Origin of the sequence: Thalassobaculum salexigens DSM 19539 (genome assembly GCF_000423805.1) — a bacterium.
Lineage (GTDB): Bacteria > Pseudomonadota > Alphaproteobacteria > Thalassobaculales > Thalassobaculaceae > Thalassobaculum > Thalassobaculum litoreum.
In genome coordinates this window covers 2105904-2217974 of sequence record NZ_KE384093.1, presented here as the reverse complement: position 1 = coordinate 2217974, position 112071 = coordinate 2105904, and the positions used below count along the sequence as shown (strand labels likewise).

At 67.1% G+C, this 112071-nt stretch carries 115 protein-coding genes and 2 tRNA genes (2 of these 117 running past the window's edge); 74 read left to right on the top strand and 43 right to left on the bottom strand.

All coding sequences use genetic code 11. The features are described 5' to 3' along the window. The 4 genes from G578_RS0114790 to G578_RS26505 all read left to right on the top strand — a co-directional run. Nucleotides 1–205: the final stretch of a ribonuclease J gene (locus G578_RS0114790; RefSeq protein ID WP_028794892.1), read on the top strand. Its footprint begins 1475 nt before the window's first position; only the last 205 of its 1680 coding nucleotides appear in the window; its start codon lies off the left edge, out of view; it ends in the stop codon at nt 203–205. 14 nt (nt 206–219) lie between these two features. Further along, on the top strand, nt 220–624 hold the full coding sequence (gene mce, locus G578_RS0114785) for a methylmalonyl-CoA epimerase (RefSeq protein ID WP_028794891.1): 405 nt from the start codon (nt 220–222) through the stop codon (nt 622–624). A gap of 6 nt (nt 625–630) precedes the next feature. Continuing rightward, nucleotides 631–882 carry a DUF1467 family protein gene (locus G578_RS0114780; protein ID WP_028794890.1) on the top strand — a complete coding sequence of 84 codons (252 nt, stop codon included), beginning with the start codon at nt 631–633 and terminating at the stop codon, nt 880–882. A gap of 675 nt (nt 883–1557) precedes the next feature. Then, nucleotides 1558–1983 (top strand): hypothetical protein, encoded by a 426-nt coding sequence (locus tag G578_RS26505; RefSeq protein ID WP_051244818.1) that lies wholly within the window; start codon nt 1558–1560, stop codon nt 1981–1983. 136 nt (nt 1984–2119) lie between these two features. Here the strand turns inward: G578_RS26505 and G578_RS0114770 are convergent, their stop codons facing one another. Next, nucleotides 2120–3349: an acyl-CoA dehydrogenase gene (locus G578_RS0114770; protein WP_051244817.1), complete on the bottom strand. Its 1230-nt coding sequence runs from the start codon at nt 3347–3349 to the stop codon at nt 2120–2122. Between the two features lie 80 nt (nt 3350–3429). On the opposite strand from G578_RS0114770, the gene G578_RS0114765 reads away from it, so the two are divergent. Beyond that, nucleotides 3430–3633, top strand: a complete 204-nt coding sequence (locus G578_RS0114765; RefSeq protein ID WP_028794888.1) for a DUF6898 family protein — start codon at nt 3430–3432, stop codon at nt 3631–3633. Between the two features lie 42 nt (nt 3634–3675). Here the strand turns inward: G578_RS0114765 and G578_RS0114760 are convergent, their stop codons facing one another. Further along, nucleotides 3676–4125 carry a Ros/MucR family transcriptional regulator gene (locus tag G578_RS0114760; RefSeq protein ID WP_028794887.1) on the bottom strand — a complete coding sequence of 150 codons (450 nt, stop codon included), beginning with the start codon at nt 4123–4125 and terminating at the stop codon, nt 3676–3678. A gap of 316 nt (nt 4126–4441) precedes the next feature. On the opposite strand from G578_RS0114760, the gene rpiB reads away from it, so the two are divergent. From rpiB to G578_RS0114710, 10 genes are all read left to right on the top strand, one after another. Next, entirely contained in the window at nt 4442–4891 is a 450-nt protein-coding gene (rpiB, locus tag G578_RS0114755) for a ribose 5-phosphate isomerase B (protein ID WP_028794886.1), read from the top strand. Between the two features lie 84 nt (nt 4892–4975). Continuing rightward, on the top strand, nt 4976–6295 hold the full coding sequence (glyA, locus tag G578_RS0114750; RefSeq protein ID WP_028794885.1) for a serine hydroxymethyltransferase: 1320 nt from the start codon (nt 4976–4978) through the stop codon (nt 6293–6295). Nucleotides 6296–6315: 20 nt separating this feature from the next. After that, entirely contained in the window at nt 6316–6786 is a 471-nt protein-coding gene (gene nrdR, locus G578_RS0114745; protein WP_028794884.1) for a transcriptional regulator NrdR, read from the top strand. A 25-nt stretch (nt 6787–6811) separates the two neighbouring features. Further along, a complete protein-coding gene (gene ribD, locus G578_RS26500; protein ID WP_245565615.1) occupies nt 6812–7948 on the top strand; it encodes a bifunctional diaminohydroxyphosphoribosylaminopyrimidine deaminase/5-amino-6-(5-phosphoribosylamino)uracil reductase RibD in 1137 nt (378 codons plus the stop codon). A 9-nt stretch (nt 7949–7957) separates the two neighbouring features. Beyond that, nucleotides 7958–8587: a riboflavin synthase gene (locus G578_RS0114735; protein WP_028794883.1), complete on the top strand. Its 630-nt coding sequence runs from the start codon at nt 7958–7960 to the stop codon at nt 8585–8587. Continuing rightward, the gene (gene ribB / locus G578_RS0114730) at nt 8587–9741 is read left to right on the top strand and encodes a 3,4-dihydroxy-2-butanone-4-phosphate synthase (RefSeq protein WP_028794882.1); all 1155 of its coding nucleotides are present in this window, start codon (nt 8587–8589) and stop codon (nt 9739–9741) included. Before G578_RS0114735 ends, ribB begins: the two co-directional genes overlap by 1 nt. 13 nt (nt 9742–9754) lie before the next feature. Further along, complete coding sequence (ribH, locus tag G578_RS0114725) at nt 9755–10201, top strand: 6,7-dimethyl-8-ribityllumazine synthase (RefSeq protein ID WP_028794881.1); 447 nt, start codon at nt 9755–9757, stop codon at nt 10199–10201. Then, nucleotides 10198–10698 (top strand): transcription antitermination factor NusB, encoded by a 501-nt coding sequence (nusB, locus tag G578_RS26495; protein ID WP_038014222.1) that lies wholly within the window; start codon nt 10198–10200, stop codon nt 10696–10698. The genes ribH and nusB overlap by 4 nt, the downstream gene beginning before the upstream one ends. Nucleotides 10699–10723: 25 nt before the next feature. Continuing rightward, nucleotides 10724–11716 carry a thiamine-phosphate kinase gene (gene thiL, locus G578_RS0114715; RefSeq protein ID WP_028794880.1) on the top strand — a complete coding sequence of 331 codons (993 nt, stop codon included), beginning with the start codon at nt 10724–10726 and terminating at the stop codon, nt 11714–11716. Nucleotides 11717–11730: 14 nt separating this feature from the next. After that, the gene (locus G578_RS0114710) at nt 11731–12210 is read left to right on the top strand and encodes a flagellar basal body-associated FliL family protein (RefSeq protein ID WP_028794879.1); all 480 of its coding nucleotides are present in this window, start codon (nt 11731–11733) and stop codon (nt 12208–12210) included. Here the strand turns inward: G578_RS0114710 and G578_RS0114705 are convergent. Continuing rightward, nucleotides 12167–12862 (bottom strand): PAS domain-containing protein, encoded by a 696-nt coding sequence (locus tag G578_RS0114705; protein ID WP_028794878.1) that lies wholly within the window; start codon nt 12860–12862, stop codon nt 12167–12169. The genes G578_RS0114710 and G578_RS0114705 overlap by 44 nt on opposite strands. A gap of 201 nt (nt 12863–13063) precedes the next feature. On the opposite strand from G578_RS0114705, the gene G578_RS0114700 reads away from it, so the two are divergent. Continuing rightward, a complete protein-coding gene (locus G578_RS0114700; RefSeq protein ID WP_028794877.1) occupies nt 13064–14251 on the top strand; it encodes an MFS transporter in 1188 nt (395 codons plus the stop codon). Nucleotides 14252–14462: 211 nt separating this feature from the next. After that, nucleotides 14463–16556 (top strand): sodium-translocating pyrophosphatase, encoded by a 2094-nt coding sequence (locus G578_RS0114695; protein ID WP_028794876.1) that lies wholly within the window; start codon nt 14463–14465, stop codon nt 16554–16556. A 72-nt stretch (nt 16557–16628) separates the two neighbouring features. Here the strand turns inward: G578_RS0114695 and G578_RS0114690 are convergent, their stop codons facing one another. Then, complete coding sequence (locus tag G578_RS0114690) at nt 16629–17084, bottom strand: outer membrane protein assembly factor BamE (RefSeq protein WP_038014219.1); 456 nt, start codon at nt 17082–17084, stop codon at nt 16629–16631. 158 nt (nt 17085–17242) lie between these two features. Here G578_RS0114690 and G578_RS26490 point away from each other — a divergent pair, with 158 nt between their 5' ends. From G578_RS26490 to G578_RS26485, 9 genes are all read left to right on the top strand, one after another. Then, entirely contained in the window at nt 17243–17725 is a 483-nt protein-coding gene (locus G578_RS26490; RefSeq protein ID WP_245565614.1) for a ubiquinol-cytochrome C chaperone family protein, read from the top strand. After that, the gene (locus G578_RS0114680) at nt 17722–18303 is read left to right on the top strand and encodes a YceD family protein (RefSeq protein WP_051244816.1); all 582 of its coding nucleotides are present in this window, start codon (nt 17722–17724) and stop codon (nt 18301–18303) included. Before G578_RS26490 ends, G578_RS0114680 begins: the two co-directional genes overlap by 4 nt. A gap of 186 nt (nt 18304–18489) precedes the next feature. Beyond that, on the top strand, nt 18490–19551 hold the full coding sequence (plsX, locus tag G578_RS0114675; RefSeq protein WP_028794873.1) for a phosphate acyltransferase PlsX: 1062 nt from the start codon (nt 18490–18492) through the stop codon (nt 19549–19551). Next, nucleotides 19548–20582 carry a beta-ketoacyl-ACP synthase III gene (locus tag G578_RS0114670; RefSeq protein ID WP_028794872.1) on the top strand — a complete coding sequence of 345 codons (1035 nt, stop codon included), beginning with the start codon at nt 19548–19550 and terminating at the stop codon, nt 20580–20582. Before plsX ends, G578_RS0114670 begins: the two co-directional genes overlap by 4 nt. Before the next feature lie 66 nt (nt 20583–20648). Further along, nucleotides 20649–20951 carry an integration host factor subunit alpha gene (locus tag G578_RS0114665; RefSeq protein ID WP_028794871.1) on the top strand — a complete coding sequence of 101 codons (303 nt, stop codon included), beginning with the start codon at nt 20649–20651 and terminating at the stop codon, nt 20949–20951. Between the two features lie 20 nt (nt 20952–20971). Then, nucleotides 20972–21484, top strand: a complete 513-nt coding sequence (locus G578_RS0114660; RefSeq protein ID WP_028794870.1) for a MerR family transcriptional regulator — start codon at nt 20972–20974, stop codon at nt 21482–21484. 145 nt (nt 21485–21629) lie between these two features. Beyond that, nucleotides 21630–21706: transfer RNA gene (locus G578_RS0114655), tRNA-Pro, on the top strand. Nucleotides 21707–21787: 81 nt separating this feature from the next. Next, a complete protein-coding gene (locus tag G578_RS0114650) occupies nt 21788–22555 on the top strand; it encodes an aldolase (RefSeq protein WP_028794869.1) in 768 nt (255 codons plus the stop codon). A 142-nt stretch (nt 22556–22697) separates the two neighbouring features. Beyond that, nucleotides 22698–23876: a hypothetical protein gene (locus tag G578_RS26485; RefSeq protein ID WP_038014215.1), complete on the top strand. Its 1179-nt coding sequence runs from the start codon at nt 22698–22700 to the stop codon at nt 23874–23876. A gap of 82 nt (nt 23877–23958) precedes the next feature. On the opposite strand, the gene G578_RS0114640 is transcribed toward G578_RS26485, so the two are convergent. Beyond that, a complete protein-coding gene (locus G578_RS0114640; protein WP_028794868.1) occupies nt 23959–24456 on the bottom strand; it encodes a hypothetical protein in 498 nt (165 codons plus the stop codon). A gap of 73 nt (nt 24457–24529) precedes the next feature. Beyond that, nucleotides 24530–24844 carry a hypothetical protein gene (locus G578_RS30400; protein ID WP_425425912.1) on the bottom strand — a complete coding sequence of 105 codons (315 nt, stop codon included), beginning with the start codon at nt 24842–24844 and terminating at the stop codon, nt 24530–24532. Nucleotides 24845–24945: 101 nt separating this feature from the next. Between G578_RS30400 and G578_RS0114630 the strand changes: the two genes are divergently transcribed. Continuing rightward, complete coding sequence (locus tag G578_RS0114630) at nt 24946–26178, top strand: MFS transporter (RefSeq protein WP_028794867.1); 1233 nt, start codon at nt 24946–24948, stop codon at nt 26176–26178. A gap of 92 nt (nt 26179–26270) precedes the next feature. On the opposite strand, the gene trpE is transcribed toward G578_RS0114630, so the two are convergent. Next, nucleotides 26271–27776 (bottom strand): anthranilate synthase component I, encoded by a 1506-nt coding sequence (trpE, locus tag G578_RS0114625; protein WP_028794866.1) that lies wholly within the window; start codon nt 27774–27776, stop codon nt 26271–26273. Beyond that, entirely contained in the window at nt 27773–29665 is a 1893-nt protein-coding gene (locus G578_RS0114620; protein WP_028794865.1) for a peptidyl-prolyl cis-trans isomerase, read from the bottom strand. Before G578_RS0114620 ends, trpE begins: the two co-directional genes overlap by 4 nt. Nucleotides 29666–29881: 216 nt before the next feature. Between G578_RS0114620 and tpiA the strand changes: the two genes are divergently transcribed. The 6 genes from tpiA (at nt 29882) to G578_RS0114590 (ending at nt 35902) form a co-directional block, all read left to right on the top strand. Next, the gene (gene tpiA / locus G578_RS0114615) at nt 29882–30625 is read left to right on the top strand and encodes a triose-phosphate isomerase (protein ID WP_028794864.1); all 744 of its coding nucleotides are present in this window, start codon (nt 29882–29884) and stop codon (nt 30623–30625) included. A 97-nt stretch (nt 30626–30722) separates the two neighbouring features. Further along, nucleotides 30723–31046 carry a preprotein translocase subunit SecG gene (gene secG / locus G578_RS0114610; protein ID WP_028794863.1) on the top strand — a complete coding sequence of 108 codons (324 nt, stop codon included), beginning with the start codon at nt 30723–30725 and terminating at the stop codon, nt 31044–31046. A gap of 112 nt (nt 31047–31158) precedes the next feature. Further along, nucleotides 31159–32793: a CTP synthase gene (locus tag G578_RS0114605; protein WP_028794862.1), complete on the top strand. Its 1635-nt coding sequence runs from the start codon at nt 31159–31161 to the stop codon at nt 32791–32793. Nucleotides 32794–32813: 20 nt separating this feature from the next. Further along, a complete protein-coding gene (gene kdsA, locus G578_RS0114600; protein WP_028794861.1) occupies nt 32814–33659 on the top strand; it encodes a 3-deoxy-8-phosphooctulonate synthase in 846 nt (281 codons plus the stop codon). A 42-nt stretch (nt 33660–33701) separates the two neighbouring features. Continuing rightward, a complete protein-coding gene (locus G578_RS0114595; RefSeq protein WP_028794860.1) occupies nt 33702–35102 on the top strand; it encodes a tetratricopeptide repeat protein in 1401 nt (466 codons plus the stop codon). A gap of 71 nt (nt 35103–35173) precedes the next feature. Continuing rightward, nucleotides 35174–35902, top strand: a complete 729-nt coding sequence (locus tag G578_RS0114590) for a class I SAM-dependent methyltransferase (RefSeq protein ID WP_028794859.1) — start codon at nt 35174–35176, stop codon at nt 35900–35902. 112 nt (nt 35903–36014) lie between these two features. Here G578_RS0114590 and G578_RS0114585 read toward each other — a convergent pair whose 3' ends face one another. Then, nucleotides 36015–36503 carry a cupin domain-containing protein gene (locus G578_RS0114585; RefSeq protein WP_051244815.1) on the bottom strand — a complete coding sequence of 163 codons (489 nt, stop codon included), beginning with the start codon at nt 36501–36503 and terminating at the stop codon, nt 36015–36017. Between the two features lie 135 nt (nt 36504–36638). Further along, nucleotides 36639–37064 (bottom strand): hypothetical protein, encoded by a 426-nt coding sequence (locus G578_RS0114580; RefSeq protein WP_028794857.1) that lies wholly within the window; start codon nt 37062–37064, stop codon nt 36639–36641. 227 nt (nt 37065–37291) lie between these two features. On the opposite strand from G578_RS0114580, the gene eno reads away from it, so the two are divergent. The 3 genes from eno (at nt 37292) to G578_RS26475 (ending at nt 39641) form a co-directional block, all read left to right on the top strand. Then, complete coding sequence (gene eno / locus G578_RS0114575; RefSeq protein WP_028794856.1) at nt 37292–38578, top strand: phosphopyruvate hydratase; 1287 nt, start codon at nt 37292–37294, stop codon at nt 38576–38578. A gap of 33 nt (nt 38579–38611) precedes the next feature. Continuing rightward, nucleotides 38612–39166: a hypothetical protein gene (locus G578_RS0114570; protein WP_028794855.1), complete on the top strand. Its 555-nt coding sequence runs from the start codon at nt 38612–38614 to the stop codon at nt 39164–39166. A 121-nt stretch (nt 39167–39287) separates the two neighbouring features. Then, nucleotides 39288–39641, top strand: a complete 354-nt coding sequence (locus tag G578_RS26475) for an FtsB family cell division protein (RefSeq protein WP_245565613.1) — start codon at nt 39288–39290, stop codon at nt 39639–39641. A gap of 124 nt (nt 39642–39765) precedes the next feature. Here G578_RS26475 and G578_RS30030 read toward each other — a convergent pair whose 3' ends face one another. Continuing rightward, nucleotides 39766–39924, bottom strand: coding sequence for a hypothetical protein (locus G578_RS30030; RefSeq protein WP_211228908.1), 159 nt, complete (start codon nt 39922–39924; stop codon nt 39766–39768). On the opposite strand from G578_RS30030, the gene pdhA reads away from it, so the two are divergent. From pdhA to G578_RS0114535, 7 genes are all read left to right on the top strand, one after another. After that, nucleotides 39914–40879, top strand: coding sequence for a pyruvate dehydrogenase (acetyl-transferring) E1 component subunit alpha (pdhA, locus tag G578_RS0114560; RefSeq protein ID WP_051244813.1), 966 nt, complete (start codon nt 39914–39916; stop codon nt 40877–40879). The genes G578_RS30030 and pdhA overlap by 11 nt on opposite strands. A gap of 90 nt (nt 40880–40969) precedes the next feature. Then, nucleotides 40970–42418, top strand: a complete 1449-nt coding sequence (locus tag G578_RS0114555) for a pyruvate dehydrogenase complex E1 component subunit beta (RefSeq protein ID WP_028794853.1) — start codon at nt 40970–40972, stop codon at nt 42416–42418. A gap of 13 nt (nt 42419–42431) precedes the next feature. Continuing rightward, nucleotides 42432–43754: a pyruvate dehydrogenase complex dihydrolipoamide acetyltransferase gene (locus G578_RS0114550; RefSeq protein WP_028794852.1), complete on the top strand. Its 1323-nt coding sequence runs from the start codon at nt 42432–42434 to the stop codon at nt 43752–43754. Nucleotides 43755–43767: 13 nt separating this feature from the next. Further along, nucleotides 43768–45180 carry a dihydrolipoyl dehydrogenase gene (gene lpdA, locus G578_RS0114545; RefSeq protein ID WP_028794851.1) on the top strand — a complete coding sequence of 471 codons (1413 nt, stop codon included), beginning with the start codon at nt 43768–43770 and terminating at the stop codon, nt 45178–45180. Nucleotides 45181–45183: 3 nt separating this feature from the next. After that, complete coding sequence (locus G578_RS29575) at nt 45184–45462, top strand: hypothetical protein (protein ID WP_156907333.1); 279 nt, start codon at nt 45184–45186, stop codon at nt 45460–45462. Beyond that, nucleotides 45446–46474 (top strand): lipoyl synthase, encoded by a 1029-nt coding sequence (gene lipA, locus G578_RS26470; protein ID WP_084618900.1) that lies wholly within the window; start codon nt 45446–45448, stop codon nt 46472–46474. Before G578_RS29575 ends, lipA begins: the two co-directional genes overlap by 17 nt. Nucleotides 46475–46493: 19 nt before the next feature. Then, the gene (locus G578_RS0114535; RefSeq protein ID WP_028794850.1) at nt 46494–46928 is read left to right on the top strand and encodes a type II toxin-antitoxin system RatA family toxin; all 435 of its coding nucleotides are present in this window, start codon (nt 46494–46496) and stop codon (nt 46926–46928) included. A 196-nt stretch (nt 46929–47124) separates the two neighbouring features. Here G578_RS0114535 and G578_RS0114530 read toward each other — a convergent pair whose 3' ends face one another. The 3 genes from G578_RS0114530 to G578_RS26465 are packed head-to-tail and all read right to left on the bottom strand — an operon-like array spanning nt 47125 to nt 49336. Continuing rightward, nucleotides 47125–47610, bottom strand: a complete 486-nt coding sequence (locus tag G578_RS0114530) for a CinA family protein (protein WP_028794849.1) — start codon at nt 47608–47610, stop codon at nt 47125–47127. A gap of 20 nt (nt 47611–47630) precedes the next feature. Continuing rightward, the gene (locus G578_RS0114525; protein ID WP_028794848.1) at nt 47631–48128 is read right to left on the bottom strand and encodes a phosphatidylglycerophosphatase A family protein; all 498 of its coding nucleotides are present in this window, start codon (nt 48126–48128) and stop codon (nt 47631–47633) included. Further along, complete coding sequence (locus G578_RS26465) at nt 48125–49336, bottom strand: bifunctional 2-C-methyl-D-erythritol 4-phosphate cytidylyltransferase/2-C-methyl-D-erythritol 2,4-cyclodiphosphate synthase (RefSeq protein WP_051244812.1); 1212 nt, start codon at nt 49334–49336, stop codon at nt 48125–48127. Before G578_RS26465 ends, G578_RS0114525 begins: the two co-directional genes overlap by 4 nt. 87 nt (nt 49337–49423) lie before the next feature. Between G578_RS26465 and ccsA the strand changes: the two genes are divergently transcribed. From ccsA to G578_RS0114450, 14 genes are all read left to right on the top strand, one after another. Further along, nucleotides 49424–50230, top strand: coding sequence for a cytochrome c biogenesis protein CcsA (gene ccsA, locus G578_RS0114515; protein ID WP_028794847.1), 807 nt, complete (start codon nt 49424–49426; stop codon nt 50228–50230). A 117-nt stretch (nt 50231–50347) separates the two neighbouring features. Then, a complete protein-coding gene (dusB, locus tag G578_RS26460) occupies nt 50348–51364 on the top strand; it encodes a tRNA dihydrouridine synthase DusB (protein WP_051244810.1) in 1017 nt (338 codons plus the stop codon). Next, nucleotides 51361–52542 (top strand): two-component system sensor histidine kinase NtrB, encoded by a 1182-nt coding sequence (locus G578_RS26455; RefSeq protein WP_051244809.1) that lies wholly within the window; start codon nt 51361–51363, stop codon nt 52540–52542. Before dusB ends, G578_RS26455 begins: the two co-directional genes overlap by 4 nt. Next, the gene (gene ntrC / locus G578_RS0114500; RefSeq protein ID WP_028794846.1) at nt 52539–54020 is read left to right on the top strand and encodes a nitrogen regulation protein NR(I); all 1482 of its coding nucleotides are present in this window, start codon (nt 52539–52541) and stop codon (nt 54018–54020) included. Before G578_RS26455 ends, ntrC begins: the two co-directional genes overlap by 4 nt. A gap of 55 nt (nt 54021–54075) precedes the next feature. Beyond that, a complete protein-coding gene (locus G578_RS0114495; RefSeq protein WP_084618899.1) occupies nt 54076–56367 on the top strand; it encodes a sensor histidine kinase NtrY-like in 2292 nt (763 codons plus the stop codon). Further along, nucleotides 56357–57754 carry a nitrogen assimilation response regulator NtrX gene (gene ntrX / locus G578_RS0114490; RefSeq protein WP_028794844.1) on the top strand — a complete coding sequence of 466 codons (1398 nt, stop codon included), beginning with the start codon at nt 56357–56359 and terminating at the stop codon, nt 57752–57754. The genes G578_RS0114495 and ntrX overlap by 11 nt, the downstream gene beginning before the upstream one ends. Before the next feature lie 24 nt (nt 57755–57778). Continuing rightward, complete coding sequence (gene trkA / locus G578_RS0114485) at nt 57779–59155, top strand: Trk system potassium transporter TrkA (protein ID WP_028794843.1); 1377 nt, start codon at nt 57779–57781, stop codon at nt 59153–59155. A gap of 151 nt (nt 59156–59306) precedes the next feature. Beyond that, nucleotides 59307–60170: a D-amino-acid transaminase gene (gene dat / locus G578_RS0114480; RefSeq protein ID WP_028794842.1), complete on the top strand. Its 864-nt coding sequence runs from the start codon at nt 59307–59309 to the stop codon at nt 60168–60170. Continuing rightward, a complete protein-coding gene (locus tag G578_RS0114475; protein WP_028794841.1) occupies nt 60167–60820 on the top strand; it encodes an HAD family hydrolase in 654 nt (217 codons plus the stop codon). Before dat ends, G578_RS0114475 begins: the two co-directional genes overlap by 4 nt. A gap of 106 nt (nt 60821–60926) precedes the next feature. Beyond that, a complete protein-coding gene (gene hfq / locus G578_RS0114470; protein WP_028794840.1) occupies nt 60927–61178 on the top strand; it encodes an RNA chaperone Hfq in 252 nt (83 codons plus the stop codon). A 171-nt stretch (nt 61179–61349) separates the two neighbouring features. Then, the gene (gene hflX, locus G578_RS0114465; protein WP_028794839.1) at nt 61350–62672 is read left to right on the top strand and encodes a GTPase HflX; all 1323 of its coding nucleotides are present in this window, start codon (nt 61350–61352) and stop codon (nt 62670–62672) included. A 106-nt stretch (nt 62673–62778) separates the two neighbouring features. Then, nucleotides 62779–63066: a co-chaperone GroES gene (locus G578_RS0114460; protein WP_028794838.1), complete on the top strand. Its 288-nt coding sequence runs from the start codon at nt 62779–62781 to the stop codon at nt 63064–63066. A 92-nt stretch (nt 63067–63158) separates the two neighbouring features. Then, complete coding sequence (gene groL / locus G578_RS0114455; protein ID WP_028794837.1) at nt 63159–64823, top strand: chaperonin GroEL; 1665 nt, start codon at nt 63159–63161, stop codon at nt 64821–64823. Nucleotides 64824–64898: 75 nt separating this feature from the next. Continuing rightward, nucleotides 64899–65735, top strand: coding sequence for an inositol monophosphatase family protein (locus G578_RS0114450; RefSeq protein ID WP_028794836.1), 837 nt, complete (start codon nt 64899–64901; stop codon nt 65733–65735). A 310-nt stretch (nt 65736–66045) separates the two neighbouring features. On the opposite strand, the gene G578_RS0114445 is transcribed toward G578_RS0114450, so the two are convergent. The 4 genes from G578_RS0114445 to G578_RS0114430 are packed head-to-tail and all read right to left on the bottom strand — an operon-like array spanning nt 66046 to nt 68130. Then, nucleotides 66046–66540 carry a periplasmic heavy metal sensor gene (locus G578_RS0114445; protein WP_028794835.1) on the bottom strand — a complete coding sequence of 165 codons (495 nt, stop codon included), beginning with the start codon at nt 66538–66540 and terminating at the stop codon, nt 66046–66048. 56 nt (nt 66541–66596) lie between these two features. After that, nucleotides 66597–67067, bottom strand: coding sequence for a hypothetical protein (locus G578_RS26450; protein WP_038014212.1), 471 nt, complete (start codon nt 67065–67067; stop codon nt 66597–66599). Next, the gene (locus G578_RS26445; protein WP_084618898.1) at nt 67064–67636 is read right to left on the bottom strand and encodes an RNA polymerase sigma factor; all 573 of its coding nucleotides are present in this window, start codon (nt 67634–67636) and stop codon (nt 67064–67066) included. Before G578_RS26445 ends, G578_RS26450 begins: the two co-directional genes overlap by 4 nt. 41 nt (nt 67637–67677) lie before the next feature. Next, nucleotides 67678–68130: an EF-hand domain-containing protein gene (locus G578_RS0114430; RefSeq protein WP_051244808.1), complete on the bottom strand. Its 453-nt coding sequence runs from the start codon at nt 68128–68130 to the stop codon at nt 67678–67680. A 171-nt stretch (nt 68131–68301) separates the two neighbouring features. Between G578_RS0114430 and kce the strand changes: the two genes are divergently transcribed. The 4 genes from kce (at nt 68302) to G578_RS0114410 (ending at nt 71940) form a co-directional block, all read left to right on the top strand. Next, nucleotides 68302–69237, top strand: a complete 936-nt coding sequence (kce, locus tag G578_RS0114425; RefSeq protein WP_028794833.1) for a 3,5-dioxohexanoate:acetyl-CoA acetone transferase — start codon at nt 68302–68304, stop codon at nt 69235–69237. A 14-nt stretch (nt 69238–69251) separates the two neighbouring features. Continuing rightward, nucleotides 69252–70067, top strand: a complete 816-nt coding sequence (locus G578_RS0114420; protein WP_028794832.1) for a shikimate dehydrogenase family protein — start codon at nt 69252–69254, stop codon at nt 70065–70067. Between the two features lie 161 nt (nt 70068–70228). Beyond that, nucleotides 70229–71188, top strand: coding sequence for an ATP-grasp domain-containing protein (locus G578_RS0114415; RefSeq protein ID WP_028794831.1), 960 nt, complete (start codon nt 70229–70231; stop codon nt 71186–71188). Nucleotides 71189–71535: 347 nt separating this feature from the next. Further along, nucleotides 71536–71940, top strand: coding sequence for a GcrA family cell cycle regulator (locus tag G578_RS0114410; RefSeq protein WP_028794830.1), 405 nt, complete (start codon nt 71536–71538; stop codon nt 71938–71940). A 90-nt stretch (nt 71941–72030) separates the two neighbouring features. On the opposite strand, the gene G578_RS0114405 is transcribed toward G578_RS0114410, so the two are convergent. The 8 genes from G578_RS0114405 to G578_RS0114370 form a co-directional block, all read right to left on the bottom strand. Next, nucleotides 72031–72366 carry an ACT domain-containing protein gene (locus tag G578_RS0114405; RefSeq protein ID WP_028794829.1) on the bottom strand — a complete coding sequence of 112 codons (336 nt, stop codon included), beginning with the start codon at nt 72364–72366 and terminating at the stop codon, nt 72031–72033. A 22-nt stretch (nt 72367–72388) separates the two neighbouring features. Continuing rightward, on the bottom strand, nt 72389–73357 hold the full coding sequence (gene argC, locus G578_RS0114400; RefSeq protein WP_028794828.1) for an N-acetyl-gamma-glutamyl-phosphate reductase: 969 nt from the start codon (nt 73355–73357) through the stop codon (nt 72389–72391). A 241-nt stretch (nt 73358–73598) separates the two neighbouring features. Beyond that, nucleotides 73599–74354: an SDR family NAD(P)-dependent oxidoreductase gene (locus tag G578_RS0114395; RefSeq protein WP_028794827.1), complete on the bottom strand. Its 756-nt coding sequence runs from the start codon at nt 74352–74354 to the stop codon at nt 73599–73601. A gap of 60 nt (nt 74355–74414) precedes the next feature. Then, a complete protein-coding gene (gene mazG, locus G578_RS0114390; protein ID WP_211228907.1) occupies nt 74415–75314 on the bottom strand; it encodes a nucleoside triphosphate pyrophosphohydrolase in 900 nt (299 codons plus the stop codon). 156 nt (nt 75315–75470) lie between these two features. Then, the gene (locus tag G578_RS0114385) at nt 75471–76052 is read right to left on the bottom strand and encodes a hypothetical protein (protein ID WP_028794825.1); all 582 of its coding nucleotides are present in this window, start codon (nt 76050–76052) and stop codon (nt 75471–75473) included. 59 nt (nt 76053–76111) lie between these two features. After that, complete coding sequence (locus G578_RS0114380) at nt 76112–76831, bottom strand: helix-turn-helix domain-containing protein (RefSeq protein WP_156907331.1); 720 nt, start codon at nt 76829–76831, stop codon at nt 76112–76114. Next, the gene (locus G578_RS28505; protein WP_169400861.1) at nt 76828–77601 is read right to left on the bottom strand and encodes a helix-turn-helix domain-containing protein; all 774 of its coding nucleotides are present in this window, start codon (nt 77599–77601) and stop codon (nt 76828–76830) included. The genes G578_RS0114380 and G578_RS28505 overlap by 4 nt, the downstream gene beginning before the upstream one ends. Before the next feature lie 7 nt (nt 77602–77608). Further along, complete coding sequence (locus G578_RS0114370; protein WP_156907329.1) at nt 77609–78778, bottom strand: protein rep; 1170 nt, start codon at nt 78776–78778, stop codon at nt 77609–77611. A 215-nt stretch (nt 78779–78993) separates the two neighbouring features. On the opposite strand from G578_RS0114370, the gene G578_RS29570 reads away from it, so the two are divergent. Next, complete coding sequence (locus G578_RS29570; RefSeq protein ID WP_156907327.1) at nt 78994–79680, top strand: hypothetical protein; 687 nt, start codon at nt 78994–78996, stop codon at nt 79678–79680. Nucleotides 79681–79970: 290 nt separating this feature from the next. Here the strand turns inward: G578_RS29570 and G578_RS0114365 are convergent, their stop codons facing one another. Beyond that, a complete protein-coding gene (locus G578_RS0114365) occupies nt 79971–80624 on the bottom strand; it encodes a hypothetical protein (RefSeq protein ID WP_028794822.1) in 654 nt (217 codons plus the stop codon). A 649-nt stretch (nt 80625–81273) separates the two neighbouring features. Between G578_RS0114365 and G578_RS0114360 the strand changes: the two genes are divergently transcribed. After that, a complete protein-coding gene (locus tag G578_RS0114360) occupies nt 81274–82359 on the top strand; it encodes a methyl-accepting chemotaxis protein (protein WP_028794821.1) in 1086 nt (361 codons plus the stop codon). A 390-nt stretch (nt 82360–82749) separates the two neighbouring features. On the opposite strand, the gene G578_RS0114355 is transcribed toward G578_RS0114360, so the two are convergent. Together G578_RS0114355 and G578_RS0114350 are read right to left on the bottom strand one after the other, a co-directional pair. Beyond that, nucleotides 82750–84258 (bottom strand): flavin-containing monooxygenase, encoded by a 1509-nt coding sequence (locus G578_RS0114355; protein ID WP_028794820.1) that lies wholly within the window; start codon nt 84256–84258, stop codon nt 82750–82752. A gap of 111 nt (nt 84259–84369) precedes the next feature. Continuing rightward, entirely contained in the window at nt 84370–84639 is a 270-nt protein-coding gene (locus G578_RS0114350) for a hypothetical protein (RefSeq protein ID WP_028794819.1), read from the bottom strand. Between the two features lie 58 nt (nt 84640–84697). On the opposite strand from G578_RS0114350, the gene G578_RS0114345 reads away from it, so the two are divergent. Further along, a complete protein-coding gene (locus tag G578_RS0114345; RefSeq protein ID WP_028794818.1) occupies nt 84698–85324 on the top strand; it encodes a hypothetical protein in 627 nt (208 codons plus the stop codon). A gap of 305 nt (nt 85325–85629) precedes the next feature. Here the strand turns inward: G578_RS0114345 and G578_RS0114340 are convergent, their stop codons facing one another. The 8 genes from G578_RS0114340 to G578_RS0114305 all read right to left on the bottom strand — a co-directional run bounded on the left by G578_RS0114340 (nt 85630) and on the right by G578_RS0114305 (nt 94115). Then, nucleotides 85630–86409 carry an MBL fold metallo-hydrolase gene (locus G578_RS0114340; protein WP_028794817.1) on the bottom strand — a complete coding sequence of 260 codons (780 nt, stop codon included), beginning with the start codon at nt 86407–86409 and terminating at the stop codon, nt 85630–85632. Between the two features lie 10 nt (nt 86410–86419). After that, nucleotides 86420–87223, bottom strand: a complete 804-nt coding sequence (locus G578_RS0114335; RefSeq protein ID WP_028794816.1) for a TatD family hydrolase — start codon at nt 87221–87223, stop codon at nt 86420–86422. A 44-nt stretch (nt 87224–87267) separates the two neighbouring features. Then, nucleotides 87268–88815 (bottom strand): methionine--tRNA ligase, encoded by a 1548-nt coding sequence (gene metG, locus G578_RS0114330; RefSeq protein WP_038014202.1) that lies wholly within the window; start codon nt 88813–88815, stop codon nt 87268–87270. A 91-nt stretch (nt 88816–88906) separates the two neighbouring features. Continuing rightward, complete coding sequence (locus G578_RS26435) at nt 88907–90046, bottom strand: DNA polymerase III subunit delta' (protein WP_051244806.1); 1140 nt, start codon at nt 90044–90046, stop codon at nt 88907–88909. 9 nt (nt 90047–90055) lie between these two features. Continuing rightward, nucleotides 90056–90766 (bottom strand): dTMP kinase, encoded by a 711-nt coding sequence (gene tmk, locus G578_RS0114320; RefSeq protein ID WP_084618897.1) that lies wholly within the window; start codon nt 90764–90766, stop codon nt 90056–90058. Then, complete coding sequence (locus G578_RS0114315) at nt 90759–91913, bottom strand: D-alanyl-D-alanine carboxypeptidase family protein (protein ID WP_028794813.1); 1155 nt, start codon at nt 91911–91913, stop codon at nt 90759–90761. The genes tmk and G578_RS0114315 overlap by 8 nt, the downstream gene beginning before the upstream one ends. A 136-nt stretch (nt 91914–92049) precedes the next feature. Continuing rightward, complete coding sequence (locus G578_RS30310) at nt 92050–93084, bottom strand: septal ring lytic transglycosylase RlpA family protein (RefSeq protein WP_028794812.1); 1035 nt, start codon at nt 93082–93084, stop codon at nt 92050–92052. Nucleotides 93085–93125: 41 nt separating this feature from the next. Beyond that, nucleotides 93126–94115 carry a lytic murein transglycosylase gene (locus G578_RS0114305; protein ID WP_038014200.1) on the bottom strand — a complete coding sequence of 330 codons (990 nt, stop codon included), beginning with the start codon at nt 94113–94115 and terminating at the stop codon, nt 93126–93128. Nucleotides 94116–94411: 296 nt separating this feature from the next. On the opposite strand from G578_RS0114305, the gene G578_RS0114300 reads away from it, so the two are divergent. Then, nucleotides 94412–94501, top strand: a tRNA-Ser gene (locus G578_RS0114300). A gap of 239 nt (nt 94502–94740) precedes the next feature. Here G578_RS0114300 and G578_RS29140 read toward each other — a convergent pair. Next, nucleotides 94741–95871, bottom strand: coding sequence for a hypothetical protein (locus G578_RS29140; RefSeq protein WP_028794810.1), 1131 nt, complete (start codon nt 95869–95871; stop codon nt 94741–94743). Between the two features lie 336 nt (nt 95872–96207). Between G578_RS29140 and G578_RS0114290 the strand changes: the two genes are divergently transcribed. Next, nucleotides 96208–99201, top strand: coding sequence for a DUF4347 domain-containing protein (locus tag G578_RS0114290; protein WP_169400860.1), 2994 nt, complete (start codon nt 96208–96210; stop codon nt 99199–99201). 397 nt (nt 99202–99598) lie between these two features. Beyond that, nucleotides 99599–99919, top strand: coding sequence for a hypothetical protein (locus tag G578_RS29565; RefSeq protein WP_028794808.1), 321 nt, complete (start codon nt 99599–99601; stop codon nt 99917–99919). 127 nt (nt 99920–100046) lie between these two features. On the opposite strand, the gene G578_RS0114280 is transcribed toward G578_RS29565, so the two are convergent. Next, nucleotides 100047–100427: a hypothetical protein gene (locus tag G578_RS0114280; protein WP_028794807.1), complete on the bottom strand. Its 381-nt coding sequence runs from the start codon at nt 100425–100427 to the stop codon at nt 100047–100049. A 519-nt stretch (nt 100428–100946) separates the two neighbouring features. On the opposite strand from G578_RS0114280, the gene G578_RS29130 reads away from it, so the two are divergent. Then, complete coding sequence (locus G578_RS29130; protein ID WP_084618894.1) at nt 100947–102302, top strand: putative sugar O-methyltransferase; 1356 nt, start codon at nt 100947–100949, stop codon at nt 102300–102302. A gap of 103 nt (nt 102303–102405) precedes the next feature. Here G578_RS29130 and G578_RS26430 read toward each other — a convergent pair whose 3' ends face one another. Further along, a complete protein-coding gene (locus G578_RS26430; protein WP_051244805.1) occupies nt 102406–103074 on the bottom strand; it encodes a DUF6963 family protein in 669 nt (222 codons plus the stop codon). A gap of 157 nt (nt 103075–103231) precedes the next feature. Here G578_RS26430 and G578_RS26425 point away from each other — a divergent pair, with 157 nt between their 5' ends. Genes G578_RS26425 through paoC form a run of 3 tightly spaced genes read left to right on the top strand, consistent with a single transcriptional unit; the run spans nt 103232 to nt 107026 of the window. Next, a complete protein-coding gene (locus G578_RS26425) occupies nt 103232–103885 on the top strand; it encodes a 2Fe-2S iron-sulfur cluster-binding protein (RefSeq protein WP_084618893.1) in 654 nt (217 codons plus the stop codon). Continuing rightward, a complete protein-coding gene (locus tag G578_RS0114265) occupies nt 103882–104844 on the top strand; it encodes an FAD binding domain-containing protein (RefSeq protein ID WP_028794806.1) in 963 nt (320 codons plus the stop codon). Before G578_RS26425 ends, G578_RS0114265 begins: the two co-directional genes overlap by 4 nt. 4 nt (nt 104845–104848) lie before the next feature. After that, nucleotides 104849–107026, top strand: coding sequence for an aldehyde oxidoreductase molybdenum-binding subunit PaoC (paoC, locus tag G578_RS0114260; protein WP_028794805.1), 2178 nt, complete (start codon nt 104849–104851; stop codon nt 107024–107026). 34 nt (nt 107027–107060) lie between these two features. On the opposite strand, the gene G578_RS0114255 is transcribed toward paoC, so the two are convergent. Next, nucleotides 107061–107432, bottom strand: a complete 372-nt coding sequence (locus tag G578_RS0114255) for a response regulator (RefSeq protein ID WP_028794804.1) — start codon at nt 107430–107432, stop codon at nt 107061–107063. A 261-nt stretch (nt 107433–107693) separates the two neighbouring features. Between G578_RS0114255 and G578_RS28500 the strand changes: the two genes are divergently transcribed. The 3 genes from G578_RS28500 (at nt 107694) to G578_RS0114240 (ending at nt 111200) form a co-directional block, all read left to right on the top strand. Continuing rightward, nucleotides 107694–110084, top strand: coding sequence for an ATP-binding protein (locus G578_RS28500; RefSeq protein WP_051244804.1), 2391 nt, complete (start codon nt 107694–107696; stop codon nt 110082–110084). Further along, a complete protein-coding gene (locus G578_RS0114245; RefSeq protein ID WP_028794803.1) occupies nt 110081–110551 on the top strand; it encodes a response regulator in 471 nt (156 codons plus the stop codon). The genes G578_RS28500 and G578_RS0114245 overlap by 4 nt, the downstream gene beginning before the upstream one ends. 190 nt (nt 110552–110741) lie before the next feature. Next, on the top strand, nt 110742–111200 hold the full coding sequence (locus G578_RS0114240; RefSeq protein ID WP_051244803.1) for a glyoxalase superfamily protein: 459 nt from the start codon (nt 110742–110744) through the stop codon (nt 111198–111200). 79 nt (nt 111201–111279) lie between these two features. On the opposite strand, the gene G578_RS0114235 is transcribed toward G578_RS0114240, so the two are convergent. Together G578_RS0114235 and G578_RS0114230 are read right to left on the bottom strand one after the other, a co-directional pair. Beyond that, a complete protein-coding gene (locus tag G578_RS0114235) occupies nt 111280–111765 on the bottom strand; it encodes a hypothetical protein (protein WP_028794801.1) in 486 nt (161 codons plus the stop codon). A gap of 140 nt (nt 111766–111905) precedes the next feature. Further along, nucleotides 111906–112071, bottom strand: partial view of a hypothetical protein gene (locus G578_RS0114230; protein ID WP_156907323.1) — the final stretch only. The gene runs 347 nt beyond the window's last position; the window shows 166 of its 513 coding nt (coding positions 348–513); its start codon lies beyond the right edge, outside the window; it ends in the stop codon at nt 111906–111908.

The following is a 112071-nucleotide window of genomic DNA, read 5'->3' as shown; positions in this document are numbered from 1 at the left end:
GGTCGGCATCGCCGATCCCGAGGATGCCGAGGACGTCGCCCTGGACGCCGCCGACGCCCTGCAGGAGACCCTGCGCAAGCTGTCCAACCGCGACCGGCGCGAGGACGATGCCGTGCGCGAGGCGGCCCGGCGCATGGTGCGGCGCATCGTGCGCGACGAGTTCAACAAGCGCCCGGTGACCGACGTCCATATCGTGAGGATCTGACGGAGCCCGAGACTATGATCGGCCGATTGAACCACGTCGCCATCGCCGTTCCCGACCTGGAGGCGGCGACCGCCACCTATCGCGACACCCTGGGGGCGGCCGTCTCGCAGCCCCTGGAGCTGCCGGAGCACGGCGTGACCGTGGTCTTCGTCGAGCTGCCGAACACCAAGATCGAGCTGCTGCATCCCCTGGGCGACGGCTCGCCGATCACCGGCTTCCTGGAGAAGAACGCGTCCGGCGGCATCCACCACGTCTGCTACGAGGTGGACGACATCCTGGCAGCGCGCGACCGGCTGAAGGCCGACGGCGCCCGGGTGCTGGGCGACGGCGAGCCGAAGACCGGCGCCCACGGCAAGCCGGTGCTGTTTCTGCACCCCAAGGACTTCGCCGGGACCCTGGTCGAACTCGAGCAGGTCTGAGCCCCCATGGATCTGGTCTCCGGAATTGTCGTCTACGTCATTCTGTGGTGGTGGGTGCTGTTCATGGCCCTGCCGGTCGGCGTGCGCCGCGACGACGCCGTGCAGCCGGGCAACGACGCCGGTGCGCCGAAGAAGCCGATGCTGGCGATCAAGCTCGTCGCCACGACGCTGATCGCCGCGGTCCTGTGGGTCATCATCGACCAGATCATCCGCTCCGATCTGATCTCGTTCCGCGAGATGATCAAGGACTGGATGTGAGGGCAGGGGCGGCCCGGTCGCCGCACCTCCGCCACTCCTCCGCCGCTGCTCCTCCGCCGCTGCTCCTCCGCCGCTGCTCCTCCGCCGCTGCCGTCCTCCCGTGTCCTCCTGCCGTCTTCCCGACCTTGCGCCGGGATCCAGGGTGACCGCTTGCGGGACCGACTCACGACTTTTTAAGACGATCCAGCCGCTCCTTTTCCGGGTCCCGGCGCGAGGCCGGGAAGACGGGAAGGGGAAGAAGGCCGCGGTTGCAGCGCGGAAACATGCTGCGGTGCACAAGACTGTGCCAAATGCCCGCTTCTAAAAGTGACAATTGCCTAAAAAATGCACATCCACATGATTTTTGCCAAAAAAAAGAGCGGCTGAGGCGATAAAGCCTTGCCACTCCCTTTGGTCAGGACTATTTTCCTGACTGTGATCGTTGGCGATCACATACGCCTGATGGCGTTTCCTCCCTAAACTCGGGCCGTGCCGGCTACGCCGGTGCGGTCTTTTCTTTGCCCGCGAAAGATAGGGTATCGCACCGGGCGCGTCGACCAAAAAAAGTCATTTGCGGACAATTTTTGAACACGTTCGCATCCTAACGAGTATGTTTGTATCTCGCAGTTAGGAGAACCGGTCATGGACGCGCGTCACTTTACGTTCCGAAGGTCGCCGGATCGCGCGAGGCACCAGGTGCTGGCCGCCACCATCGGTTTTTGTGCTGTGTTCGTCCTCGAAGCGGCCGGCGATTCGACCGCCCGCGCCTCCACCATCACCGTGACCGCGACCGACTGCCAGCGGCTGGTGCGCCATCAGCCGAGCGCCGACGTGGCCTATAAGCCCGGCGTCGATGTGAACGGCAATGCCGTCGCGCCCGCCGACCTTCCGGGTTCCGTGACGATCAAGACTCCGACCGAGGTGACCTTCGACGTCACCTACGACCTGCTGTCGAATTACGGGGTGGCGTCCGACACGGCGCTGGCCCCCCGGGGCCAGGCGGTGGTGGGGACGGTGAAATACGATCTGCTGTCCGGCGCCCTGACCTTCAACGGCGAGCGTCTCGACAATGCGGAAGCCGCCGCCCTCGCCGATCTCTGCCGGGCGGCGGAGGCGCAGTAGCCAACCATCCCGTCATCCTGACGCAAGTCAGGATCGAGCCTCTGACGGTACCGGCACTCCCAGTCATTCTGACGCAAGTCAGGATGACGTCATGGGGAGGGCCCCGCGGCGGCGGAGCCCTCCCTGGACGTCTGCCTTACCCGGTAAACGCCTGCAGGCCGGTCTGGGCGCGGCCCAGGATCAGGGCGTGCACGTCGTGGGTGCCTTCGTAGGTGTTCACGGCCTCCAGATTGAGCACGTGGCGGATCACGCCGTACTCGTCGGAGATGCCGTTGCCGCCGTGCATGTCGCGGGCCATGCGGGCGATGTCCAGCGCCTTGCCGCAGGAATTGCGCTTGGCCAGCGAGATCGCCTCCGGCGCGCCGCGGCCCTGGTCCAGCAGCTGGCCCAGGCGCAGGCAGGCCTGCAGGCCGATCGTGATCTCGGTCTGCATGTCCGCCAGCTTCTTCTGGATCAGCTGGTTGGCGGCCAGCGGCCGGCCGAACTGGGTGCGCTCCATGGTGTAGTCTCGCGCCGCGTGCCAGCAGGCCTCGGCCGCGCCCAGCGCGCCCCAGGAGATGCCGTAGCGTGCCTTGTTCAGGCAGCCGAACGGGCCGCCCAGGCCGGAGATGTTCGGCAGCAGGTTCTCGTCGGGGACGAAGACCCCGTCCATCACGATCTCGCCGGTGATGGAGGCGCGCAGGCTGAACTTGCCCTCGATCTTCGGGGCCGACAGACCCTCCATGCCCTTCTCGAGCACGAAGCCGCGGATCTTGCCGTCCTCGGTCTTGCCCCAGATCACGAACACGTCGGCGATCGGCGAGTTGGTGATCCACATCTTGGCGCCGGACACCTTGTAGCCGCCGTCGACCTTCACCGCGCGGGTCTTCATACCGCCCGGATCGGAGCCGTGATCCGGCTCGGTCAGGCCGAAGCAGCCGACCCACTCGCCGCTGGCGAGCTTCGGCAGGTACTTCTTGCGCTGCTCCTCGGAGCCGTAGGTGTAGATCGGGTGCATGACCAGGCTGGACTGCACGGACATCGCCGAGCGGTAGCCGGAATCGACGCGCTCGACCTCGCGGGCGATCAGGCCGTAGCAGACGTGGTTCACGCCGGCGCCGCCGTATTCCTCGGGGATGGTCGCGCCGAGCAGACCCAGCGCGCCCATTTCGGTCATGATGTCCCGGTCGAAGGTCTCGTGGCGGAAACCTTCGGTCACGCGCGGCAGGAGCTTCTCCTGGCAGTAGTCCCGCGCGGAGTCTCGGATCATGCGCTCTTCTTCGGTGAGCTGGTCCTCCAGAAGGAGCGGATCATCCCAGACGAAATCGGGACGCTTCTTGATGTCGGATGCCGGCTTGTCAGCGACGGCGGCGACGGGCGGGGCCATGTCGATCTACCTCGTAATCTTGGTTCGTTCGTTCTTATATACGGCGGCAATGCGTAGCGTCCAAACATCCAGAGACGAGAATGCCCCCTAGAAACGACAATCGAGTGATTCTGGAGTTCATTTCGCGGGGCGCCTACGTGAAGGTGAGCGCCATCGATCCGGTTACGGGTACCGAGGTCTCGATCGTCGGCGATCCGACGCGCGGCGAGGCGGCCCTGCGCCAGCTGGCGATCCGCAAGCTGGAATACGTGATGAACAAGCAAAAGAAAGACGGCCGCCGGTAAGCCGACGGCCGTCCACTATTCGAAAAATCGAAAAGTCGGCGGTTACGCGCTCTTGCGACGCCCCCCGCGGCGGGAGGTCTGACGGCCGAGGCCGATCTTCTTGGCGAACTCCGAGCGCTGAGCCGCGTAGTTCGGCGCCACCATCGGATAATCGGCCGGCAGCCCCCACTTCGCCCGATAATCCTCTGGAGTCATGTCGTAGGTGGTGCGCAGGTGACGCTTCAGCATCTTCAACTGCTTGCCATCTTCCAGGCAAACGATGTAATCCGGCGTCACCGACTTCTTGATCGGAACGGCAGGCTTCAGCGGCTCCGGCTCCGGCTCGCCGCCACCCTCATTCAGATTGTTGAGCGCATCGTGAACCGTATTGATCACCTCCGCGATTTGATTGGAGGCGACCGAGTTGTTGCTCAGATAAGCCGCGACGACCTGGGTCGTCATTTCGATCATCGATTTACCGGCGGCTGTTTCAGTCTTGGCGTCTTCGCTCATTGAAAAGCTCAATTTTGTGGGGAACATTGCATAACAGATGTGCTGACACAGGCGACAAGGCAAGTCAATACATTCTGCAAGAATTTCAGTGACTAACTTTAAGTATGGGACAGCACTTATTGCACGGCTGTTGAAATAATTTCCCCATGAAATTTGTCATTGAAGGGAAAGTCGGTCGGGATCGCGCGTGTTGCGCCAGAAGCTGGGCAGATGGTGAAAACTCACAGGATTTCAATACCGAGTAGTGCCAGCTTTTGTGGCATCGCACCGGCAAGTTGGCTTATATAGGGTCGAACCTGCCCCGGAGCCTTCGACTATGACCTCTGCCGCGATCGCCATTGCGTCCGATCATGCCGGTTATCCGCTGAAGACCGACCTCGTGGATTTTCTGCGCGAGAAAGGATTCGAGGTGCTGGATCTCGGGACGGACGGCGCGGCGTCGGTTGATTATCCGGATTTCGCCGTCGAGATGGCCCGCGCCCTGAAGGACGGAACCGCGTCCCGCGGCGTGCTGGTCTGCGGCACCGGCCTTGGAATCAGCATCGCCGCCAACAGATATCCCTGGGTGCGCGCCGCCATGTGCCACGATGTAACCACCGCGCGGCTGTGCCGGGAGCATAACGATGCCAACGTGATTGCCCTGGGCGGGCGGCTGCTCGGCGTCGAGGTTGCCCGGGACTGCCTGCAAACGTTTCTTACCACCGACTTCGGCGGCGACCGCCACACCAGGCGGGTCGGCAAGATGACCAATCCGCCGGAACTGTAAGGCGCCGCCGCCATCGGCCCCGAGCCGGGCGACAACCGCCACCACCTGACACCAGACTGAGGTCCGAAGGAGACCGATCTCTTCATGACCCTCGCCAATGATCTTCACACCAATGCCGAAACCTTTTTCGGCGCCTCCCTGGCCGAGAGCGATGCCGAGCTGCTCGGCTCGATCACCAAGGAGCTGCACCGACAGCAGTCCCAGATCGAGCTGATCGCCTCGGAGAACATCGTCTCCCGCGCCGTGCTGGAGGCCCAGGGCTCGGTTCTCACCAACAAGTACGCCGAAGGCTATCCGGGCCGGCGCTACTACGGCGGCTGCGAGTTCGTGGACATCGCCGAGCAGCTCGCCATCGACCGGGCCAAGAAGCTGTTCGACTGCCCGTTCGTCAACGTGCAGCCCCATTGCGGGGCGTCCGCCAACCAGGCGGTGTTCCTGGCCCTGCTGAAGCCGGGCGACACGATTCTCGGCATGTCGCTGGACGCCGGCGGTCACCTGACCCATGGCGCGAAGCCGAACCTGTCGGGCAAGTGGTTCAACGCCATCGGCTACGGCGTGACCAAGGAAGCCGGCACGATCGACTACGATCAGGTCGAGGCGCTGGCCAAGGAGCACAAGCCGGCCATGATCATCGCCGGCGGCTCGGCCTATCCGCGCGAGATCGACTTCGTGCGCTTCCGCCAGATCGCCGACGGCGTCGGCGCGCTGTTCATGGTCGACATGGCGCATTTCGCCGGCCTGGTCGCCGGCGGCGTGCTGCCGAGCCCGCTGCCCCATGCCGATGTGGTGACCACGACCACCCACAAGACCCTGCGCGGCCCGCGCGGCGGCATGATCCTGTCGCGCGACGAGGATATCGGGAAGAAGATCAACTCCGCCGTCTTCCCCGGTCTGCAGGGCGGTCCGCTGATGCATGTGATCGCCGCCAAGGCGGTCGCCTTCGGCGAGGCGCTGCGTCCCGAGTTCAAGGCCTATGCCCAGGCCGTGGTCGACAACGCCAAGGCGCTGGCCGAGGTGCTGAAGGGCCGGGGCCTGGATATCGTCTCCGGCGGCACCGACAGCCACCTGATGCTGGTCGACCTGCGGCCCAAGGGGCTGACCGGCCGCGATACCGAGCACGCCCTGGAGCGCTCCGGCATCACTTGCAACAAGAACGGCGTGCCGTTCGACCCGCAGAAGCCGATGATCACCTCCGGCGTGCGCCTGGGCACCCCGGCCGGCACCACCCGCGGTTTCGGCGTGGCCGAGTTCCGTCAGGTCGGCGAGCTGATCGGCGACGTGCTGGACGGTCTGGCGCGCAACCCGGAGGGCGACGGCCAGGGCGACGGCCAGGTCGAGGCCCAGGTCCGGGCCAAGGTCGAGGCGTTGTGCAACCGCTTCCCGATCTATCCGGGCGCGGCCTGAGCGAGTGAGGGAGTAGAGGCATGCGCTGTCCGTTCTGCGGTAACGACGACACCCAGGTGAAGGACTCGCGTCCCACCGAGGACAACACCGCCATAAGGCGCCGCCGGTTCTGCCCGGAATGCAGCGCCCGCTTCACCACGTTCGAGCGGGTGCAGCTTCGCGAGCTGACGGTGGTCAAGAAGACGGGCAAGCGCGCGCCCTTCGACCGGGACAAGCTGGCGCGGTCGATCCAGATCGCCCTGCGCAAGCGACCGGTCGATCCCGAGCGCATAGAGCGTCTGGTGACCGGTATCGTCCGGCGCCTGGAGAGCATGGGCGAGAGCGAGATCCCGTCCGAGGTCATCGGCGAGATGGTCATGGACGCGCTCGCCAATGTGGACCCGGTCGCCTATGTGCGCTTCGCCTCGGTCTACAAGAATTTCCGCGAGGCGAAGGACTTCGAGAACTTCGTCGAGGAAATTCAGAGCGGCGGCAACTACAACGACGACTGACCGCCGAAGGGCAGGGCGGTCCGCCATGACCTCCGTATCCACCATCACCGCATCCACCATCACCGCAGCCGACCGCGCCTTCATGGCGGTCGCGCTGCGGCTCGCCCGGCGCGGGCTCGGGCGCACGGCGGAGAACCCCTCCGTCGGCTGCGTCCTGGTCCGTGACGGCGAGATCGTCGCCCGCGCCCGGACCTCCGACGGCGGCCGACCCCATGCCGAGGCCAATGCCCTGGCGATGGCGGGCGAGGCGGCGCGGGGGGCGACGGCCTATGTCACCCTGGAGCCCTGCGCCCATTGGGGCCGAACGCCGCCCTGTTCCAACGCGCTGATCGAGGCCGGCGTCGCCCGGGTCGTGGTCGCCGTGGAGGATCCGGACCCCCGGGTCGACGGCGGCGGGCTGGCGATGCTGCGCGCGGCCGGGATCGCGGTGGTGACCGGCGTGGAGACCGCCGCCGCCGAGGCAGGGCTCGCCGGATATCTGTCGCGCACCCGCATCGGCCGGCCGACGGTCACCCTGAAGCTCGCCACCAGCCTGGACGGCCGCATCGCCACCGCCACCGGCGCCAGCCGATGGATCACCGGGCCGCAGGCACGGGCATGCGGCCACCTGATGCGGGCGCGCCACGACGCCATCCTGGTCGGCGCCGGCACCGCCACGGCCGACGATCCGGCGCTGACCTGCCGCCTGCCTGGGCTGGAGGCGCAGTCGCCGGTGCGGGTGGTGCTCGACAGCGGGCTCGCCCTGTCGCCATCCGCCCGCCTCGTCGCCACCGCCGCGCAGACCCCGACCTGGGTGATCTGCGGGCAGGGGGCGCCATCGGACCGGCACGGCGCTCTGGAAGCGCGGGGCGTGACGGTGATCCCCGTCGCCACCGCCCCTGACGGCCGCCCCGAGATCGACGCGGCTCTGGCCGCCCTGGGCGAACGGGGCATCAACAGCGTTCTGGTGGAGGGGGGAGCCGCCGTGGCGGCAGCTTTTCTGAAGGCCGACGCGGTCGATACCCTGGCCCTGTTCCGTGCGCCGGTGGCCATCGGCGGCGACGGAAGAGCCGCGCTGGACGGGATTTCGGTCACCGATCTGGACGGTGCGCCGCGATTCCAGTCGGACGGGATCGAGTGTCTTGGTGCAGATACTCTGGAAACTCTGCGCCGACGGACATAGGTTGCGGCCATGTTCACAGGCATCATCACAGATATCGGCCGCGTGCGGTCGGTCGAGCAGCGCGGCGACACGCGCTTCGTCATCGCCACCGGCTACGCCATGGACAGCGTCGATATCGGCGCGTCCATCGCCTGCGGCGGCGCCTGTCTGACCGTCGTCGAGAAGACGGCCGACGGCTTTTCCGTCGACGTCTCCGCCGAGACCCTGTCGAAGACCACGCTCGGCACCTGGGTCGAGGGCACGCCGATCAACCTGGAGCGTTCGCTGACCCTGGGCTCCGAACTGGGCGGCCATCTGGTCACCGGCCATGTGGACGGGATGGCCAGGCTGGTCGCCGTCGGTCGCGACGGGGACAGCCACCGGCTGTCGGTGGAGGCGCCGGAGGGACTGGAGGGCTTCGTCGCCACCAAGGGCTCGGTCTGCCTCGACGGCGTGTCGCTGACCGTGAACGCGGTCCAGGGCCGGCGTTTCGAGCTCAACCTGATCCCCCATACCTGGGATCACACCACCTTCCGCGAGCGGTCCGTCGGGGACAATTTGAACATGGAAGTGGATCTTCTTGCGCGGTACGTTGCGCGCCTCGCCGAGACCGGGACGGTGCCCGTCTCGTCGCTGATCAGCCGAACGAATGGATCGTGATGTCCGAGCAGCAACCGCACTCCCTGTCGGAGGTCTATACCGGCGCGCTCTCCTCCATCGAGGAAGTCGTCGAGGAGGCCCGCTCCGGACGGATGTTCATCCTGGTCGACGACGAGAACCGGGAGAACGAAGGCGATATCTGCGTGGTCGCCCAGATGGCCACGCCGGAAGTCATCAACTTCATGGCCAAGCACGCCCGCGGGCTGATCTGCCTGTCGCTGACCCGCGACCGGATCGACAAGCTCGGCCTGCCGCTGATGTCGTCGCGCAACGAGACTCGGCACGAGACCGCCTTCACCGTCTCCATCGAGGCGCGCGAGGGGGTGACCACCGGCATCTCGGCCCATGACCGCGCCCATACCATTCAGGTCGCCATCGACCCGCAGCGCGGCCGCGAGGACATCGTCACGCCGGGCCACGTCTTCCCGCTGATGGCGCGCGAGGGCGGCACACTGGTGCGCGCCGGCCATACCGAGGCGGTGGTCGACATCGCCCGCATGGCCGGGCTGAACCCGTCCGGCGTGATCTGCGAGATCATGAACGACGACGGCACCATGGCGCGGCTGCCGGATCTGGTGCAGTTCGCCCAGTTCCACAACTTGAAGATCGCCACGATCGCCGACCTGATCGCCTATCGCCGGCGCACCGAAAGTGTCGTCGACCGCGCGGTGGAGACCACCCTGCGCAGCAAGTTCGGCGGCGACTGGCGGATGATCGTCTACACCAACAAGGTGACCTATGCCGAGCATGTGGTCCTGGTGAAGGGCGACATCACCACCAAGGACCCGGTGCTGGTGCGTATGCATGCGCTGAACGTGCTGGACGACGTGCTGGGCGACGACAGCGGCAAGCGCGGCGGCACCCTGGGGTCGGCCATGAAGCTGATCGGCGAGGCCGGCCGCGGCGTGGTCGTGCTGATCCGCGAGCCGAGCGCCACCTCCCTGTCCGACCGGGTGCGCGACAAGCTGCGCGCCGAGGCGGAGGGGCGGGTGCCCCATGCCGAGCTGCGCGACTACGGCGTCGGCGCGCAGATCCTGCTGGACCTGGGCATCCACGAGATGGTGCTGCTGTCCAACACCAAACGAACCATTATCGGGCTCGACGGATACGGCCTCAGCGTCGTCGAACAGCGCCCGATCCCCGTCGACGTGTGAGAAGAAGAAGACCATGCCCCGAGTCCTGATCGTTGAAGCCAGGTTTTACGAGGACATCGCCGACGAGCTCGTCCGCGGCGCCGTCCAGCACCTGGAGGCCGCCGGCGTCGAGTACGACCGGGTGACCGTGCCGGGCGCCTTCGAGATCCCGGCGGCGATCTCCATGGCCCATCAGGGCTCGATGAAGGGCGGGGCGGCCTATGACGGCTACATCGCGCTCGGCTGCGTGATTCGCGGCGAGACCACCCATTACGACTATGTCTGCGGCGAGAGCGCGCGCGGGCTGATGGAGCTGTCCGTCCGCGAGAACCTGGCGATCGGCTACGGGATCCTGACGGTCGAGAACGGCGATCAGGCCTGGGCGCGTGCCCGGGTCGAGACCGGCAAGAACAAGGGCCGGGACGCCGCCGAGGCCTGCCTGGCGATGGTGTCCCTGCGCCATCAGTTCGGCCTGTCATGAGCGAGTCGGACAAATCCGCCAGGCACGGCCGCGGCAAGACCGTCGCCCGCCGTCTCGCCCGTCTCGCCGCGGCGCAGGCACTGTACGAGATCGAGGTCGCCTCGGCGTCGCCCCACGAGGTGGTGCCGTCCTTCGTCTCCCGCGGTTTCAGCGGCATCGTCGACGATGCCGAGTCGCGCCCGGTGGACGCGCTGTTCTTCGAGAAGCTGGTGCTGGGCACGGTCGGGGACACGCCGACCATCGACCCGATGCTCACCAATGCCCTGGAGCCGGAGTTCAAGCTCGGCCGCCTGGAGGTGCTGCTGCGCGCCATCCTGCGCCTGGGCGCCTATGAGCTGCTGTCCTTCGGCGATGTCCCGGCCAAGGTGGTGATCACCGAATACGTGGAACTGGGCCGCGATTTCTTCTCCGGCCGGGAGCCGGCGCTGGTGAACGCGGTCCTCGACCGGCTCGCGCGTCTGCTGCGCGAGGGCGAGATCGCCGACCGGACCGACTGAGCGCGCGCATGGGGACGGCCCGGCCATGACCGAGGATTCCGAAGCGCTCGGCGAATTCGACCGGATCGCGCGGTTCTTCGCGCCGCTGGCAAAGGACGCGCCGGGCGCGTTCGGGCTGACCGACGACGCCGCCGCCCTGCCGCCCCTGGCCGAAGGGCAGGAATGGGTGGTGACGGTCGACGCCCTGGTCTCCGCCGTCCACTTCCTGCCGGACGATCCACCGGAACTGGTGGCCCGCAAGGCATTGCGGGTGAACCTGTCGGATCTGGCCGCCATGGGGGCGGTGCCGTACGGCTATACCCTGGCGCTCGCCTTGCCCAAGGACATGGCGGAGCCGCAGCGCTGGCTGGCGGCGTTCTCCCGCGGCCTCGCGGCCGACCAGGCGGAGTTCGGCATCCACCTGCTGGGCGGCGACAGCGTCTCCACCCCCGGACCCGTCACCCTGTCGATCACCGCCTTCGGACGGGGGCCGCGCGACGGCGTGCTGCGCCGCTCGGGCGCCGCTCCCGGCCATGACGTCTGGGTCAGCGGCACCATCGGCGACGGCGCGCTCGGCCTGCGGGTGGCCCAGGGCCTGCTGTCCGGCCGCTTCGCCGACCTGGCGGACCGCTACCGCCTGCCGGCACCGCGCGTGACGCTGGGCCCCCGGCTGGCCGGCCTCGCGACCGCGGCCCTGGACGTCTCCGACGGTCTGGTGCAGGACGCCGGCCATATCGCCACCCATTCCGGCTGCCATCTGGTGATCGAAGCGCCCCTGGTTCCGATCTCCGCCTCGGTGGCCGATCTGGTCAGCGACGATCCCGATCTGTTCGCCGAGGTTCTGACCGGCGGCGACGATTACGAGCTGCTGTTCACTGCCGCTCCGGAGGCCGCCGACGCGATCGAGGCGGCCGGCCGCGAGGCGGGCGTATCCGTCACCCGTATCGGTCGGGTACAGTCCGGCGCCGGAGTCGAGGTCCTCGATCATCACGGTGCCCCGCTCGACGGCCTGATCGCCCGGGGCTGGCGTCACTTCTGACGGAGCGCTGAACGATGAAGATCGTGATCATCCTCGTCGTCCTGCTGGCGCTGGTCGGCGGCGGACTGTTCGGCGTGGCGTCCTTCGCTCCCGACCTGCTGCCGCCTCAGGTACAGACGCTGATGGGCATCGAGGTGGCGGAGTCGACCGAGCCCGAGGAGCCGGTCAAGCCGGAGAACACCACCCTGATCGACGTCGATCCGCTGACCATCCCGCTCTTCGAGGGAGGCGACGTCACCAGCTTCCTGGTGATGGACATCCTGCTGGAGGTCGAGTTCGGGGAGAAGCAGAACTACGTCAACCAGCAGATGCCGAGGATCATCGATACGATCCTCACCTATGTCCACGCGCTGGCGTCCCTGGACATCGAGCCCGGGATCTCCGACCGACAGTTCCTGAAGGAACGACTGCTGGCGAAACTGGATGAGACAATAGGTAAAGGTTATATCGTCAACATACTGTTTCAGAATCTTTTTGAGAGACCCCTTGGGTGATCTCCCTGTGCCCCAGCAGGCGCACATGCTCCTTGAAGGGCAGGTCCTCGACCGGCAGGTCCCGCAGCGGAATATGGGTCTCGGTCACCGTGCCGTCGGACAGCCCGATCTGGGTGAAGTGGAAGCCGTTCTCGACCGGCGCCGGGGCCGCATCGTCGGTTCGCAGGCGACTGGTAGTGCTCAGCGACAGGACCCCCAGGAGCTGGAGCGTCTCGTTGCGGCGAACCGGCAGCAGCAGGCGCTCGAACTCCGCCGCGCTGTGGCCGCTATGGATGACGTGGCCTTTGAAGATGCACGCCTTTAGCGCGAAGACCTCCCGGAAATACGGCGCCACCAGGCTGTAGATCCCGGGCGGCACCACCTCGCTCAGCAGCTTGCCGGTGTGGCTGGAGCCGAACAGTTCGTTCACCGACTCGCCCGACACCCGATAGCGCAGGGCGTCGCCCTCGCGTTCGAGGATGTAGATGTGCGGCAGCATCGGCGCCGCGTCCAGCGGATCGAATCCTGGCAGACCGCCCGGCGGCGCCTTCAGCAGAGAGTCGGCCCAGAGCTCGGCGATCGCGAACGTCGGCTGATAGCGCAGGCGCTGGCGGCAGAGCGCGAGAAGCGCATCCGCGAACCGGGACGCATCGGGCGGGGAAGGATGCTGCATGTCGGTACCTGGAGCGTCTGGTAGCAATGTTTTCGTTAACAGACCAATGGTTAACAACCTGCGAAGACCGGGCGGCACCGGCCGCCGTCGCCGGAGTTCGGGACTGGACGCCATGCGCTGCGGGGAGTACGGGTCTGGTCCCGCCCTTTCCCGGTTTCCGCCCGCAATCCGCGGAACCCCGCTCTCCCAGGAGCCTCCCGAATGTCCCTCCGCGATCCCTCGGTGAAGAACGTGACGCTGCTGGCGATCTGCCAGGCGCTGTCGATGTCCGGGATGATCATGAACATGACGGTGACGGCGCTCGCCGGGGAGACCCTGGCGCCGGATCCGGCCTATGCCACGCTGCCGCTGGCCTTCCAGTTCACCGCGACGATGCTGACCACCATGCCGGCGGCCCTATACATGCGCCATGTCGGACGGCGCCTCGGCTTCGTCACCGGCGTGCTGATCGGCGTGACCGGCGCGTTCGTCGGCGTCTCGGCGATCTTCTCCGGCAATTTCGTGCTGTTCTGCCTGGCGTCCATGATGATCGGGTCGTTCCAGGGCTTCGCCGTGCTCTACCGCTATGCGGCCGCCGACACCGCGTCGGACAGCTTCCGGCCGCGGGCGATCTCGCTGGTGCTGGCCGGCGGTGTGGTCGCAGCCCTGCTCGGCCCGGAACTGGCCAAGGCGTCCTACGACTGGTTCGCGCCGATCATGTTCGCCGGCAGTTTCGTGGCGATCGCCGCGGTGCAGGCCCTGAGCCTGGTGTTCCTGGCCTTCGTGCAGATCCCGCGCCCCAGCGCGGCGAGCCGGGCGGAGAAGGGGCGCCCGCTGCTGGAGATCGCGCGCCAGCCGACCTTCCTGGTCGCCGTCATGGGGGCGATGGTCGGCTACGGCAGCATGACCTTCGTGATGACCGCGACCCCGCTGGCCATGGAGGATTGCGGATTCGCGTTCCATGACTCCGCCTTCGTGATCCAGTGGCACGCGGTCGGCATGTTCGCGCCGTCCTTCTTCACCGGCTCGCTGATCAACCGGTTCGGGGTGATCCGGATCATGCTGACGGGGGTGCTCGCCTACCTGCTCTGCATCGCCATCAACTTCTCGGGCATCGAGCTCCTGCAGTTCTTCTCCGCCCTGGTCCTTCTCGGCATCGGCTGGAACTTCCTGTTCATCGGCGGCACCACGCTGCTCACCGAGTCGTACCGTCCGGCGGAGCGCGCCAAGGTTCAGGGCTTCGGCGATTTCCTGGTGTTCTCCGCCTCGACCGTGGCGGCGTTCTCGTCGGGCTACATCAATCACAACTTCGGCTGGCAGGCGGTGAATCTCGGCATCCTGCCGCTCGCCGTGGCCGTCGGCATCGCCCTCATCTGGTATGGAAGCCGCCGCCGCGCCGCGGCCGCCTGAAGCCTGCTGCCTGAACCCGCGGGCCTCAAACCCCTAGAAAAACCGGGGATAGTTGAATGGACAGCATTATTTGCTATTGTCCCTTGGCTTTTGAACCGGGGGCAAAGGCACGCGAATTCTACCCTCCGGCTGTTGTCATTAGAGATCTCGCCAAGCCGTCGCAAAAGATCGGCACCGGGGTCTCCTTAGAGGGATGGAAGGGCTTCCAAAGATGGATGAAAAGCTTCTGTTCGTAGTCCTGTGCGGCGTTGCCGCCTTGATCTACGGCTGGTGGGCGAGCAGGTCGATCCTGTCTGCAAGTGCCGGATCCGAGCGCATGCAGGAAATCGCCGCTGCTATTCAGGAGGGGGCGAGCGCCTACCTGAACCGTCAGTACACCACGATCGCCATCGTCGGCGCGGTGGTGACGGTCATTCTGCTCGTGACCCTGGGCCTGACCGTGGCGCTGGGCTTCGTCATCGGCGCGGTTCTGTCGGGCGTGGCCGGCTATGTCGGCATGAACGTCTCGGTGCGCGCCAATGTCCGCACCACCCAGGCGGCGACCAAGTCGATGGTCGCGGCCCTGGACGTGGCCTTCAAGTCGGGCGCGGTCACCGGCATGCTGGTGGTCGGTCTCGGCCTGCTGGGCGTGGCGGTCTACTACCTGGTGCTGCAGTCGATCTATGACGCCGGCGATCCCGTCGGCCTGCGTCATATCCTGGAGGCCCTGGTGGCGCTGAGCTTCGGCGCCTCGCTGATCTCGATTTTCGCCCGTCTCGGCGGCGGCATCTTCACCAAGGGCGCCGATGTGGGTGCCGACCTCGTCGGTAAGGTCGAGGCCGGCATTCCGGAGGACGACCCCCGCAACCCGGCGGTGATCGCCGACAACGTGGGCGACAATGTCGGCGACTGCGCCGGCATGGCCGCCGACCTGTTCGAGACCTACGCGGTGACCGTCGTCGCCACCATGCTGCTGGCGGCGATCTTCTTCACCGGCGCCGATATCATGACGATGATGGCCTACCCGCTGCTGATCTGTGCGGTCTGCATCCTGTCGTCGGTTATCGGCACGTTCTTCGTGAAGCTCGGTTCCAGCCAGAAGATCATGGCGGCGCTGTACAAGGGCTTCATCGTCTCGGCGGTGCTGTCGGCGGTGCTGATCGCCGGCGTGACCTTCTACCTGTTCGGCACCACCGACGAGATCGCCATGGGCGATACCACGGTGAACGGCCGCTTCCTTTTCTACTGCGCCCTGACGGGCCTGGTGGTGACCGGGCTGCTGATCTGGGTGACCGAGTACTACACGTCGACCGAATACCGGCCGGTGCGCTCGATCGCCAAGTCGTCGGAGACGGGTCACGGCACCAACGTGATCCAGGGCCTCGCGGTCTCCATGGAGGCCTGCGCGCTTCCGGCGATCATCATCGCCGGCGGCATCATCGTCTCCTACCTGTGTGCCGGCGTGTTCGGCATCGGCGTGGCGGCGACCACGATGCTGGCCCTGGCCGGCATGGTCGTGGCGCTCGACGCCTACGGACCGGTGACGGACAACGCCGGCGGCATCGCCGAGATGGCGGAGCTTCCGGAGGAAGTGCGCACCATCACCGACGCCCTGGACGCTGTCGGCAACACCACCAAGGCGGTGACCAAGGGCTATGCCATCGGCTCGGCCGGTCTGGCGGCCCTGGTGCTGTTCGCAGCCTATACCGAGGACCTGAAATACTACTTCCCGGACCTGACGGTTGAGTTCCGCCTGCAGGATCCGTTCGTCGTGGTCGGTCTGTTCATCGGCGGCATGCTGCCCTACCTGTTCGGCGCGCTCGGCATGCAGTCGGTCGGCCGCGCGGGCGGTGCGGTCGTCGAGGAGGTCCGCCGTCAGTTCCGCGAGAAGCCCGGCATCATGCAGGGCACGGAAAAGCCGGAATACGGGACCTGCGTCGACATGCTGACCAAGGCGGCGATCAAGGAGATGATCGTGCCCTCGATGCTGCCGGTGCTGGCTCCCCCGGTCATGTACTTCATCGTGCTGTGGATCGCCGGCCAGTCGGCGGCCTTCACCGCGCTGGGCGCGATGCTGCTGGGCACCATCGTGACCGGCATCTTCGTGGCGATCTCCATGACCGCCGGCGGCGGCGCCTGGGACAACGCCAAGAAGTACATCGAGGACGGCAACCACGGCGGCAAGGGCTCCGAGGCGCACAAGGCCGCGGTGACCGGCGACACGGTCGGCGATCCCTACAAGGACACCGCCGGCCCGGCCGTGAACCCGATGATCAAGATCATCAACATCGTGGCGATCCTGCTGCTGGCAGCCCTGGCGGCCTGATCGACCCGACACCACAAACGGCAAAGGCCCCGGAAACTCTCCGGGGCCTTTGTGATTCCGATGGCGGAAGACCTACTCGGTCGGGGTGAAGCGCCCCACGTTGCCGATGAGCTGCTTGAGCAGGGTGATGCGCTGGCCGGCGGTCGGCGTCTCGCGGTCGACGATGGCGATCTTCTTGCCGTCCTCCAGATCCAGCGTGCCGATCGACTTCACCGCCCCGGTCGGCTCGAAATCGACGTAGACGACCCGGCGCTCGATCGTCTCCGGGCGATAGAACGCCTGGCGTTCGGTGCGCTGGCCGATGTAGTACCATGTCGGCTCGCCGAAATTGGCCTGGCTGGAGGGCGAGCCGAGCAGCGCCAGAACCTCGGATTGCGGCGTGCGTCCGGGTTCGATCTTGGCGAGGGCGTCCACATCCACCATGTTGCCGTGGGTCGCGACCTGCGCGCTGCAGGCGGCGACCGTGACGGCCAGGGCCACGCCGGCCAGGGCGGAGCGGAAACGTGAGGGCGTGACGGGCGGGCGCATCGCGGATCCTGGTATCTGAGTATCCCGCATGGTGCGGGGCGACGGTATGGTCGCTGTCGGAGTAACGGAGAACAAAGATTTTCGCACGGTTTTTCAAGAGGGACGAGACCCGCCAAGCGGTTGAACGGCTGTATGACGCCGTCGTCGACCAGGCGCGCGTGCCCGCTTTCTATGCCGAATTCGGTGTCGCCGACCATCTGGAGGGCCGTTTCGATCTGCTCGTGCTGCATCTGCACCTCGTGCTTCGCCGGCTGTCGGCCGCCGACGGTCCGGCCGCCCGCAAGATGGCCCAGGCGCTGTTCGACACGTTCTTCCACGACATGGACCGGACCCTGCGCGCCATCGGCGTGGGCGACATGAGCGTGGGCAAGAAGGTGAAGGACATGGTGCGGGCCTATTACGGCCGCTGCGCTGCCTATGAGGAGGCGCTGGCGGGCGACGGCGATCTGACCGCCGCGATCGCCCGAAATGTCTATCAGGGGGCCGAGCAGGGGGCCGAGGACGCGCCTCATGCCTCGGCCCTGGCCGCCTATGTCGGCCGGGCTCGGGAAGGGATCGACGCCATGCCGATCGAGGAACTGATGCGGGGCGTCGTGCGATTCCCCGCGGTGACGGCGTCCGCGCCGGAGGAAATCCGATGACCGAGCAGACGCCGCCGGAGACGCCGACCCAGAGTCCGCTGATGGAGCCGATTCCGGTAACCCGCATCGGCCAGGCGGCCAAGACCATCACCCTGGAGGCCGGCCCCGAGGCCCGGGCCGCGCTGGCCCGGCGCTTCGGGCTGATCGAGCTGACGGCGTTCACCGCCAGGGCGACCCTGCGCCGGCGCACGGACACCGGCTGGATCGAGCTCAAGGGCGCGCTGAAGGCCGGCGTCGTCCAGGAATGCGTGGTCACGCTGGAGCCGGTCGCCGCCGAGGTCGAGGGCGAGATCGACGAGCTGTTCGACGACAGCCGCGAGATCGACGGATACGAGGTCGAACTGGACCCGGTGGCGGAAGATCCCGAGCCGCTTGAGGGCGACGTGCTCGATGTGGGGGAGGTGATCGCCCAGGTTCTGTCCCTGTCCATCGATCCCTATCCGCGTGCGCCGGGCGTCCCGCCTGTCGACCGGACGGATGGCGGTGCCGGAGACGACGCCGAGGCCGAGGCGGAAGGCGCTGCTTCGCCCTTCGCCGCGCTGGCCATGCTGAAAGACAGCAATGTCAAGAAACGGTAACGTGGTTGTCCGGCGGACCGGATGTGGCGTACAAGACGCGCCCGGCTCGCAGGAGCCGGTTGGGCCGGAAGCGATTTTCCGGGAGCGGTCGACGCGCGCTGGCGGGAACGCTAGAGTCCGCATGATCGATTCAACCGGTCTGTGGGGACTGGGGACCGTTGGAGAGGCGACGATGAGGGTCGACGAGTGTCGGACGGTCTGACGATCGCATTGGACGCTATGGGTGGGGATAAGGCACCGGATATGGTCGTCCAGGGCGCCGATATCGCACTGGAGCGCTATCCCGAGCTCAAGATCATCCTGGTGGGCGATGAAGCGCGAATCCGACCGCTGGTCGAGAAGACCAAGCGGCTGAAGGCGCAGTCCCCGGAGATCGTCCATACGGAGAAGGCGATCGCCGACGAGGACAAGCCGTCGGTGGCCCTGCGCCAGGGCAAGGGCTCCAGCATGCGCCTGGCCATCGATCTGGTCGGCCAGGGCAGGGCGGACGGCGTGGTCTCCGCCGGCAACACGGGCGCGCTGATGGCGATCGCCAAGCTGGTGCTGCGCCCCATGCCGGGGATCGACCGCCCGGCCATCGCCGGCTTCTTCCCGACCCGCCGCGGCGAGAGCGCCATGCTGGATCTGGGCGCCAACATCACCTGCGACGCCACCAACCTGGTGCAGTTCGCGATCATGGGACAGATCTTCGTGCGCACCGTGCTCGGACTGGAGCGCCCGGTGGTCGGCATTCTCAATGTCGGCATCGAGGAGCAGAAGGGCAACGACTCGGTCCGCGAGGCGGCGACGATCCTGCGCGGCATGACCGACATGCCCTTCGAGTTCCACGGCTTCGTGGAGGGCGACGACATCCCGGCCGGGACGGTCGACGTGGTTGTCACCGACGGGTTCTCGGGCAATATCGCGTTGAAGACGGCGGAAGGCACTTCGCGCCTGATCGGCCAGTTCCTGCGCGACGCCTTCCGCAATTCGCTGATGTCCAAGCTCGGCTACCTGCTGGCCCGCGGCGCCGTCGGCCAGCTGCGCCAGCGCATGGACCCGCGGCGCTACAACGGGGCCATGTTCCTCGGCCTCAACGGCATCGCGGTGAAGAGCCACGGCGGCACCGACGCGCTCGGCTTCGCCAACGCGATCGGGGTCGCGGCCGATATGAAGCGTTATGGATTCATCGAGAAAGTCCGCGAAGAACTGACCAACGGCCGCCTCGACCGGCCGGACGAGCAACCAACAGCGGTGGCAACGGCATGATGAAACGGTCCCTGATGATCGCGACCGGGTCCTACCTCCCCGAACGGGTGGTCAGCAATGAGGAGCTGTCCACCTGGGTCGATACCTCGGACGACTGGATCCGCCAGCGCACCGGCATCCGGCAACGCCACCTTGCTGGCGAGGGCGAGTTGACCAGCGACCTCGCGATCAAGGCGGCGCGCAACGCGCTCGACATGGCCGGTCTCGAGGGCGAGGACATCGACCTGATCATCGTCGCCACCACCACCCCGGACGACACCTTCCCGGCGACCGCGACCAAGGTCCAGAAGGCGCTGGGGGCGCTCAACGGCGCGGCCTTCGACGTGCAGGCGGTCTGCGCCGGCTTCGTTTATGCCCTGGCGGTGGCCGACAACTTCCTGAAGGCCGGCCAGGCCCGCACCGCGCTGGTGATCGGGGCGGAGACCTTCTCCCGTCTGCTGGACTGGGAGGACCGCACCACTTGCGTGCTGTTCGGCGACGGGGCGGGGGCGGTGCTGCTGCGCGCGACCGAGGCGGCCGGCGACGGCTGGGGCGTGCTCTCCACCCACCTGCATTCCGACGGCCGCGAGCGCGACATCCTGTATGTCGATGGCGGCCCGTCGGCGACCAAGACCGTCGGCCATGTGCGCATGAACGGCAAGGAAGTGTTCCGCCACGCCGTCTCCAAGCTGTCCAGCGTGATCGACGAATCGCTGGATGCCAACGGTCTGTCGGCGTCGGACGTCGACTGGCTGATCCCGCACCAGGCCAACCGGCGGATCATCGACGCCATGGCCAACCGCATGAAAATGCCGGCGGAGAAGGTGGTGGTTTCCATCGAGCGCCACGCCAATACCTCGGCCGCCTCGGTGCCCCTGGCGCTGGACGAGGCGGTGCGCGACGGCCGGGTCCGGCCGGGCGATCTGCTGCTGCTGGAAGCGATCGGCGGCGGGCTCGCCTGGGGTGCCGGGCTTGTCCGCTTTGGCATTCCGGCGCGCATGGAGCGGGCCGGGACCGAGACGGCACGCGAGGAAGTCGCGCCAATCGCCTGAAATCACCGAATTAATTGACGGTTCGATTCGTACGGGGTACCTTTCTGTTCCACAACGGGGGTGCGCATGACCGGCGAAACGATCACCCGCGCTCATTTGAGCGAGGCCGTCTACCAGGAAGTCGGCCTGTCCCGAAACGAATCGGCGGACCTCGTCGAGTCGGTTCTTGATGAAATGATTGAGGCGCTGGTTCGCGGGGAGATGGTGAAGATCTCGTCGTTCGGCAGCTTCTCGGTCCGCCAGAAGGGCGAGCGGATCGGGCGTAATCCCAAGACGGGCGAGGAGGTTCCGATCCTGCCGCGCCGCGTTCTGGTGTTCCGTCCGTCCCACGTCCTGAAGAACCGGATCAACCGAGAGTCGGAGGACTGACCCCGGAGGGGTAGGGCGCAATGGCCGACACGCAAGCAACCTCGTCCGCGCCGCGCCGCAACGGCAAGTCGGCGGCGGCATTTCGCACGATCAGCGAAGTCGCCGACGATCTGGATGTCCCGCCGCATGTCCTGCGGTTCTGGGAAACCAAGTTCAATCAGGTCCGGCCGCTGAAACGCGGCGGCGGGCGGCGCTATTACCGCCCCGAGGATATCGCGCTGCTGCGCCGGATCCGCGAGCTGCTGTACCGCGAAGGCTATACGATCAAGGGCGTGCAGAAGCTGCTGCGCGAGGGCGCGGTGCGGATGCCGACCGCCGGCGAGACCGCCCGGGCGGTGCAGTCGGGCGATGCGGAGGGCGCGCCGGCGCCGAGCAATGGAAACGGCAACGGCAATGGCAACGGCGGCTCCCACGAGCCGATGGCGTCGGGCGAGGAGCCCGGGGCGCCGGCGAGCGTCGACCGCGCGGCCGTCAAGGCCGTGCTGGACGAGCTGACCGCCCTGAAGAAGCTGCTCGCCGCGGCCCGAACCTGACGCCGGCATTCCGGCCCGAGTCCGGGCACACTCTCCGCCAGAATCTCTGCCGAGATCCCAGCCGAAATCCTTGGTGAAAAAGACCTGACATTCGGGGTCGCTTCGTGTTGTGGCCCCCTGGCGGATCGCCTATAGTCCGCCGCGTCGGAGCGTAGCGCAGCCTGGTAGCGCACCACACTGGGGGTGTGGGGGTCGTGGGTTCGAATCCCGCCGCTCCGACCATCTTGATCTCTCGACGCCCCCGTCCTCCCCCGATACTCTTGGCCGATCCCGAATACGTGCCGATTGTCGTTGGAGAGACCCATGTCGCTTGCCGCCGTTCCCGAGTCCGAGGGCCTCGACGCCCGCACCAAGACCCGCATCGAACTGGCGGCCGCCTTGCGCTGGGCCGTGCGGATGGGCATGCATGAGGGGATCTGCAACCACTTCTCCGCCGTCGTGCCCGGCGAGGACGACCGCTTCCTGATCAATCCCCACGGCTATCACTGGTCGGAGGTGCGGGCGAGCGACCTTGTCGAGGTCGATTCCGACGGCAACGCCGTCGACGGCAAGGAGCCGCCGGAGCCGACCGCCTTCTTCATCCACTATCACATCCACCGCCTGGTGCCGGACGCCAAGGTGGTGCTGCACACCCACATGCCCTATGCCACGGCGATCACCATGCTGGAGGCGGGCCGGCTGGAGCCGGTGCTGCAGACCTCGCTGAAATTCTACGACCAGATCGCCTATGACGACCTGTACAACGGGCTCGCTCTGGACGATTCCGAGGGCGAGCGCATCGCCGCCGCGCTTCAGGGCGGCAAGCGGGTCGCCTTCCTCGCCAATCACGGCGTGGTCGTGACCGGCCGCAACATCGCCGAGGCGTTCGACGATCTGTATTACCTGGAGCGCGCGGCCCAGGCCCAGGTCATCGCCATGTCGACCAACGCGCCGCTGCGCCGGGTGCCGCAGGACGTGGCCCGCATGACCGCCGACCAGATGGCCTCCAACTCCGAGCGGGCCCAGGCCCACCGGCATTTCGCCGCCCTGATGCGTCTGCTCGACCGGGACGAACCGGACTACAAGGACTGACCGGTCCGCCATTTGTTCATGGCAAACTGCCGAATATTTGCGCTGCAGCTAAAATTATTGCCTAAGCTACAATTATAGATCGAGTTCCCGCACCGTTCATGGTGTTTGCAATCGGCACGCGGATTCAGCCAGGAGGTCTTCGATGGACACTGCCAGCTATCGGCTAGCCGAGCGTTCCGGAGCGCGCGACGTCAATTCGGTCCGCCAGTCGATGATGCACCACCCGGTGGCGTTCGCCGAATATGGCTTTCCCGTGAGGGTCGAGTGCCACGAAGACCTGCGGGCCTATCTCGATGTCATGCACGAAAGTCGCTTCGATGCGATGATGACCGAGATGGACGGACTGCATGACGATGAACTGGACGAGCTCGTGGACGGGCTCGTCCGGTACTGTCAGTTCTGCCTGGCGACCTTCGGGACGCGGGAGATCGTTCTACCGCTTTCCGGCATGATGATGCAGTACGCTGCGGCCAAGAAGCTGAAGGGAATCCCCGAACGCGCGAGGGTGCTGGAGATTGGCTCCGGATCGGGTCTGATCTCGTTCTTTGTCAGCCAGGACAAGGCCATTGAGCAGTACCATCAGATCGAGTGCGCTGAAGCCTTCTATCTCCTGCAGACCCATATCAACCGGTATGTTTATGGCCATGGCTTTCTGGATCATGCTCACGCGTCGGTCGGCGCTCCGAAGACCGCCGGGATCGGACTGGAAGAGCTGAGCGCCATCCGGCCCGATATTCTTGGGGCGGGCGTCTACGAGAAAGAAATCCGCATCGAATATACCGCGCGGCCCCGGGTGGAGCAGTTCCCCTGGTGGCGCTTGGAACGGGTGCTCGAGAACCAGTACGACGTGGTCATGTCCAACGCCAATCTCACCGAGTTCTCACCCGAGGCAATGCGGTACTACTCGGCGCTCATTGCAAAGGTTCTCAAGCCGACGGGAGTTTTCTTCGCGCAATGTACCGGCGGAGGATCCAATCCGATCCAGACCGCGCTCAAGGACCTGATGGCGGCGCGCATCGTTCCGTTCATGTTCGGGGGATATATCGATCAGCCCGCGTCTCCGACTCGCGCCGCCAGCCGCAAGTCCCTGGCGGTTCAGAATGTGATGATGATGCCGATCGCCAATCCTCTGTTGGCAACCGTTGCGCCTCACAATGGCGGCCTGCCCTTGGTTCACACCCAGGATGCGATGACCCGTGCCGTGTTCGGACTGGACCGGCCTGCCGGCGTTAAACGGACGCGTGAAGAGGTCACCGAGCGTGTCAAAGAGCGCCTGCATGCGCGGGCCGGGCGTCCGGCTGCGTCGCTAGCAGCGGAGTGAGACGATAGGTTCCCAGGCGATGGTATAGACCTGCTGTATAACGTGAGACTCTTCGTCCAGTAATTTGAAAATATGAACTAAATTACGGCCATGGTTGCTCGTTCGCCTGCATGCCGACCCGCTTGAAATAGGAGTCGAAGCTGGTCTCCGGACCGACGAGGCGGTGGATCAGCCGGGCGATGTCCAGACGGCGTTGCGGCACCTTGAAGACCGGCCCGGTCTCGTTGACCGGCTGGGGCAGGATGCAGCGCCAGCCGTCTACCGCCACCAGCATGTCGCGATAGACCATGGCGCCGTTGAACAGGAAGTCGATCAGCACGCCCTGAGCCCGCTTATTGGGCAGCTTCTCGATCCATTCTTCCTTGTAGTTCTTTTCCCCGACCATGCCCCAGGCCATGCCGAAACGCACGTCGCGCAGGAAGGTGAGGGTGGTCGTGTGTTCCTGCAGTTCGAAATCGACGGTTCCGCCGCCGGCTGCCCGGATCGGTACCACGCGGAACATGAAGGTCGGCAGCACCGTGGCGCGCCAGTCCTCCGGCTTGCTGGTGGCGACCACCGTCAGATAGTCGTCGAGTGTCATGCATGTCCCCGAAAAAGCTGCTGGATCATGGCCGCCCGCCGCGACCCTGTCCAGCCGCGCCCGGCGTGGCTGGTCAGCCGCCGCCGACCACCTTGCGGCCGTCGGCCGTCAGTTTGCAGACCAGCCAGTCGGGTTTCAGGGGATTCTCGAACCACGGCTCGGCCCAGCCCTTGTCCATGCAGGCCCGCACCATCCGCGTGCTGACCCGCTGGCCGTTGTGGTCGAACAGGGGCAGCTTGCCGCCCGGCTGATCCAGACCGCGGGTCAGCCAGGCCCGCTGCGCGGCGGTCGGCCCGGCCCTGGACGCCGACTTCCCCGCCGACTTCCCTGCAGATTTCTCTGCCGTCTTGCCGGCGGTCTTGCCCGCTGATTTACCCGTCCCCACCATGGATCCGACTGTAGAAAGCCGATCGGCCCGCGGCAAGCGTGCGGCGACGGCTTGTCGCCCGTTTGCGTTGCGTGGGATAACGGGGCAAAGAGGAAACGCTCATGTCCCCGCCTGTTTCGCCGCTCCCCGTCTCGGCCATGCCGGTCTCGTCCCGCCTGGCGCTCGGCTTCTCCTGCGTCGGTCACACGTTCTCGCACCTGCTGATGCTGCTCTATCCGACCGTGGTCCTGTCGCTGGAGGGCGCCTGGGACATGCGGTTCGGCGAGCTGATCGCCCTGATGCTGGTGGGCCAGATCCTGTTCGGCGCCGCCGCGGTCCCCGCCGGCTGGCTGGCCGACCGGTGGAGCGCGCCGGGCATGATGGCGCTGTTCTTCCTGGGCACCGGCGGCATGTGCGTCGCCACCGGCTTCGCCGACGGGCCGTTCGCCATGGCGGTCGGGCTGGGCGGCATCGGGCTGTTCGCGTCGATCTACCACCCGGTCGGCATCGCCTGGGTAACCCGCGACCCGGCGACCCGCGGCCGCGCGCTCGGCATCAACGGCGTGTTCGGCTCGCTCGGCACCGCCGGCGGCGCGGTGGTCGCCGGCACGCTCGCTGCCACCCTGGGCTGGCAATGGGCGTTCTTCGTGCCGGGCGCGGTCTGCGTGCTGGTCGGCGTCGGGCTCGTCGGTTCCATCATGCTGGGGCTGGTGGAGGACAACCGGGCGGTCCATCACGCGGCGGCCACCGAGGCCAGCCGCGGCGACATGCTGCGCGGCGCGATGGTGCTGATGGTGACCATCGCGCTCTCCGGCCTGATCTATCAGTCGACCTCCTTCGCCATGCCGAAGCTGTTCGACCAGCGCCTTGTCGGCATGGTGAGCACCACGGCGGGCGTCGGCCTGCTGGTGTCGCTGATCTACGGCGTGTCGGCCCTGGCCCAGGTGCTGGGCGGCTGGATGGCCGACCGGTTCGACCTGAAGCGGGTCTACATCACCTGCTGGGCGCTGCAGATCCCGTTCCTGGCCGTGGCCGCGACCCTGGCCGGCCCCTTGCTGCTGCCGGTGGCGGCGATGATGGTACTGACCAACACCGCCTTCGTGCCGGCCGAGAACAGTTTGTTCGCCCGCTACTCGCCGCCGGCCTGGCGGGGCACGGCCTTCGGGGTGAAATTCCTGGTGTCCCTGGGCGTGTCTGCGATCAGCGTGCCGCTGGTGGGCCAGCTCTACGATCTCGCCGGCGATTTCGAGCCGCTGCTGGTGCTGCTGGCGTTGTTCGCGGCGGGCGGGGCGATCGCCGGGCTGCTGCTGCCGGCGGGGCGCCGGACCGAGCCGGTGGCGCAGCCGGCGGAATAGGGCGGCCGCAGCCTACAACTACTCGTCATCCCGGTGGGTCCCGGACTTGATCCGGGGCCGTCCGGGATGACGGCTCTTATTGGGCTGGGTGCTCAGCTCCGACGCGCCGCGAAGCGGACCGCTTCCTGCGCCGCGCGAATCAGGGCGCGGGCCTTGTTCTGGGTTTCCTGCCACTCGGCCTCGGGATCGCTGTCGGCGACCACGCCGCCGCCGGCCTGGACGTACATGGTGCCGTCCTTCACCAGCGCCGTGCGCAGGGCGATGCAGGTGTCCATCGCATTGGCCGACAGATACCCGACAGCACCCGCATAGACGCCGCGGCGCGACACCTCCAGCTCGTCGATGATCTCCATCGCCCGCACCTTCGGCGCGCCGGACACCGTGCCCGCCGGGAAGCCGGCGAACAGCGCCTCCAGCACGTCCTTGTCCTCGGCAAGTTCCCCGTCGACATGGCTGGCGATGTGCATGACGTGGCTGTAGCGCTCGATGGTGAACTGGTCCTTCACCTCCACCGTGCCGATCTTGGCGACCCGGCCGACGTCGTTGCGGCCCAGATCCAGCAGCATCAGGTGCTCGGCCCGTTCCTTGGGATCGGCCAGCAGTTCCGCCGCCAGGGCATTGTCCTCCTCCGGCGTCTCGCCGCGCTTGCGGGTACCGGCCAGCGGGCGGATCGTCACCACTCCGTCGCGCAGCCGCACCAGGATCTCCGGGCTGGATCCGACGATCGAATAGGCGCCGAAATCGAAGAAGAACAGGAACGGCGACGGGTTCAGCCGGCGCAGCGAGCGGTACAGCGCGAAGGGCGGCAGGGTGAACGGCACTGACATGCGGTGCGACGGCACCACCTGGAAGGCGTCGCCCGCGTTGATGTACTCGACGGTCTTGCGGACCATCTCGTGATAGCGCTCGCGCCCGGTATTGGAGACCGGCTCCGGCAGGGCGTCGACCGCTCCAGGGCGCTCGCGGCGGTAGGGCAGGGATCGCTCGAAATCGGAGACCACGTCGGCCAGCCGCTCCGCCGCCGCCGCATAGGCCGCCCGCGCGCCCATCTCGGCGTCCGGATAGACCGGGGTGATGATGGTGACCATGTCGTCGATGTTGTCGAAGACGCAGACGATGGTCGGCCGCAGCATGATGCCGTCCTGGATGCCGAGGGTGTCCGGATTGTCGTCCGGGATATCCTCGAACAGGCGGATGGCGTCGTAGCCCATATAGCCGAACAGCCCCGCCGCCATCGGCGGCACCTCGACCGGCAGGTCGATGCGGCTCTCGGCGATCAGCGCCCGCAGGGAGGCCAGCGGCGGCTCCGACAGCGGCTCGAACGCATCGGTGTCGATCCGCGCCTGGCGGTTGATCTCGGCCTTGTCCTTGTAGAACCGCCAGATCAGGTCGGGCTTCAGGCCGATGATTGAGTAGCGGCCGCGCACGGCCCCGCCCTCGACGGATTCCAGCAGGAAGGCGTTGGCCCGGCCGTCCGCCAGCTTCATCATCGCCGAGACCGGCGTCTCCAGATCGGCGACCAGGGTGGTCCAGACCACCTGCGCCCGCCCCGCGTCATACGCCTCGCGGAACGCATCGAAATCCGGACTCGTGGTCATTGCAGGCCTTCGCTCACGGTGAACAGCTGGCGTACCGCGCCGGGATTGACGGTGACCTCGTGGCGGGTCTCCAGGTCGGCGAGCAGCAGCTCGATCAGGTCGTTGGAGACGGCACCGGCGAGTTCGCGGCGGACCTGATCCTGGGGGGCGGCCATGTCGCCACCGCCCTCGATCACGTCCACAAGGGAGATCACGGCGGCACCCTGGTCGCTGCTGACGGCGCTGGCGCCGCCGGCCTTCTGCTCGAACAGGGCCCCGGCGACCGCCGGCGGCCAGCCGGACGGCAGGGCCTGGCCCCGGCGCGTGATGGCCGGCAGGCGCTCGACCTCCAGCCCGTGCTCGGCCGCGGCCTCCGACAGCGGCGTGCCGTCGGAAACGGCGGAGACGATGGCGTCGGCGATGTCCTCGGCCTGCTCCAGGCGCTGTTCGGTCGTCCAGTCGGCGATCACCCGCGGGCGGATCTGGCCCAGCTCGGGGATGCGCGGCGGCTCCACGCCGTCGACGCGCAGGATGAAATAGGTGCCGGCCCGGGTCTCGGTCAGCACGCTCTGCCTCCCGGTTTCGGTCTCGAAGGCCGTCTTCAGGAACGGCTCGCCGGGAAGGGTGGCGACGATGCCGCCGGCCGGCTGGCTGCCGTCGCGTGCGACGAACGGGATCTGGTTCAGCGGCATGTTGAGCGACTGCGCCGCCTCTTCCAGGGTGGAGCCGCCGGCGAGCGCGTCCTCGAGCGCGTTGGAGCGCTCGAACACCTCGTCATAGGCGCGTTCCAGGGCGATCTCGCGCCGCAGCTCGTCGCGCACGTCCGCGAAGGTGGCGGGCGCGCTGACCTCCGCCCCGCGGATGCGGAACAGGTGCCAGCCGAACGGGCTCTCGACCGGTTCGGTGACCGTGCCGGGCTCGGTGACGGCGAAGACCGCGTCGGCGGTCCCCTCGGGCAGGTCGCCGCGGCTGACCTCGCCGAAATCGAGCTCGGCGGCGGTCATGCCGGTGATCTCCTCGGCGACGGCGGCGAAATCCTCGCCGGCCTGGATCCGCTCATAGGCGGTCCGCGCCTCCGCCTCGTCCGGGAACAGGGCCTGGTCGACCGTCCGCGAGCCCCGGGTGTTGAAGCTTTCGCGGCGCTCCTCGAACAGGGTGCGCAGCTCGTCCTCGGGGATCTCCATGCTCTCGGCCAGGGACTGCGGCGAGACGGCGATCCAGCTGATGCCGCGATACTCGGGCGTCTCGTAGTCCTGCTTGTTCTCTTCGTAATAGGCGCTCAGCGTCGCCTCGTCCGGGGCGTCCGGCGCCGGCAGGGTGGCGGCGTCGATCCGCACCGCGGCGGCGATCCGGCGCTCCTCGCGGTAGTCGTGCAGCGTCTTCACGATGCTGTCGGGCACGGTCTTCGCGCTGCCGGTGGCCACCGCGCCGAGGAGCTGGTTGCGGGCCAGGTCGCGGCGGGCGCGGGAGACGAACTCCGACTCGGTCCAGCCGTTGGAGGCCAGGAAGGTCTGGTAGGCCGTGCGGTCGAACTGGCCGAGGCTGTCGCGGAACTGCTGGTGGATCAGCTGGACGATCTGGTCGTCACTGGCCGACAGGCCGAGCCGGTTGGTGGCCACCACCATCAGGCTCTGCACGGTCAGGTTCTGCAGGGTCTGGTCCAACAGGCCGATCTGGATCGCCTGATCCACGGTGACGGGAATGCCCAGCCGCCGCCGCGACCGGTCGAACTCCTCCGCCGCCTCGACCGCGGTGACGCGCACGTCGCCATCCACCTCCACCGCGGCCCGGCCGGCCGGGCTGCCGAAGATCGTGTCGCCGATCCCCCAGATCGCGAAGCTGGCGATCAGAAGAACGAACAGGATCTTCACGAAGATGGAGGTGACCTTGGAGCGGATAAACTGGAGCATGATCTGGCGGCCTGATGCAGCGGGTCGCGGATGGTCGTTCGGATCAGGGTTGTAGGCTCCGTCCGCCTTGAAACGCAAGGCTTCGGGCAGGAACGGGGGCGGGAACGGGCATGAACAGGGCGGCAGAGGGGGCTGGTGGGTGGCGGCGGCACTTGCCCCGTGCTAGAGCGTCCCCACGTTTCAGGGCATCGAGTGACGACCAAGGAGGGTTTCGCCGTGGCTCCACGCGCGCTGATCGCCGGCAATTGGAAGATGAACATGGACCGCGTCTCCAGCGAGGTGCTGGCGTCGGCTCTGGCCCAGAATGTCGGCTCCGTTGCGGTCGATCTCGCGGTCTGCCCGCCATCGGTCTATCTGTCCCCGGTCAGCGTGGTGCTGGGCTCCAGCGGCGTCGCCCTGGGCGGCCAGGACTGCCACACCGCGCAGAACGGCGCCCATACCGGCGACGTCTCGCCGGAGATGCTGGCCGATCTCGGCTGCACCTATGTCATCGTCGGCCATTCCGAGCGGCGCGCGGATCACGGCGAGGATGACGCCGCCGTGCGCGCCAAGGCCGAGGCGGCGCGCCGGGCGGGGCTGATCCCGATCATCTGCGTCGGCGAGACCGAGGCCGAACGCGACGCCGGCAAGGCGCTGGACGTGGTCGAGAGCCAGGTCCGCGGCTCCGTGCCCGAGGGGCTGACCGGCGCGACCCTGGTCGTGGCCTACGAGCCGGTCTGGGCGATCGGCACCGGCCGCACGCCGACCGCCGAGGACGTGGCCGCCGTCCATGCGCATATCCGCAAGGTGCTGGGCGATGTCTGCGGCGACGCGGCGAATGTGCGTCTGCTCTATGGCGGCTCGGTGAAGCCGGGCAACGCCAAGGAGCTGATGTCGGTGGCGAACGTGAACGGCGCCCTGGTCGGCGGCGCGTCGCTCAAGGCGGAGGATTTCCTCGGCATCGCCAAGGCCACGCCGTAACCGCGCCGCGGGTGCCTGACCGGCACGCCGCACGACAGACTGGCCAAGCGGCGTCGGAAACGCTACAACCCGCGCCGACCGAAGACCGGGGTTCGACATGTCACTGATCATTCTCACCGTACATCTCATGATCGCGCTGGCGCTGATCGTCACCGTGCTGCTTCAGCGCAGCGAGGGCGGCGGCCTGGGCATCGGCGGCGGCGGTGGCGGCGGTGGCGGCCTCGGGTCCTTCATGTCGGCGCGCGGCACCGCGAACCTGCTGACCCGGATCACGGCGATTCTCGCCGCCTGCTTCATGGCGACCAGCCTGACGCTTGCGATTCTCGCGTCCCAGAACAAGTCCTCGTCCATCGTCGATCAGGCTCCGGCCGTCGAACTGCCTGCCGAGCCGTCGGCTCCGGCTGCACCTCTCTCGCAGTAAATCATTGATTCGGCGGGAAATTCCCGCCCGTTCTCGACCGGCATCGCATTCGTGGCGCCGGATGGTCACAACGCGTGCTTGGATCGCACCCGATGATGTATAAGGAACGCCCATGACGCGGTTTATCTTCATTACCGGCGGCGTGGTCTCCTCTTTGGGAAAAGGTCTCGCCTCTGCCGCCCTGGGCGCGCTGCTGCAAGCGCGCGGCTATAAAGTCCGGCTGCGCAAGCTGGACCCCTATCTGAACGTGGATCCGGGCACCATGAGCCCGTATCAGCACGGCGAGGTCTACGTCACCGATGACGGGGCGGAGACCGATCTCGATCTCGGCCATTACGAGCGCTTCACCGGCGTGTCCGCCCGAAAGAGCGACAACGTGACCACCGGCCAGATCTATATGGACGTGATCACCCGGGAGCGGCGCGGCGACTATCTCGGCGCGACGATCCAGGTCATCCCGCACGTCACCGACGCCATCAAGGAATTCGCCAAGGGCGACATCACGGACGAGGACTTCGTCCTGTGCGAGATCGGCGGTACGGTCGGCGATATCGAGGGGCTGCCGTTTCTGGAGGCGATTCGCCAGCTCGGCAACGAACTCGGCCACGAGCGCTCGCTGTTCCTGCATCTGACCCTGGTGCCCTTCATCCCCTCGGCCGGCGAGCTGAAGACCAAGCCGACCCAGCACTCGGTGAAGGAACTGCAGAGCGTGGGTATCCAGCCGGACATCCTGCTATGCCGCTGCGACCGCGAGATCCCGAGCGACCAGCGCCGCAAGATCGGCCAGTTCTGCAACATCCGTCCCGAAGCGGTGATCCCGGCGCTCGACGCCTCGTCGATCTACGAGGTGCCGCTGCGCTACCACGAGGACGGGCTGGACACCGAGGTGCTGCGCCATTTCGGCCTGCTGCTGGACGAGAGCGAGCCGAATCTGGAGCGCTGGACCGGCATCATGGACCGGGTCGCCAACCCGGAAGGCCACGTGAAGATCGCCGTCGTCGGCAAGTACACCAGCCTGCTCGACAGCTACAAGTCGCTGGCCGAGGCCCTGACCCACGGCGGCATCGCCAACAACGTCAAGGTCGAGCTGGAGTGGATCGACAGCGAGATCTTCGAGACCGAGAGCGAGGCCGTCATCCGGCTGGAGGACGTCCACGGTATCCTGGTGCCCGGCGGCTTCGGCGAGCGCGGCTCGGAAGGCAAGATCGCGGCGGTCACCTTCGCGCGCGAACGCAAGATCCCGTATTTCGGCATCTGCTTCGGCATGCAGATGGCGTGCATTGAGGCGGCACGGTCCGGCGGCGGGATTCCGGGCGCCGGCTCCACCGAATTCGGTCCCTGCGATGAGCCGGTCGTCGGCCTGCTCACCGAATGGACCCGGGGCAACGTCACGGAAACCCGCGATTCGGACAGCGACTACGGCGGCACCATGCGGCTCGGCGCCTATGAGTGCCGGCTGGAGGAGGGCAGCCGGGTGCATGAGATCTACGGCGACAGCCTGATCCACGAGCGCCACCGGCACCGCTACGAGGTGAACATCAACTACAAGGGCGCGCTGGAGCAGGCGGGGCTGCGCTTCGCCGGCATGTCGCCGGACGGGGTACTGCCGGAAATCATCGAGCTGCCGAGCCATCCGTGGTTCGTGGGCGTCCAGTTCCACCCGGAATTGAAGTCCAAGCCGTTCGACCCACATCCGCTGTTCACCAGCTTCATCGCCGCGGCGGTGGAGCAGTCGCGTCTGGTCTGATCCAGCAAAGGGCTGATCCCATGGTTGCCTCCCGCACCGTCCGCATCGGCGACCTCGCCGTCGCCAACGACCGTCCGTTCACGCTGATCGCCGGTCCGTGCCAGATCGAAAGCCGGGAGCATGCGCTGGAGATCGCCGGGGAACTGGTGAAGGTCTGCGGCGAGGTGGGCGTGCCGCTGATCTTCAAGTCGTCCTACGACAAGGCGAACCGCACGAGCCTGAACGCCGGGCGCGGCGTGGGCATCGACCAGGGTCTGCAGATCCTGGCCGAGGTGCGCGAGACATTCGGCTGCCCGGTGCTGACCGACGTGCACGAGCCGCCGCAATGCGCCATCGCCGCCGAGTATGTGGACGTGCTGCAGATCCCGGCCTTCCTGTGCCGGCAGACCGACCTGGTGGTCGCCGCGGGCGAGACCGGCAAGACGGTCAACATCAAGAAGGGGCAGTTCCTCGCCCCCTGGGACGTGGCCAACATCGCCGCCAAGGTGGTCGCGACCGGCAACCAGCAGATCCTGCTGACCGACCGGGGCACCAGCTTCGGCTACAACACCCTGGTCTCCGACATGCGCGGCCTGCCGGAAATGGCCCGCGACGGCTATCCGGTGGTGATCGACGCCACCCACTCGGTGCAGCAGCCGGGCGGCAAGGGCGGCTCGTCGGGCGGCCAGCGCGAGTTCGTGCCGGTGATCGCCCGCGCGGCCCTGGCGGTCGGTGTCGCCGCCGTCTTCATGGAATGCCACCCGGAGCCGGACAGCGCTCCGTCGGACGGCCCGAACATGGTGCCGCTCGATCAGGTCGGCGGCCTGTTGGCGACCTTCAAAGCCTTCGATAGCATTGCCAAAGCGAACCCGATCACGCTCGACTGAGGGAATGCGATCACGCCCGACAGCGGGCGGGCAAGGAGCGTCATGGCACTCCAGGAAGGCCGCTACGGCCTGACCTACACCACCGCGCGGCCGGAGGCCGTCGAGGCGTTCGACGGTATGGTCACCTCCTATCTCGGCTTCGGCCGGGATATCGGCGACCGGCTCAAGCAGGTCTTCGCCGCCGATCCGGACATGCCGCTGGCCCATGTGGCCAAGGGCTATCTGTTCAAGCTTTTCGGCAGCGGGGCGATGGCCGAGCGCGCCAAGAAGGCGCTGGCCGAGGCCAAGGTCCGGGCCGAGACCCATGGGGTGACGGAGCGCGAGGCGCTGCATCTGGCCGCCCTGGAAGCCTGGTGTGCCGAGGATATCGACCGCACCACCGCCTGCTGGGAGCGCGCGGTGCTGGAGTATCCCAAGGACGCGCTCGCCCTGCGGCTGGCCCATTTCAACCATTTCTACGCCGGCGAGGGTCGGATGATGCGCGACAGCACCGCCCGGGTGCTGCCGGACTGGAGCAAGGACGACCCGGATTACGGCTTCCTGCTCGGCATGCACGCCTTCGGGCTGGAGGAGGCGGGCGACTACGCCGCCGCCGAGCCGTTCGGCCGAGAGGCCGTCGAGCGCAACCCGGCCGATGCCTGGGCCGTGCACGCAGTCGCCCATATCATGGAGATGCAGGGCCGCCACCGCGAGGGCGTGGACTGGGTCGCCGGGCTCGAGCGCGACTGGTCCGCGACCAACAACTTCCGCTTCCACCTGTACTGGCACCAGGCGCTGTTCCATCTGGAGCGGGGCGAGATCGACGCGGTTCTGGCGCTTTACGATCGGCAGATCGCCTCCGACCTGGACGCCGACATGTATCTCGACGTCTGCAACGGCGCGTCGCTGCTGTGGCGGCTGGAGATGTACGGGGTCGATGTCGGCGACCGCTGGAAGGAGCTGGCCCGGGTCTCCCTGCGCCACGCCGAGGATCACGAGCTGATCTTCGTGTCGCTGCACTACCTGATGGCGCTGATCAAGGGCGGGGAGGCGCAGGCCGCCGCCACCCTGGCGAGCCATCTGGAAAGCTACGCCAACGCCGCGACCACCCAGGGCCAGGTCGCCGCCCGGGTCGGCACGGCGACGGCCGAGGCGATGGCGGCGCTGGCCCGGGGCGACGCGGCGACGGTGGTGGAAGCGCTCTATCCGGTGCGCTACGACCTGTACTGCATGGGCGGCAGCCATGCCCAGCGCGACGTGTTCGAGGAGATGCTGGTCACCGCGGCGGTGGAGGCCGATCCGATGCTGGCCCGCGCGCTGCTGGCCGAACGCACGGCGGCAAAGCCGAATTCGGCCTGGAGCTGGGGCAAGTACGCCGCCGCGCTGAAGGCGACCGGGCGGGATCAGGCGGCCGACCTGGCCCAGGCCCGGGCGGCGGGGCTGCTGTCGGCCGCCGCGGGTTAGGGCGTGGTCTCATAAACGCCCGACCACAGCCTCATCGCGGCGCGCCTAACTGCATTGAGGAGATCGATCTCGTGAGCCGCGATGGATATTTCGACGAAAGAATCGCGGAAACGTACGATCAGAATCACGGCGGCAATGACCCTGCCTTAATCCGGCAGACCGTTGATTGTCTGATCGACTTGTCCGATGGCGGGGAGATCCTTGAATTCGCCGTCGGAACGGGCCGAATAGCCATACCGCTTGCCGAGCGAAGCGCGCTCGTGAAGGGTATCGAGCTTTCCAGCGCCATGGTCGAAAAGTTGCGCGCAAAGGAAACCTCGGCACCTATCGAGGTCGTGATCGGCGACATGACGTCGGTACGCGTTGCCGGGAACTTTTCGCTCGTCTTTCTTGTTTTCAATACCATCGATAATCTGACGACACAGCAGGCGCAGGTTGCCTGTTTCAAGAACGCTGCCTTGCATCTGGCATCTGGAGGGCGGTTTCTTGTCGAGACGCAGGTACCGCCCATCCAAAAGATGGCGTTTGGCGAAACGATGCTGGCATTCGCGAGCGACCCCCGACACTTCGGCGTCGATGTGTTTGACCTTGCTACGCAGACCTACAGGTCGAACCACGTTTGGATGGACGATGACCGCCACACGCACGTTTCGATCCCATTCCGCTATGCGTGGCCATCTGAACTCGATCTGATGGCAGAGATTGCCGGTATGAAGCTGGAGTTCCGATGGTCCGATTGGGATCGCTCGCCCTTCGACCATCTGAGCGGCAAGCACGTATCCGTGTGGCGAAAGCTCTGACGCCGCGAACGGCAGCGCCGTCCCGCATCCCCGACGTATGCAGTCGATTGATCAACCGCCGCAGAGGTACGGAAAACGATCATCCACCCCCGATCGTTTCTGAGTACACGCCCTAGGCCTTCTGGATCACCGAGCCGTCGCTGCGGCGCACGAAGTATTCCGCGCCGTCGATCCAGCGGACGGCCATGTCGATGTCGGAGTAATCGACCTCGTCGCCCTCGGCGCGGTCGCCGATCTCCAGATAGGTGGCCTCGGCATCCGAACGGTTCTGCAGCGCGTGACCGTCGCCCGTGCCCTTGGGGAAGGCGGCGCAGTCGCCGGGGCCGAGCGCTCTCTCGCCCGCGTCGGTCTGCAGCACCAGCTCGCCGGTCAGCACCATGACGAACTCGTCCTGCCGTGTGTGCCAGTGACGCAGTGACGATTGGCAGCCTGCGGGCAGGGTGACGTGGTTCACGCCGAAATTGGTGATGCCGCCGTGATTGCCCAGCTTGCGCTTGATGCGGCCGGAAGAGGGCTCGGCGTAGGGCTCCGGATAGCCGTTGCCGGTCTCGCTTGGAACCGACAGGGCCGGGTAGGAGGGCGTGGTGGGGCTATCGGCCATCGGTCATCCCTCTCGCAACCAGCGTTCCGGGCAGTCTACAGGCACCGGCCGAAATGAAAACGGCGGCCCGAAGGCCGCGCGGAAATGAAAACGGCGGCCCGAAGGCCGCCGCGGTGCCTGCGTTCAGGGAGGCGGTCAGACGAGGAAGGAAACGCCCCGTCCGTCGCCGGAGCCGGTGCCGCTCTGCTCGCTCGCGCCGGGCACCAGCGAGTTCGTGCTGTTGGCGGCACTGGCCTCTTCCTGGCGCTCCTCGTCCTGGCTGGCGGCCTGAGCCGACTGGGTGTCCTGCTCCTGGGTCGCCTGGATGAGCGCGCTCAGCGACTGGTTGTCGAGGGAGGTTCCCGGAACGCTCGTTCCCTGGCCCTGGCCCTGACCCGGTGGCGGGCTGCTCTCGGTGCCGAAGCGGTCCTGCCGCGCCTCGGTCTCGGACGTGTCGTTGGCGCCGAAACGCGCCTCGCGTGCTTCCTGCGTACGGGTTTCGTCCGTCCGGTCCGGCTGCTGGAAATTCCGTAGGGCGGTAAGCTGTGAACCGCCCTGTGTGTCGACGCCGGCGATTGCCATGTCGCGCTCCTTATTCGTCGCTTCCCGATCTGTCAGTCGGGCAACACTGCTAATCTAGTCCTTCTGCGGGTGAATTACAAACCCGCCGCGCAACCTGGAACCGGCCGATCGGTCACGTCCCGTTGAACTTGGCGTGTTGAATGCAGCCGGGAGCAAGGCTATTGAGTGCGCGCCCACTGGACGCACCGATCGCATCCACCGCCACCCTTCCTGTGTAGAGGACAGACATGAGCGCCATCATCGACATCACCGCCCGCGAAGTCCTGGACAGCCGAGGCAATCCGACCGTCGAGGTTGATGTGGCGCTGGAGACGGGCGCCATCGGCCGCGCCGCCGTCCCGTCGGGTGCCTCCACCGGCGCCTACGAGGCGGTGGAGAAGCGCGACGGCGATCCCAAGCGCTATGGCGGCAAGGGCGTGCTCGCCGCCGTCGACGCGGTGAACGGCGAGATCTTCGACACCCTGTCCGGCCGCGAGGCCTCCGAGCAGCTTCTGATCGACCGGGCGCTGATCGAGCTGGACGGCACCGAGAACAAGGGCCGGCTGGGCGCCAACGCCCTGCTGGGCGTGTCCATGGCCGTCGCCAAGGCTTCGGCGTCGGAGATGGAGCAGCCGCTGTGGCGCTATCTGGGCGGCGCCTACGCCCATGTGCTGCCGACACCGATGATGAACATCATCAACGGCGGCGCCCATGCGGACAACCCGATCGACTTCCAGGAATTCATGATCATGCCGGTGGCGGCGCCGACCTTCGCCGAGGCGCTGCGCTGCGGGGCCGAGGTGTTCCAGGCGCTGAAGAAGCGGCTGGCGGCCGACGGCCACAACACCAATGTGGGCGACGAAGGCGGCTTCGCGCCGAGCTTCAAGGGCGCCGACGAGGCGCTGGGCGCGATCATGAAGTCGATCGAGGCGGCCGGCTACACCCCGGGCGAGGACGTCATGATCGCCCTCGATCCGGCCTCCACCGAGTTCTTCAAGGACGGCAAGTACGAGCTGGCGGGCGAGGGTAAGACGCTCGACACCGACGGCATGATCAAGCTCTACGCCGATCTGTGCGCGCGCTACCCGATCGTGTCGATCGAGGACGCCCTGGCCGAGGACGACTGGGACGGTTTCAAGGCGCTGACCGCCGAGATCGGCAAGACGGTGCAGATCGTCGGCGACGACCTGTACGTCACCAACCCCAAGCGCCTGAAGCGCGGCATCGCCGAGGCGAGCGGCAACGCCATCCTGGTCAAGGTCAACCAGATCGGCACCCTGTCGGAGACCCTGGAGACCATCACCACGGCCCAGGGCGCGCGCTTCGGCACGGTGATCTCGCACCGTTCGGGCGAGACCGAGGACACCACCATCGCCGATATCGCGGTGGCCACCAATGCCGGCCAGATCAAGACCGGCTCGCTGTCCCGCTCCGACCGGATCGCCAAGTACAACCAGCTCCTGCGCATCGAACAGGCGCTCGGCCCGGCAGCCCGCTACGCCGGCCGCCAGTCGCTCGCGCCGCTGGCCGGCTGAGCGCCGGTCGGGACCGGCCGCAAGGACCGCGCCGTGGCCGAGAAGCCGCGCACCCATCCGTCCCGGCTGGGCGACAGCGCCACGCTGACGCTGCCGGGATGGCGCCGCGGGGTGTTCCCGCTCGCCTGCGCCGTGGTGGTCGCCTCGGGATTCGGGCTGATGTCCGGCGAGGAACCGCGGCTGGAGACCGGGGCGGCGATGGTGGGGATCGGCATCGTCGCCGGCGCTCTGTTCCTGCTGGCGACGAACGTGCTGAACCGGCTGCAGGTGCATCTGGACCGCGACGGACTGACCGTCGCCAAGCTGTGGACCGTGCGCCGGTATGGCTGGGACGAGGTCTCGGAATTCTCGGTCTCCGGCCGGGGCACCGCCCGCGGGGCGAAACTGGCCTATGTGGTGTTCGACGCCGACCGGGGCACCGGGATCGGCCGCGCGATGAACCGCTTCCTGACCGGCAAGACCCAGATCCTGCCGGTCGGTCTGGTCTTCGAGGACGGCTCCGGCGACGCCATCATCATCGCCGATGTGCTGAACGCCTGGCGCGAACGGGCACGCAAGCACGCCCAGCGGCGCGCCCCGAAAGTCTGAGTCATTTCTGCAACAGTGGCGCGGATTCGCCCTTGGTCGGGCGTCGATTCGCGTTCTGTTCACGGTGACCGTTAATCCCCTTCATGATTCAATGCGTCGTATTCGCAGATTGGAGGGTTCGGTGTCCCTGTCCGCTGAACTGAAGCGACGCGTTCCCAAGGTTCTCGGCCCTCTCATGGCCTCGCTGTTGATGGCGTATTTCGCCTATCACGCGGTCGAGGGCGATCGCGGTCTGCGGGCCTGGCAGCGGCTCGATATCGAGATCGCCGAGGCCAGCGACGTGCTCGCGGAGGTCGCCTCCGAACGCGAGGCGCTGGAGAACAAGGTCGCGCGCCTGAATCCGAACAACCTGGACACCGACATGCTCGAGGAGCGCGCCCGCCTGGTGCTCGGCTATGTTCCGTCCAACGCGGTCGTGATCGGCAACGGCCTCGTCCCGAAGGACGGTCTGGTGCTCCAAGCGGCCGTTCGCTGAGCGATTTCGACGGCTTAACCAAAATCAAGTTAAGTTACGTTTTTGCGTTGCAACACAAGATGTTAGGCATCTTGAAAATGTAACGCCTTTCCCTTAGTTGTGTGGATACCGAGTTGGCGTGGATTCAACGCGCCCCGGCCACGAACAGGGGGAGACCCATGGCCCGTGCAGCCACGACGAAATCGGCCTCGAATTCCTCGGGTGCCGCGAAGAAGCCCGCCGCCGCCAAACGCACGTCCCGAACCACCAGATCCGCGTCCGCGAAACCGGCCATGCCGTCCAAGGACGAGCTCGTCGGCTTCTACCGCGACATGCTGGTGATCCGGCGCTTCGAGGAGAAGGCGGGCCAGCTCTACGGCATGGGCCTGATCGGCGGCTTCTGTCACCTCTATATCGGCCAGGAGGCGGTGGTCGTCGGCATGCAGGCGGCGATCGAGGACGGCGACACGGTCGTCACCTCCTACCGCGACCACGGCCACATGCTCGCCTGCGGCATGGAAGCCCGCGGCGTGATGGCGGAGCTGACCGGGCGCATCGGCGGCTACTCCAAGGGCAAGGGCGGCTCGATGCACATGTTCAGCCGTGAGAAGAACTTCTTCGGCGGCCACGGCATCGTCGGCGCCCAGGTGCCGATCGGCACCGGCCTCGGCTTCAATCACCGCTACCGCAAGACCGACCGGGTCTCGCTCACCTATCTCGGCGACGGGGCGGTGAATCAGGGTCAGGTCTACGAGAGCTTCAACATGGCGGCGCTGTGGAAGCTTCCGGTGATCTTCATCATCGAGAACAACAAATACGCCATGGGCACCTCGCAGCAGCGCTCGGCGGCGGGTCCGTCCCTGGCGCAGCGCGGACACGCCTACGGCATTCCCGGCGAAGAGGTCGACGGGATGGACGTCCTGGCGGTCAAGGCCGCCGGCGAGAAGGCGGTCAAGCACTGCCGCGAGGGCAAGGGCCCGTACATCCTGGAAATGAAGACCTACCGCTATCGCGGCCACTCCATGTCCGATCCGGCCAAGTACCGGTCAAAGGAGGAGGTCAACAAGATGCGCCAGGAGCACGACCCGATCGACACCCTGCGCCGTCTGGTGCTGGAGCAGGGCGTGGACGAGGACACGCTGAAGAATGTCGACCGCGAGGTGAAGGACCTGATCACCGACGCCGCCGACTTCTCGCAGCAGAGCCCGGAGCCGGACGTCGAGGAACTTTGGACCGACGTGCTGATCGAGGCGCGCTGAGCGCGCCCGCCAAGGTCGCGAGCGAAACAGAACGCGCGGTCCGGCCCCGAGGGGCGACATGACCGCTGCACCCGAGAGGGGGGACACCGAATGCCTACTCCCATTCTGATGCCGGCCCTGTCGCCGACCATGACCGAGGGAAACCTCGCGAAATGGATGGTGAAGGAAGGGGACACGGTCTCCGCCGGCGACGTCATCGCCGAGATCGAGACCGACAAGGCGACCATGGAGGTGGAAGCCGTCGACGAGGGCACCGTCGGCAAGATCGTCGTCTCCGAGGGCAGCGAGGGCGTTCAGGTGAACGCGGTCATCGCCTACCTGCTGGAAGAGGGCGAGAGCGCCGACGACATCCCCGCCGATGGCGGCGACGCCCCGGCGCCGAAGGCCGAGACCAAGTCCGACGACGGCGACGAGAAGGACGAGGCATCGTCGGAGCTGGCGGATGCGCCGAAGCGTCCGGCCGCGGTCTCCGCGCCCGCGGGCGATCCCGGCTCGCCGCTGGCGACCGCGACCCAGCTCCCCGACGACATCGACGAGGCCAAGTTCTTCAAGGACACCACGCGCCAGACCGTGCGCGAGGCCCTGCGCGACGCCATGGCCGAGGAGATGCGCAAGGACGAGGAAGTCTTCCTCATGGGCGAGGAGGTCGCCGAGTACCAGGGCGCCTATAAGGTCACCCAGGGGCTGCTGGACGAGTTCGGCGCCGACCGGGTCATCGACACCCCGATCACCGAGCACGGTTTCGCCGGCCTCGCCGTCGGCGCCGCCTTCGGCAACCTGAAGCCGATCGTCGAGTTCATGACCTTCAACTTCGCCATGCAGGCGATCGACCAGATCATCAACTCCGCCGCCAAGACGCTGTACATGTCCGGCGGCCAGATGGGCTGTCCGTTGGTGTTCCGCGGCCCGAACGGCGCCGCCTCCCGCGTCGCCGCCCAGCACTCCCAGTGCTATGCGAGCTGGTACGCCCACTGCCCGGGCCTCAAGGTCGTCTCGCCCTGGTCGGCGGCCGATGCCAAGGGCCTGCTGAAGGCGGCGATCCGCGATCCGAACCCGGTCATCTTCCTGGAGAACGAGGTTCTGTACGGCCAGTCCTTCGACGTGCCGACGGATCCGGACTTCGTGCTGCCGATCGGCAAGGCCAAGGTCGTGCGGTCGGGCAAGGACGTGACCATCACCGCCTTCTCGATCATGGTCGGCAAGGCGCTCGAGGCTGCCGAGAAGCTGGCGGAGGAGGGGATCGAGGCCGAGGTCATCGACCTGCGCACCATCCGCCCGCTCGACATCCAGACCATCGTCACCTCGGTGCAGAAGACCAACCGTCTGGTCACCACCGAAGAGGGCTGGGCCTTCTCCGGCATCGGCTCGGAGATCGCCTCCCAGGTGATGGAGGTCGCCTTCGACCATCTGGACGCCCCGGTCGGCCGGGTCGCCGGCGCCGACGTGCCGATGCCCTATGCCGCCAATCTCGAGAAGCTGGCTGTGCCGCAGGTGGAGAATATCGTCGCCGCGGCCAAAGCCGCCTGCTACCGCGCCTGAGGGGGACCGAGCGATGCCTACTCCCATTCTGATGCCGGCCCTGTCGCCGACCATGACCGAGGGCAATCTCGCCAAGTGGATGGTCAAGGAGGGCGACACCGTCTCTCCGGGCGACGTGATCGCCGAGATCGAGACCGACAAGGCGACCATGGAAGTGGAAGCCGTCGACGAGGGCACGATCGGCAAGATCGTGGTTTCCGACGGCACCGAGGGTGTGGCCGTGAACGCGGTGATCGCCTATCTGCTGGAAGAGGGCGAGAGCGCCGACGACATCCCCGCCGATGGCGGCGAGGCTGCGCCCGCCCCGAAGAAGGAAGAGGCTCCCAAGGAGGAGCCGAAGCGGGAGGCCAAGCCCGAGCCGAAGCCGGCTCAACAGGAGAAGCCCGCGCCGGCCCCGTCCAAGAGCGGCGGCAGCGGCGGGCGCGTCTTCGCCAGCCCGCTGGCCAAGCGCATGGCCGAGCAGGCCGGTCTCGATCTGAACGACGTCTCCGGCTCCGGCCCGAACGGCCGCATTGTGAAGGCGGATATCGAGAAGGCGATGGAAGGCGGCGCGCCGAAGAAGGCGGCGGCGTCCCAGGGTGCGGCTCCCGCCGCGGCGCCGGCTGCTGCGGCTCCGGCCGCCCAGGCGCCGTCGCCGGACGTGCCGGGCCTGCCGAGCTACAAGGAGATTCCGAACACCAACATGCGCAAGGTCATCGCCAAGCGCCTGACGGAATCCAAGCAGTTCGCCCCGCATTTCTACCTGACCGTCGACTGCGAGATCGACGAGCTGCTGAAGGTCCGCAAGGACCTGAACGCCAAGTCGGACAAGTACAAGCTGTCGGTGAACGATCTGGTGATCCGCGCCTCGGCCATCGCGCTGAAGCAGGTTCCGGCGGCCAACGCCACCTGGACCGAGAAGGCGATCCGGATCTACGACCAGGTCGACATCTCCGTCGCCGTGGCGATCGAGGGCGGTCTGATCACCCCGGTGATCCGCGATGCCGGCTCCAAGGGGCTGGTGGAGATCTCGGCGGCGATGAAGGACCTCGCCGGCCGGGCACGGGAAGGCAAGCTGTCGCCGGAAGACTACCAGGGCGGCACCTTCTCGATCTCCAACCTGGGCATGTTCGGCATCAAGGACTTCGCCGCCGTCATCAATCCGCCCCAGGGCGCGATCCTGGCGGTCGGTGCCGGCGAGCAGCGTCCGGTGGTCAAGGACGGCGCGCTGGCCGTCGCCACGGTCATGAGCTGCACCCTGTCGGTCGATCACCGGGTGGTGGACGGCGCGGTCGGGGCCGAGTTCCTGGCGGCGTTCAAGAAGCTGATCGAAGATCCGCTCACCATGTTGCTGTAAGGGGAGGCGCGTTATGGCCGATACCCAATTCGACGTCATCGTGGTGGGCGGCGGGCCCGGCGGCTACGTCGCCGCGATCCGCGCCGCCCAACTCGGCATGAAGGCGGCGGTGGTCGAGCGCGAGCATCTCGGCGGCATCTGCCTGAACTGGGGTTGCATCCCGACCAAGGCGCTGCTGCGCTCCTCCGAGATCGGGCATATCCTGCACAACCTCGACGCCTATGGCTTTTCCGCCAAGGACATATCGTTCGATCTTAAGAAGGTGGTTAAGCGGTCGCGCGACGTGGCGAAGCAGCTTTCCTCGGGCGTCGGCCACCTGCTGAAGAAGAACAAGGTCACCGTCATCGACGGCCAGGGCAAGCTGGCCGGCACCGACGGCAAGCTGCGCAAGCTGGAGGTGACCAAGGACGGCAAGTCCGCCGGCACCTACACCGCCAAGCACGTGATCCTGGCCACCGGCGCCCGTGCGCGCACGCTCCCGGGCATGGAGCCGAACGGCAAGACCATCGTGACCTACAAGGAAGCGATGGTTCCTGAGACCATGCCGAAGAAGCTGCTGGTCATCGGCTCCGGCGCCATCGGCATGGAGTTCGCCAGCTTCCACCACGACATGGGCGCGGAAGTGACCGTGGTCGAGGTGGTGGACCGGATCCTGCCGGCCGAGGACGCGGAGATCTCCGCTTTCGCCCTGAAGCAGTTCACCAAGCAAGGCATGAAGATCCACACGGGTGCGAAGGTCCACAAGCTGGAGGCCACCGCCAAGGGGGCCAAGGCCGAGATCGAGGTGAAGGGCAAGAAGGAGACCCTGGAGGTCGACCGCGTCATCCTCGCCGTCGGCATCGTCGGCAACGTGGAGGATATCGGCCTGGACGGCACCAAGGTGAAGGTCGAGAAGACCCACGTGGTGACCAACGAATGGATGGAGACCGGCGAGCCGGGCGTCTACGCCATCGGCGACCTGACCGGCCCGCCCTGGCTCGCCCACAAGGCCAGCCACGAAGGCGTGCTCTGCGTGGAGAAGATCGCCGGGGTGAAGGGCCTGCATCCGCTGAACACCAACCTGGTGCCTGGCTGCACCTACTGCCGCCCGCAGATCGCCAGCGTCGGCATGACCGAGGCGCAGGCCAAGGAAAAGGGCCACGAGCTGAAGGTCGGCAAGTTCCCGTTCATCGGCAACGGCAAGGCGATCGCGCTCGGCGAGCCCGAGGGCATGGTGAAGACCATCTTCGACGCCAAGACCGGCGAATTCCTGGGCGCCCACATGATCGGCGCCGAGGTGACCGAGCTGATCCAGGGCTATGGCGTGGCCATGACCCTGGAGACCACGGAGGCGGAGCTGATGCACACCATCTTCCCGCACCCGACCCTCAGCGAGATGATGCACGAGTCCGTCCTTGACGCCTACGGCCGGGCCATCCACTTCTAAAAGATGGTTGATACAATCAAGAAACTCACTGACGCGCTGAACCAAATCGAGGGCGTTAGTCAAGCTGGTGTTGTTGAAGGTGGTTACGGTCTGGACACCACCGGCACGAAACCAGAGGTGCTGATCGTAAGTCTTAAAGAGGACGTGAGCGATCAAGATAGATGTTTGGCTGAAGTTAAAGCTTGCATCGAAAAGGCTGGTGATCTTGAGAACCTGCTTCCAGAGGGCTATCGGGTGGTTCGGCCAGGGCATGGAAGGTTAGTCGATGTCACTCCGCGTTAGACATCCCGAGAAGGCGCATAAGCCGGACAATCCGGTGCAGAAGCGCAAGCCGGCCTGGATCCGGGTGAAGGCGCCGACCTCGGCGACCTACCAGGAAACGCGCAAGATCATGCGCGACCACAACCTCCACACCGTGTGCGAGGAAGCGGCCTGTCCGAATATCGGCGAGTGCTGGTCGAAGAAGCACGCCACCATGATGATCCTGGGCTCGGTCTGCACCCGGGCCTGCGCCTTCTGCAACATCGCCACCGGACGCCCGGACCAGCTCGATCCGCATGAGCCGGAGAACGTGGCCAAGTCGGTCGCCAAGCTCGGTCTGAACCACGTGGTCATCACCTCGGTGGACCGCGACGACCTGTCCGACGGCGGGGCCGGGCATTTCGCCGAGACCATCCTGCAGATCCGCAAGCACTCGCCGGGCACCACCGTGGAGGTGCTGACCCCCGATTTCCGGCGCAAGCAGGACGCGCTGGCCATCGTCGTGGGCGCGAAGCCGGACGTGTTCAACCACAACCTGGAGACCGTGCCGCGGCTCTACGGCACCGTGCGGCCGGGCGCGCGTTATTTCGGCTCGCTGCATCTGCTGCACCAGGTCAAGGAGATGGACCCGTCGATCTTCACCAAGTCCGGCATCATGGTCGGCCTGGGCGAGGGGCCGGAGGAGGTTCATCAGGTGATGGACGACCTGCGCTCGGCCGAGGTCGATTTCATGACCATCGGCCAGTACCTGCAGCCGACGCCGAAGCACCATCCGGTCGACCGGTTCGTCGAGCCGGCGGAGTTCGACACCTACAAGAGCCGGGCCTTCAACAAGGGCTTCCTCATGGTCTCGTCCTCGCCGCTGACCCGCTCGTCGTATTTCGCCGGCGACGATTTCGCCCGGCTGCGCGCCGCCCGCGACGCGCGGCTGGCCGGCAAGCCGGTGCGCGAGGCCGACGCGGTTCTCGCTCCCGGTACTGCGCCGAACTCTGCGCCGATCGAGCCGGCCGCCGCCGCGCCCGCCGCCGACTAACCGACCCGATCGCCGCTGAATGCCGACACACGCCGAAAAGCGCATCGTTCCGTATTCCCCGGACCAGATGTACGCGCTCGTCGCCGACGTGGAGACCTACCCGGAGTTTCTGCCGTGGTGCGTCGGCGCGCGGATCAAGAAGCGCGAGGGCAGCGTGTTCTTCGCCGACCTGATGATCGGCTACAAGCTGATCCGCGAGCGTTTCACCTCGCGGGTCGAGCTGCACCCCGAGGAGCACCGGCTCGACGTAACCTATACGGACGGTCCGTTCCGCTACCTGAACAACCACTGGGTCTTCGTCCCGCAGGAGCAGGGCGGCTGCATGATCGATTTCTACGTGGATTTCGAGTTCAAGAACATGGTGCTGCAGCGGGTGATGGGCCTGTTCTTCAACGAGGCCGTCCGCCGCATGGTCCAGGCCTTCGAGGATCGGGCGAAGGCGCTGTACGGGTAAGGGACGCAGGACAAGCCCCGAGCGCCCGGGCTGGGTCCCGGCCCGCCCCCGGATCAAGTCCGGGATGCGTCCGGGATGACGGGGTGAGTGTATTTAATCTTATGATTTCATTTATATTTTATCGTCATCCCGGCGAGCTCCGGGCCTGACCCGGAGGTCGGCCGGGACCCAGCCGACTCCGCTGTCGCGTGTCCGCCTACAACCGCCCCAGCAGCATTTGCAGTGCCGTGCGCACCGTCGCTTCGCGCACGGCGGAACGGTCGCCGGGGAACACTTCCCGGCGGTGCAGCGTCTCGCCCCCGTCCAGCGCGCAGCCGAAATGCACCAGACCGACCGGCTTCTCCGCCGAGCCGCCGCCCGGCCCGGCCACACCGGTGACCGCCACGGTCAGCCCCGCCCGGGACCTTGCCAGAGCCCCCTCGGCCATCGCCCGCGCCACCTCCTCCGACACCGCGCCCACAGCCTCGATCGTGTCGGCCGCCACCCCCAGCATCTCGGTCTTGGCCTCGTTGGAATAGGTCACGAAGCCGCGTTCCACCACCGCCGAGGACCCGGCGATCTCGGTCAGGCATCCGGCGATCAGGCCGCCGGTGCAGGACTCGGCGGTGGCGATCATCACGCCGCGCGCCTTGGCCCGGTCCAGAACGTCGGTCGCAAGCGCGAGAAGCGGGGCGGGGAGCATCAGAACCTCCGAGGCAAAGATCAAGGTGTCGTCCACAGCCAGGCGGCGGCGATCCAGACCACCAGGGCGGCATAGGCGCCGGCCACCAGGTCGTCCAGCATCACGCCGAACGGGCTGCGCATGTCGCGGTCGATCCGGTTCGCCGGAAACGGCTTGGTGATGTCGGCCACGCGGAAGGCGACGAAGGCGACGACCCACCACAGCGGATGAAGCGGGCACAGGGCCAGGGCCAGCCACTGCCCGGCCACCTCGTCGATCACCACGGAACCCGGATCGTGCGTGCCGGTGCGCGCCATGTAGACGCCCGTGGCCCAGGTGCCGACCCCGGTCGCCAGCACCGCCGCCACCAGCAGCGCCGGGGTGCCGCCGGCCTGGGCGATCGGCCAGGCCAGGACGGCCGCCAGCAGCGAGCCCCAGGTGCCCGGCGCCTTCGGCAGGTAGCCGGTGCCGAGCCCGGTGGCGATCAGCACCGCCGGGGAGGCGAGGGACGGGCGCGCCGGGGCGGGGCGGTCGCTCACAGGTCCTCCGGGTCGGCAAGGTCTGGCACGGTAAGATCAGGCGCGGGCAGGGCGATGGTCGCGGCGGCCTGGGCGGCGATGCCCTCGCCGCGGCCGGGAAAGCCCAGCCGCTCGGTCGTGGTCGCCTTCACCGAGACCCGGGCCACCGGCACGCCGCAGATCTCGGCGATCCGGGCGCGCATGGCCTCGCGGTGCGGGCCGACCTTGGGGCGCTCGCAGATCACGGTCAGGTCCAGGTGGCGGATCTGCCCGCCGGCGGCGCGCACCCGGCGGCAGGCATCGGCCAGGAACCGGTCCGAGGCCGCCCCCTTCCATTGCGGGTCGCTGGGCGGGAAATGGGTGCCGATATCGCCGTCGCTCAGCGCGCCGAGCAGGGCGTCGGTGATCGCGTGCAGGCCGACATCGGCGTCGGAATGGCCGAGCAGCGCCTGGTCGTGCGGGATCACGATGCCGCCGAGCGCCACGCCGTCGACCCCGCCCGGCGTCTTGGCGCCCAGCCGGTGCACGTCGAAACCCGTGCCGACCCGTGTCTCCAGGGCGCCGGCCAGCAGCCGGTCGGCGAGCGCGAAGTCCTGCGCCGTGGTGATCTTCATCGCATCCTCCGATCCGGCCACCAGGGTCACCGGGTGACCGGCCCATTCCATCAGGGCCGCGTCGTCGGTCACGGTCACACCCTCGGCCGCGGCCCGGCGATGGGCGTCGAGCACGGCGTCGAACCGCATGCCCTGGGGCGTCTGCGCCCGCCACAGACCGTCGCGGCTGACGGTGCCGGCGGCCAGCCCGCCCTCGCCGCGCTTCAGGGTGTCCGCCACCGCCAGCACGGGCAGGGCGGCGGGAGCCGCGTCCAGCGCGTCCAGCACCCGGTCGATCACGCCGGCCGGTACCAGCGGCCGGGCGGCGTCGTGGATCAGCACGATCTCCGGAGCTGCATCGGCCAGGCTCTCCAGCCCGTTCAGCACCGAGGCCTGGCGTTCCGCCCCGCCGATCACCGGCGCGCCGAGATCCAGACCCGCCACCGCCGCGTCGTACAGGGCGCGATGCTCCTCGGCGATCATCACCCGTACCGCGTCGATCCGGGGATGCCGGCTGAAGGCCAGCACGGCCCGGCGCAGAACGGGCAGGCCGCCGAGCGGCCGGTACTGTTTCGGCACGCCGCCGCCGGCGCGTTCGCCCTTACCGGCGGCGACGATCAGGGCAATGGTGGTCATGGGTGGACGATCCGGGAAGTCATTGCAGAAAATAGGGTCTATCGTGGCCGCTGGAGTGGGGGCGGATCTTAGTGTAGGCAACGGCCCATGTCTCTGCTGGGCAATTCATTGTTGGTCAATCTGTCGGCGGTGGTTTCCATCCTGCCGATGGCGCTGCTGGCGTCGCGGCCACAGCCGGCCCGCGACCGGCGGTTCTGGATCGCGGTGGCGGTCGCCGCCCTCGGCGTGGTCGGCTGGACCCTGGTGCGGTTCGGCGACCATTGGGACGGCGGCCTGGGGGCGGCCCTGTGGGTGTCGGCAGCGGCGACGGTCGGCCTGTTCGCGGCGGTCTCCGCGCTGTCGCGGACCATGGCCCGGCTCGCCGGCCTGCTCGGCCCGTATCTGCTGATCATGGTCGCCCTGGCCAGCGTGCTCGACGCGCCGGCGGTCGGCGGCGTCGGCGGCATGCCCGAGGGCTGGGTGATCCTGCATATCGTGGTGTCGCTGGCGACCTATGCGCTGGCGACCCTGGCGGCGGTGGCCGGTCTCGGCGTGGTCCTCAAGGAGCGCGCGCTCAAGGCCAAACGCTCCGGCGGCATGAGCGCCGGACTGCCGGCGGTCGCCGATGCCGAGGCGCTGGTGTTCCGTCTGCTGACCACCGCCGAGATCGTTCTGGGTGTCGGAATCCTGTCGGGAATCGCCCTGAACGTGACGGCGGGTCATGTCTGGCTGAGCGGCGACCACAAGTCCGTTCTGTCGCTCGGCGCCTTCGCCGTGGTAGGGGGAATCCTGTTCGCCCATGCCCGACTGGGTCTGCGGGGCCGGCGCGCGGTGCGCGGCGTTCTCGCGGTCTATCTGCTTCTCACCCTTGCCTATCCCGGTGTGAAAGCGGTGCACGCGCTGGTCGGGAACTGACGCGTTTCGGGGGCGCGGAGCGGATCGATCCGGGCCGGGACGCATAGACCCTTTGCGATACATAGATTCCCGGCTATCTTGCCCAAACATTGATCACAATCGGTGGATGCCTATTTAATGTGCATTCAAATCGGATCCCATACCCTGTCGGCGCCCGTCGTGGTCGCTCCGATGTCCGGTGTGACAGACCGGCCCTTTCGCCGTCTGGCGCGTCGTCTCGGTGCGCCGCTGGTGGTCACCGAGATGATCGCCAGCCACGCGGTGCTGCGCGACGTCCTGGAAGAGACCCGCAAGGCGGAGATCGACGCCGAGGATACGCCCGCCGTGGTGCAGATCGCCGGCTGGGAGCCCGAGGTGATGGCCGAGGCCGCGCGCATGATGGCCGACCGCGGCGCCGATGCGATCGACATCAACATGGGCTGCCCGGCCAAGAAGGTCGTCAACAGATACGCCGGCTCGGCGCTGATGCGCGACGAGGCGCTGGCGGGCCGGATCATGGAGGCGGTGGTGGGGGCCGTCGACCTGCCGGTCACGCTGAAGATGCGGCTGGGCTGGGACGCCGACAACCGCAACGCGCCGGAACTGGCCCGCATCGCCGAGGCCTCCGGGATCCGGCTGATCACCGTGCATGGCCGCACCCGCTGCCAGATGTACACCGGCACCGCCGACTGGTCCGGTATCCGCGCGGTGGTCGACACCGTGTCGCTGCCCGTGGTCGCCAATGGCGACGTGGTCGATATCGCGACCGCCCGGGCCTGCCTGGCGGAGTCCGGCGCCGACGGGGTGATGATCGGGCGCGGCTGCTACGGCCGGCCCTGGCTGCCGGCACAGGTCGCCGCCGCGCTCAACGGCGAGACGCCGCGGCCCGACCCGGACGCCCGGGAACGCCGCGACATCCTGGCCGAACACCTGGACGCGATGCTGAGCCATTACGGCGTGCAGTCGGGCATCCGCAACGCCCGCAAGCATATCGGCTGGTACACCGAGGGCTTGGCCGGCTCGGCCGCCTTCCGTCAGCGCGTCAACAACACCACGGAGCCGTCGGTCGTTTTCGCCGAGATCGACCGGTTCTTCGCCGACTTCGGCTCCGACGGGAAGTCGGGCAATGAAAATGCGGGGAGGATCGCCGCATGACGGCAGTGGCCACATTGGAGCCGGGCAAGCTCCCGTCCTATCTGGACGGCAACACGGTCCTGAACGCCCTTCCATGGGCGGTGATCGTGCTGGACGGCGACAATTGCGTGCTGTCGCTGAACATCGCGGCGGAGAACCTTCTCGCCTCCAGCGTGGCGGCGGCGGCCGGCCGCAGCCTGACCGACTGGGTGCCCCAGGACAGCCCGCTGCTGGGCATGGTCGCCCAGTCCCGCGCCTCCCAGTCGGGGCTCAGCGACTACGACCTGGAGATCGAGTCCCCGCGCATCGGGCAGATCGTGGTGAACGTGCAGATCGCGCCGATCCCGGAAGTGCCGGGTGCGGTGGCGGTCAATCTTCAGGAGCGCACCATCGCGTCGAAGATGCACCGCCAGCTCTCCTATCGCGGGGCGGCGCGGTCGGTCAGCGCCATGGCGGCGATGTTGGCCCATGAGGTGAAGAACCCGCTCTCCGGCATCCGCGGGGCCGCCCAGCTTCTCGAACAGTCGGTGCACGGGGACGAGCAGATCCTGACCCGCCTGATCTGCGACGAGACGGACCGGATCTGCGCGCTGGTCGACCGCATGGAGGTGTTCAGCGACGAACGGCCGATCGAGCGCACCGCCGTCAACATCCACGAGGTGCTGGAGCGCTGCCGCCGGATCGCCCAGAACGGCTTCGGCCGCAAGGCGACCTTCATCGAGCGCTACGACCCGTCGCTTCCGGCGGTGCTCGGCAACCACGACCTGTTGGTCCAGGTCTTTCTCAACCTGATCAAGAACGCCAGCGAGGCGGTGCCGGAGGAGGGGGGCGAGATCACGCTGACCACCAGCTACCGCCACGGCATGCGGGTCGCCGTCGCGGGCTCGCGCGAGCGGGTGCATCTGCCGCTGCAGGTCACCGTGCAGGACAACGGCCCCGGCATCCCCGAGGAGCTTCAGGCCAACCTGTTCGAACCCTTCGTGACCACGAAGACCAACGGATCCGGACTGGGACTGGCCTTCGTCGCCAAGGCGGTGGCCGACCATGGCGGCGTGATCGAGGTGGATTCGGTGCCGCGCCGGACCATCCTGCGTCTCACCCTGCCGATCGTCGACACGCCGAAGCCGCGCCGGGTGCGCCGCCGGCGCGATCAGCCGTCCGCCCCGGAAACCGACAGCGGTGGGAGCACCAGCATATGAGCCAGCGGGCGGCGTCCATCCTGATCGCCGACGACGATCGCGCGATCCGGACCGTTCTCGGCCATGCCCTGACCCGGCTCGGCCATTCCGTGCGCAGCACCGGCACGGCCGCCGGATTGTGGCGCTGGATCGAGGACGGCGAGGGGGATCTGGTGATCACCGACGTGGTGATGCCGGACGATAACGGCCTCGACCTGCTGCCGCGCATCCGCAAGATCCGTCCGGACCTGCGGGTCATCGTGATGAGCGCCCAGAACACTCTGCTGACGGCGGTCAAGGCGAGCGAGCGCGGCGCCTTCGAATACCTGCCCAAGCCGTTCGACCTGAACGAACTGGTGGCGACCGTCGGCAAGGCGCTGGCCGCCCCGGCGCCCGGCGTGAAGGAACAGGAAGGCGAGGTCCGCCAGCTCGCCGAGCGTAACGAGGACACCCTGCCGCTGATCGGCCGCTCGCCGGCCATGCAGGAGATCTACCGGGTCCTGGCCCGGCTCATGGGCACCGATCTGACGGTGATGATCACCGGCGAGAGCGGCACCGGCAAGGAACTGGTCGCCCGCGCCCTGCACGATTACGGCAAGCGCGCCGAGGGGCCGTTCGTCGCCATCAACATGGCCGCCATCCCGCGCGAACTGATCGAGTCGGAGCTGTTCGGCCACGAGAAGGGCGCCTTCACCGGAGCCACCGTGCGCGCCACCGGCCGGTTCGAGCAAGCCCAGGGCGGCACCCTGTTCCTGGACGAGATCGGCGACATGCCGCTGGAGGCGCAGACCCGTCTGCTGCGCGTGCTGCAGGAAGGCGAGTACACCACCGTCGGCGGCCGCACGCCGATCCAGGCCAATGTCCGCATCGTCGCCGCCACCCACCGCGACCTGCGTCAGCTGATCCGACAAGGCCTGTTCCGCGAGGACCTGTTCTACCGCCTGAACGTGGTGCCGATCCGCCTGCCTGCCTTGCGGGAACGACGCGAGGACGTGCCCGATCTGGCCCGCCACTTCCTGGCGCAGATGCCGGCCGAGGGCCTGCCGAGCAAGCACCTGGACGCCGGCGCGATCACCCGGCTGCAGGCCTATTCCTGGCCCGGCAACGTGCGCGAGCTGGAGAACCTCTGCCGCCGCCTCGCCGCGCTCTATGTCGAGGAGATCATCGGCGCCGAGGCGATCGATGCCGAGCTGGCCGAGCCGCCGATGGTCGACGGCGACGGGGTGGCCCCGGCGGTCGACGACGAGAACCTGTCCAGCGCGGTGGAACGGCATCTGTCGGCCTATTTCAACGCCCACAAGGACGAGCTTCCCGCCTCCGGCCTGCACGAGCGGGTGCTGCGCGAGGTGGAGCGGCCGCTGATCTCGCTGAGCCTGAGGGCGACGCGGGGCAATCAGATTCGCGCCGCCGAGCTGCTCGGGCTGAACCGCAACACCCTGCGCAAGAAGATCCGGGAGTTGGACATTCCGGTGATCCGGAGCGTACGATCCGAGCCCTGATCGCTACCGGCCCGTGCCGGCCCGCGACGATCGGTGAGACCACCGCGACGGCACAATGACCGACACATCCCCGTTCACCGAGGCCCCGTTCACCGAGGGACAGCCGGAACCGCCGCGCCTGACCCCGTGGCTCGCCTTCCGGCGCTGGGCCCGGCGCGTCGCGCTGGAACGCAAGCTCGCGGTCCTGTTCAGCCTGCTGGCGATCCTGTCGGGCGCCGCGACGGCGATCGTGATCACCCGCTCCGGCACCGAGGGGCCGGCCCCCGACGTCGTCCTGCTCTGCGTCTATTTCAACATCGCCTTCCTGCTCGGCCTCGGCGCGCTGGTGGTGCGCCAGCTCATCCGCATCTGGATCGAGCGGCGCCGCGGGCTGGCCGGTGCCCGGCTGCACCTGCGCCTGGCCGTGCTGTTCGCCCTGATCGCGGTGACCCCGACGCTGATCGTCTCGGTGTTCTCCGCCGTGTTCTTCGATCTCGGGGTGCGCGGCTGGTTCAGCGAGCGGGTCTCGACGGCGGTCACCCAGTCGGCGGCGGTGGCCGAGGCCTATCTGGAGGAGCACCGTCAGACCATCCGCGGCGACGTGCTGGCCATGGCCAACGACCTGAACCGCGAGGCGCCGTTCCTGCTGTCCGACAGCCGCCGCTTCGAGCAGGTCATCACCGCCCAGGCGGCGGTCCGCAACCTGACCGAGGCGGTGGTGTTCGACGGGTCCGGCCGGGTCTATGCCCGCACCGGCCTGTCCTTCGCCTTCGATTTCGAGCCGGTGCCGGAAAGCGCGCTGGAACGGGCGCGCCGCGGCGAGGTGGTCATCATCACCTCGGAGGACGACGACCGCATGCGCGCGCTGGTCGCCCTCAACCAGATCGTCGACACCTTCCTGTTCGTCGGCCGCTTCGTCGATCCTGCTCTGCTGGCCCGGGTGGAGGACACCCAGCAGGCGGTCTCCCAGTACGAGGCGCTGGAGGGCCGACGCCAGGACTTCCAGCTCACCTTCGCCATCGTCTTCGCCCTGGTCGCGCTGCTGATCCTGCTGGCCGCGATCTGGGTCGGGCTGCTGCTGGCCGACCGTCTGGTCCGGCCGGTCAGCTCGCTGATCGACGGGGCCGAGCGGGTGCGCCACGGCGACCTGTCGGTGCGGGTGCCGCTCGGCGTCGGTCTGGACGAGATCGCCAGCCTGACCCGCGCCTTCAACCGCATGACGGCGCAGCTCGAGTCCCAGCACGAGGAACTGGTCGACGCCAATACCCAGCTCGACGAGCGCCGCCGCTTCACCGAGGCGGTGCTGGGCGGGGTATCCTCCGGCGTGGTCGGTCTGGACGACGACGGCCGGATCAACCTGCCGAACCGGGCGGCGAGCCGGCTTCTCGGGATCGACCTGGAGCAGCAGCTCGGCAGCACCTTCGCCGAGACCCTGCCGGAATTCGATCCGCTGATGGCCGAGGTGGCGCAGCGCCCCTGGCGCGAGGCGACCGACCAGATCGCCATGACCCTGGACAACGGCGATCACCGGACCTTCCACGCCCGGCTGACGGCGGAGATTTCCGACGGGGTGATCTCCGGCTACGTGCTGACCTTCGACGACGTCACCGAGCTGCTCTCCGCCCAGCGCAAGGCGGCCTGGGCCGATGTGGCCCGGCGGATCGCCCATGAGATCAAGAACCCGCTGACCCCGATCCAGCTGTCGGCCGAACGGTTGCGCCGGAAATACCTGAAGGAGATCGAGTCCGACCCGGAGACCTTCGCGCGGATGATCGACACCATCGTGCGTCAGGTCGGGGATATCGGCCGCATGGTCGACGAGTTCTCGTCCTTCGCGCGGATGCCGACGCCGGTGATGCGCGACGAGGACCTGCGCGACCTGGTGAGCGCGGCGGCTGATCTGCAGCGCGGCGCCAGGCCGGGGGTGTCGCTGACCGTGGAAACCGGCGGCGAGCCTGTGACGTTGCGCTGCGATTCGCGGCAGATCCGCCAGGCCCTGACCAATCTGCTGCAGAACGCGGTGGATGCGATCGAGAGCCGACAGCAGGCGGAAGGCGAGGGCGCGGCACCGGGATCGATCACGGTCACAATCGAGCCACGAGGTGATGCCATTGTGGCAACTGTCGCAGACAACGGCCGCGGTTTGCCTGACACTGAGCGCGACCGGCTGACCGAGCCGTATGTCACCACACGCGAGAAAGGGACCGGCCTCGGGCTGGCCATCGTGAAGAAAATCATGGAAGATCACGGCGGTTCGATAGAACTCCGGGACCGTCCGGAAGGCGGCGCAGCGGTTAGTCTGATATTCTCGACGCCGCCTACGGTCCTCAACGAAACCAACCCGGCTCTGGCATACCATGGCCAATGATATCCTGATCGTCGACGACGAAGCCGATATCCGGATGCTGATCGGCGATATCCTCGAGGACGAGGGTTACGAGTCCCGGCAGGCGGCGAATTCGACCGAGGCGCTCGACGTCATCCGCCGGCGCATGCCGTCCCTGGTGATCCTGGATATCTGGCTGCAGAACAGCGAACTCGACGGGCTCGGCATCCTCAGCGCCATCCAGCGCGACCATCCCGGCCTGCCCGTGATCATGATCAGCGGCCACGGCACCATCGAGACCGCCGTCACCGCGATCAAGAAGGGCGCCTACGACTTCATCGAGAAGCCGTTCAAGGCCGACCGGCTGCTGTTCATGGTGCAGCGCGCGATCGAGGCGGCCCGGCTGCGGCGCGAGAACGACGACCTGAAGAAGCGCACCGGCACCGGCGGCGACCTGGTGGGCATCTCCGCCGGCATCAACACCGTGCGCGCCTCCGTGGAGAAGGTGGCGCCGACCGGCAGCCGCGTGCTGATCACCGGCCCGGCCGGCGTCGGCAAGGAGATCGTCGCCCGGCGCATCCACGAGCGCTCTCGCCGCGCCACCGGCACGTTCGTCGTGCTGAACTGCGCCACGCTCACCCCCGACCGGCTGGAGACCGAGCTGTTCGGCACCGAGCCGGGCGGCGCCGAGCCGCGCACCATCGGCACCCTGGAGCTGGCCCATAAGGGCACGCTGCTGCTGGACGAGGTGGCCGACATGCCGCTGGAGACCCAGGGCAAGATCCTGCGCGTGCTTCAGGAACAGTCGTTCCGCCGGGTCGGCGGCGACACCGAGGTCGAGGTCGACGTGCGGGTCATCGCCGCGACCAACCGCGACCTGCAGCAGGAGATGAGCGCCGGGCGGTTCCGCGAGGATCTGTTCTACCGGCTCAACGTCGTGCCGATCCGCGTGCCGCCCCTGCGCGAGCGGCGCGAGGACGTGCCTATGCTGGCCCGCCATTTCGTCACGCTGTCGGCCGAGGCCAGCGGCATGATCGCGCGGCCCCTGGGCGAGGATGCGGTGGCGGCCCTGCAGGCCTATGAGTGGCCGGGCAACGTGCGCCAGCTGCGCAACGTGGTCGACTGGATGCTGATCATGGCCGGCGGCGGCGCCCGCGATCCGATCCGCGCCGACCAGCTTCCCCCGGAGATCGGCTCGGCCACCCCGGCGGCGCTGCGCTGGGAGAAGGGCAGCGAGATCATGGGCCTCAGCCTGCGCGAGGCGCGCGAGACCTTCGAGCGGGAGTATCTCCTGGCCCAGGTCAATCGCTTCGGCGGCAACATCTCGCGCACCGCCTCCTTCGTCGGCATGGAGCGCTCGGCTCTGCACCGTAAGCTCAAGTCCCTCGGCCTGCAGCAGGCGGAAAAGCCGGTCCGGCAGACCGGCTGACGCCCTCATGAAAGTCATCGCCCGATGAAAGTCGTCATCTGCGGCGCCGGCCAGGTCGGCACCAGCATCGCCCGGCATCTCGCCGGCGAGAACAACGACGTCACCGTCATCGACCAGTCGCCGGAGCTGATCCAGAAGCTCAGCGACACCCTGGACGTGCGCGCCATCGCCGGTTTCGCCTCCTATCCCAGCGTGCTGGAGCAGGCGGGCCTGCGCGACGCCGACATGCTGATCGCGGTGACCTACAGCGACGAGGTCAACATGGTCGCCTGCCAGGTCGGCCATTCGATCTTCAACGTGCCGACCAAGATCGCCCGGGTGCGCAACCAGGACTACCTGCTGCCGATCTGGGCCGACCTGTTCTCGCGCGAGCACATGCCGATCGACGTGATCATCTCGCCGGAGCGCGAGGTGGCCCGCGCCATCGGCCGCCGGCTGCAGGTGCCGGGCGCGCTCGACGTGGTGCCGATGGCCGACGGCAAGGTCCGCGTGGTCGGCGTGCGTTGCGAGGAGACCACGCCGATCATCCACACGCCGCTGCGCCAGCTCACCTCGCTGTTCACCGACCTGGCCGTGGTGATCGTCGGCATCCTGCGCGAGGGCAGGGCGATCGTGCCGAAGGCCGAGGACCAGATGCTGCCCGGCGACGAGGTGTATTTCGTCTGCGACAGCCGCCACCTGTCCCGGGCGCTCGCCAGCTTCGGCCACGAGGAGCCGGAGGCGCGCAGCGTCATCATCGCCGGCGGCGGCAATATCGGGCTGACCCTGGCCGAGGAGATCGAGCGCGAGCATCACGGCGTGAACGCCAAGGTTATCGAGTTCAACCGCGCCCGCGCCCGCTCCGTCGCCCAGTCGCTGCAACGCACCATGGTGCTGAACGGCGACGTGCTCGACCCGGAGATCCTGGAAGAGGCCAACATCTCGCAGACCGAGACCTTCGTCGCCGTGTCCAACGACGACGAGGTCAACATCCTGAGCTCCCTGCTGGCCAAACGCTCGGGCTGCAAGCGCACCGTCGCCCTGATCAACGCCTCGACCTACGCGCCGCTGATCACCCAGCTCGGCATCGACGCCGTGGTGAACCCACGGGCGATCACCGTCTCCACGATCCTTCAGCATGTGCGCCGCGGCCGGATCCGCAGTGTGTATTCCCTGCGCGAGGATTTCGGCGAGGTGATCGAGGCCGAGGCGCTGGAGACCTCGGTGCTGGTCGGCCATCCGCTGAAGGACGCCAGGCTGCCCAACGGCGTCATCGTCGGCGCCATCGTGCGCGGCGAGGAGGTCATCGTGCCCCGTGCCGACACCGTGGTGCAGGCCCGCGACCGGGTGGTCGTCTTCGCCACCTATGAAGCGGTGAAGAAAGTCGAGAAACTGTTCGCCGTCCGTCTCGATTTCTTCTAGAGCACAAGCGCTTCGATCTTAACCGATCGTGCTCTAATTGGTTGAAGATAGAGCAAATTCACAAGATCAGATGCTTCCATCCGATCTTGATTTGCTCTAGATACCCCTTAAGTCCTTCTCTGTCTCCCATCTCTGCCCAGCCGGAGGTCCCATGTCCCGGATCGCCTATGTGAACGGCCGTTTTCTTCCCCATTCCCATGCCGAGGTCCATGTCGAGGACCGCGGCTACCAGTTTGCCGACGGCGTCTACGAGGTGGTCCTCGTGCAGAACGGCGTGATGGTCGACGAGATGCCGCATCTCGACCGGCTGGACCGCTCGCTGGACGAGCTGCGCATCGCCCATCCCATGAGCCGCGGCGCCCTGCGCTCGGTGATGCGCGAGCTGGTGCGCCTGAACCGGATCCGCAATGGGCTGGTCTACATGCAGGTCACCCGGGGCGTCGCCAAGCGCGACCATCCGTTCCCGAAGAATGCCAAGCCGAGCATCGTGCTGACCGCCAAGCGGATCAGCATGCCGAGCCAGGAGACGGTGGAGAACGGCGTCAAGGTCATCACGATCCGGGATATCCGCTGGGAACGCTGCGATATCAAGTCCGTATCGCTTCTTCCTAATATTCTGGGTAAGCAGGAGGCGCGGGAAAACGGCGCCTTCGAGGCCTGGCAGGTGGACGCGGATGGCAACGTCACCGAGGGCACGTCGAGCAATGCCTGGATCGTCACCCAGGACGGCGAGCTGGTCACCCGGCCGGCGACCAACGACATCCTGAACGGCATCACCCGGCTGTCGATCCTGAAGCTGGCCGAGCGCCAGGGCCTGAAATACGTCGAGCGGGCGTTCTCGGTGGACGAGGCCAAGAAGGCGCGAGAGGCCTTCGCGTCATCGGCGACCGCCTTCGTCACCCCGGTCACCCAGATCGACGACGTGGTCATCGGCAACGGCAAGGCCGGCACCCTGTCGCGCGGCCTGCGCGACAGCTACATGGAATACGCCGCCGGCGAAGGGGCCACCGCGTGAAGCGACTGCCGCGTCCCGACGCGGTCCTGTTCGACTGGGACTCCACCCTGGTGGACAACTGGGGTGGCATCACCCGCGCGCTGTCCGCCACCTTCACCGAGTACGGCCTGGATCCCTGGGACGAGGTGCAGGTGCGGGCCAACGCCAAGCTCTCGATGCGCGACAGCTTTCCCAAGCTGTTCGGCGAGCGCTGGGAGGATGCGTCGAAGAAGTTCTACGAGAGCTTCGCCTCGGTCCATCTGGAGACCCTGCGGCCGCTGCCCGGCGCGGTCGAGTTGCTCGACGCCCTGGCCGCCGAGGGCATCCCCATGGGCGTGGTCAGCAACAAGTCGGGGACCTACCTGCGCCTGGAGACCGCGCATCTCGGCTGGGACAGGTATTTCCACCGGATCCTCGGCTCGCACGACGCGCCGAAGGACAAGCCGGCGGCCGATCCGATTCACATGGCGTTGGAGGGCACGGGTGTCGCGGCCGGTCCCAGCGTGTGGTTCGTGGGCGACAGCGCGGTCGATCTCGCCAGCGCCCATGCCGCCGGATGCGTGCCGGTGCTGGTGCATCCGGAGGTTCCGCACCCCGAGGATCTGAGCGACTGTCCGCCCGCAATGCAGCTTTTTGACTGTTATGGGCTTCTTGGCGCGCTACGCGGTTGAGTCGCAACGATTTCACGGTATATCTTTGCAACTGATCTCGCATCTGCGAAAGAGGTGGTGCCACCGCCCGCGCGGACGAGCCGATTGAGGAGCGAAGGAAAAAACCATGGCCGCAGAAAAGAGCCAGAGCGTCCAAGATGTCTTTCTCAACAAGATCCGTAAGGACAAGACGCCCGTCACCGTGTTCCTCGTGAACGGTGTCAAACTCCAGGGTATCGTCACGTGGTTCGACAATTTCTGTCTGCTGCTGCGCCGCGACGCCCATTCCCAGCTCGTCTACAAGCACGCGGTGTCGACCATCATGCCGCAGCATCCGGTCAGCCTGTTCGAGCCCGGCGAGGACAGCGGCGACAGCTGACCGGCATGACCCGGTACGGGTCAGAACGGTCCTCGCGTCGTCCCGGACTTGATCCGGGGGCCGGTCATCCACATGTTGGAGCGCTGGATGGGACTCCCACGCGCTCCAGCACACGGCTGATCTTGGCCCCGCCACAGAACCGGGGAAAGAGTGAGGTGAGGTGGGCCCCGCATGGAGGAACCCGCCTTGGGTAAGACCCGCGCCATCGTGCTGCATCCGCGCCTGCCGTCGAAGGACGAGGACACGCCCGGTGTCCGCGATCCCGAGGCACGCCTGGAGGAAGCCGTCGGCCTCACCGCGGCGATCGACCTTGAGACCGTCCACAGCGAGGTGCTGACCGTGAACCGGCCGCGCCCGAGCACCCTGTTCGGCGGCGGCCAGATCGAGCGGTTCCAGGCGCTGGCAGAGGCGATGGAGGTCGAGGTCATCGTCATCGACCACGCCCTGACCCCGGGACAGCAGCGCAATCTGGAGAAGGGGCTGAACGTCAAGGTCATCGACCGCACCCAGCTCATCCTCGAGATCTTCGGTGCCCGCGCCCGCACCCATGAGGGCCGCCTCCAGGTCGAGCTCGCCTCGCTGACCTTCCAGCGCTCCCGGCTGGTGCGGTCCTGGACCCACCTGGAGCGCCAGCGCGGCGGCGCCGGCTTCCTCGGCGGTCCCGGCGAGCGGCAGCTCGAACTCGACCGCCGGCTGATCGGCGACCGCATCACCCGCATCAAGCGCGAGCTGGAGGAGGTCAAGCGGACCCGCGAGCTGCACCGCGAGGCGCGCCGCCGGGTGCCGTTCCCGATCGTGGCCCTGGTCGGCTACACCAACGCCGGCAAATCCACGCTGTTCAACAAGCTGTCGGGCGCCTCGGTGATGGCGCAGGACCTGCTGTTCGCCACCCTGGACCCGACCATGCGCCGGATCGACCTGCCGGGCGGGCGCACGGTGATCGTGTCCGACACGGTCGGCTTCATCTCCGACCTGCCGACCCACCTGGTGGCCGCCTTCCGCGCCACCCTGGAGGAGGTGACCGAGGCCGATCTGGTGCTGCATGTGCGCGACATCTCCCATGTGGATACCGAGGCGCAGAAGCGCGACGTGCTGGCGGTGCTCGAGGATCTGGGGATCGACGAGACCACCCGGCCGGGCCGCATGCTCGACGTGCTGAACAAAATCGACCGGCTGCCCGAGGAGCGCCGCATCACCCTGCGCAACGAGGTTGCACGGTCGAACGGCGAGACGGTCTGCGTCTCCGCGGTGACCGGAGAGGGGATCGGCGACCTGATCGCGGCGATCGACGGCTTCCTGTCCGCCGACCACCGGGTCGTCACCCTGCATGTGGACTATGCCGACGGCGAGATCACCGCCTGGCTGCACAGCCACGGCGACATCATCGAGCGGGTGGACGACGACACCGGCTCCAAGATCACCGTCGGGCTCGATCCCAGCACCCTCGCGCGGGCCGAAAAGCGCTTCGGAGAGCGGTTTCAGCGCCTCGATTGAGGCCGAACGGTTGACAGAAATAGGTTAAGTCGCCATACCCCTGGCACTCATTCACGGCGAGTGCTAACACCCGCCGTTTTCATTGCCGAGCCATGGAGGAAGCCCCATGAAATTCCGTCCGCTGCATGACCGCGTTGTCGTTGAGCCGCTGGTGAGTGACACCAAGACCGCCGGCGGGATCATCATTCCCGACACGGCCAAGGAAAAGCCGATGCAGGGCAAGGTCGTGGCCGTCGGCGCCGGTGCGCGCGACGAGTCCGGCAAGGTCGTGTCGCTCGACGTGAAGAAGGGCGACACCGTCCTGTACGGCAAGTGGTCCGGCACCGAGGTGAAGATCGACGGCAAGGACGTGTTGATCATGAAGGAGTCGGACATCATGGGTGTGGTTGGCTGAACCGGCTGCGGCTGAACAGGCTGCGGCCGATCCGCCGCGTCCGACCCAACCGATCCTGCCGCCAACCGGCAAACGAACTACGGAGATAGAAAATGGCTGCTAAGGACGTGAAGTTTGACGTCGATGCCCGCGACCGCCTGCTCAAGGGCGTGGACACGCTGGCCAACGCCGTCAAGGTGACCCTCGGCCCGAAGGGCCGCAACGTGGTGCTGGACAAGTCGTTCGGCGCCCCGCGCATCACCAAGGACGGCGTCACCGTCGCCAAGGACATCGAGCTCAAAGACAAGTTCGAGAACATGGGCGCGCAGATGGTGCGCGAAGTGGCCTCGAAGACCTCCGATCTTGCCGGTGACGGCACGACGACCGCCACTGTGCTGGCCCAGGCCATCGTCCGCGAGGGCGTGCGCGCCGTCGCCGCCGGCCTGAACCCGATGGACCTGAAGCGCGGCATCGACATGGCCGTCACCGCCGTCATCAAGGACGTCGAGGCCAACTCCAAGAAGATCAAGTCGTCCAGCGAAGTCGCTCAGGTCGGCACGATCTCCGCCAATGGCGACGCCGATGTCGGCAAGCTGCTGGCCGAGGCGATGGACAAGGTCGGCCAGGAAGGCGTGATCACCGTCGAGGAAGCCAAGTCGCTGCACACCGAGCTCGACGTCGTCGAGGGCATGCAGTTCGACCGCGGTTATCTGTCGCCGTACTTCGTGACCAACGCCGACAAGATGATCTGCGAGCTGGAAAACCCGCTGATCCTGATCCACGAGAAGAAGCTGTCCAGCCTGCAGCCGATGCTGCCGCTGCTGGAGCAGGTGGCCCGCTCGTCCCGTCCGTTCCTGATCATCGCCGAGGATGTCGAGGGCGAGGCCCTGGCGACCCTGGTGGTGAACAAGCTGCGCGGCGGCCTGAAGGTCGCGGCGGTGAAGGCCCCGGGCTTCGGCGATCGCCGCAAGGCCATGCTGGAGGACATCGCCGTCCTGACCGGCGGCACCGTGGTGTCCGAGGATGTCGGCATCAACCTTGAGACCGTCGACATCAAGATGCTCGGCACCGCCAAGAGCGTGACCCTGACCAAGGACGAGACCACGGTCGTCGACGGCGCCGGCAAGAAGAAGGACATCCAGGCCCGCGTCAGCCAGATCAAGGCGCAGGTCGAGGAGACCACCTCCGACTACGACAAGGAAAAGCTCCAGGAGCGTCTGGCGAAGCTGGTCGGCGGCGTGGCGGTTCTGCGCGTCGGCGGTGCGACCGAGATCGAGGTGAAGGAGCGCAAGGATCGCGTCGACGACGCGATGCACGCGACCCGCGCCGCGGTCCAGGAAGGCATCGTCGCCGGCGGCGGCACCGCGTTGCTCTACGGCACCCGTGCCCTGGACAAGCTGAAATACGCCAATGACGACCAGCGTATGGGCATCGACATCGTGCGCCGCGCCCTGCAGGCCCCGTGCCGGCAGATCGCCGAGAATGCCGGTGCCGACGGGTCGGTCGTTGTCGGCAAGCTGCTCGAGCAGAAGTCGGTGACCTTCGGCTACAACGCCGCCACCGACACCTACGAGGACCTGATCAAGGCCGGTGTCATCGACCCGACCAAGGTGGTGCGCACCGCGCTGCAGGACGCCGCGTCCATCGCCGGTCTGCTGATCACCACCGAGGCCATGGTCGCCGAGAAGCCGGAGCCCGCGGGCGCCGGTGGTGGCGGCGGCATGCCCGACATGGGTGGCATGGGCGGAATGGGTGGCATGGGCGGCATGGACTTCTGAGCCAGCCGCACTCGTGTTAGGGAAGGGCCGGGCCGTGTGTCCGGCCCTTTCTCGTTCCTACGGAGCTAATCGCCGATGACATCCGTCGACCTCGACCGGCTGGCCGCCACCCTTACCGAGGTGGCCGAGGCGGAGATCCTGCCGCGCTGGCGCAACCTGGACGACGGCGACATCCGCGAGAAGACCGGTCCGACCGACCTGGTCACCGTCGCCGACGAGGCGGCCGAGCGCCGGCTGGTCGAGCTGCTGCCGGATCTCTATCCCGGCTCCATCGTGATCGGCGAGGAGTCGGTGGAGCGGGACCGCTCGCTGCTGGGGCTGATCGACGGCGACGCGCCGGTGTGGATCGTCGATCCGGTCGACGGCACCAAGAACTTCGCCGAGGGCAAGGACCGCTTCTGCGTCATGGTGGCGCTCACCCATCGCGGCGAGATCCTGGCGTCGGCCATCCACCAGCCGGTGGAGAAGCGCACCGCCGTCGCCGCCAAGGGCGAGGGCGCCTGGATGCTGGGCGAGGCCGGACGCGAGCGCCTGCGCGTGGCCCCGGCGGCCGGGATCGACGCGATGGAGGGCTCCTTCAACTTCCGCTTCTTCCCCGAGGAGGTGCGTCCGGGCATCCGCGAACGCGCCAACGCGGTGCTGGGCGACCGGCACCACCGCCGCGGCTGTGCCGGCTACGACTACATCCAGCTCGCCACCGGCCGGTGGCACTACGCGGTGTACTGGAAGAAGATGCCCTGGGACCACGCCCCGGGTCTGCTGATCCACGGCGAGGCGGGCGGCTATTCCGCCTGTGTCGACGGCACCCCGTACCGGCCGGGGCAGCTCGGCGGCGGCATCATCGCCGCGGCCGACGAGGCCGGGTGGCGGGCGCTGCGGGATCAGGTGGTGGGGCCGGTTCCGACGGTGTGAGCGCGCGATCCTTCTCACCGTCATCCCGGCCGACCCCCGGGTCGAGCCCGGGGCTCACCGGGATGACGTCTGGGACGGGCGTAACGACTGTCGTCCCTCTTCCGGGCGTGGAGTCGCTTGTGGCCCGGCTTTCCCCTTGTCGCCCGCATTCCCCGATCTTCCCGAACTCCCCGACCCAAGGCCGGGGAGTGAATGAGAGAGATGGAGGGAGGATCGAACGGTCTTTGTCAGCGACAGAGTCGATGATGGCCGTCGGTGTTTTGGCCCCATCCTGAAGCAGCCCCGCTCAGGGCCGAGCCGTGCCGAAGCCTCAGTCGCTGGGCGGCGGCGGGCCCTTGTGCCGGTCGGCCCAGGCGCGGGCGCGCTCGGCGAAGGCGTGGCGCTGTTCCGGGGTCATCGAGGTCACCACGTCGGTAATCGCGGCGTGCACCGCCGTCTCCATCCGGTCCCTGGCCGCCCGCATCCGGCCCAGTGCCGCCTCGTAATCGGCGCGCACGAACGGATCGGCCGACAGCGTGTCGGCGACGGCGCTGCGCGCCGCGTCGGCGTCCCGGCGCAGCGGGTCGATGGTCGTCTCGTGCCGCTGCCAGACCGTGCGCACCGTGTCGATCCCGTCCTCGCCGACCATACGGCGCAGCCAGCGCGGGCCCGGCCCGTCCGGCGGCGGCGGGCCGGCGAAATGGCCCGGACCGCCCCGCCCGCCCCAGCCGTGATCGACCCAGCGGCCGATGGCGAGGCCGCCGATGAACAGGTTCACGCCCAGGGAAGCGAGGAGGAGGAGGATCAGCCAGCGGGTGCGTGTCATGTCGGATCTCGGGTCAGGTCAGGCTTGCAGGGGTCGGGCATAGGATCGGGCAAGGGTCAGAACGTGTCCTGGGTGGCGAAGCCCACCGCCGAGGCGGCGGCCAGGGAATAGGTGTCGGTATCGCCGGTCGCCTGGGTCACGACCGCCGTCGTCGTGCTCTGGAAGCCGGGCAGGGGCAGCTCGGGGTTGGCCGCACCGATGACGATGCCGAGCACGGCGGCGGCGGCGAGGCCGGCGGCCGGGCGCCACAGGCCAACCCAGCCGGCGATCAGCGCCAGCAGCGGGTTGCCGCGCTCCGGAATGTCCTTCAGCGCCACCCGCAGGGCGGGGTTCGGCTGCGGCACCGGCAGGGCGTCGAGCATCATGTCCAAGTGGCGCGCCTCGTCGGCGGCGCGGGCCAGATCCCGGTCGCCGGACAACAGCGCCACCGCCGCCTCGCGCTCGGCATCCGGCCAGCGGGCGGGATCGCCGCCATAGGCCTCAACCAGCGCCAGGACCCGGGCCTTGGTGATGTTGCTCTGTGTCATCGGGCTTCTCCCAACAATTCGGCGCGCTGATCGGCGAGGGCCTGGCGCAATGTCCGGCGGCCCCGGGCCAGCAGGGATTCCAGCGCCTCGACCGAGATGTCGAGGGCGGCGGAGGCGTCGGCCCCGGAGAGGCCTTCGTAATGGACCAGCACGATGGCGGCGCGCTGGCGTTCGGGCAGGGCGTCCAGGGCGGTGCGCACCTTGTCGGCGGTCGCCGCGTCGTGGAGCCCGCGATCGGGGGCGGGGCCGCTGTCGATCAGGGTGACGTCCTCCGGATCCACGGTCGGCTTGAGGCGGCGCAGCCGATCCAGCGCGGCGTTGCGGGCGACCCGGTAGAGCCAGGTGGAGACCCGCGCCTGGGGCGTCCAGTCGCCGGCCTTGCGCCAGAGAGAGAGATAGGTGTCCTGCACCACGTCCTCCGCGGTCGCCCGGTCGCCCAGCATGCGCTGGGCAAAGCCGAGCAGGCGGTCCGCATGGCGGTCCACCAGCAGGCGGAAGGCGGCCGAATCGCCGTCGGCGACCCGCGGCATGAGCGCCGCATCCGGGTCCTCCTGGCTTCGATCCGTCAAGCTGCCGCCTCCCGTGCTGGCTCCAGGTCCGTACGCCGACCTTAGTGCTTCGGGCCGTGATGGCCCTTGGCCGCCTTCATCTCCTCGAGCGAGACGGCGCCGTCGCCGTTGGTGTCGAGCTTCATCATCCGCTCGCCGCGCATCGGCATCTCCTCGGCGCTGAGCTGACCGTCGCCGTCCTTGTCGAGCTTGGCGATCATACGCCCGAACCGCTCCTGGCGCTGCTCGGCGCGCGCGGCGTCCATCTCCTCCAGGCTGAGCTTGCCGTCGCCATTGGCGTCGGCGGCGGCGAAGCGGGCGGCGTGGAAGGACTCGATCTCGGCGGTGGTGATCTTACCGTCCTTGTCGGCGTCCATCTGCTGGAAGCGCATCTCCATGTACTCGGCGCGCTTGCCGTCCTTGGGGCCGTCGCCATGGGCGATGGCAAGCGAGGGGACGATCACCGCCGTGCCGAGAGCGGCGGCGAGGGCGAGGGCCTTGATCCGGGTGGTCATCTTCGATGTCTCCGTGAGGGGGGCTGATTTGGGGATCAGGTGGCCACCTGTACTTCCCTCAACGGGGGCTGCCGGTAATTCCGTCGCACAGTGTTTACAGGCCTTTGACGGCCCGCCGCGAACCGCTACCGTAGCGCGCGAAAACGAGAAGCCGGTCAGACGGAGGAAACCATGGCGGCGAAGCAGAACAAGGTGATCATCACGTGTGCGGTGACCGGGTCGATCCACACCCCGAGCATGAGCCCGCACCTGCCGATCACCGCCGACGAGGTCGCCCAGCAGGCCATCGACGCGGCCGAGGCCGGCGCCTCCATCCTGCACCTGCACGCCCGCAATCCCGACGGCAGCCCGACCCCGGACCCCAAGGCGTTCATGGAGTTCCTGCCGCGCATCAAGCAGAACTCCGACGCGGTGGTGAACATCACCACCGGCGGCGGTCACGGCATGTCCCTGGAGGAGCGTCTGGCGGCGGCCGTGGCGGCCAGCCCGGAGATGACCTCGCTGAACATGGGCTCGATGAATTTCGGCCTGTTCCCGATCCTGGATAAGATGAAGGACTTCCAGCACGAGTGGGAGCCGAAGTTCCTGGAGAACAGCCGCGACTTCATTTTCCGGAACACCTTCAAGGATATCGAGTACGTCCTTAAGGAGCTGGGCGAAGGCCACGGCGTGAAGTTCGAGTACGAGTGCTACGATGTCGGCCACCTGTACAACCTGGCCCACTTCCTCGACCGCGGCCTGGTGAAGCCGCCGCTCTTCGTGCAGACGATCTTCGGCATCCTGGGCGGTATCGGCGCCGATCCGGAGAACCTGATGTTCATGAAGCGCACCGCCGACAAGCTGTTCGGCGACCAGTACAACTGGTCGGTCCTGGCGGCCGGGCGGCATCAGATGAACTTCACCACCATGGCGGCGATCAACGGCGGCAACGTCCGCGTCGGCCTGGAGGACAGCCTGTTCATCGGCAAGGGCAAGATGGCCAAGTCGAACGCCGAGCAGGTCGCCAAGATCCGCCGCATCATCGAGGAGTTGAGCCTCGAAGTCGCCTCCCCGACGGAAGCCCGCGAGATGCTGGCGCTCAAGGGCGGCGACATGGTGAACTTCTGACCGGCTGAGCGCGGATGCCGACCCTCAACATCACGGGCAAGACGGCCGTCTACGGCATTCTTGCCCACCCCACCGACCATGTGCGCGCGCCGCAGGTGTTCAACGCGGCCTATGAGGCGGCGGGGATCGACGCAGTGCTGGTGCCGCTCGACGTCACGCCGGAAGACCTGGCCACCGTCGTCGCCGCGCTGAAGGTCACCCGCAACTTCCACGGCCTCACCGTCACGGTGCCGCATAAGGTGGCGATGGCCGAGCTGTGCGACGAACTCGCCCCCGGCGGCGAGCGGGTCGGCTCGGTCAACGCCATCCGCTTCACCGAGGACGGCCGCATGCTGGGCGACAACTTCGACGGCAAGGGCTACGTCACCGGGATGCGGAAGGCCGGCTTCGACTTCGCCGGCAAGAAGGTCCTGCAGCTCGGCGCCGGCGGGGCGGGGATGTCGATCGCCTTCTCCGTGGCCGAGGCCGGGGCGGCGGAGATCGCCATCGCCAACCGCACGGTGTCCAAGGCCGAGGCCCTGGGCCGCCGCGTACAGGCGGCCTTCCCGGGCACGACGGTCTCCGGCGTGGCGGCGGATGCGGATCCGGCGGGCTATGACGTGGTGATCAACACCACCTCGCTCGGCCTGCACGACGGCGACGCGCTGCCGGTCGATGTGGACAGGCTGTCGCCCGGCACGGCGGTCAGCGAGATCATCATGACCCCGGTTCATACCGAGCTGCTGAAACGCGCGGAGGCCAAGGGCCATCCGATCTATTTCGGCAAGCCGATGCTCGACGAGCAGATCAGGCTGATCGGCGCCTTCATGGGCTGTCCGCTGCCCGATTGAGGGCGAGAAACCGGCCCTCGACCAGGAAGGCAAATTAATTAGCGCCCGGGAGGCATCTCACCGCTTCCCGGCTTTCCGGTTCCGAGCGGTTGCGACCTCTTGGCAGTCTCCCATCTCTTTGCGAGCCCGACCGGGCGCCAGAGGACCAGGGAGAGCCCGTGATGACCGATCAGCCCATTCATGTGATCCACGAGAACCCGGAATGGCTGCCGCCCTTCGCCCGGGCCTTCGAGGCGCGCGGCGAGGCCTTCGTCGATCTGGACCTGTCCGACGGCGCCATCGACCTCGCGGCCGAGCCGCCGGCGGGCCTGTTCTACAACCGCATGAGCGCGTCGGCCCATACCCGCGGCCACCGCTACTCGCCGGAGTACGCCTCAGCCGTCATCGCCTGGCTGGAGGCCCATGGCCGGCCGGTGATCAACGGCTCGGGTGCCATCTCCCTGGAGGTCAACAAGGCGGCCCAGCTCGCCCAGCTCAAGCGCGCCGGCGTGCCGGTGCCGCGCACCGTCGCCGTCCTGGGCGACGCCAAGGTGGCCGAGGCCGCCAAGCTGTGGGGCGAGGGGCCGGTCATCGTGAAGCCGAATCGGGGCGGCAAGGGCCTCGGCATCCAGCTCTTCGAGGATGCGCGCGAGGTGGTCGAGCGCGCCGCCGCCGGCACCCTGCAGGGCTCCATCGACGGCATCACCCTGCTGCAGGACTACATCGCCACCGCCGACGGCAGCGTCACCCGGGCCGAGTTCATCGGCGGCAAACTGTTCTACGCCGTGCGCATCGACACCGGCGGCACCTTCGAGCTGTGCCCGGCCGATGTCTGCGCGCCGGAAGAGGCGGAAGCCACCGGCGGCCCGGTCTTCACCGTCGTGGAGAACGCGGTGGAGCCCGCCTTCCAGGCGTCCATCGAGCGGTTCCTGGCCGACGGCGGCATCGACATCGCCGGGGTGGAGTTCGCCCGCGACGCCCAGGGGCGGCCCTTCGTCTACGACGTGAACACCAACACCAACTACAATCCGGACGCCGAGGCGGCGGCCAGCGTGTCGGCGCCCCAGGCCCTGGTCGACTACCTGATCCGCGAGCGCAACCGCCGCCTGGCCGCGCCGAAGGTGGCAGCCGGCCGGGGCTGAGCTAAGCCGGCCTGGTGCAAGCCGGTCTCGCGACCGGAAATCCGCATCCTTCCAGTGCGTTACAACCCGATCGCCCGGATTTCCGCTCCGGGCGATTCGCGAATCGTGCTATAGGAATCCCGCCCCGATTCCTTCCCGGAGTCGCTCGGCCGCCGGGGCAGGGACATCAACGAGTCGCGGCGAATCAACAATTTCTTGTGTTATCCACAGCAATTTACGCCAGATCTGGTGAACGCGCTTGTCGGGTGACCCCAGATCACGTAGCCTCTTGCCAGTTAGCCACTAGATGTGGGTGAAACGAGTCGAATGCGACCGTTCGCCCTGGACCGGCCGGCAAGGAGGCAGAAATGGGCGACAATTCGCAGAGCGTGTGGACCGACGACCGCCTGGAACAGCTCAAGGCGCTGTGGGGCGAGGGGCTGTCGATCACGCAGATCGGCCTGAAACTCGGAGTGTCGCGCAACGCGGTGGTCGGCAAGGTGCACCGCATGGGCCTGCCGAAGCGCCAGTCGCCGATCGTGCGCAGCGCCAATCCGAAGCTCGACGACCGCCCGATCCAGCGCCGCCGCGCCGTACCGCTGACCCTGGAGCAGTGGGACCGCAACACCTGCTCCTGGCCGATCGGCGACCCGAAGACCGACAATTTCAGCTTCTGCGGCTCCACCGTCGAGCCGGGCCGGCCGTACTGCTCGCAGCACTGCGCCGTCGCCTATACCTCGGTGCGCGAGAAGGACAAGAGCAGCGCCGCCTGATCCCCGGTCGTTCCAGGGCAGGCAGACGCATCCTTGCGGCCCTTCCTTCCGGTGACGGGAGGAGGGCCGTTCGCGTTTGAGCGGCGGCCGTCAGGGCCGCACGAAGACCAGGAAGAACACCGCGCCCGAGACCATGTGCAGCGGCTGCAGCATCAGCACCGGGTAGGGCAGACGGCCGGTCAGCCGGCGCACCGCCGGAATGCCGTAGAACACCGCCGCCGACAGGGCGGAGACGGCAATGGCCACGATGGGAAACCCCAGCAGGTAGACGATCAGGTACCCCACGGCCGAATTGCCGCCGAACCGCCCCTCCAGGAACACCGGGGCGATCTGCGCCAGCATCAGCACGAGAACGACGGCCAGGAACAGGACCAGCGAACGCCAGAAGGCGGCGTAGATCGGGTCCTGGCCGTCATTGACCCACATGGAAGACCCCTTCAGGCGGCGGTCAGGCCGCGGCGGATGCCTCGATCCCCGCATCCTCGGGCATGCCGAGCAGCAGGTTCATGTTCTGGACGGCGGCGCCGGACGCGCCCTTGCCCAGATTGTCGAGACGCGCGGTGATCACCGCCCGGCCGGTCTCCTCGTCGCTGAAGACGAAGATCTCCAGCATGTTGGTGCCGTTCAGCGCCTGCGGGTCCAGTTCCTTCAGCCCCTCGGCCTCGCCCAGCGGGGCGACGCGCACGAAGCGGGTGTCGGCATACTGGGACAGCAGGATCTCGTGGGCGGCGGCGGCGGTCGGCCCGCTCTCCACCGACCACAGGGCCAGCGGCACGCTCACCAGCATGCCCTGAGCGTACCGGGCGACCGACGGCTGGAAGATCGGCGGATGGCCGAGCCCGGTCCAGCGGGTGATCTCCGGCACGTGCTTGTGGTTCAGGGTCAGGCCGTAGTTCCAGAACGGATCCGGCTTGTACCCCGCCTCGCCCTCGGCCTCGTACCGGGCGATCAGGGCCTTTCCGCCGCCGGTGTAGCCCGAGACCGCGTTGACGGTGACCGGATAGTCGACCGGCAGCAGGCGGGCGGCGACCAGCGGCGCCAGAATGGCGATGGCGCCGGTCGAGTAGCATCCGGGATTGGAGATCCGGTCGGCGCCGATCACCGCCTCGAGCTGGCCGGCCCGGAACTCGGGAAAGCCGTAGACCCAGCCGTCGGCCGTGCGGTGGGCGGTGGAGGCGTCGATCAGCTTGACGTCCGCTCCCTCCGCCAGGGCGGCCGCCTCGCGGGCGGCGTCGTCGGGCAGGCACAGGATGGCCACGTCGGCGGCATGCAGCGCGTCGCGCCGGGCCTTGGCGTCCTTGCGCTCGGCGCCGCTCAGGGAGATCAGCTCGATGTCACGACGGGCAAGCAGGCGCTCGCGGATCTGCAGACCCGTCGTACCCGCTTCGCCGTCGATGAACACCCGTGCCGATCCCATGATCGCCTCCTTATGTTTGGGGAGGCGCACCATACAGGAAAGCCGGGGGGAAGCGGTAGGGGCGTTCGCCGCCGCGCGCTCGGGTCGTTAACGGTGTCCGCCGGCTGGTTCCGGCCGATCTCCGGATGTGGTTCAGGGCTTTGTCGCGCACCCGAACCGGGTCCCGGTCGATCCCCGGATCAGGTCCGGGGGCGGGCCGGGACCCTGACACCAACGGCTGCGACCCTGCCGGGCGCGTCGGCTACTTCAGCCCCTTCACCACGTTGAACGGCGAGAAGGCCTGGGCGCCGGCCATGATCTCGATGCGGTTGACGTTGATGTTCTTCGGCCGCGTCGCCGTCCAGAAAACCGCGTCGGCCACGTCCTCCGGGCGGATCGGGTCGACGTCGTTATAGACGGCCGCCGCCTTGTCCTTGTCGCCCTTGAAGCGAACCTCGGAGAACTCGGTCTCCGCCAGGCCCGGCTCCACGTCGGTGACGTGGATGTTCTTGCCGACCAGATCGGCGCGCAGGTTCAGCGAGAACTGTCGCACGAAGGCCTTGGTGGCGCCGTAGACGTTGCCGCCCGGATAGGGCCAGTTGCCGGCGATGGAGCCGATATTGACCACGTGGCCGTAGCCGTTCTCCACCATCTGCGGCAGGATCGCCCGGGTGCAGTACATCAGGCCCTTGATGTTGGTGTCGACCATCAGGTCCCAGTCGGCCAGGTCGACCTGATCGGCGCCCTCGAGCCCGACCGCCAGGCCGGCATTGTTGACCAGCACGTCGATCGGCGAGAACGCGGCGGGCAGGGCGTCCACCGCCGCCAGCACCGCGTCCTTGTCGCGCACGTCGAGCACGATGCTGTGGGACGGGTTCTTCAGTTCCTTCTTCAGCGCCTCCAGGCGCTCGCCGCGTCGGCCGGAGATCACGGTCTGCCAGCCCTCGGCGTCGAACCGCTTGGCGGTCGCCTTGCCGAAGCCGCTGGTCGCCCCGGTGATGAATACCGTCTTCGCCATTTTCATCCTCCTTTTCGTATTCGATATCTGTGTCTTGTGAGGGATCGTTCAACCGATATGTCAGCGTTTCTCGCGCTGTTTGGCGCGCTGCCAGTGGCGTTCCATCTCGTCCAGCCCGACGCTCTGGATCGGGGTGCCCTCGGCGGCCAGCCCGTCCTCCATGAAGCGGAATCGCCGCTCGAACTTGGCGTTGCAGCGGCGCAGCGCGGTTTCCGGATCGATGTCCAGCCGCCGGGCCAGGTTGACCACGGTGAACAGCAGGTCGCCGACCTCGTCCTCGATGCGCGCCGGATCGTCGCTGTCGGCCCCGGTGACCTCGGCCCGCAGCTCGCCCAATTCCTCGTCGATCTTGTCGAACACGCCGTCGATGTCGGGCCAGTCGAAACCGGCGCGCACGGCGCGGTTCTGCAGCTTCAGCGACCGCATCAGCGCGGGCAGGGCGCTCGACACCCCGTCCAGGACGGAGACCGTCCGGTTCTCCGCGGCGGCCTTGGCGGCGCGCTCGACGGACTTCTGCTTCTCCCAGGCGTCGGTCTGTGCCTTGGCATCCTCGACGCTGGCGCCGGCGAAGACGTGCGGGTGGCGGCGGATCATCTTGCCGGCGATGCCGCGGGCCACGTCCTCGAAATCGAAGGCGCCGTCCTGCGGCGCGAGTTCGCGGGCCATCTGGGCGTGATAGACCACCTGCAGCAGCAGATCGCCGAGCTCGTCGCGCAGGGAGGCCATGTCGCCCAGGGTGATCGCTTCGGCGACCTCGTAGGCTTCCTCGATCGTATAGGGCGCGATGGTCTCGAAATTCTGCTCCAGATCCCACGGGCAGCCGCCGTCGGGATCGCGCAGCTTCGCCATGACGGCGATCAGCCGATCGATCGCCGGCGCATCCGGCAAGGCCGCCAGGGCGTCGGAGAGTTCTTCCGAGAGATCTGGGGCGGGATCGGGAGTGGGTGCGCTGTCGGTCATGTCGGGCGCGAGACTAACCAGGGAGCGCGGCTGAGGAAAGACGGGTGTGTCTGCCTAGAGGAAACGCGCATAATGTATATTGCTCAGAGGGATAGGTTCCCCACGTTCTCCGTGGGGAACCCTCCTTGCGAACAGAGTGTGAACGCAGGAACCGCATTATGCCGCCTCGCGGTGGATTCGGTTCCTACGATCAAGTTCCGCCCGAACCATCTTATTGGCTGCCCGGACGCCAATTCCGAGGCGTTTGCCAATTTCAGCTCCCGATGAGCCGCTTTGAGCCATTCGGAAGGCCACGGCGCGGCGGATGGCGTTTAAGCGACGCTTCACCTGTCGCTCGTGCATGGTCGTGATTCCCACTAGCGCGGGGCGACTAATGCCGAAAACGGCAGCCTGCTCGTCCAGGTATGCGCCGAGTGCCGTGGGTGAGGGCCGGTGCCGACGCTTGAAGCGAAATACACCTGCCGCCGCCACCAGAAGCCTCCGGCGGTATATCGACCGCCGTTGAGCCTCTTTTACGTCGCTTTCACGCCTCTCCTCACGGCGATTATTGTCGTTGGCAGCCTCGCTAGCCGCGTTGGCGATGATCATGAACTTGGAAAGCAAGCCGACACCGTCGCGAAGGACCGCCTCGGATATCCTTAGTTCGACGGTCACACCGTCCGTGTCGCGTTTTACATCTAAGGCGAACGCTTGCCGAACGACGGTGGAATCAGTAGAATTTCGCTCTGTGAGCTTCATGTAATCTATCCTCTTTGGATGGTTGCGGAGACCGCGCCAACGGTCTCGAAGCATTCAGGTCAGACAGGCGGCTCGGACTTTTCGTCCGGGCCGTCACTCTTTGCGGCCGTTGCTGTTACATCGTTTGTTCCTCCATCTGATTGATCCTGGGCGCGGACGACTTCGTCGATTGCCTCGGCGTAGCTATCGATATCCAACGAGACGTCCCGCAGGTACATCGCGGTCTTCTTCAAAGAAGCGAGTGCGCCGCCGCTAAGATGAAACGATCCGTAGCGAAGCTCACGTTCCATCCAGTGCCGGTGAAAGCTGAAAAAACCACCCTCAGCTTCGACTACGTCATGCAGTCCCTTGCCGACCTTCGGGCTATCCGGAGTTTCAGCGTTCTTGCATAGGTAATCATCGAAGATCCGGCGCGGATCTAGTTCGAGCACATACGCGAGCCGCACCAGTGCACCTAGGGGCGGATATTGGCCCTCGGGCGAGCCCGCAAGTTCGTATTTCGCTATCGAGTTCTGGCCGACGCCAGTGAGTTCCGACAACCGAGCGCGCGAGTAGCCGCGTGCTTCACGCTCTGCGCGAAGGCGCTCCCCGGTGGTCATCATCGCTGCTGGGTCGGTTTCCATTGTGACCTTCAATTCATACGAACCGTTTGTATGAATGAGGATCATGGCAAATGGAACTTCGGTCAACCAATTTTTTAACGAAATCGGTGCCAGGGATAGCGGCCGACCACCAAATGTAGTTGGTCGACCGCCGATTGATGCCAGGATCTCGATCACAGCGCGTACATGAAGTCCCGTAGGTCGTCGGGAAGCTGGTCTGCGAACGCCATGCGCCGCACGGTCGGGCGCACGGCCTCGATCAGCACGTCGTCATTGGACCACCCGAGCCATCCATCGGATTCCAGGCCATCCGCCAGCGCGATGTCCTGCAGGGCCTTGGGTGTCACCACGTGCAGGTCCACGCCGAGAATGGCGGTATCGATGATCCTCTCCTGGAGCGCCGCGCAATCCTGCTGGCCAGCCTCAGGGGCATTCTCCAGGCGCTCCTGGATCTCCCGTGCCTTCGGGAAGGTGGTCCGGTCGATGCCGCGGGAGTTGGCGATTTCCACCAGCGCCGCAGGCTCCTGATAAGCCAGCATGGATCGGACCTTATCGCACGTCGCCATGGCCTGACGGATCGTGCCATCGAACCCCTCCGAGCGCAGGGTGTCGATCACGCGAAGCGAAGCGTAAACGTCAGAGACCGTAGGAGGGGCGGGCGGCTCGGAGCGCCATGACGGGGCGGGCTTCGGCGCCGGGTCCGGAAAGTCGTCAACCTCCTCGTCCGGCTCGTCGTCGCCCTGGAGCCACGCGGTGGACCGGCCCGTCGCCGTGGCGAGCAGCTTGACCCGCTGCACGGTGACTTCCTGTTCGCCGTTCTCGATGCGCTCGATGGTACGGGCGGAAATCCCCGTCGCGTCGGAGAGCGCCTTGCGAGACATGCCAGCCTCGGTGCGCGCCCGCTTGATGCGCTCGGCAATCAGGGCGGTGTCGTCGTTGGTGTGCATCAGAGTGTCAGTGGACATTGTGTACCTCTCTCGGTTCAGTTCGTGGTGGTGAAAGGCCAGGATTTCTGCGGCACCCCGGCCATGGTGCCTGTCCCGGTGGATCGCCCCGGGCCGACCCTGGGCATTGCCCTGGGGCAGGCCCGGTGATCACCGGAACGGGACACCGGTTGAGCCCTGGTGCCTCAAACAGGCTCCAGGGGATTGCGTGTTGGGTGAGGAGTGCGGTCACGCCGTCGAGGCCCCCGGTCTCGAACGCGACCAGCACGTCGGCCGTCAGGCGCTTGGCGACGACAGCATCGAAAACGTCGCGGTCGATCGTCACGCGATGGGTCTCTTTCGACTGGTCGGCTTTGGCGAGCGTTTCGTCTTCGGGCGCGTCTGGCAGGGCGTACCGGCGCCGCAGGTCGCGGCTCCAAGTCAGGTGGCGCGTCCCCTTGAAGGCGGTCGCATACTCGCGGAACAGGCGGGCGTCGGACGGAGAGCGGTCGCCGATGTGATCAGCAAGGATCTGGAACGGTGTTCGGCCGTTCTTGGAGCGCTTCGTGTGGGCCTTTGTGAGTTCCAGCGCCGCGCCCCACTTGGCGACGTAGTCGGCCGCTCCCTGGTCGAGATTGACCGGCTCGAAGGCGAAGGCGTCGACGCTGCACCGGCCGAGCCCCATGCGCTCGATAGCAGCCCGCCAGCGGTCGAAGATCCAGCCCGCCAGCCCGTAGGCGTCATCCTTCGTTGCCCACGGCTCGAAGAACAACAACACGTGCAGGTGAGGGTGCCAGCCGTTCTTGCCGTGGGTGACTTCCAGGGCGCGGATATCGCCCATCCAGCCGCACCGCTCGCGGGCTTCGATCCAGGCTTTGCCGGACTTCACCTTGCGCCAACCGGTCGAGACGGCAGAGCGGAGCGGGGCGCATGCCTGGAAGGCGTAATGGGGCAGGGTGAGGGTGGCCATGTACGCCACGCCGCCAGCTTCCCTGTGGGCACTTAGAACCGCATCGATCTCGGAGCGTCGGCCCTCGGTGATCTTCGCGGCGCAGACCGGGCAGACCCACACCGACCCGCAGGTTTCGACACCTCCGAAATGCGCTACGCCGTCGCTGTCATGGAGCGTAGCTCTGTGACCGATGGTCTTGCGGCCGCAATTCCGGACCCGCCAGCCGTCACCGAGGATCCGCCCGGCCATGTTCCGTGACGCATGCCGGAGGCGCTTGGGCGATGTCTTCCGGCTGTGTGCCGGGGCCGGGTGAGGGGCACAGGTAGGGGCATGGTGTAGGCCCTGTGCAACGACCGCTTGCGCAGCAGGTGAAACACTGCTTGCGTGTATATCAAGGGGGAGAGGGTTCACGTTAACCCCCGACCAACACGTCGAGCGCTTAAACGTGTAAGGAAAAAATAACTATGTCGCCCAAGCCAGTCGTATACGGGTTTATTGGCGTATCTATTTCTCTTGTAATTCTTATTTCTTCTATCGCACTTGTCGAAGTATTTGGAGATACGATAAAAACATTCCAAACATTCGCGTCTGGTGTGTTGGCTCTTTTGGGGGCCATTGTTAGTATTTTTGCAATTTTTATCGTTAAAGAAATCGACAGAGCGGATGGAGAACGAAGGGCTTCTTTCGAAAAATCTGAAAGGAGCGCGTATCTGTGCAATAAAGAGAAATCGTCCTCCATGATTCTTCTTGGTTTTACACAAAATCTGAAATATCGAATTCCTTATTTCACGGAATTTATCGACGAAAATCAAATAGTTGTTGACGATAAATACTATCCGATCTCCGTATTGGAGAGCGTTCATCCGTCTATTGTCTGGCGTTATCTTAGAGCTGTTAACAGAGTCGCTATGCTCTATGGAATATTTCAGTACCCGGTCGTCAAAGAAGCACGAAATGAGAGCTATATTGTGAAAATGCTCGAAGATACTAAAAGTGAGTTGGATTTTGCTTATGAATTGCTGCATGAAGTTGCATACAGACAAACTGATAGCAGCAATTCTTTCCCTCTGACTCAATCCGAGGTCAGAGATATTGTTGAGCGTGTTGAAGCCAGCCGTGCGATCGAACGTTCGGATGATCTCGCTAATTAGCCGGTAGCCCAGATCATTTAGGCACCAAGCAGGGGCCTTGCCCCCGCACCCCCGCGTCTCGCCGACGGGCAGGGTGCCTGGGCAGGAAGAGAGGCGCCGCTGCGCTTTGCCTCTTTCCGGTCCAGGCACCCACCCCGAGCGTGGGAGCGGCTCCACGCCGTCAAGGCCCTTCCGCCGCACGCTGCGCGTGCGGTCTCCCGAGAAGGACCCTGACGGCGCTCCTCCGCTCTCGCATGAGTGGACAGCGTCCGTGCCCTGGAATGGCGTCGGTAGGCGGCTGAGGCGGGCGCTCACGGCTCACCCCCGGCATCCCGACCTTTTCCGGACGGATTGAAGGTGGTCGCCGCCAGAAGTCGGCTGACGGCCGTTCTTGTCGTCTCGTGAGTGACCCGACTGCGCTCGCGTTCTGCTGCTGAGAGCACGCGCGAAACGGTGGAACGTGAGACGTCGCCGTAGACGCGTCGCCGATGGATCAGTTCGGCGATGTGAGTGATCGTGAGGGACGCATCGCTGCGGGCGAGGCGGGCTATTTCCCGGTTCCTGCGCTTGCGCAGCTTGCGGTTCTGAACCCGCAGTTTGACCAGGTAGAGCTGCTGTGCCGTGGCGTGATCGAAATCCACCAGCGTGGCGGCTTCGGCGATGATCTCCTCAAGCGTCCGAGGAATGGCCTGGTTGGTGACGGAGCGGCGAACGAACCGGTACAGCATCCAGCTTCGTTGGCGCCGGTCGGAGAGATAGACGCTGCCTTTCGCGGCGCTGTCCGGTACGTCGGCGTAGCCGCTGTCGTCGGCGGTCGATTTCCCAATTTCCGGAGACGCGCGGCGCAATGCATCCGCCGTCGCCTCAAGAACCAGCGCGACGGCTTCGACAAGGTCTGCCGGAACCTCGATTGAGAGAGTGACGGTCGGGGAATTATCCCGCTGGTGCTTGACCTTAGGCGCCATGGGGCACCTCGGTCGTCAGCAGTGGTAGGGAGGTGCCGTGGCTGCGGTCATTTGGAACATCCGTTCCACGTAACGCGCATAATGTATATTATGGGAAATCACAGATGCTTCATTCACAGGATCTTAGCCGATTCCGTCCCAGGCGTCCCGATGTCGGGGGCCCTTTGCCGATCCCGCCGCCGCGACGGCTGGAGCCCGGCGGCGGCCGGATACGCCGCCAAAGGCTCCCCCGATCCGATTCCCCCATCGCCATCCACCTGTGCGGAGAAGCGCTCCTCATGCCGTCCAGCTCGTAGAAACGCGGAAACAGCCGTCCAGACGAGCCGTTCTGCGCGCATGGCAGCCGCCCGGCGCCGACCGCGAACACTCTTCGAACGCGCAATATTTTTAGGGATAAGGTATGATGTTCCCGGTTCAGGTCTTGTCGCTCGACTTCGGACAGCGGTTATCGGTCGCATGGAAACGCCGAACTCATGACGTTAAACGCTGATCCACGCTCCGTGCCCAGAGACCCGTGCCGGGCTGTACCCGGCGCGGCCATATTAGGGTTTCGGAAATCCCTGCGACGTAAGGTCGGCAACGTTTTTCTTGGGGACGCCGGCGGGCGCCCCGAAGTGAGCCGTTCCGACCGTGTCTCCAGGGGCTACCGATGAATTCCGAGCCGAAACTCAACCGCCTTGCCGCCCCGACGGACAGCAAGGCGAGCACCACCGACGCGACCGATCCCGGCCAGATCATCCGGCTGAGCGAGGAAGTCGCGCGCATCAGCCGCGAGAAGATCGCCGAGATCCAGTCGATCACGGGACGCACGCGGATTCTGGCGCTCAACGCCCTGATCGAGAGCGCCCGGGTCGGCGAGCTGGGCCGCGGTTTCGCGGTCGTCGCCGGCGAGGTCAAGGGCGTGTCCACCGAGATCGCCGCCATCGCCGACGCCCTGGTGGCCGAACTGTCGGAGAAGACCACGTTGCTTGAGACCATCGGCCGCTCGGTGGTCGACCACCTCACCGGCCAGCGTCTGGTCGACCTGGCGCTGAACGCCGTCGAGCTGATCGACCGGAACCTGTATGAGCGAACCTGCGACGTGCGCTGGTGGGCGACGGACAGTGCGGTGGTCGACTGCCTGCAGGCCCCCGACGACGGCGCGATGCGCCATGCCTCGCAGCGCCTCGGCGTGATTCTGGACGCGTATACCGTCTATCTCGACCTCTGGATCGCCGACGCCCAGGGCCGCGTCGTCGCCAACGGCCGGCCGGACAGCTACAAGGCGGTCGGCGCCGACGTATCGCGCGAGCCCTGGTTCCGCGAGGCGATGCAGACGGCCACCGGCGACGACTACGTGGTGGCCGATATCGCCGCCAACCCGCATCTCGGCCACAAGCCGGTCGCGACCTATGCCGCGGCGATCCGCCAGGACGCCAAGCACAACGGCCGCCCGCTGGGCGTGCTGGGCATCCATTTCGACTGGGGCCCCCAGGCCGAGGCGATCGTCCAGGGCGTGCGCCTGTCCAAGGCGGAACAGGCCAGCACCCGGGTGATGCTGGTCGACGCCAAGAACCGCATCATCGCCGATGCGGGGCATGGCAGCGGCCAGAGCGACACGTTCGACCTGCGCACCGGCGGCGAGGATTCCGGCACCTACCACACCTCCGACGGCGCCACCGTCGGCTTCCACCGCACCCCGGGCTACGAGACCTATGCCGGGCTCGGCTGGTACGGGGTGCTGGTGCGGTCGTAAGGGGGGCACAGCCCGCCCTCGCCTCCACCCGTCATCCCGGTGAAACCCGGAATCGACACGGGAGTCGACCGTTACCCATAGTCACGCAGCCGGGTCCCGGCCCGTCCCCGGCTCAAGTCCGGGGCCGCCCGGGATGACGGCGGTAAAAGCGGCGCAGTGCTTGTCCCGCACTCTGCTCCCTTCCCATCATCCAATGCCGTTACCCTGAGCGTGCAATCCACCCTTCCCCGTCTTCCCGGCCTTGCGCCGGGACCCAGCCTTCCACGGGCTGGAGCGCCGAGGAGAGCGCTCATACGGTCCGGCAAGCGGTGCCCTCGATCCCGGCGCAAGGCCGGGACGACGGAATAGAAATGGGGGGAAGCGACGGAGGCTGCGCTCACCCCGGCGCGGTCACTCCGCTGCCAGGGCGCCGAGCATCCCCTGCTCCTCCGGCGTCAGCGCATCGCTGACGATATGGCCGAAGGCGGCGGCCGCCGCCGCGGTCCGGGCCGGGGCGTCGTCCTGGGCGTCGGGGCCGCTCAGCCGGAACGAGGCCGGTGACAGCGGACCGACCGCAAGCGCCCGCTCAAGCCGCGGCCAGTCGCCAAACGCCGGCTCGGCGCCCAGCAGCCGGGCGAACATCACCGCCAGCGCGTTCATCGGAACGGCCGGCGGACGCTTGAACTCCGGCGGCGTCGCGGCGATCGCCTGGGCCATCTGCTCGCCGGCCGGCAGGAGTTCCGGACGCGCCAGGGTCTCCGCCACCCAGCGGGCCTGCAGCTCCAGGACCGGCAGGTACGGGCCCAGCAGCTCGTAGAGCCCGACGAAGGCCAGCCCCGACAGGTCGGGGTGGAAGGTCTGCGCGAACAGGTCCATGCCGACGGGGTCGAGCTGCAGGGTTTCGGCGATCTCCGGTGCCAGGAACGGCAGGGACAGCGTGTAGCCGGTGCCGAACAGGAGGCCGTCGACCCGCTCCGCGCTGCCGTCGGCGAAGCGCACCGTGTCGCCCTCGATCCGCTCGATCCAGGGCCTGGTGGCGATCCGGCCTTCGGAGACGGCGGGCAGGAAGCCCTGGGACTGGGTGATGCCGGCGGCGAAGACGTTGTCGTGCGGCACCTGGGCGCCCCAGTCGGCCGGGTTGCCGGCGACCTTCAGCACCTGGGCCTTCAGCCCCTCGGCGACCGCCTCGGGCGGGAACTTCTCCGCCATCAGGGCGGCGACGCGGGTGAACATCACGTGGTCGGTCGGCACGCCGACGATCTGCTTCGGCAGCACGTAGCGCTGGCGGCGATAGGCGACGGTGACCCGGTCCGCGTGGTGCGCCAGTTCGGCGGCGATCTCCAGGGCGCTGATCGAGCAGCCGGCGACCAGCACCGAGGCATCCTGCCAGTCGGCGGGACCGTCATAGGCACTGGTATGGCGCGTGCCGAGCCGGCCGCTGAAGCCGTCCAGCCCGAGGATCTGCGGCACCTCGGCCTTGATCTGGCGGCCGGTGGCGACGATCACCCGCTCGAACCGGGCGCTCTGGCTCCCCTGCTCCGTGCGCCAGTCCAGGCGCCAGCCGCCCTCCTCCCGCGCCAGTCCCTCGACCCGGCAGCCGAAGCGGATGGCGCCGGCGAGGTCGAACCGGTCGGCATAGGCCTGCAGATAGGCGTGCATCTGCTCGCGGGTCGGATAGACCGGCGTGCCCTCGGGATGGTCCATATCCGAGAAGGCGGTCATCACCCGGCTGGTGTTGGTGCGCATGCCGGGCCAGGTGGCGGTATGGGCCCCCGCGGGGTTCCACTGGCCGCCCAGGCCGTCCGCCGCCTCGAAGACGACGGCCTTCAGGCCCTTGGCGTTCAGCCAGCGCACCATGGCCAGCCCGGAAGGTCCGGCGCCGATGATCGCGATGGCAGGCAGCTCGTGCGTGGCAGTCATGGCGCGTCCCCCGGTTATGTCAGGGCAATGCCATACCATTATTCCGGGATTTCGGTCTCGCGCTATTGATCCATGCGCTGGCTATTCGGCCATGCGCTAATCCGCCATGCGCTATTCCGAGGAGGGCGACGGGCTCTTGTAGTCGATCTGGGCGGCGGCGCAGCGGCCCTCCTTGTCGACCATGGCCCGCAGTACGGTGCGCTGGTCGCTGTCGGCGAAGACCTTGGAGAAGCGGATAGTCTGGTCGGCGGTGCGCAGGAACACCCGGTGCTGGCGGCAGACCGCCATCAAATCCTTCAGGAAGGCGCGGGCCTCGTCGCGGGTCATCACGTTCTTCTGATGGTCCTTGGCGAGGTCGCCCAGCAGCTTGGGATCGATCATGGCGGGACGCCGCTCCGTTTTCGCGATACGATTCGTCTGTAACCAGTGTGGGTCTTCCATGACCAGGGTAGCACTCGAACGCGCGCTGAAGAAACCGGGCCGCATTCTGACCTGGCACGCCGGTGCGGGGTGCCGCAGCCACAAGACCTCCGCCCGCGAGGACTACTACACGGTCATCCCCCCTCACCTGGCCGCCTTCGTCCACGGCTTCGGCTCGCACACCACCGAGGCCGACGTGCTGGAGCTGTTCCTGGAGGAGATGCTGATCGACCTCGCCGTGCTCGAGGCCGAGATGGAGGAGATGGCGCGCGACGACCCGCTGATCCCGCAGATCCCCGAGGGCGGCGGCCCGGTGCTGTTCGAGGTGCGGGGCTATTTCCAGGGCTGCATGGAGTTCTACGTCACCCAGCGTGTCCTGGCCCGCACCGACCCGTTCCGCGCCGAGAAGGAGCCGCGCTGGCTGATCCTGGCGAGCCCGCATGTGCGGCTGCCGACCCGCTGTGCCGCGGCGTTCGACGCGCTGCTGGACCGCTGCGAGGCGGTGTCGGCCCGGCACGATCTGGTGCTGGACATGGAACGGGTGCGCGACGGGTTCAGGACGATGCTGAGGCGGCGCGGCGGCCATCGCCCGGCGCGGCTGACGGTGCTGGAGGAGGATGCGGTGCCGGAGAGCGTGTGGCGTTAGGCCGGCGAAGGTGCGCCTCGCGGCAGGGAACGCGCCCTCACCGCTCGCGTTGGGCGCGCGCCCTAAATCCTTCCCGTCATCCTGACGCACGTCAGGATCACGACTCCCACGTCAGCACCGGGTCCCGGCCGATCTCCGGGTCAAGCCCGGAACTCGCCGGGATGACGGGGAAGTTATTGATTATGTTAACAATCCGTCATCCCGGACGCCCCCGGACCTGATCCCGGGGCGGGCCGGGACCCAGGTCCGGCGCTGGATTCCTGGTCCTGACTTTCGTCAGGACGACGGTTGGGGTGAGCGGCCGCCTAAACCTGCACCACCAGCCCGTCATACCCCGGCTCGACCCCCGGCGGGCACTTGGCCAGGGTTCTCGCGTAGTCGAGCCGGCCGTTCATGTGCGTGAGATATGCCTGTTTCGGCGCCACTCGGGCGATCCAGCCGGTGGCCTGGGCGAGCGAGGCGTGGGCGCCGCTCTCCTCCTCGCGCAGGCAGTCGACGATCCACAGTTCCAGCCCGAACGACGACAGCCGGTCGAGCTGCGCCTCGCTCAGGGTCGCCACGTCGGTCGAATAGGCCACCTTGCCGTCGAAGACGAAGCCCAGGCTCTCGCCCGACACGCCATGGTCCTGGCGCATCACCTCCACGCGCATCCCGGCGATCTCGTACACCCCCTCGTCGATGTCGTGGCGCTGCAGCGGCGGCACGAAATGCGGCGGCGAGGACGGGGCGGCCTCGACCATGTAGCCGAACCGGGCCATCAGGTCCGCCCAGGTCACCGCGTCGGCATAGGTCGGGATCCGCTGCCGGGTGGTCCAGAACAGCGGGCGCAGGTCGTCCATGCCGTGGGTGTGGTCGGCATGCATATGGGTGAAGAGCAGCGCGTCGATGCTGTCCACCCGCGCGTCCAGCAACTGCTCGCGCAGGTCGGGCGAGGCGTCGACCAGCACCCGGCGACCGTCCTTCTCCACCAGGATCGAGCAACGGCGGCGGCGGTTGCGCGGCTCGGCCGGGTCGCAGTGGCCCCAGCCGCCGCTCAGGCTCGGCACGCCGACCGAGGCCCCGCACCCGAGCATGGTGATCTTCATGCCGCAACTCTCACGCAGCTGCCTCGAACCCTTCGGGTGCCGGAACCCGGTTGAACAGGCGCAGGAAGTTCTGCGTGGTGAGCCGCGCGCTCTCCGCCTCGTCCAGCCCTCGGGTCTCGGCCACCACCCGGTGGGTATGGACCACATAGGCCGGCTCGTTGCGCTTGCCGCGATGGGGCGGCGGGGCGAGGAACGGCGCGTCGGTCTCCACCAGCAGCCGGTCGGCCGGCAGGTCGGCGACGATGTCGCGGATGTCCTGGCTCTTCTTGAAAGTCACGATGCCCGACAGCGAGACGTAGAAGCCGATATCCACCGCCCGCATCGCCAGCGCGCGGCCGCCGGAGAAGCAGTGCAGGACGCCGGTGAACGGCCCCTTGGCGTATTCCTCCTCCAGGATCGCCGCGGTGTCCTCGTCGGCGTCGCGGGTATGGACGATCAGCGGCAGGCCGGTCTCGCGCGCGGCGGCGATATGGGCGCGGAAGCCCTCTTCCTGGGCGTCGCGCGGGCTGTTGTCGTAGAAATAGTCGAGCCCGCATTCGCCGATCGCCACGACCTTGTCGAAGCTGTTCGCCAGGGCGACGATCTCCTCGGTCGGGATGCCCCGCTCCTCCCCCGCCTGGTGCGGGTGGGTGCCGACGGAGCAGTAGACCTGCGGGAAGCGCTCGGCGATCGCGCGGATCTTGGCGAAGCGCCGAATACGGGTGCAGATCGTCACCATGCGGGCGACGCCGGCGCGCTGCGCCCGGGCGACGACCTCGTCCAGTTCGGGGGCGAAGTCGTCGAAATCCAGGTGGCAATGACTATCCACAAGAATGGGGCTGTCGACGAGGATGGGCGGGTTCGTGGTCTCGGTCTGGGTCAAGCGGTCGTCTCCTCCGGCGCCACCCAACGCGGGAAGACGCCTTCCGGTTTCGGCAGCGGCGTGCCCGGCACCAGCCGGTGCTCGGCACTCAGCCGGTCGAAGCCGCGCGCATCCTCGGGGATCGCCAACTGGTCCAGCATCCTGGCGCAGGAGGTCGGCATCACCGGCTGCAGCAGCAGGGCGGCATGGCGGATCGTCTCCGCCAGGGTGTAGAGCACGGTGGCCATGCGCGCCGGATCGGTCTTGCGCAGCGCCCAGGGCGCCTGCTCGTCCACATAACGGTTGGCGGCCCCGACCACGTCGAAGATCGCCTCCAGCCCCTTGTTGAAGGCCTGCACGTCGAAGTGTCTGCGCACGGTGTCCAGCAGCGCATCGGCGGACGCCAGCAAGGCCTCGTCCTCCGGCGCGAAGGTGCCCGGGGTCGGCACGGCGGCGCCGCAGTTCTTCGCCACCATGGACAGCACCCGCTGGGACAGGTTGCCGATGTCGTTGGCCAGCTCCGACGTCATCCGGTTGGTCATGGAGCGGTGATTGAAGTCGCCGTCATTGCCGAACGGCACGTCGCGCATCAGGAAATAGCGCACCTGATCCAGGCCGTAGGTCTCCACCAGCGCGATCGGGTCGATCACGTTGCCGACCGACTTGGAAATCTTCTGGCCCTCGTTGGTCCACCAGCCGTGGGCGAAGACCCGCTTCGGCGGCTCCAGCCCGGCGCCCATCAGGAAGGCCGGCCAGTACACGGCGTGGAAGCGCAGGATGTCCTTGCCGACCATGTGCACGTCGGCCGGCCAGTACCTGGCGTATTTATCCGAGGTGTCCGGGAAGCCGGCGGCGGTGATGTAGTTGGTCAGCGCGTCGAGCCACACATACATGATGTGGTCCTCGTCGCCAGGCACCGGGATGCCCCATTTGAAGCTTGTGCGACTGACCGACAGGTCCTTCAGCCCGCTCTTCACGAAGGACACCACCTCGTTGCGGCGCGCTTCGGGCAGGATGAAGTCCGGATGCGCCTCGTAGAAGGCCAGCAGCTTGTCCTGCCATTTCGACAGGTCGAAGAAGTAGGACGGCTCCTCCACCCATTCCACCGGCGCGCCGGTCGGGGCGATCTTCTGGCCGTCGACCGTCTTCACCTCGGTCTCGGTATAGAACGCCTCGTCGCGCACCGAATACCAGCCGGCATAGGCGCCGAGATAGATGTGGCCGTTGTCCTTCAGCCGACGCCAGATCTCCTGGGTCGCCTTTACGTGACGCGGCTCGGTGGTGCGGATGAAGTCGTCGTTGCTGAAGCCCATGAACGCCGCCAGATCGCGGAAATTCTGGCTGACCTGGTCGGTGAAGCTCTGCGGGTCGACGCCGGCGGCCTCGGCCGCCTTCTCCACCTTCTGGCCGTGCTCGTCGGTGCCGGTCAGGAACATCACGTCGAAGCCGTCGAGCCGCTTGAACCGGGCCATCACGTCGCAGGCGAGCGTCGTATAGGCGTGACCGATATGCGGCTTGTCGTTCACATAGTAGATCGGCGTCGTGATGTAGTAGGTCGGGCGCATGGCCAAGTCTCCGCTGGGGCCCCGGAAGGAGGCGGCCCTTGCCTACCCCGCCAACCCGGGGCGATCAAGGGGCGGTACACGCTAGTTTGGCTCAGGCGCGGCGGCGTTCCAGCCCCTCGCCGAAGGCCAGGGTATGGATGGCGTCGATCAGCACCTGCTTGCGGTCCAGATTCAGCGCGCTCTCCAGCCGGATCAGCCGCTGCACCGCCTCGCGGCGGCGGAACGCGGCCTCCACGCCGATGCGGGCGACATAGACGCGCCCGGCCTCCAGGTCGCCGGGGATGATCTCGTGCAGGCCCGGGGCGTGGTTGGCCGCCCGGATGGCGCGATCGATCCAGCGCAGCAGCAGGTCGGTCCCGGTGCGGAACGGGTCCCGCTCCCCCTCCTTCGGCTTGCGTCCGCCCCAGTTGCCCGCCAGGGCGTGCAGGTTCTCGCCGCTGACCTCCGGCAGGTCGGCCAGGACCTTGGCGACGTTGCGATAGAGCTCCGCCCCGCCGGCCTCCACAAATTCCAGCGCCCGGCCCGGGCTGCCCTCGGCCAGCCGCAGGATCAGGTCCAGGTCGGGGCGCGGCAGATGCGGATGGGCGCGGTTGACGAGCGTGGAGACGACCTCGTCGGAGAGCGGCGCCATCATCAGCCGTCGGCAACGCGACCGGGTCGTCGGCAGCATGGCGTTCAGTGCGTTGGAAACGATGATTATCAATGTCTTGGACGGCGGTTCTTCAAGTATCTTGAGAAGCGCATTCTCGGCGTTCGAGTTCATCTTCTCGGCTTCGTCGACGATCGCCACCCGCCAGCCGCCGGAGCTGGTCTTGAAATGCAGGGAGCTTTCGAAGGCGCGCACGTCGTCGACCCGGATCACCGCGCTCATCACGCCCCGGTCGTTCGGCTTGCGCCGCAGGATCTTCAGGTCCGGATGGGATTCCGCCGAGACCTGGCGGGCGGCCTGGCTTTCGGGATCGACCGACAGGCTGGTCGGCGGCAGCGGCTCGCCGAACAGGCCGCCGGCCCCCGCCCCGCCGTCCGACAGCACGAACTTGGCCAGCCGGAAGGCGAGCGTCGCCTTGCCGATGCCCGGCGGGCCGGCGAACAGCCAGGCATGGGGCATCCGGCCGGAGTTCCAGGCCTCCAGCAGCCGGTGCTCGGCGTCGGCATGGCCGAGCAGTTCCGTGGCCGCCGACGGGGACGGCAGGCCTGCGGCTTCGGCGTCGTCGTTGTCTGCGTCGCTCATGGTCACACTCTAGCCGAGGCGGAGGCGGGCCGACACGGCCGACAGGATGTCCCGGGTGACGGCATCGACCGGCTGGGCCGCGTCGATCAGGACGCAGCGCTCCGGCTCGCGGGCCGCCAGATCCCGGAACCCCTCGCAGACCCGGATGTGGAAGGCGCTGCCCTTGCGCTCGAACCGCGTCTCCGCCCCTTCCCCTGCCCCACCCGCGGCGCGCGCGCCCGCCCGGTCGAGGCCGGTCTGCGGATCGATGTCGAGGATCAGGGTTAGGTCGGGCCGGGTGTCCTCCACCGCCGCGTCGATCAGGTTGCGCAGCGTGGCCATCGGCACGCCGCCGGCGATGCCCTGATAGACCAGGGTGCTGTCGTAGAACCGGTCGCAGACCACCCAGTCGCCGCGCGCCAGGGCCGGCCGGATGGTGCGCACCACGTGGTCGCGCCGGGCGGCGTTCATCAGCAGCGCCTCGGTGATGGCGTCCCACTTGCCGGGCTCGCCGGTGACCAGCATCCGGCGGATCTCCTCCGCCCCGGGGGCACCGCCGGGTTCGCGGGTCCGCACCGCAGTGATGCCGCGCGTGCCGAGCCAGGCGCAGAGCGCGGCGATCTGGGTCGACTTGCCCGCCCCCTCGCCGCCTTCCAGGGTGATGAACCGTCCCGGCCGGGGCTGCCCGTCGACAGGCGTTGGGTCGACAGGCTTCGGGTCGGGAGGCGTGGCGTCAGTCACCCGTGCTCGGGCCCCAGATCAGGTGGCCGACCGCCGAGGTGATGCGGCCGAGCGGGCCGAGCTTGCCGACATCCTCGCCCGCCAGCAGCGGCACGACGCGATCCTCCATGTCCGGGGCGGCGATCCGCATCCGGGCCAGGACCTGGCCCTTCACGATCGGCGCCGGGATCGGACCCTCGTATTCCACGGTGACCCGCATTTCCTTGCGGGCGGCGCGCGGCAGGGTGAGGAACAACTCGTCCTCGGTGACCAGCGGCACCGTGGGCTGGTCGCCCAGCCACACCGCCGCCTGATCGATCGCCTCGCCGCGTTCGAGCAGCTTGTAGTTATCGAATTCGCGGAAGCCCCATTCGATCAGGCGTTCGCTCTCGCTGGCGCGCTGGCTGACGCTGTCCAGGCCGTTCACCACCATCACCAGCCGCCGGTCGCCGCGCTTGGCGCTGGCGGTCAGGCCGTAGCCGGCATTCTCGGTGTGGCCGGTCTTCAGGCCGTCGGCGCCCATGCCCTTGTAGAGCAGCGGATTGCGGTTGCCCTGCTTGATCTCGTTATAGGTGAAGGTCTCCTCGGCATAGATCTTGTAGTGCTCGGGAAACCGCCGGATGGTCTCCGCCGCCAGGATGGCGAGCCCGCGGGCGGTCATGCGGTGCTCCGGATCGGGCCAGCCGGTGGCATTGCGGAAGGTGGCGTTCTCGATACCGATCGCCGCCGCCTCCTCGGTCATCAGCTCGGCGAAGGCCTCCTCGGTCCCGGCGATCGCCTCGGCCAGCGCGATGGCGGCGTCGTTGCCCGACTGTACGATGATGCCGTGCAGGATGTCGTGCACGCTGACCCGCGAGCCGATCTCCACGAACATCTTGGAGCCGCCCTTGCGCCAGGCCTTCTCGGAGATCGGGATCTCGTCGTCCATCTTCAGCCGGCCGTCGGCGAGCCGCTCGAAGGCCAGGAAGACGGTCATGATCTTGGTCATCGACGCCGGCGGCATCGGGTCGTCGGCGTTCTTCTGGTACAGCACCTGGCCGGTATCGTAGTCGAGCAGGATCGCCTCGCGGGCGTTGGTCTCGATCCGGGCGGCCTCGGCGGCCGGCGGGACCGCAAGCACCAGGAACAGGGCGAGTGTGGCGAGACGGGTGAGGATGCTGACTCTCATCTTCGGCGGTCCGCTCCGGTCGGGGTGGCTCTGGAAGGTACGATGGAACGACAGTCTGGCCGCCGAATGGGACGGAAGTGCGGCGGTTCCGGTACGGGACATGGGTCCGGTATGGCGGAGGGTCGCGGCCATGCGGTCAGTCGAGGACGATGCGCGATCCCGGATACCCGGCGACGATCACCCGCTCGAGCAGCCGGTCGGCATTGTCCACGTCGTTTATCGGGCCGATGCGCACCCGGTAGTAGGTCTTGCCCGAGACCTGGGCGGGCTGCACATGGGCGCTCTGGAAGTACGCGCCGAGCCGCCCGGTCAGGCGGTGGGCGTTGTCGGCATCCTCAAAGGACCCGGCCTGTATGTAGATCTGAGTCGGCTCCGGCTGGGTGCGGCTGACCAGCGGACGCACCGGCGAGGCGGTGCCGGCGCCCGTGGTGGCTCTGGCCGGAACCCGCGACGCGGGGACCGTCGCCGCCGCCGCCGGAGGTGCGATCGAGGTTGCCGCCGGCGCGGCCCGGGCGCTGCGCGCGCCGCTGGGGGCGTTCAGGACGGCGACCTGCACCGAGCCGGACGGTGCAGCGCTGGGCGCGGGTGCCGACGGCAGGGTCGGATCCGGGTTCGGTACGTACTGCTCGCCCCGGGCCTCCGCCCGCTCCTGCAGGCTCTCCGGTTCCATGAGCTCGACCCGGACCTTGGCGGTGCCCTTGCGCACGAAGCCGAGCAGCTGGGCGCTGCGGCGCGACATGTCGATGATGCGGCCATGGGCGAAGGGGCCGCGGTCGTTCACCCGCACGACGATGGAGCGGCCGTTGTCCAGGTTGGTGACCCGCACGATGCTGGGCATCGGCAGGGTGCGGTGGGCGGCGGTCAGGGCGTTCTCGTCGAACACCTCGCCATTGGCGGTCTGCTTGCCGTGGAAGCCGGGACCGTACCAGGACGCGATACCGGTCTCGGCGTAGTCCCATTCCTCCTTGGGGTAGTACCAGACCCCCTGGATCTCGTAGGCGTTGCCGACCTTGTAGTAGCCCTTGGACCCGGTGTCGTTTTGGCTCTTGGCGGTCTTGGCCGTGTGCACCAGCAGCTCGGTCTCGGCACAGCCCGACAGCGCCAGGGCCATGCCGAGCAGAACGGCCGAGAACCAGCGACCGACGGAAGAGAAATGGTCCGATATCAGCATATTTTGGTGGTCCCGATGATTTCCACCGCTAGATCGTGAAACTACCGTGCCGCCAGGGCATCGGCAAGCGTACCGACCGCGATCGCGAAATAGGTTGAGCGGTTCCACTTCAGGATCGTCTCGAAATTCTCGTAGGCCATGAAGTAGCGCGAAGAGCCGTTGCGTTGGGTGACCTCGACGATCCGGCCCTCCACGGCCCGGCCGGGCAGCGCGCCACCGCCGACCTTGCGCACGCCGAGCGCCTCCCATTCCGGCAGGGTCTTGCGGGTCTCCTTCTCGATCACCGACTTGTCGAAGCCGGCGGGAATCGAGACCTCCCGGCCCCAGGTGATGTCGTCGCGCCAGCCGGACTTCGACAGGTAGGTGGCGATCGAGCCGAACACGTCGGGCAGGCTGCCCCAGATGTCCTTGTCGCCGTCCTTGTCCTGGTCGACGGCAAAGTTATGGAAGCTGGAGGGCATGAACTGGCTCTGGCCCATGGCCCCGGCCCAGGAGCCCTGCATGTCCTTCGGCGCGATGTGTCCCTGCTCCAGGATCTCCAGGGCGAACATCAGCTCCTTGCGGAAGAACTCGCTGCGCCGGCCGTCATAGGCCAGGGTCGCCAGCGCGGTGACCACGTCGAAGCCGCCGGTGATGCGGCCGAAATCGGTCTCGATGCCCCACAGGGCGACGATGAAGCGCTTCTGCACGCCGTACTGCCGGGAGATCGGGTCCAGCAGATCGGCATGGCGCTCCATCAGCCTGCGGCCATACTCGATCCGGCCCTGGGTCACCACCCGCGCCAGGTATTCGTCGGCCTTCAGCTTGAATTCCGGCTGGCTGCGGTCGAGTTCGATGATCCGCGGGATCGGCTTGATGCCGGTGAGCGACGCGTCGAGGATGCGGTCGGACACGCCGCGATCCCGCGCCTCCTGGCGCACCTCGTCGAGCCAGGCGTCGAACGGCTGTTGGTTGGCGCTCGCCGGCGACCACGAGCCGGCCACGACCGACCCGCCCAATACAAGAACGGCCAGCACCAGAGCGGCCAGCATCGGCCTCACCCCGAGACCGGCACGACGCGCTGCCGAGGGCGCAGTTCCAAAACTCATCCTCACCGCCAACTCCCTGGCTGATGTCCGAACCCGCGTCCCCACTAGGCGTGTGCCACGCCTGCGCGGCGGCTTCAAGTCCGACACGATGTGACAAAGGGGTAAACGGTGCGTCCGTCGGGCCGCCTGCGAAGTCGTCCGCCGGGGTGCCGGGCCAGTGGCAGGCCGGGGACACGGCGAGAGCCTTGCGGCGGGCGATCAGCCCAGGTATCGATGCCCCTGCGATGCCGCCGAGGCACGGACGGGTGGCCGAGTGGTTGAAGGCAGCGGTCTTGAAAACCGCCAGGGGTGCAAGCCTCTCGTGGGTTCGAATCCCACCCCGTCCGCCAGAATCGTTTGAAAAATCGAATAATTTTTTTTGGACAAGCGCTCATTCCCATAACGGCTCGTGGGGCTGGCGCTTGGCTCTGTATCGAGCACGTTAGCTCAGATCGCAGTAGACGACCCGTAGCCGTCATTCGACGGTATCAGATCCGTTCAATCAAAGCAGAGGTCATCCGGGGTCGATGCGCCGTTCAGGCCAGAGCTGTCATTGATCTCGTCCGCACCGCCCGGCTCATCTAGGTCCCTACCAGACCCGTGACGGGAAACGGTCGTTGCTGGCCTTGTCCGCCCCGGGATGGTGATCGTCGCGCAGGATCTCGCGGATCAGGCTGCCGATCTGCCCGTTGCCCGTGCTCACCACGCCCATCTCGGCGCTACCGGTCAGCAGCGCACCGATCGGAGCGGCAAGCCTGCGGGCGCGCCCGGCCGCCACGCCGACGGTCATCAGCCGCTCGGCGATCGCCGCCGGAGAGGCCGCCAGATAGGTCGTCCCGGCCGCGAAGCCGACCGCCGACGGATCGTCGTCGCCCGGGGCAGCATCCCCGCCCGTGGGCCGCGTCAGGTGGGTCATCTTCAGACAGACGACCCGGCCGGCCGACGGTCCCATGTCGATGTCCTGCAGGGCGCTGCCGCTCATCACGCCGCACAGCACGACGCCAGGGGCCGGCGGAACGGACAGGATCACCGGCATCGCGTTGTCCCCCTCCGCGTCGACCAGAAGGTTCAGCACACTCGGTCCGATCCGGTGGATCTGCCCGGACATCCGCATGTCGCCGGCCGGCAGACGCTCCAGATACGTGGCCATCCACCGCCCGTCCTGGCGCCGGCGGACAATGAGCTCGCCGCAGAGCAGCGAGGTCGGCCGAAGCGAGGACCAGGACCGGGACAGCACCAGATAGGCGCCGGCCAGATACGGCGGAACGGCATTCGCGGAGGGCAGATCCGACAGCCCTGCCATCTCGTCGGCAGTGCCTGACTCTTCCGGTTCCGCGCCGCTACCACCCCCACCGCCTGCCGGACCGCCGGCCTTGTGCGTCGGGCCGTCGGCCTCCCCGTCGTCCGCCGGAAGCTGCCCGCGATACCGCGCCGCCATCAGCGCCCGGAACGTCGCGTAGTCGCAGGCCCGCAGATAGGAACCGCCGACCGGCTGGCCCCGATCCGTCAGGTCGACCAGGGCGGCCAGGTCGTCATAGACCGAGTGATTGCGGGGCGAGGACTGCGCCTTGACCCATTTATAGGCCAGCTCCGGAACATACTGGGTATGGGGATTGATCGCCTTCAGGCGGGCGTAAAGCTGCTTGTGGGTAACGGCACCGATCACCCGCATGATGAGCTGCAGCTTCCGGTCGAAAGAGGGCGCGACGACACGAGTCATGACAGATCGAATGCCAGGATTCGGAAAATTTCGGAAATAATTGTCATTCGTCGACGCGCTTTCCACATTAAAGGCATTTTTCGGAAATGCCCGGAAACCTTGCTTCCCCGCCATAAATTTAACGCGAACTCGCTGCGCACCAACAGCGTTTTTCAAAGAAATTGGAAATTCCAAACTTCCCGGATAGCGATAGCGTCGCTTCCGGGCAGAATCGGTTCGGGTGGAGGAGACCGAACAGCAGGCCGCAGTCTTGCCGGCCAGCGGAGGCTCGCGCCCATGCTCGCCCCAGGCGCCGAAACCGCCCCGAGAAGCGTCGAGAACATCCAGGGAGCCGGGGTGCGGTCCAGCAAAGCGAACCCTGAGGCCGCCGCGCTGGTCGTCGTCGACGGCCGGGTGCCGCAGGCGGACGCGATCCTTGCGGCGCTGAGGGTACCGGCCCGGGTGGTGCGGATCGACCCGGCGCGCGACGGGCTGGCGCAGCTCGCGGCCGCGGTGCGGCAGGCACCCGGGCGGCGGCTCGTCGTGATCTGCCACGGCCGACCGGGGGGGCTGATCCTCGGGGATCGGCCGGTGACCGCCGCCGCCCTGGCCGCCCGGCGGGAAGAGATGGCGGTTCTGGGTGCCGACCTCGCCGGCGCGCCGGTCGAGCTCTACGCCTGTTCGGTCGCCAAAGGCGCGGTCGGCTGGGCCTTCGTCGCGGCGCTAGAGGATTCGACCGGCTGTCCGGTGGCGGCCGCGGGCCGGCCGGTCGGCGGCACGGCGCTCGGCGGGTCCTGGACCCTTGATCGCGGCCGCCCGGCCCGTCAGCCGGCGCTAGACGCCGCCGCGCTGGCCGCCCTTCCGGTGCTGCTGATCAACTGGAACAACCTCGGCACCGGCGACTGGAACGTTGGCGCCAACTGGGTCGGCGGCGTCGTCCCCTCCGGCATTCCGAACTCCGGCGTGATCGACAACGGCGGGACCGCGCAGATCACCAGCGCCGCGCCAACCTGCAACGACATCACCGTCGGGAGCTCCAACGGCGGCTCGGGCACGCTGCAGATCCTCAGCGGCGGCAGCCTGACCACGAACAACAGCAGCGCCGTCATCGGCAACGCGGCCGGCAGCACGGGAACCATGCTGGTCGACGGCACCGGCACCTTCAGCAGCGGCAGCTATGCAATCGGCGTCGGCAGCGGGGGCACGGGGACGCTCACGGTCTCGGCAGGCGGAACGATCACCACGACCAATTCACTCGGGGTGAGGTTGGGGGCCCTCGGCGGGTCGAGCGGCACGCTCAACATCGGCAGCGGCGGTGCCGCCGGCATCGTTAGCGCGCCCGTGATCAACGGCGTGTCCGGCACAGCCACCGTCAACTTCAACCACACCACGGCGGGCCACGTCCTCAGCAGCGACGGAAGCGGCACCGGCACGGCGGTACCCATCACCGGCTCGACGGCGGTCAACCAGACCGGCACCGGCACCACCATCCTGATCGCCACCAACACCTATACCGGTGGCACGACGGTCACCGCCGGCACCCTGCAGGTCGGCAACGGCGGTACCGCCGGTTCGATCACCGGCAACGTCACCAACAACGCCACCCTGGCCTTCAATCGCTCAGACGCGCTGGGTTTCTCCGGCGACGTCTCCGGCAGCGGCGCCCTGACCAAGTCCGGAGCCGGCACCCTGACCCTGTCCGGCGCGAACACCTACAGCGGCGGCACCACGGTGTCGGCCGGGACCCTGCAACTCTCGGGCGGCAGTGCGCTGGCCGATGGCGGTGCCGTGTCGGTCTCCGCCGGCGCGACCCTCGACCTGAACGGCACCACGGAGACGGTCGGCACGCTGTCCGGGGCGGGGACGGTTTCGATCGGGGCGGGGGCGCTGACGGTCGCCCAGGGATCCGACGCCACCTTCTCCGGCGTGATCTCGGGCAGCGGCGGCCTGACCAAGACCGGCAGCGGCGTGCTGACCCTATCCGGCACCAACACCCATACCGGCACCACCACGATCAGCGCGGGAACCGTCCGGCTCGCCGGCGGCAACGCCATCGACGACGGCGCGACGGTGAACATCGGCGCCGGCGCGACGCTCGACCTGAACGGCACGACCGAGACCATCGGTTCCCTCACCGGGTCCGGCACCGTGACCATCGGCGCCGGCACCCTCACCCTGTCCAACGCGGCGGCCAGCAGCTTTTCCGGAACGCTGACCGGCACCGGCACCTTCACCGTCGCGTCGGGCGTCACCCTGAGCGGCACCGGCACCTATTCCACCCCGGTGGAGGTGCAGAACGGCGCCACCATCGCCCCCGGCAACAGTCCCGGTACGATCGCCACCGGCAACCTCACCTTGGCATCCGGCTCCACCGCCAGCATGGAGATCGACGGCACCGCGGCCGGTACCGGCTACGACCAGATCTCGGTCACCGGCAGCGTCACCATCAGCAACGCCACGCTCACCACGACCTTCGGCTACACCTCCAGCACCGGGCACAGCTACGTGCTGATCGCCAATGACGGGGCCGACGCGGTCACCGGCACCTTCAGCGGTCTGGCCGAGGCGGCCACCTTCACCAGCGGCGGGCGCCAGTACCGGATCAGCTATACCGGCAACGACGGCAACGACGTCACCCTGACCGATATCGGTGCCGCGCCGTCCAGCGGCGGTGGGAGCGGCGGCGGCAGCGGCGGCGGCGCCGCCCAGGCCACCGCCGGCAACGACACGATCACCGGCAGCGCACTGTCCGAGACGCTCTCCGGCGGGGCCGGCGACGACGTGCTGCGCGGCGGGGCCGGGCTCGACCTGCTCTACGGCAATGCCGGCGCCGACACCCTGTCGGGCGGGGCCGACGGAGACACCCTGTATGGCGGCCAGGGCGCCGACCTGCTCTACGGCAACCAGGCCGGCGACGTGCTGCACGGCAATAACGGCGCCGACATCCTGTTCGGCGGCCAGGGCGACGACGTACTCTACGGCAATCTCGACGCCGACGTGCTGATCGGCAATGTCGGCGCCGACACGCTCTATGGCGGTCAGGGGGACGACACCCTGTCGGGCGGGGCGGGCGACGACCTGCTGGTCGGCGGGCTCGGCGCCGACCGGCTCTGCTTTTCGGCGGCCGGCGGCGCCGACGCGGTCAGCGGGTTCTCAGCCGCCGAGGGCGACGTGATCGCGGTTGCCGCCGGCCTCAACGGCACCGCCATCGCCACCGCCGCCGACCTGCTCGCCCGGCTCTCCGCCGACGGGTCGGGCAATACACTGGTCGACCTCGGAAACGGCAACACCGTCACCCTGATCGGCGTCGACACGTCGTCCGCGTCCGCCGACTGGTTCCTCGTCGCCTGACCCAGCGCCCACAGACTTTGGGAACGCGACACGGCAGATCTCTGGATCGCCGCTCATCTCATCAATGCGACATGTGGCTCTGTCGTTGTGGACCACTGTTGTTGGAAGATCGACGCGCGGGGCGGCACGCTGGCTTTTTTCAACACTCGACCCATAGCGGTAAGTCTGTTCGCACCGCCTGTGACTGCGCGCCATGCTTCCCAGCGTTCCGGTTGCCCTTTGGCGCGCCCGGATTGGTCCCGCCGCGCATCCTGCATCGCCGCCGTCCCCTCGCCGCCGGGGATTGGGAGGGCGTCCCAGCCTGCGTCCTGGCCAAGCATCTGGGGCCATCGCCAGTCGATCCGGTTGCCTGGGATTGTTCGGCTGAAACGTCATTTTGCTTCCGCCCTGAGTGCCGGTGGAATTGCTCGGCAACGATAGCTTGGCCGCCGTCGTCCACATGAACATGCCGCACGGTCTGCTCTCGCGGCTGGTGGAGTTTGGCGAGGGCTTCCAGGGTTGCACGGCAATTGGACTGCGCCTTCAGGGCGAGGCGTGCATACCGGTCGGCAGCGTGCGGATACTCCCCCATGTTGAGGGCCGCGCACCGGCCAAGTTCGGTGAACATGCTGTCGAGGGTGATCGCCAGGTCCGCGATCGTCTGCTCGCCCTTCAGTGCCTCAAGGGCGACACGGGCTTTGAAATCCGGCTTGTATTGCTTGCGCTTCGACAGCTCTGATCTCCTCTCTCGAAGATCAGCAGACTTCACACCGTAGCTTCCGTCTCTGTCCAACCGATGGGGAGCAGCTCAGCCTGTCGGGGCGCTCGCCGACTGATTTTCACCTTACACTCTAAGTATGACAACGTCAGGCACCCAGCCAGTCGAGCAGTTCCTGGCGGTCGGTCGCCGCGCGCACGGCCATGGGTCGCAGGTCCAAGGTCATGGCGCTGTAGGCGCGGACGAGCAGCACGTCGGCCGTGCTCTGCACCAGGACCGCGGTCCTGGCATCGGCCCCACGGGCGGCGGCGAACTGGCGGCCCGCCGCGGCAAGATCCTTGAAATCGCCGATCTCCAACATCGCCAGCGAGGCGCGGCTGAAGTTCCAGAGCACGTGGCTGAACGTGGCGTCGGGAAACGTGGCATGGATGAAGGCCAACAGATCGTCCGCCGCCGGGTAGCCCGTCACGATCATCTCGATCGTCCGCTCGTTCAGCATGGTCGTGCTGAACCCGACTCCGTCCGTCATTTTCGCCCCCTTTGCCGCTGTTTTCGGCCTTCCGTGATGGCCTGCGGCTTGGTGGAAGGGTGAGGCATCGGTTATGCGCTGCCAAGTCCCGATGGTCCCGAATGCCTTCCGGCTTCCGCTCCACGGCATGAAGGGCGGCAGCGCACGTGCCGATCAGCGGCAGCGTGTGTCACCAGGCGGACAGACATCCAGGGCAACCCGACGGTCTCAAATCCAGTGATCGCCCCTTTAGGTTATAGAATGCGGTTCGGCCAAAAGACGTGCGACGGGACCGATCGGCCCGGCCGGATTTGGCGATCTGTGTTACGGAGTTTCTGGTTAACACGCATTTCCAGGGTTTTGCGTGATATAGACGCATTTGATAAATTCAGTAAGCTGCGTCAGAATGTGATCGCCAAGAAATTCTTCGTTCATGAAAACTCTTCCAATTAGGAAGTATGGTCAGTTCAATCGACGCTATCCATATTCAATCTCTGAAGATACGGCTAAGCGCACGCGAAGACAATGGAGCATGAATAGATGTCCGAATTAGATCAGAAATCATCAAAAACAAAAAGGAGAAGCTTTGAACTTATTGATGAAGAGATAAAGAATGATCCGGTGGGGTCTGAACCAAAAATACGGTTGCTTTACAATAAAATCGTAAAGACAGAGAACGATACTGGAAAAATATTTAATCTAAAATATCGTGTCTATGTCTGTGCTCTAGCTTCTTCCGAAATCCTTGAAAAAAAAAATATTGGCCAAAATGAATTTGTGTTTCACGGAAATATGTATAGCGCAGAATTGGAGCCGAAGAATGACGATTTAGATGATTTTGATCCGGCGGAGTTTAGTTCGTTTCAAGAATATTTTCTAACTGAAGCAAATAAATCCCCTGAATTTATGTCAAATGATTTTTGGAAGAATAAAGAAAGAGATACGTCTGTCTTTTTTGAGAAAGAGAATTTCAAATCCTTTAAGAGGCATTACGGTCATGTTTTGAGTAATTTCATAGGCGGTCGGTTTCCCGAAGATTTTCAGGAATTATTTAAATTTATTATGAAAATGGGTGATAACCGTATATTAGCGGATGTCCATGAAGATTTTGATGCCCGGCATATTGAGTTAATATTTAGCGCCACTCCAACAAACAAACCTCAGGATGCTTACGCAACCTTTAAACAATATGTACTCTACACCAGCGCCATGTGGCGTATGGCCGTATATCTCGATGAGGCAAAGAATTTAACGCGAGTTTCCGAATCTCTTATCGGCAACCCGTACCGAATTCGTTTCAACGGCCGTCTCATCTCTCAAGATCTGGCGCGATCCGTCACCGAATACAATCTGCTATCCAAATATATTAACAGCACCTCTAAGAGCAGGGTGCTGGAGATTGGAGCGGGATATGGTCGGCTAGGTGAAGTATTCCATCAACTGTCAGACGTCCAATATATAATTGTGGACATCATGCCCTCGATCTTCGTGTCACGATTCTATTTGGAGCGCAGGCATCCGAAATCGAAAATACTGGATTTTCGCGACATCGCTAAAATTGACCGACTACCCGATAACTTCGAGGAATATGACTTTATCTTTCTTACTCCAAATCAACTAAAGTATCTGCCTGATGAATCAGTCGATATGGTCATTAATATAAACTCCTTTATGGAAATGAGCCGGACCGCCGTCGACTCCTATTTTTCCGAGATCGACCGTCTTTCAAATGGTTTCCTCTATACAAAACAATGGTTCAGAAATCTTAGTAAGAAGGGCGTAGAGTTGTTCAATAAAAACAACTACCCAGTCAAAGGACACTGGAAACTGGTCCGGGAGCAGTACGATCAGCTACACATAAAATTCTTTGAACAAATCTGGAAATTGGGCGGTTAGACAGCGTCCGGCGCGCTTGTCCGCTGGATCTTGCACCAATGCTGACGGTGGAGTGCTCCCGGACGTACTCTCGGCCGTTCCTCCCGAGAGGAAACAGCGCCTCTCACGCCTGCCGCAGCACCGCTTCCCCGGCCGCGGCGACGGCGGCGGCGAGGCCTTCGATCGGCGCTATGGAATTGTGCAGCAGGCCGAGGCCGTAGCGGCGGTCGGCGGCGAGGATCAGCGCCTGGCCCAGGTCGTCGCGGCCCTGCACGCGGGCGCTGTTCGCCACGCCGAGGCCGGTCCGGGTGACGGCGATCAGCCCGGCATCGATGTCCGGATCGCCCTCCAGCACCGCCTCCACCGCGTGACGCGGCGGCAGCCCCTTCCCGATCAGCGCCAGAGCCGCCCGGTTCGCCGCGACGCCCTCGGCGGTCGCCAGGTTGGGCAGCCGGTGGCCGGTCACCAGCCCGGCGGGGCCGGCAGCGAGGAACTGGGAGAGCGGCTCCGGCCGGTCCGGCCCGCTGGTGATCACCCCGGCGACCTCCGCCTCCGCCATGCGGGCGAGCGCGTCTGCCCGCCCCCGGCCGGCTTGCGCCCGGCCATATTGCGCGCGGAGGGTGGCGAGGCCGCCGCGCTGGCACTCCAGCGATTCCGGCTCGCCGTCGGCGCCGAGCACGGTGAACACGGCGAAGCCGTGCAGGTCGCCCGCCGCGCGCCGTTCCGCCTCGGCCCAGGCCGCGAGCACCGCCGCTCCGGCTCTGCGCCCGAAGGCACCGATTCCGATCGTCATGTCCGCCGCTTTCCTGCCCGTATCGGGTCCCGCGCTGGCCGGGATTATACGTGAGTCGTGTTCCTGACGGCCATGAACGGACGGCGATTTCGGAACCGGCCCGCGGTCTGTCGTGTTCCCCCAGGAGGACACACCGCCCCTGACGGAAGGACAGACGATGAGCCCCCCCATCGCCAGCCGCCTCAGCACATCCCGTTTTGCGCCGGAAGGTGTGGGGTCGGGCGGCCCCGCCGACCGCCCCGAGCGCACGCGGAATGCCCTGCCCGAGCGCACGCGGATCACCCTGAGCGTCAACGGGACGCGCCATACCCTCGACCTCGACAACCGCACCACCCTGCTCGACGCCCTGCGCGAGGAGTTGACGCTGACCGGCAGCAAGAAGGGCTGCGACCATGGCCAGTGCGGCGCCTGCACCGTCTCGGTGAACGGCACGCGGGTGAACGCCTGCCTGTGCCTCGCGGTGATGCATGACGGCGATGCGGTGGAGACCGTCGAGGGGATCGGCACGCCCGACCGGCTCGACCCGATGCAGGCGGCCTTCCTGGCCCATGACGCGTTCCAGTGCGGCTACTGCACGCCGGGCCAGATCGCCTCGGCCCGCGCGGTGATCGAGGAGGTGCGCGCCGGCATCCCGTCCCATGTCACCGGCGACCTGAGCGCGGAGATCGCGCTGACCGACGCGGAGATCCGCGAGCGCATGTCCGGGAACATCTGCCGCTGCGGCGCCTATTCCAACATCCTCGCCGCGATCATCGAGGTCGCCGAGAGCGCGGAAGAGCCAACCGACGCGACACGGGAGAAGAACCGATGAGAGCGTTCTCCTACGAGAAGGCGCGCGACCCGGCCGCCGCCGCGGCCCGGGCCGCCGAGATCGACGGCGCCCGCTTCATCGCCGGCGGCACCAACCTGGTCGACCTGATGAAGCTGGAGATCGAGCGTCCCGGCCACCTGATCGACGTGACCGGCCTCGGCCTCGACGAGATCACCGGGACCGACGACGGCGGACTGCGGATCGGCGCGCTGGTCAGCAACACCGCCCTTGCCGCCGACAGTCGGGTGCGACACGACTACGCGGTGCTTTCGCGCGCCATCGTCGCCGGCGCCTCGGGCCAGCTCCGCAACAAGGCGACCACCGGCGGCAACCTGCTGCAGCGCACCCGCTGTCCGTATTTCTACGACACCGACCAGGCCTGCAACAAAAGGACGCCCGGCAGCGGCTGCGCGGCGCTGAGCGCCGGGGCGTTCTCGCGCCAGCTCGGGATCGTCGGGACGTCGGACTCCTGCATCGCCACCCATCCGTCCGACATGGCGGTCGCCATGCGGATCCTGGATGCCGAGGTGGAGACGGTGACGCCGTCCGGCGACACCCGGCGGATCGCCATCGAGGCGTTCCACCGGCTGCCCGGCGACACGCCGGAGCGGGAGACCGCCCTGGCGCCGGGCGAGCTGATCACCGCCGTCACCCTGCCCGCTCCGGTCGGCGGCCACCACGCTTATCACAAGGCGCGCGACCGGGCGTCCTACGCCTTCGCGCTGGTCTCCGTCGCCCTGATCCGCCAGCCCGACGGCAGCGGCCGGGTGGCGCTGGGCGGGGTGGCGCCGAAGCCCTGGCGCTCGGCCGAGGCCGACGCGGAACTGCCGAACGGGGCCGCTGCGGTGATGGCCCGCCTGCTGGAGGGCGCGCGCCCGACCGACCAGAACGCCTTCAAGATCACGCTCGCCGAACGGACGCTGGCTACCCTGATGGCCGCCCCAAGCTCCGAGGAGTAATCCGATGGACTTCACGCATCCCGCCGAAGACAACCGCTTCGACCATGCCGGCATCGTCGGCCGGCCGATGGAGCGCCGGGACGGGCCGCTGAAGGTCACCGGTACCGCCCCCTACGCCTACGAGCGGCACGACGTGGTCGCCGGTCAGCTCCACGGCTATCCGCTGGGCGCCGGCATCGCCAAGGGCCGGATCACCGCGATGGACGCCGAGGCCGCCCGCAAGGCACCCGGCGTGCGCGCCGTGGTCACGACCCTCGACATCGACCCGCTGCCGATCTCCGACGACAACACCGCCCGGCTGTTCGGCGGCGACGCGGTCGGGCATTACCACCAGGCGATCGCCGTCGTGGTGGCCGACAGCTTCGAGCAGGCCCGCGCCGCCGCCGGCCTGATCCAGGTCAGCTACGCGCCGGATCCGGTGGAGGCCGATCTGGAGGCCGCGTTCGCGCGGCTGCAGGGCACCGGCGAGCCGTCGACCGAGATCGGCGATGTGGACGCCGCCTTCGCCGCCGCCGAGGTCACGCTGGACGCGACCTACCGCACCCCGTCCCAGAGCCACGCGATGATGGAGCCGCATGCGTCCATCGTCGACTGGTCGGACGGCGGCGACATGACGGTGTGGACCTCCAATCAGATGATCGAGTGGGCCTGCACCGCGCTGGCCGACACCTTCGGCCTGGACAAGGAGCGCATCCGGGTCGACAGCCCGTTCGTCGGCGGCGGGTTCGGCGGCAAGCTGTTCCTGCGGGCCGACACGGTGCTCGCGGCGCTCGGCTCCCGGGCGGTCGGCGCGCCGGTCAAGCTCGCCCTGCCCCGGCCGATGATCATGAACAACACCACCCACCGCTCCGCCACGATCCAGCGGATCCGCCTGGCCGCCGGACGCGACGGGAAGCTCACCGCCATCGAGCACGAGGCGGCGTCCCATGCCCTGCCCGACGGCAAGGGCGAGAGTTCGACGGCGCAGACCCCGTTCTTCTATGCCGCGCCCAACCGACGGGTGACCGAGCATCTGGCCCGGATGCACCTGCCCGAGGCCAATGCCATGCGCGCGCCCGGCGAGGCGGCCGGGCTGATGGCCCTGGAGATCGCCATGGACGAGATGGCGGAAAAGCTGGGCATGGACCCGGTCCGGTTCCGAATCGTCAACGACACCCAGGTCAACCCGAGCGACCCGGACATGCCGTTCTCCGACCGGCACTTCGTGGAATGCCTGGAGCGCGGGGCGGCCGAGTTCGGCTGGGACGCCCGGAACACCGCCCCCGGCGCCACAAGCGACGGCGACTGGTGGGTCGGCCACGGCATGGCCGGCGCCTATCGCGGCTCCCCCACCCTGGATTCCGGCGCCCGGGTGCGGCTGGAGGCGGGCAAGCTGGTAGTGGAGACCGACATGACCGATATCGGCACCGGCTCCTACACCATCCTGGCCCAGACCGCGGCCGAGGCCATGGGCCTGGAGATCGACGACGTGGAGGTCCGGCTCGGCGACAGCGCCTATCCGGTCTCCTCGGGGTCGGGCGGCCAGTTCGGCGCGGTCAGCGCCACCTCCGGCGTCTATGCCGCCTGCCTCGCCCTGCAGGACCGCATCGCCCGGCAGCTCGGCGTCAATGCAGCCGAGTTCCGCGACGGCAAAGTGATCGCCGGCGATACGCAGACCGTCCTGGCCGATCTGGACGGTCCGGTGGAGGCCGAGGACAAGATGTCCTTCGGCGACTTCAAGTCGGACTACAAGGTGGCGACCTTCGGCGCACATTTCGCCGAGGTCGGGGTGCATCGCGGCACCGGCGAGATCCGGGTGCGGCGCATGCTGGCGGTCTGCGACAGCGGCCGGATCCTCAACCCGCTGACCGCCCGCAGCCAGGTGATCGGCGGCATGACCATGGCCACCGGGGCCGCCCTGTCGGAGGAACTCGCGACCGACACGGGCCGATCCTATTTCGTGAACCACGACCTGGCCGGCTACGAGGTTCCGGTACATGCCGATATCGGCCGCCAGGAGGTGATCTTCCTCGACACCCTGGACGCGGTGGCCAGTCCGCTGAAGGCCAAGGGCGTGGGCGAGCTCGGCATCTGCGGCGCGGCGGCGGCGATCGCCAACGCCGCCTACAATGCCAGCGGCGTGCGGGTGCGCGACTATCCCCTCACCCTGGACAAGATGGTCGGCGGCTTTCCCGCGCTTTGAATGGGGCCGGGGGTGCTACAGCCCGGCGTCCCCGTCATCTCAGCGGCAGGATCCTGGCGATCTCCGAGGGGCAGACCGGCTTCTCCACCGAACCGACGATGGTCAACCCACGGGCGCGGCCATAGGATTCCGCGACCTGGAGCAGGTTGCTCATCACGCCGCTGACCAGAAAGATCGGGGTCTTCGTGAGCCCGAGTGCAGACATCTGCTCCAGCACCTTCAGCCCGTCGGTATGATTGCCCAGGATCAGGTCGAGGATCACCAGGCCGTGCTCGTCCATCTCGAGCGCGGCCAGATCCGGTAGCTCGTGAAAGCAGCGGATCTGATCGACGCCTTGGGCCTTCAGGGTCCGGGCCAGCGCCTCGCAGTCGTCCTCGCAATCATCGATGATGAAGATCCTGCCCATCAAGCCTCGTGACTCCGGTTCATTGTCGCGCCTCCAATTGTACCATGCCTCCGATTGTGTTCGGAGTGTCGGCGCCGGAAGCGCTTCAACCGAAAGTATGGATAAAACTTTAATAAAAACTTGATCCGAATCAGGGCGTCCTAGATAAAATCCTCTAGTTCAGGTATCTGGATGCCACCTGATTAACATGGTTAATTCAATGGCTTGGTCGAAACTGGCGGAGAGACCGGCGCGCGGCCGCCTTTATCGAGGGCGGGCGCCGTGGTAATCCGGACCTCCCCGACCGGCCGCCTTTCCCTCACCCTACGGGCGAAATATGTTCTTCTGGTCTGTGCGGCCGTCGTGCTGTCGATCATCGCGGTCAGCGTGCCGTATTTCTTCTGGGTTGAGCGGCTCACCCTCGCCAAGGCGACCGATGCCCTGAATTCCGAGGCGGAGCTGGTCGCCGCCCAGGTCAAGGGGCACATCGAACAGCTCCGCAACGATGTGCTGACGGTCTCCCGCATGCCGCCGCTGAAGGAAATCGTCCGCTCGACGCGCAACGGCGGCGCTGAACCGCCGGACGGCGTCACCGAGGCCCAGTGGCGCGAGCAGGTGGAGATCATCTTCTCCTCGATCGTGGCGGCGCGGCCGGACTACGCGCAGATGCGCTACATCGGTCTGGCCGACGACGGGCTGGAACTCGTCCGCGTGGATCAGTCGGAGGACGGGTCTATCCGGGTCACCGGGGAGGCGGACCTGCAGCCCAAGGCGTCGCAGCCCTATTTCCGGGACAGCCTGACCCTCGCCCCGGGCGAGGTTTATTTCTCCGACATCACGCTGAACGTCGATTTCGGCCAGACGGAAGCCGACAACCCCATGCTCCGGGCGGTGACGCCGGTCGCGGACAGCGCGGGCCAGACAGAAGGCTTGCTCGTCATCAATGCCCATTTCGGCCGCGTGGTCCGTGAGATCCTGCAACGAATCCCGCCCTCCCGGGAGCTGTATATCGTCACCGAGGCGGGCGACTACGTGCGCCGCAGCGCCTCCGGCCGGGTCGACGATCTGGTTCTGGCAGGCGCGGGACACGGCCTGCCGCCGCATCTCAGCAGGTCGATCGCGGCGGACGGCGACGGCGTGCACGGCGCCAGTACGCATGTCTACGACGACGGGGTGGTCAGCACCGTGCGCTTCGCCCCGGAGGTGGCGCGCTCCGTCGGCATCGTCGTGGTGCTGAGCCAACCCCGCGCGCTGCTGCTGAAGGAGGTGAGCGAGGCCCGGCGCTCGGCCATTCTTCTCGCCCTCGGCCTGATTCCTGTTATGGCGCTCGTCGCCTTCCTGATCTCCCGGTGGCTGACGGCCCCCCTTCTCCGCCTGGCCACCGCGCTGCGCCGCGGCACGCCGGGCAACGAGGCGGTCAACCTGCCGACCGACCGGCCGGACGAGATCGGCGAGGTGGCGCGGGCGCTGGAGACGCTGATCGACAGGCGGCGGCGGATCGAGGCCACCCAGGCCGCCACCCTCGCCCGCCTGCAGTCGATTCTCGACAACACCGTGGACGCGATGGTCACCGTGGACACAGCGGGCATCATCCGGAGCTTCAACAACGGGGCCTCCAAGGTCTTCGGCTACTCGCCCGGCGAGATCATCGGCCGCGGCATCGACACCCTGATGGTCGATCCGGCCGCCTCCGGCCCCGGAGTTCGTGATGATTCTGGCGACAATCCTGGCGACAATCCTGGCGACGACCGCCGGGGCGGCACGCGTCTGCTTCGGGGACCCGACCGAAAAGGCGTTCTCCGCGAGCTGCGGGAGCAGGATGCCCGGACCAAGGACGGCCGGATCATCCCGGTCGAGTTCACCGTCAGCGCGGTGCAGACCGACGACGGCGACATCCTGAGCTGCATCATCCGCGAGATCAGTGAACGCAAGCGGCTGGAGGCGGAGATCAGCGCCCATGCCGAGGCGCTCGAGCGCAGCAATACCGAACTGGAGGAGTTCGCCTACATCGCCTCCCACGACCTGAAGGAGCCGCTGCGGGCGATCAGCAACCACACCCAGTTCCTGGCGGAGGATCACGGCCACAAGTTGGACGAGGACGGCCACCGGCGCATCGCCCGGCTGAAGGAACTCTGCGCCCGCGCCGATCGGCTGATCAGCCAACTGCTGCATTTCTCGCGCCTGGGTCGCGACGCGCTCAAGTTCGAGCAGGTCGATCTTCGCGCCCTCGCCGAGGAGATCCGAGCGGATCTGGCCGAGACCCTCGCGGCGAACAACGCAGAGGTCCGCATCGCGCCGGATCTGCCCACGGTGCGCGGCGACCGCTCGCGTCTGACCAGCCTGATCTACAACCTCGTCGTCAACGGCCTGAAATACAACGACCATGAGGCGCCGCTGGTCGAGATCGGCGTCCGGCAGGACGGAGCCGAGCCCGCGGGGCGGGTCGCATTGTTCGTGCGCGACAACGGAATCGGCATCGCGCCGGAGTTCCACGACACCGTGTTCAAGATCTTCAAGCGGCTGAACAGCGAGAAGGCCTATGGCCCGGGGACGGGGGTGGGTCTGAGCTTCGCGCGCAGGATCGTGGAGCGGCATGGCGGCCACCTGAGCTTCGAGTCGGCGCCCGGCGTCGGCACGACCTTCTTCTTCGACCTGCAAGGGAGTACGCCATGAAACCTTTGGCGGAAGTTCAGCCCCTCCTCATCGTGGAGGACAGCGACGACGACTACGAGGCGACGGTGCGGGCGCTCAAGCGCGACGGGCCCCTGGCCAACCCGATCCTGCGCTGCGAGAACGGTCGCGAGGCGCTGGATTATATCAAGCGCATGGGCAGCCCCGAGTGTCCCCGTCCGGGGCTCGTCCTGCTGGACCTGAACATGCCTGGCGTTGACGGCCGCGAGGTCCTGAAGACGCTGAAAAGCGACCCGGCCCTCTCCACGATCCCCGTGGTGATCCTGACCACGTCGGATGACGAATGGGACGTCAACAACTGCTACGAGGCCGGCGCCAACACCTACATCAAGAAGCCGGTGGACCTGGAAGGGTTCTTCTCGGCGCTGAGGTCGCTGCGGGAATACTGGCTGCAGGTCGCGATCCTCCCGCGCGACCCGACCCACGCCGGGTCTGACGATGGCGATTGACAGCGGTCCGCCGCCCCCGTAGCTACGGCGACGGGTGAGAGACGCCCGCCGCTCGCCGGGCGTGTCCCGACGGTGAAGATCTCCCGGCCGCCTCGGCCGCGAAGACAGTGCGGTACGTGACCCCTCCTCCGGTCCGGCGGCAAGGCGAGCCCCGCTCTGCGCGACCGTATGCGAGGAACGGAGTCACCTCATGACCTCCCCAATCCACACCAACCCCATCCACACCATCGACCAGGCCAAGGCGCGGGCCAGGGCCCTGCGTGCCGAACGGGCGGCCGCGGGTCGGACGATCAGCCATTCCGCAGCGCTGGAACAGGTCGCCCGGGACCAGGGCTTTGCGAGCTGGAACGTTCTGTCGGCACGGCTGTCGAACGCGCCGGAGGTCGCCCTGCAGGTCGGCGACCGGGTCGCCGGCCGGTATCTCGGCCAACCCTTCGAGGCCAGCGTGCTGGCGGTGCGCACGCTCGGTCACGGACAGGGCTTCGACATCACGCTGGAGTTCGACACGCCGGTGGACGTGGTCACCTTCGACAGCTTCTCGGCGTTCCGCAGCCGGGTGACGGCGACGATCTCGCCCGGCGGAACCTCCTTCGCCAGGACCGGAAACGGGGTTCCACAGCTCGTCGTGGCCCGGATCGAACCGATCTGATCAGGTGAATTCGTTCTATCTTAAATGGGTTAGAGGGCAATTCACGGTACAGATCGTTTCGATCTGAACCGATCGCACTCTAGCCCGCCAAACTCGCGGACGACGGTGGAACCGGCGACCGGTCATCGGATCGCTCACCGGTGACGCCGTCCTCCGCGCCATAGGGCGCGGCCGGATCCTGGCCCTGGATCCAGGCATGGGCCTCCTGCGTGCAGAAGAACCAGCGCCGGCGGTAGGGTCTGGAATCGTCCAGGCCCTCGGCCCAGAGCTTGAGGATATGCGCGTCGGTCGGATTGGAGACCACGCAGGCGATGGAGAGCGGCCGGACCGGCCTGGTCGGCCGGACCTCGTTCTTCACGGTGAAGACGTCGCGCAGCATGGCCATCGTCAGGCCGCTGAGATCGGCCTGCCGCAGATCCCACACGATACCCTTGCGCTCGACCCCGTCGTCGAGGCCGCGCAGCTCATGGATGATCGGAATGACGGTCTCGGCGACGAAGCGGTCCCGAAAGTCGATCTCGGCGACATCCCGCTCGGCGTTGAACGTGATGGTATAGCCACTCATTCGCTGCCTTCTGACCCGCCCGGGTCGGTTTTCTACTCGAGGTCGGTTCTGTGCCCTGCCGGTAGCGGCATCCCGTCATCCGATTGCAAAAGTACCGTGACGGCTGTTGGAGTCATAGAGGCGTATTCACAGCGGCGTGATCACAGCCGCGGTCGTTTCTCCGGGTACGGCTCGAAATAGGCGTAGAAAATAAACGCGTATTCCCGGGCCGAGATCCGGTAGGGCGTGATCAGCCGGCGCACGCTGCGCACATAGTCGACCGCGCCGATATACGGCCCTTCCGAGAGCACCGGACCGCCATGGCGC

Coding starts and splice junctions, on each gene's coding strand:
- mce (WP_028794891.1), top strand. CDS start 220: ATGATCGGCCGATTGAACCACGTCGCCATCGCCGTTCCCGACCTGGAG.
- G578_RS0114780 (WP_028794890.1), top strand. CDS start 631: ATGGATCTGGTCTCCGGAATTGTCGTCTACGTCATTCTGTGGTGGTGG.
- G578_RS0114770 (WP_051244817.1), bottom strand. CDS start 3,349: ATGGCCCCGCCCGTCGCCGCCGTCGCTGACAAGCCGGCATCCGACATC.
- G578_RS0114765 (WP_028794888.1), top strand. CDS start 3,430: ATGCCCCCTAGAAACGACAATCGAGTGATTCTGGAGTTCATTTCGCGG.
- G578_RS0114760 (WP_028794887.1), bottom strand. CDS start 4,125: ATGAGCGAAGACGCCAAGACTGAAACAGCCGCCGGTAAATCGATGATC.
- rpiB (WP_028794886.1), top strand. CDS start 4,442: ATGACCTCTGCCGCGATCGCCATTGCGTCCGATCATGCCGGTTATCCG.
- glyA (WP_028794885.1), top strand. CDS start 4,976: ATGACCCTCGCCAATGATCTTCACACCAATGCCGAAACCTTTTTCGGC.
- nrdR (WP_028794884.1), top strand. CDS start 6,316: ATGCGCTGTCCGTTCTGCGGTAACGACGACACCCAGGTGAAGGACTCG.
- ribD (WP_245565615.1), top strand. CDS start 6,812: ATGACCTCCGTATCCACCATCACCGCATCCACCATCACCGCAGCCGAC.
- G578_RS0114735 (WP_028794883.1), top strand. CDS start 7,958: ATGTTCACAGGCATCATCACAGATATCGGCCGCGTGCGGTCGGTCGAG.
- ribB (WP_028794882.1), top strand. CDS start 8,587: ATGTCCGAGCAGCAACCGCACTCCCTGTCGGAGGTCTATACCGGCGCG.
- ribH (WP_028794881.1), top strand. CDS start 9,755: ATGCCCCGAGTCCTGATCGTTGAAGCCAGGTTTTACGAGGACATCGCC.
- nusB (WP_038014222.1), top strand. CDS start 10,198: ATGAGCGAGTCGGACAAATCCGCCAGGCACGGCCGCGGCAAGACCGTC.
- thiL (WP_028794880.1), top strand. CDS start 10,724: ATGACCGAGGATTCCGAAGCGCTCGGCGAATTCGACCGGATCGCGCGG.
- G578_RS0114710 (WP_028794879.1), top strand. CDS start 11,731: ATGAAGATCGTGATCATCCTCGTCGTCCTGCTGGCGCTGGTCGGCGGC.
- G578_RS0114705 (WP_028794878.1), bottom strand. CDS start 12,862: ATGCAGCATCCTTCCCCGCCCGATGCGTCCCGGTTCGCGGATGCGCTT.
- G578_RS0114700 (WP_028794877.1), top strand. CDS start 13,064: ATGTCCCTCCGCGATCCCTCGGTGAAGAACGTGACGCTGCTGGCGATC.
- G578_RS0114695 (WP_028794876.1), top strand. CDS start 14,463: ATGGATGAAAAGCTTCTGTTCGTAGTCCTGTGCGGCGTTGCCGCCTTG.
- G578_RS0114690 (WP_038014219.1), bottom strand. CDS start 17,084: ATGCGCCCGCCCGTCACGCCCTCACGTTTCCGCTCCGCCCTGGCCGGC.
- G578_RS0114680 (WP_051244816.1), top strand. CDS start 17,722: ATGACCGAGCAGACGCCGCCGGAGACGCCGACCCAGAGTCCGCTGATG.
- G578_RS0114670 (WP_028794872.1), top strand. CDS start 19,548: ATGATGAAACGGTCCCTGATGATCGCGACCGGGTCCTACCTCCCCGAA.
- G578_RS0114665 (WP_028794871.1), top strand. CDS start 20,649: ATGACCGGCGAAACGATCACCCGCGCTCATTTGAGCGAGGCCGTCTAC.
- G578_RS0114660 (WP_028794870.1), top strand. CDS start 20,972: ATGGCCGACACGCAAGCAACCTCGTCCGCGCCGCGCCGCAACGGCAAG.
- G578_RS0114650 (WP_028794869.1), top strand. CDS start 21,788: ATGTCGCTTGCCGCCGTTCCCGAGTCCGAGGGCCTCGACGCCCGCACC.
- G578_RS26485 (WP_038014215.1), top strand. CDS start 22,698: ATGGACACTGCCAGCTATCGGCTAGCCGAGCGTTCCGGAGCGCGCGAC.
- G578_RS0114640 (WP_028794868.1), bottom strand. CDS start 24,456: ATGACACTCGACGACTATCTGACGGTGGTCGCCACCAGCAAGCCGGAG.
- G578_RS30400 (WP_425425912.1), bottom strand. CDS start 24,844: ATGGTGGGGACGGGTAAATCAGCGGGCAAGACCGCCGGCAAGACGGCA.
- G578_RS0114630 (WP_028794867.1), top strand. CDS start 24,946: ATGTCCCCGCCTGTTTCGCCGCTCCCCGTCTCGGCCATGCCGGTCTCG.
- trpE (WP_028794866.1), bottom strand. CDS start 27,776: ATGACCACGAGTCCGGATTTCGATGCGTTCCGCGAGGCGTATGACGCG.
- G578_RS0114620 (WP_028794865.1), bottom strand. CDS start 29,665: ATGCTCCAGTTTATCCGCTCCAAGGTCACCTCCATCTTCGTGAAGATC.
- secG (WP_028794863.1), top strand. CDS start 30,723: ATGTCACTGATCATTCTCACCGTACATCTCATGATCGCGCTGGCGCTG.
- G578_RS0114605 (WP_028794862.1), top strand. CDS start 31,159: ATGACGCGGTTTATCTTCATTACCGGCGGCGTGGTCTCCTCTTTGGGA.
- kdsA (WP_028794861.1), top strand. CDS start 32,814: ATGGTTGCCTCCCGCACCGTCCGCATCGGCGACCTCGCCGTCGCCAAC.
- G578_RS0114595 (WP_028794860.1), top strand. CDS start 33,702: ATGGCACTCCAGGAAGGCCGCTACGGCCTGACCTACACCACCGCGCGG.
- G578_RS0114585 (WP_051244815.1), bottom strand. CDS start 36,503: ATGGCCGATAGCCCCACCACGCCCTCCTACCCGGCCCTGTCGGTTCCA.
- G578_RS0114580 (WP_028794857.1), bottom strand. CDS start 37,064: ATGGCAATCGCCGGCGTCGACACACAGGGCGGTTCACAGCTTACCGCC.
- eno (WP_028794856.1), top strand. CDS start 37,292: ATGAGCGCCATCATCGACATCACCGCCCGCGAAGTCCTGGACAGCCGA.
- pdhA (WP_051244813.1), top strand. CDS start 39,914: ATGCCGTCCAAGGACGAGCTCGTCGGCTTCTACCGCGACATGCTGGTG.
- G578_RS0114555 (WP_028794853.1), top strand. CDS start 40,970: ATGCCTACTCCCATTCTGATGCCGGCCCTGTCGCCGACCATGACCGAG.
- G578_RS0114550 (WP_028794852.1), top strand. CDS start 42,432: ATGCCTACTCCCATTCTGATGCCGGCCCTGTCGCCGACCATGACCGAG.
- lpdA (WP_028794851.1), top strand. CDS start 43,768: ATGGCCGATACCCAATTCGACGTCATCGTGGTGGGCGGCGGGCCCGGC.
- G578_RS29575 (WP_156907333.1), top strand. CDS start 45,184: ATGGTTGATACAATCAAGAAACTCACTGACGCGCTGAACCAAATCGAG.
- lipA (WP_084618900.1), top strand. CDS start 45,446: ATGTCACTCCGCGTTAGACATCCCGAGAAGGCGCATAAGCCGGACAAT.
- G578_RS0114535 (WP_028794850.1), top strand. CDS start 46,494: ATGCCGACACACGCCGAAAAGCGCATCGTTCCGTATTCCCCGGACCAG.
- G578_RS0114530 (WP_028794849.1), bottom strand. CDS start 47,610: ATGCTCCCCGCCCCGCTTCTCGCGCTTGCGACCGACGTTCTGGACCGG.
- G578_RS26465 (WP_051244812.1), bottom strand. CDS start 49,336: ATGACCACCATTGCCCTGATCGTCGCCGCCGGTAAGGGCGAACGCGCC.
- ccsA (WP_028794847.1), top strand. CDS start 49,424: ATGTCTCTGCTGGGCAATTCATTGTTGGTCAATCTGTCGGCGGTGGTT.
- dusB (WP_051244810.1), top strand. CDS start 50,348: ATGTGCATTCAAATCGGATCCCATACCCTGTCGGCGCCCGTCGTGGTC.
- G578_RS26455 (WP_051244809.1), top strand. CDS start 51,361: ATGACGGCAGTGGCCACATTGGAGCCGGGCAAGCTCCCGTCCTATCTG.
- ntrC (WP_028794846.1), top strand. CDS start 52,539: ATGAGCCAGCGGGCGGCGTCCATCCTGATCGCCGACGACGATCGCGCG.
- G578_RS0114495 (WP_084618899.1), top strand. CDS start 54,076: ATGACCGACACATCCCCGTTCACCGAGGCCCCGTTCACCGAGGGACAG.
- ntrX (WP_028794844.1), top strand. CDS start 56,357: ATGGCCAATGATATCCTGATCGTCGACGACGAAGCCGATATCCGGATG.
- trkA (WP_028794843.1), top strand. CDS start 57,779: ATGAAAGTCGTCATCTGCGGCGCCGGCCAGGTCGGCACCAGCATCGCC.
- dat (WP_028794842.1), top strand. CDS start 59,307: ATGTCCCGGATCGCCTATGTGAACGGCCGTTTTCTTCCCCATTCCCAT.
- hfq (WP_028794840.1), top strand. CDS start 60,927: ATGGCCGCAGAAAAGAGCCAGAGCGTCCAAGATGTCTTTCTCAACAAG.
- hflX (WP_028794839.1), top strand. CDS start 61,350: ATGGAGGAACCCGCCTTGGGTAAGACCCGCGCCATCGTGCTGCATCCG.
- G578_RS0114460 (WP_028794838.1), top strand. CDS start 62,779: ATGAAATTCCGTCCGCTGCATGACCGCGTTGTCGTTGAGCCGCTGGTG.
- groL (WP_028794837.1), top strand. CDS start 63,159: ATGGCTGCTAAGGACGTGAAGTTTGACGTCGATGCCCGCGACCGCCTG.
- G578_RS0114450 (WP_028794836.1), top strand. CDS start 64,899: ATGACATCCGTCGACCTCGACCGGCTGGCCGCCACCCTTACCGAGGTG.
- G578_RS0114445 (WP_028794835.1), bottom strand. CDS start 66,540: ATGACACGCACCCGCTGGCTGATCCTCCTCCTCCTCGCTTCCCTGGGC.
- G578_RS26450 (WP_038014212.1), bottom strand. CDS start 67,067: ATGACACAGAGCAACATCACCAAGGCCCGGGTCCTGGCGCTGGTTGAG.
- G578_RS0114430 (WP_051244808.1), bottom strand. CDS start 68,130: ATGACCACCCGGATCAAGGCCCTCGCCCTCGCCGCCGCTCTCGGCACG.
- kce (WP_028794833.1), top strand. CDS start 68,302: ATGGCGGCGAAGCAGAACAAGGTGATCATCACGTGTGCGGTGACCGGG.
- G578_RS0114420 (WP_028794832.1), top strand. CDS start 69,252: ATGCCGACCCTCAACATCACGGGCAAGACGGCCGTCTACGGCATTCTT.
- G578_RS0114415 (WP_028794831.1), top strand. CDS start 70,229: ATGACCGATCAGCCCATTCATGTGATCCACGAGAACCCGGAATGGCTG.
- G578_RS0114410 (WP_028794830.1), top strand. CDS start 71,536: ATGGGCGACAATTCGCAGAGCGTGTGGACCGACGACCGCCTGGAACAG.
- G578_RS0114405 (WP_028794829.1), bottom strand. CDS start 72,366: ATGTGGGTCAATGACGGCCAGGACCCGATCTACGCCGCCTTCTGGCGT.
- argC (WP_028794828.1), bottom strand. CDS start 73,357: ATGGGATCGGCACGGGTGTTCATCGACGGCGAAGCGGGTACGACGGGT.
- G578_RS0114395 (WP_028794827.1), bottom strand. CDS start 74,354: ATGGCGAAGACGGTATTCATCACCGGGGCGACCAGCGGCTTCGGCAAG.
- mazG (WP_211228907.1), bottom strand. CDS start 75,314: ATGACCGACAGCGCACCCACTCCCGATCCCGCCCCAGATCTCTCGGAA.
- G578_RS0114385 (WP_028794825.1), bottom strand. CDS start 76,052: ATGAAGCTCACAGAGCGAAATTCTACTGATTCCACCGTCGTTCGGCAA.
- G578_RS28505 (WP_169400861.1), bottom strand. CDS start 77,601: ATGCACACCAACGACGACACCGCCCTGATTGCCGAGCGCATCAAGCGG.
- G578_RS0114370 (WP_156907329.1), bottom strand. CDS start 78,778: ATGGCCGGGCGGATCCTCGGTGACGGCTGGCGGGTCCGGAATTGCGGC.
- G578_RS29570 (WP_156907327.1), top strand. CDS start 78,994: ATGTCGCCCAAGCCAGTCGTATACGGGTTTATTGGCGTATCTATTTCT.
- G578_RS0114365 (WP_028794822.1), bottom strand. CDS start 80,624: ATGGCGCCTAAGGTCAAGCACCAGCGGGATAATTCCCCGACCGTCACT.
- G578_RS0114360 (WP_028794821.1), top strand. CDS start 81,274: ATGAATTCCGAGCCGAAACTCAACCGCCTTGCCGCCCCGACGGACAGC.
- G578_RS0114355 (WP_028794820.1), bottom strand. CDS start 84,258: ATGACTGCCACGCACGAGCTGCCTGCCATCGCGATCATCGGCGCCGGA.
- G578_RS0114350 (WP_028794819.1), bottom strand. CDS start 84,639: ATGATCGATCCCAAGCTGCTGGGCGACCTCGCCAAGGACCATCAGAAG.
- G578_RS0114345 (WP_028794818.1), top strand. CDS start 84,698: ATGACCAGGGTAGCACTCGAACGCGCGCTGAAGAAACCGGGCCGCATT.
- G578_RS0114340 (WP_028794817.1), bottom strand. CDS start 86,409: ATGAAGATCACCATGCTCGGGTGCGGGGCCTCGGTCGGCGTGCCGAGC.
- metG (WP_038014202.1), bottom strand. CDS start 88,815: ATGCGCCCGACCTACTACATCACGACGCCGATCTACTATGTGAACGAC.
- G578_RS26435 (WP_051244806.1), bottom strand. CDS start 90,046: ATGAGCGACGCAGACAACGACGACGCCGAAGCCGCAGGCCTGCCGTCC.
- G578_RS0114315 (WP_028794813.1), bottom strand. CDS start 91,913: ATGAGAGTCAGCATCCTCACCCGTCTCGCCACACTCGCCCTGTTCCTG.
- G578_RS30310 (WP_028794812.1), bottom strand. CDS start 93,084: ATGCTGATATCGGACCATTTCTCTTCCGTCGGTCGCTGGTTCTCGGCC.
- G578_RS0114305 (WP_038014200.1), bottom strand. CDS start 94,115: ATGCTGGCCGCTCTGGTGCTGGCCGTTCTTGTATTGGGCGGGTCGGTC.
- G578_RS29140 (WP_028794810.1), bottom strand. CDS start 95,871: ATGACTCGTGTCGTCGCGCCCTCTTTCGACCGGAAGCTGCAGCTCATC.
- G578_RS0114280 (WP_028794807.1), bottom strand. CDS start 100,427: ATGACGGACGGAGTCGGGTTCAGCACGACCATGCTGAACGAGCGGACG.
- G578_RS29130 (WP_084618894.1), top strand. CDS start 100,947: ATGTCCGAATTAGATCAGAAATCATCAAAAACAAAAAGGAGAAGCTTT.
- G578_RS26430 (WP_051244805.1), bottom strand. CDS start 103,074: ATGACGATCGGAATCGGTGCCTTCGGGCGCAGAGCCGGAGCGGCGGTG.
- G578_RS26425 (WP_084618893.1), top strand. CDS start 103,232: ATGAGCCCCCCCATCGCCAGCCGCCTCAGCACATCCCGTTTTGCGCCG.
- G578_RS0114265 (WP_028794806.1), top strand. CDS start 103,882: ATGAGAGCGTTCTCCTACGAGAAGGCGCGCGACCCGGCCGCCGCCGCG.
- paoC (WP_028794805.1), top strand. CDS start 104,849: ATGGACTTCACGCATCCCGCCGAAGACAACCGCTTCGACCATGCCGGC.
- G578_RS0114255 (WP_028794804.1), bottom strand. CDS start 107,432: ATGGGCAGGATCTTCATCATCGATGATTGCGAGGACGACTGCGAGGCG.
- G578_RS0114245 (WP_028794803.1), top strand. CDS start 110,081: ATGAAACCTTTGGCGGAAGTTCAGCCCCTCCTCATCGTGGAGGACAGC.
- G578_RS0114240 (WP_051244803.1), top strand. CDS start 110,742: ATGACCTCCCCAATCCACACCAACCCCATCCACACCATCGACCAGGCC.
- G578_RS0114235 (WP_028794801.1), bottom strand. CDS start 111,765: ATGAGTGGCTATACCATCACGTTCAACGCCGAGCGGGATGTCGCCGAG.